This window comes from Lentzea chajnantorensis (genome assembly GCF_054300775.1).
Genome location: NZ_JBSDZT010000002.1, coordinates 566,953 through 679,482 on the forward strand (window position 1 = coordinate 566,953; position 112,530 = coordinate 679,482).

Here is a 112,530-nt window from a genome sequence, read left to right on the forward strand (position 1 = left end):
GTGCTCGCCGGGGAGGACGAGACCGGCGAGCGTGAGGTCGACCCGCACAGCCTGCCCCTCGGCGCTGATCTGGCCGAGGCACTGCACGAGTGGGCGAAGGTCGCCGATGCCGTCGTGCGGACCGAGACGCCCGCGGACGGGGTGGCCAGTGCGCTGGTCGCGCGGCGGGGCAAGCAGCTCGCGGGCAGACTCGCGGCGGTCATGAACACGCCGGTGCGGTACACGGACCCGGTGAGCGGCGAGCAGGTCAGCGTCGACGCGCCCGAGGAGGCGGTGGCGGAGCAGGCCGTGCAGACGGTGGTGGAGGACCGGGAGGAAGAGCCGGAGCCGACGCCGTGGGGGACGGGGCTGACGGTCAGCTTCATCACGGCCGCCATCGTCACGGTCACGGTCGTGTCGTTGTCGCTCGGGCTGGGTGAGACGAGCCGGTGGCTGGCGCTCATCGCCAACGTGCTGGTGGTGGGTGGCTTGGCGCCGAGTGTGTGGCTCGGGCGCAAGGTGCCGGTGTGGCGGTGGGTGTCCTACGGCGTGGTCACCGGGGTGCTGGTGGCCTGGGTCGTGCTGATCCTGACGCTGCTCTAGAGGAGCGCGTAGAAGGCGACGGCGCCGGCGGTGGCCACGTTCAGGGAGTCCACGCCGGACGACATCGGGATGCGGACGGCGAGGTCGGCCGCGGCGATGGCCTCGTCGGTGAGGCCCGGGCCCTCCGAGCCGAGGAGGACGGCGACGCGGCGGCCGCGCAAATTGGCGTCTGCAAGATGCAGGGCAGCGGGGCGTGGCGTGAGGGCGGCAACTGTATAACCCTTTTGCCTCAACATGTTCAGCGTCACGGGCCACTGATCCGTGGTAGCGAACGGGACGCGCAGGACGTGGCCCATCGAGACGCGCACGCTGCGGCGGTACAGGGGATCGCTGCAGCCGGGGCCGAGGACGACGCCGTCGATGCCGAGCGCGGCGGCGTTGCGGAAGATCGAGCCGAGGTTCTCGTGGTCGCCGACGCCCTCCAGGACGGCGAGGCGCTGGGCGCCGTCGGTCAGGGTGTCCAGGTCCACGGCGGGAGCGCGGTCGGCGGCGGCCAGCACACCGCGGTTCAAGTGGAAACCGACGACCGACGCCATAACCTCCGCTGACGTCACGTAAGCAGGAACGTCCAGCTCAGAGAGGTCGAGCGCCTCAACGCGGCGGCGCACGCCGAGCAGTCCGCGCACGGGGTACGGGGAGGCCAGCAGACGTTCCACCACGACCACGCCCTCGGCGATCACGAGACCGCGCCCACCCGGCCGGTCGGGCCTGCGGTCGGCCGTCGACAGGTCGCGGAAGTCGTCCAGCCGGGGGTCCGCGGGGTCGTTGATCTCGATCACTGTTGCCACGCGGGAAGTTTTGCACCCGGCTCGTCGTGGAACAGGCCGGGTAGTCCGGAGGGCGGAACGCCGCACGCCCGACCAGGGGATGATCGCTGGTTGTTACCCCGACGTGACAGAGAGCACCGATTTGGGCGATGTCAACGAGGTTACCGCTGTGTCAAGTTGGGCGTTCCGCCTGGCCCGCGCCCACCGGCGCCGAGCGAAGGGGTAGCGGCATGGGAAGTGAAGTGTCCAGCCGCACGTTCACCAGAGACGATCGTCAGCGTTACCGCTCGAAGATGCAGCGGAGTCTGGACGCCTTGGCGACGATGCTCGCAGAAGACACGTTCTCCTTTCCCCGTCAGCAGATGGGTCTCGAGATCGAGCTGAACCTCGTCGACGACGCGATGCGGCCGGCGATGACGAACTCCGAGGTGCTCGAGAAGATCGACGACCCTTCCTACACCTTGGAGCTGGGGCAGCAGAACCTGGAGATCAACGTCCCGCCGCGCGAGCTGGCCGGCGGTGAGATGCTCGGCCTGGAGGAGGAGCTGCGCACCTCGCTCGACAACGCCGACGCCAAGGCCAATGACGTCGGCGCCAACCTCGCCATGATCGGTGTGCTGCCCACGCTGAGGGAACGGCACTTCGACCGGAAGTGGCTCTCGGAGAGCCCGAGGTACGCGCTGCTCAACGACACCATCTTCGCCGCACGCGGCGAGGAGATGGTGCTGCACATGGAAGGCCCGGCGATGCCGGGCAAGGGCCCGGAGAAGCTCCTGACCTACGCGGAGTCGATCCTGCCCGAGGCGGCGTGCACGTCGGTGCAGCTGCACCTGCAGGTGGAACCGACCGACTTCGCCGCGCACTGGAACGCGGCGCAGTGCCTGGCCGGGGTGCAGGTCGCCATCGCGGCGAACTCCGCGTTCCTGCTGGGCAAGGCGCTCTGGCACGAGACGCGCATCCCGCTCTTCCAGCAGGCCACCGACACGCGCCCGGACGAGCTCAAGAACCAGGGCGTCCGCCCGCGCGTGTGGTTCGGTGAACGGTGGATCACGTCGATCTTCGACCTGTTCGAGGAGAACGTGCGCTACTTCCCCAGCCTGCTGCCGGAAACCGACGACGAGGACCCGATCGAGAGCCTCGAAGCCGGTGGTGCGCCACGACTTTCCGAGCTGCGCCTGCACAACGGCACGATCTGGCGCTGGAACCGGCCCGTCTACGACGTCGTCGACGGCGTGCCGCACCTGCGCGTGGAGAACCGGGTGCTGCCGGCGGGCCCGACGGTCCTCGACACGATGGCGAACGCCGCGTTCTTCTACGGGACCCAGCGCGCGCTCACCGCACAGGAACGTCCACTGTGGACGCAGATGTCGTTCCAGGCGGCCGAGGAGAACCTCTACACCGGCGCACGCCACGGCATGAACGCCCAGCTGTACTGGCCGGGCATCGGCTGGATCCCGCCGGACGAGCTGGTGCTGCGCCGGCTGCTGCCGATGGCGCACGAGGGGCTGCGCGACTGCGGTGTCTCCGACGAGGCCCGCGAACGCTACCTCGGCGTGATCGAGCAGCGTTGCCTCGCCCGCCGCACCGGGTCGTCGTGGCAGCGGGAAACCGTTGCGCTGCTGGAGGAACGCGGCATGTCGCGGGAGGCCGCGCTGTCCGGGATGCTCAAGCGGTACATGGAGCTGATGCACGCGGGCGAGCCCGTGCACTCGTGGCACGTCGGGTAGGTCCGCACCGGTCGTCCCCTGTGGCCGGCGTCAACGGCGCCGCCGGCCACGAGCACCGCATCGACTAGCGGCGGCGGCCCGCCTTCAGCGGCGCGACGTCGGCGCCGTCGTGCGAGATCCGGCACTCCTCCGGCGTCACGGCCTCGACGGCCAGGGTCAGCTCGCCCTTCACCCCCGTGTAGATCGACTCGCCGCGCGAGGCCAGCGAGGCGTGCACGCGGTTGGAGTCGGTGAAGTCGCGCTCGTCCTTCACCCGCTTCTTGCCGGTCTCCTCCGGGCGCGTCGCGCTGCGCAGGTTGACCTCGAGCCAGGCGGCCACCTCGGCGGGCGAGGTCAGCACCTCCTCCGGCGTGCGCTCCAGGCGGACCTGGCGAGGAGAGGCGTGGTCGAGCGAAGTGTGCTCCACATAGGCGTGCCAGTGGGTGTTGCGCATCGACCAGGTCTGTTCGACCGGCCAGTCCTCCTCGGTGGTCATGCTCCTATCTTCCACCCTTAGCGCGTGGAAACGTGAGGAGGTCACGCACGTTGATCTCGCGGTCCACCCGCACGGCCGAAGCGAGCCGCCGGTCGTGGGTCACCAGCAGCAACGTCCCCTCGTAGGTGTCCAGGGCCTGTTCGAGCTGCTGGATGGCCGGCAGGTCCAGGTGGTTGGTCGGCTCGTCGAGCACCAGGCAGTTCGTCCCGCGCGCCTGCAGCAGCGCCAGGCCCGCGCGGGTGCGTTCGCCCGGTGAGAGCTCACGGGCGGGGCGCAGCACGGCGTCCGCGCCCACCCGGAACTTCGCCAGCAGCGTGCGCACCTCGACGTCCTCCAGGCCCGTCGCGTCGGCGACGATCCGCAGCACGGGCGTGCCGGAGCTGAACTCGGCGCGCAGCTGGTCCACCTCGCCGACGACGACGCCCGGCCCGATCGAGCGTTCGCCGCTCACGAGCGGGATGCGGCCGAGCAGGGCGCCCAGCAACGTCGACTTGCCCGCACCGTTCGGGCCGGTGATCCGCCACCGCTCCCCCGCGCCCATCGTGAGGTCGACCGGTCCGAGCGTCACGTCGCCGCGGCTCACGACGGCCTGGCGCAGCGTGAACGCGACCGAGCTGCCCCGTCCCGCGCTCGGCAGGGTGAGGCGCAGCTCCCAGGCCTCGCGGGGTTCCTCGACCTCCTCCAGCCTCGCGAGCCGCCGGTCCACAACGGACGCCTTCGCGCCGAGCGACTCCGCGGCGCGCTTGCGGCCGGCCCGGACGTTGCGGTCCGGTTCGTCGTTCAGCGCCTTGGCGTTCGTGGCCCGGCGGGCGCCCTTGCGCGACCACTCCCTGGTCTGCCGCGACCGCTGCACGAGCGAGTCGCGCTGGGCCGTGTAGCTCTCGTACTCCTCGTGCGCACGCCGTTCCGCGTTCGCCCTCTCCTCGACGTAGGCGTCCCAGCCGCCGCCGAACACGGTGAGGCCGTGGGTGAACTCGTCGAGCTCGGCGATCTCGGTCGTGGTGCGCGCCAGGAACTCCCGGTCGTGGCTGACGAGCACGACCGCGCCCGGATGGCCGTTCACGTGCGCCTCCAGGAGGTCGAGCCCGTCGGCGTCCAGGTCGTTGGTCGGTTCGTCGAGCAGCAGCACGTCGGCGCGCGTGAGCAGCACCGCCGCCAGCCGCAGCCGCGCCTGCTGGCCACCGGACAGCTCGTCCGGCGCACGGCCGTCGAGCAGATCGGCGGGCAGGCCGAGGCGCTGGCACACGGCCTCCGCGCGGTCGTCGAAATCACCGGCACCGATGGCGGTCCAGTGGTCGAGCGCGTCCGGGTAGTCCGCGCCGCCGCCCGCGGCCAGCTGCTCGGCCGCGCGCTGCAGCCACGCCTCCGCGGGCGCGACGCCGGTGCGGCGGGCGAGGTGGTCGCGCAGGGACTCCCCGGCCACGGGGAGGGTCTCCTGCGTCAGGTGCGCGACCGTCCCGGTGGCCGAGACGGTTCCGGTCTCCGGCGGGAGCTCCCCCGCGAGCAGGCGGAGCAGCGTGGACTTGCCGACACCGTTGGGTGCGATCAGGCCGACGCGGTCACCAGGCGAAACATCGAGATCAACCTCCGAGATCACGGTCCTCGGACCGAACGACAGCGAAATCTTCCTGGCTGTCAGCACGGACACGCTCACGACGCTACTGGCCGCGGCAACTGGTTAACTGGACCTTGTTGCTAGTAGGTTGCAAGAACCAAGAGATTGCAATTGGAGAGATGACATGGCCCAGTACGTGCTGCCGGATCTCGACTACGACTACGGCGACCTGGAGCCGGCGATCATCGGCGAGATCAACGAGCTGCACCACGGCAAGCACCACGCGGCCTACGTGAAGGGCGCGAACGACACGCTGGAGCAGATCGAGGAGGCCCGCGACAAGGAGGCCTTCGGGTCGATCGTCGGACTGGAGACGACGCTCGCGTTCCACCTGGCCGGCCACGCGCTGCACCAGGTGTGGTGGAAGAACCTGAGCCCGAACGGCGGCGACAAGCCGGTCGGCGAGCTCGCCGCCGCCATCGACGAGCACTTCGGCTCGTTCGACAAGTTCCGCGCGCAGCTCAACGCCGCCGCGTCGTCCATCCAGGGTTCCGGCTGGGGCGTCCTCGCGTGGGAGCCGATCGCCCAGAAGCTGATCACGTTGCAGCTCAAGGACCACCACTCGAACCTGTCGATCGCGGTCACGCCGCTGCTCGCGTTCGACATCTGGGAGCACGCGTACTACCTGCAGTACCGCAACCTCAAGGCCGACTACATCAGCGCGCTGTGGAACGTCGTCAACTGGGAGGACGTCTCCGCGCGCTTCGAGGCGGCGCGCACCGGCCGCAACGGCCTGCTGCTGCCCTGACGCTTCGGCGGTGGATGCTCCGACAAGCCCCCGCTGCCGGACACGACGAGGCCCCCGCTCTGCCCAGAGCGGGGGCCTCGTCCGTTCCCGAACTGACTGCCGCTCCCACCACGAAGCGACGAGAGTTAGGTTAGCCTAACTTCTCCTTCTTGGGAAGTCCTCCGCACCAGACCCCGCGCGACCAGCTCGACCACGGTCGCGACGGCGGCCACCTCGACCGCGAGCAGGGCGAGCAGCACGAGCAGCTGCAACGCGCCCGCCTGCCACACCGGTGCCCCGCCCAGCAGCATGCCGACGAACGCGCCGGGGAGGGTGACCAGCCCGACCGTCCTGGTCTGGTCGAGCGGCGGCAGCAGCGCCTCGGCCGCGGGCTGGCGGACGAGGAACCGGACCGCCACCGGCTCGGCGAACCCGAGCGCCAGCGCCGCCTCGTACTCGCCGTGCCGGTCCCTGAGCGTGTCGAGCGCCCTCCTGACCGCCAGGATCGTGGTGGTCATGGCGCCGCCGATGAGGATGCCGCCGATCGGGATCAGCGCGATGCCCTTCACCGGCACGAGCCCCAGCCCGATCAGCAGGCCCAGCGCGGGAACCGTGCCGATCAGGACGGCGGCCCCGACCCACGCGCCCTGCCAGCCGGTCTTGGTGCGCGCGGCGGCCGTCGCGGTCGCCACCGTGGCCATCACGACGAGGAACGCGGCGGTGAGCCCCAGGTGGGTCAGGACGACCGTGATGACCGCGCTGACGGCGGCGAGCTGGAGCACGGCGCGGACGGCGGCCTTGACGAACGGTGCGGGCCTGGTGAGCCCCGTCGCCCACGCGACGCCGGCGGCCGCGGCCGTGAACACGAGGCAGACGACCAGCAGCCGGACCCAGTCAGTGGTGATGACCATGCACGGGATTTACCACCGGTCGCGGTGCGCGGCCACGAACGCCCCGAACGACCTGGGCGGATGCCCGGTGACGTCCTCGACCGCACTGGTCACCCGGTCCTCCGCGCCGCCCGCGATGGCCTCGTCCAGCGCGGCGAGCAACGCGGCGAACTCCGGTGGCAGGTGCTGCCCGAGCCGCTCGGCCAGCTCGGCCGCGGGGATCGAGCGGTGGCGAACCCGGACACCGGTCTGCTCGGTGATGATCGCGGCCGCCTCGGCGTACCCGAGCGCCTGCGGACCGGTCAGCACGTGCTCGGTGTTGTGCGCGTCCCCGGTGAGCGCCGCGACGGCCACGGCGGCGATGTCGCCGGCGTCGACGAAGGCGACCCGCCCGTCACCCGTGGCGGAGACGATCTCGCCCTGCCGCACGCCCTGCGCGACCGCGTGGTCGCCGAGGAAGTTCTGCATGAACCACGAGGGGCGCAGGACCGTCCACTCCGGGAGCTGCCGCACCAGCCGGGCGTTCGGGTCGTCCGGCAGCGCGGACGAGCTGAGGAGCACGACCCTGCGGTCACCAGATGCGGCGAGGAACCGCTCGACGTGCGGCGCGGGGTCGATCTCGCCGACGGGCGGGACGAGGTAGACGGCGTCGGTGCCCTCCAGCGCGGGCGCGAACGTCTCCGGCCGGTACCAGTCGAACCCGGTGCGGCGCGAGGCGATGCGCGGGTCTTCGAGCCGTTGTGCGACGCGGCTGCCGGTCGTGCCGGTGCCGCCGATGACGAGGACGGTCACGAGAGCTCCTCGACGGCCAGCGGGTTCCAGTAGTCGCTCCACTCGGCGATCTGCCCGTCCCGCTCGGTGATCACCACGACGTAGCGGTTGCGGAACGGCTTGCCGGAGGCCACGAGCTCTCCCCCGAGGTCGAACTCCGCCACGGTCACCGCCGGGTCGGCCGTCCGGTGCACCCGCTGCCAGAGCACCTCCCTGACGTCGATCATCTTCGGGTAGTCGCGCATGTAGTGGCGGACGCCCGCCCGGCCGGTGACCTCCCTCGGCCAGCCCTCCGGCGCGAACGGGAACTCCATCCGCCCGTCCTCGGCCCACAGCCCGGCGAACCCGGCCATGTCCTTCTTGATCAACAGGTCAAGCGCTCGGTCCAGCACGACGCTCCTCCGGATAGGACGATACGGTTTCGTCTCGTCCTACATTAGACGGGACGGGACCGCATCGTCCACACTGAGGGCGTGACCAAACGCGCCCCCACCGGAGCAGCCGTCCTGCAACCGCACGTCACCGCCGCGATCTCCGAGGCGGTGCTCGACGAGCTGGCCGCGTCCGGCTACGGCCGGCTGTCCATGGAGGCCGTCGCCAAACGCGCAGGCGTCGGCAAGAGCGCGCTGTACCGGCGCTGGCCGTCCAAGCAGGACATGGTGATCGCCGTTCTGGCGGAGCTGAGCGTGCCCGCGGCCGAGGTGCCGCAGACCGGCACGTTGCGAGCTGACCTGCGCGCGATGCTGCAGGCCGTGCACGACTGGCTGGCGCACCACCGGATCTCGGCGATCCTGCCGGACCTGATCGCCGAGGGCGGGCGCAACCCGGTGCTGGCGGACGCCATCGCCGTCGGCGTGGGACAGCCGCGGCGCGACATCGCGTCGGTGACGCTGACGCGGGCGGTGGACCGCGGGGAGCTGCCAGCCGACCTCGACGTCGACGTGGCGCTGGACGTGCTGGCGGGGCCGATCTACTGGCGGCTGGTGGTGCGGCACGCGCCGGTGGACGACGGGTACCTCGACGGGCTGACCGAGTTCCTGCTGCGGTCGCTGGGCGCGAGCTAGTCCCGGACTAGGCGTCGTCGAGGCCCTGCTGCGCCCCGCGTGATCCGCGCCTCGCCGCCCCGCGTTGCCAGTAGAAGACTCCGTACCCGATGATCCCGAGCAGACCGCCGCACAGGGTCGTCCAGAGCAGGGTGCTGTTCGAGCGGTCGACGACGAGCACCACGAGAAAACCGAGGAACCACAGCGCCGTCCCCCCGAGCACCACGGGCACGGGATCGGCCAGCCGGTGCGGCAGCGGCGGCGGGCTGGGGGCGGGATCGCGTTCGGACACGGGGTTAGGAGACCAGATGCTGGACGGGTTCTTCAAGATTTCCGAGCGCGGGTCCACCGTGGCGCGGGAGGTGCGCGGCGGTGTCGTGACGTTCTTCACGATGGCGTACATCGTGGTGCTGAACCCGCTGATCATCGGCAGCTTCGCCCCGACGGGACCCGGCGCGCACCCGGACGTGCTGGGCAACATCCTGCCGGTCGGGCAGGTCGCGGCGGTGACGGCGCTGGTCGCCGGTGTGATGACCATCCTCTTCGGACTGGTCGCGAACTACCCGTTCGCGTTGGCCACGGGGCTCGGCATCAACTCGTTCGTGGCGGTCAGCGTCGCGGCGAAGGTCAGCTGGCCGGAGGCGATGGGACTCGTCCTCGTCAACGGCCTGGTGGTGCTGCTGCTCGTGCTCACGGGCGTGCGGACGGCCGTGTTCAACGCCGTGCCGAACGAGCTCAAGGCCGCCATCGCGGTGGGCATCGGCCTGTTCATCACCTTCATCGGCCTGGTCGACGCCGGGTTCGTGCGCAGGCTGCCGGACGCGGCGAACACGACGGTGCCGGTCGGGCTGGGCATCAACGGGTCGATCGCGAGCTGGCCGACGCTGGTGTTCGTGGTCGGCCTGGTGGTCACGGGCGTGCTGTTCGCGCGCAAGGTGAAGGGCGCGATCCTCATCGGCATCGTCGGCACGGCGATCTTCGCGATCGCCCTGGAGGCGGTCGTCAAGGCGGGACCGTCGGCCGGCACCAACGCCAAGGGCTGGAACCTCGGCTACCCGGCGCTGCCCGAGCAGGTCTTCGGCGTCCCCGACCTGTCGCTGCTCGGTGACGTGTCGTTCGGCGCGTGGACGCGGCTGCCCGCGCTGGCCGCGGCGTTGATCGTGTTCACGCTGGTGCTGACCGACTTCTTCGACACCGTCGGCACGATGACCGGTCTCGGCAAGGAAGCCGACCTCATCGACGAGGACGGCCAGCTGCCGAACGTGAGCAAGGCGCTGTTCGTGGACGGTCTGGGCGCGGTCGCCGGTGGTGCGGCGTCGAGTTCGTCGAACACCGTCTACATCGAGTCGGCGTCGGGCATCGCGGAGGGCGCGCGGACGGGTCTCGCGAACGTCGTGACCGGCGTGCTGTTCCTGCTGGCGATGTTCTTCACGCCGCTCTACGAGGTCGTGCCGATCGAGGCGGCCGCACCGGCGCTGGTGGTCGTCGGCGCGCTGATGATGATGCAGATCCGCGAGATCGACTTCAGCGACTTCACCGTGGCGCTGCCCGCGTTCCTCACGATCGTGGTCATGCCGTTCACCTACTCGATCGCGAACGGCATCGGCGCGGGCTTCGTCAGCTACGTGCTGCTCAAGGCGCTGACCGGCCGTGTGCGCAGCGTCCACCCGCTGATGTGGGTCGTGTCGGCGGCGTTCGTCGTCTACTTCGCACTGGGCCCGATCCAGGCGCTGCTGTCCTGACGTTCGGCGAGAAACCATTTTCGTGAGGTATGCTAACTACGTGGCGAACGAAGAGCACGGTCTGGCGAGCAGGCTCCGGCTTGCCGTCGTCCGCCTCAACCGCCGGCTGCGCGCGCAGCGCACCAACTCGGCGGTGTCGCTGACCCAGGTGTCCGCGCTGTCCACACTGCACAAGTGCGGACCGCTGACGCCCGGTGAGCTCGCGGCCAAGGAAGGCGTGCAACCGCCGTCGATGACGCGGGTGATCGCGGCGCTGGAGGAGTTCGGCTTCGCCACGCGCAGCCCGCACCCCACCGACGGCCGTCAAGCGATCGTCGAGCTGACCGGCGAAGGCTTGTCCTACCTCCAGGACGAGATCACCGCGCGCGAGGCGTGGCTGGACAAGCGGCTGGCCGAGCTGCGGCCGGAGGAACGCGAGCTGCTCTCCAGGGCGGCCGAGATCATCGACAGGATGGCGGGGCAGTAAGGACGTGTCGGGTTACGCGGGTGGTGGAGCGGAGACCTCGTCACCTCGGCGTACCGGGATGTTCTCCTCACTTCGCATCCACAACTACCGCCTGTACGCCTCCGGGCAGATCATCTCGCTGGTCGGCGTGTGGATGCAGCGCGTCGCCCAGGACTGGCTGGTCCTGGAGCTGACCGACGGGTCGGCCGTCGCGCTCGGCATCGCCGCGTCCCTGCAGTTCCTGCCCGTCCTGCTGCTGTCCATGTGGGGCGGTGTGCTGGCCGACCGCATGGACAAGCGGAAGCTGCTGCTGTGGCTGGAGTCGGCGCTCGGCCTGTGCGCGCTGGCGCTGGGCCTGCTGGACGTGACCGGTGTCGTGGCGCTGTGGCACGTGTACGTGCTGTGCTTCCTGCTCGGCTGCTTCTCCGCGGTGGAGACGCCGGTGCGGCAGTCGTTCGTCGTGGAGATGGTCGGCCGCGAGTCGCTGACCAACGCCGTCGCGCTGAACTCGATGATGTTCAACCTGGCCCGGATCATCGGCCCGGCGGTCGCGGGCCTCGCGATCGTCGCGATCGGCACCGGCTGGGTGTTCGTCGCGAACGCCGTCAGCTTCGTCGGCGTGGTGCTCGGCGTGTGGCTGATGCGGACCTCCGAGCTGCTGCGCTCCGACCCGGTGCCGCGGGCCAAGGGCCAGCTGCTGTCCGGGCTGCGGTACGTGCGCAGCCGGCCGGACCTGATGACCGTGATGCTGCTGGTGTTCTTCATCTCGACGTTCGGCTTCAACTTCTACCTGACCCTGGCGATCATGGCCCGCAACGTCTTCGGCGGCGACGCCGACGCCTACGGCCTGCTGTCGACCCTGATCGCGGTGGGAACCCTGGCCGGCGCGACGGTCGCCGCCCGGCGCAAGACCCCGCGGATGTCGGTGTTCATCGGGTCCGGTGTGGTGTTCGGCGTGCTGGAGGTCGTGTCCGGCCTCATGCCGACGATGCTGCTGACCGGCCTGATGATGATCCCGGTCGGCGTGGCGATGATGACCTTCAACACCACCGCGAACGCCACCGTCCAGCTCGCCGTCGAACCGGAGATGCGCGGGCGGGTCATGGGCATCTACATGCTGGTGTTCCTGGGCGGCAACCCCGTGGGCGGGCCGTTGATGGGGTGGCTCGGGGAGGTCAACGGCCGAGCGCCGATCATCGTCGGCGGGGTCCTGTCGGTGCTGGTGACGGTGACCGCGTGGGTGATCCTGGTGCGCCGCGGGGACATCGGCCGACCGCGGCTGCGGCGGCGCGGACCGGCCCGGGAGGGAACTCCGGCGGCGGAAGCGGCCGACGTGGCGGCCTGAGGCGGCCGGGTCGAACCCGGCCGGTCAGCTCCAGCCGCGTCAGCTCCACCCAGCTCAGCTCAGCCCACCCAGCTGCTCAGCCCGGCCAGCTCAGCCCAGCAGGGTCGCCGCCGTCGGTTCGGTGATCAGCGCCGCGAACGTGTGCCGGTCCTCCCACCGCTGCGTCACCCACGCCAGCGCCCGTGCCAGGCCCTCCGGGGTGTCGGCCGCGTGCGGGACGTCCGCCATCCACCAGTCCACCCGCTGACCGTCGACCAGCAGCTGCTCGTGCACCACCACGACACCGTCGGGCAACGGCACTTCGAGCAGTTCGCAGGCCATCCGCACGGCCGCCAGGTCGTGCCACTGCACGATCTCGCCGACGTGGTCAGGTGAGCCGTCGAACTCCTCGGAGGCCAGTGCCAGGTCCAGCAGGTCGGCGAGCTCCTCCGAGCCCTCGGCGAGCAGGACGCGGGACGCGGGTACGACGCCCAGGAGCCACGGGTGGTCCAGGACCACCACGTCGTCGGCCGGGACGACCTCGCCGGACAGCACGCGGACGCGTGCGGGGGGTGCGAAGTCGCCGTCGGGCAGTGCCGCGTGGGCGCGGAGCACCACGGCGTCCGCGATGGTGCGGCCGGGGTCGGCGAGGCGGCTCAGGACCAGCTCGGCATCGTCGTCGTCGAGGATCTCCAGGCGGGAGCGGACGCCGGCGGCGCGCAGCACGTGGTCGGGGAAGCTCCAGGTCCGGCACGACGTCGAACAGGCCCTCCAGGGCCGTGGCGCCGGGCAGGCGGTACTCCTGCGGGGCGCGGCCCGCGAGCGTGGCGTGGCGGGCGATCCACCAGCCCGTGTAGCCGTCGGGTTCGGTGACGGCGCGCCAGGTCACCGGGTCGGCGGCGAGCAGGCGCAGTGCCGCGGGCCAGTCGGCGACCAGGTCGAGGTCGCGGACGGCGACGACGCGTGCCGGTTCGTCGGGGCCGGCGGTCCACCAGGCCTGTTCGTCGGCCAGGTCGTGGTCTGGGCCGGCCGGTTCGTCGTCGACCACCAGGGTGAAGCCGTCGACGACGCCGAGGGCCACCAGCGCGGTGCGCGGGTAGGTGTCGGCGACCTCCTTCGACAGCACCGGGAACGCGTCCGACTCCAGCACGCCGACCAGCGGGGAGTCGGGCAGCAGCAGCTCGTCGGCGCGGTGCCACTCGCCGGCGGCGTCGGGCAGGGCCAGTGCGCCGAGCCACGGTTCCTCACCGGCGCGCAGGGCGGCGCGGTCGACGAGGCGCAGCACGGTGTCGATCAGGTCGTCGGCGTCGAGGCCCGCTTCGGCGTCCTCCAGCGACCGCGCCACGTTCTCGCGCAGCGACGGGTCGGCCAGCAGCTCGGTGGCACCCGCCTCGACGGCGCCCAGGCGGACCAGCAGCGGGTGCACGGCGTCCGGGTGCACGACGCGCAGGCCGGGCAGCGGTTCGTCGGCGATCAGGGTGGTGCGCGGGCCGGTCACGGTGCGGCCGTCGGCCAGCGGCACCGGCAGCGACTGCAGGGCCTCGCGCACGTCCGGGTCGACCTCGGCCAGCGGTGCGAGGGCTGCGTAGACGTCGTGCCACCAGCCGGGGTCGCCGTCGATGCCCGCCAGCGCGGCGACCACCTCGGCGATCGAGACGCGCGGGACCTCCAGCGCGGCCAGCGCCTTCGCGTGCACGGGAGCGGACAGCTCGGCGTCCAGCAGGCCGGGCAGGGCGTCCTCGACCAGCTCGACGAGCTCCTCGGAGCCGACGTCCAGGACGCGGGCGCGGGCCGGGGCGATCCACTCGCCCGACGCCAGCGGCAGCCATTCGGCCGAGCGCAACGCCCCCAGCACCGCCGCGCGCAGCCGGTCGTCCACTTCGGACAGCGGGAAACCGGGCAGCGGCACCAGTGCCGTGCGCTCGACGGCGGGAACGCGGGCGACCAGCCGCGGGTACAGGGCCGCGGCCGACTCCAGCACCGCCCACGCGGCGGCACCGGGCAGCACCCGGCGGCGCGAGGGTTCGACCGGCACGGTCGCGATCAGGCGGGCGGGCAGCGACAGGCGCTCGTCGGTCGGGGTCGGCGCGTGCAGCACGTCCTCGCCCAGCGGCTCGTCCAGCGGGTACGCCCACGTGGCGGTCCACTGCGGACGGTGCTCCACGCCCTGCACGAGCTCGGCGGGCAGCTCACCGGAGACCTGCTCGACCAGCCAGCGCGCCGGCCCGACGGTCACCACGCCGTCGGCGGTGACGAAGCGCTCCCACGACTGGGAGCCGATCTCGACGCGGCGCAGCCCCGGCAGCGCCAGCAGCAGGTCCGGCACCTCGGCGGCGAGGTCGTCGAGCGACAGCTCGACGGTCAGCGGCAGCCGGACCTCGGTCGTGAACCCGTCCGGCACCGGCTCGTCGCACGGCCACACCAGCCGCAGCACCGGCACGTCACCGCCGCGTTCGGCGGCCAGCTCCGGGACCTCCGTGCGGGTGCGGGCGGCGGAGAACTCGACACCACCGGACACCGAGACCACGCGCGGCGCGTCCGTGACGGCCAGCACGGCCGCGAACCCGACGCCGAACTGCCCGACGCCCGACTCCTTGGCCGAGGCCCGCAGCGAGGCCAGTGCCGCCACGCCCGCGGCGGTCAGCGGCGCACCGGTGTTGGCCGCGCGCAGCTCCCCGTCGACGAGGGTGATCCTCAGCACACCCGGCGTCTCGCCCGCGGCGTCGGCGGCGTTCTGGGCCAGCTCGACCAGCAGGCGATCGCGGTAGCCGCCGATGCGGAGGTCCTCCTCCGCGTTCGCGTCCTCGCGGAACCGGGTGGGCGAGCCGCGCCAGGCCGCGAGGACCGAAGTGCGCAGGGCCTCGGTGCCGAACGGGTCGGTCACTCCGAGACGTCCAGCTGCGCGTCGTCGTAGACCAGGTCGGCGACCGGGACCATGGGGCTCATGTCGACCTCGACCTGCGAGTGCGCGCCGCAGCCGTACTCGACGTGCACGACGTGGCCGTCGGCCGGCGCGATCTCGTTCGCGCACACGCCGAACGCGGCGCCGAACGCACCGGCCACGCGGGTGTAGAAGCCGCAGGTGCCGCAGTGCGCGGGCGCCGAGCGGGCCATGTCAGAGCGGGGACCGAAGTCGGAGGCGAGCCAGCGGTCGGCGGCGTCGAGCCGGCCCTCGCGGGACAGCACGCGCTCACGGCCGAGGCCGATCTCCAGCGCGACCTCCTCGACGGCCGGGTCGTCGGACTGGACGTGGCCGGAGACCAGTCGCGGATCGTCCTCGCGGGCCGGGAACAGGTCGCCGACGCCGAGGTCACCGGCGCGAACCCGTTCACTCCAGGGCACCCACTCCGGGGCGACCAGCGCGTCCTGGCCGGGCAGCAGCACGACCTCGCTGACCGACACCGGGGAACCCTCGCCCGCGCAGGCGACGGTCACGGCCCAGTTCCAGCCGCGGTAGCCCGCGTGCTCGGCCTCGAAGAGGTGCGTCACCGAGAACTCGTCCTCGGCGGACACCCCCACATGAGCACCGACGCGGTCCAACCCGGCTTCCTCCTGCGCGGCGGCGCGGGCGAGGTCAACGGCGTCGGCGAGCAGTTGCGTGGCGTTCACGAGCTGAATTGTGCCGCAGGACTTCGCGGGGACGAAAACTCGTGCCACCCTCCGTGGGGTGCGCTCACCCGTCTGGCTGGTCCTCGTCGCGGTTCTCGCCGCCTGTTCGGCCCAGCAGGAAACAAAACCGCAGGTAGAAGTCCTGCAAAAGATTCCGCACGACACAACCGCGTTCACCCAGGGGTTGGAACTCGTCGACGGCGTCCTCTACGAGGGCACCGGTCTGGAGGGCGAGTCGTCGATGCGGGCGCTCGACCCGGCGACCGGCGAGGTGCGCAAGGAGGTCGACCTGCCGCAGGAGCTCTTCGGCGAGGGCATCACGGTCGTCGGCGACACCATCTGGCAGATCACCTGGCGCAACGGCGTGGCGATCGAACGCGACCGGAAGACGTTCGACGAGATCCGCCGCGTGTCCTACGACGGTGAGGGGTGGGGCATCTGCCACGACCAGTCCCGGCTGGTCATGAGCGACGGCAGCGCGCAGCTCACCTTCCGCGACCCGAAGACGTTCGCCGAGACCGGCAGCGTGCGGGTCACGCGGGACGGCAAACCGCTCGCGCAGCTCAACGAGCTGGAGTGCGTCGGCGGCGAGGTGTGGGCGAACGTGTGGAAGACCGACGAGATCGTGCGCGTCGACCCGGCCGACGGGAAGGTGACGAAGACCTACGACCTGTCCTCGTTGAAGCCGCAGGGTGACGTCGACGTCCTGAACGGCATCGCGCACGTCCCGGGCACCGACGAGTTCCTGGTCACAGGCAAGAACTGGCCCACCGTCTTCCGGGTGCGCTTCCACTGAATGGGGCAGGATTGACGGTGTGACGGGCGACCGCGGGTGGAGTGACGAGCCGGCTCCGAAGCGCTACCCGTGGCAGGACGACGAGTACCGGCCGCGGTCGCGCGGCGCAACGCCGTCCGGGCAGGGGTCCGGGCACGGGTTCGAGCCCCCGCCGCGCCCGCAGAGCACCCGGCCGTTGCCGAACTCCGACCAGCAGACCACCCCGACGCCCAAGCCGCCGAAGAAGCTCACGGTCACCCGCGTCGCGTGGTTCCGCTCCAAGCAGCTGTCGCAGCAGGCGGTCGCGGCGTTCCGGCGCGCGGCCCACGCCGACGGTGCCGGGAAGTCCGGCATGTCGTCGGTCACCTACGCGGTGATGATGAACTACGCGGCCGACGCGGCGATGGCCGTGGCGCTCGCGAACACGCTGTTCTTCTCCGCGGCGAGCGCGGAGTCCAAGACGAAGGTCGCGCTGTACCTGCTGATCACCGTCGCGCCGTTCGCGCTGGTCGCGCCGGTGATCGGTCCGTTGCTGGACAAGGTCCAGCGTGGTCGGCGGCTCGCGCTGGCGGCGTCCTGCGTGCTGCGGATCGGCCTGTCGGTCGTGATGGCGCTGAACTTCGACAACTGGCTGCTGTACCCGGCGGCGCTGGGCAGCATGGTGCTGTCCAAGTCGTTCACGGTGCTCAAGTCCGCGATCACGCCGCGAGTGCTGCCGCCGGACATCACGCTGTCGAAGACCAACGCGCGCATGACCGTCTTCGGGCTCGCGGCGGGCGCGGTGTTCGGTGCGTTCGCGGCGGGCTTCGCGAACATCTTCGGCTCGCCCGGGGCGCTGTGGTTCACGGCGGTGCTGTGCCTGGCGAACGCGGTGCTGTGCATGCGCATCCCGTCGTGGGTCGAGGTGACCGAGGGCGAGGTGCCCGCGGCGCTGCGCTCCCGCAACCCGGCACGGCGGCCGATGTCGCGGCACATCGTGGTGTCGTTGTGGGGCAACGGTTCCATCCGGGTGCTGACCGGGTTCCTGACGTTGTTCGCCGCGTTCGTGGTGCGCGAGCAGACCGAGGGTGACGCGGTCCGGCAGTTGCTGCTGCTGGGCGTGATCGCCGGTGCCGCCGGAATCGGCAGCTTCCTGGGCAACGCGATCGGCGCGCGCCAGCAGTTCGGCAAGCCCGACGAGGTGGTGCTGGGCTGCGTCGGCACGGCGCTGGCCGCCACGGTCGTCGCCGCCGCGCTGCCGGGCCTGGTGACCGCCGCGATCGTGGGCCTGCTGGGCGCCACGGCCTCGTCGCTGGCCAAGATCAGCCTGGACGCGGTGATCCAGGACGACCTGCCGGAGGAGTCGCGCGCGTCGGCGTTCGGCCGGTCGGAGACGATCCTGCAGCTGGCGTGGGTGTTCGGCGGCGCGCTGGGCGTGCTGCTGCCGCCGACGTTCTGGATCGGGTTCCTGGTGGTGGCGGTGCTGCTGGCGCTGGGGTTGGCGCAGACCTGGATGTACCGCAACGGGACCTCGTTGCACCGGCTCGTCCGCAGGCCGGCCGGAGCCACCCCGTAGGCTGCCTGACGTGCGTCGACTTGCTGCTGCCCTGGCCGTTGGACTGCTCGCGCTGACGGGGTGCTCGCTCCCCCGCCACTACCCCGAGGTGACGTTCCACGCGAACGGCAAGACCATCCAGGTCGAGCCGGCGGTGTACTGCGACCTCGGCGGCGACAACTGCGCGGAGCGCAGCCAGCCCGCGAAGCTGAAGGTCCCCGCGGGCAAGGTCGTGCAGATCTCGGTCGACGGCCAGCTCGCCGACGGGCTGTGGGAGGCCGTGTTCCTGTACCGCGACGCGGCGGGCAAGGAGCAGACCACCGGCACCGGCCTGCTGGGCAAGGGCGAGAACTTCACGTACACGCTGTCGTTGCCGGACAAGACCGACCAGCTGCTCGGCATCGAGATCCACGAGGCGGCCGCCGCGGTGCTGGAGACCGGTCAGCCGCTGCTGCGCGGCTACTGGGCAGTCGAGGTGACGTCCTGACCCCTGCTGTGCCCTAACGGCGGCCGAACGCCTCCCACCACTCGCTGGGAGCGATGCGGAGAGCGCTGTCCAGCAGCGCCTTGCCGGTGTCGGTGACCACCGACTCCTGCATGGTCTGGATGAAGCGCTCCATCTTGGCGATGCCGGCGGCCTGGTATTCGCGGGCCTGCAGCAGCAGTTCGAGCTTGTCGGCGTCACGGGAGCAGCGCGCCTCGGGCGTGTGGTCGATGTCCTTCGCGGCCTCGTGCTCGGCGACCAGCGCCTCGACGTGCGCGGCCAGCGGCGCGGGCAGGTGCTGGACCTGGTCGCGCGCAACGGCTTCCGGCGGCACCTTCACGTCCAGGTACAGCTTGCCGACGTACGGGATGTCGCCGGTGCGCGCCTCGGGCACGTCGTGGAACAGGCCCAGCGTCGCCGCCCGGTCGGCGTTCGCGCCCTCCTGCACGGCGAGCGCGTACGCCAGAACGCCCACCCGGAACGAGTGGGCGGCGACCGACTCGGGGTGCTGGACCCCGGCGAACAACCACCCCGCCCTGGGCAGGCGCTTCAGCTGGCCGACCTCGTAGAGGAACTCGACGATCCGATCCGCGTCAGACATGACGCCGATCCTTTTACGGATCGAGGTCCCGCGCCACCGCCCGCACGACCTCGGCGACGAGCTTCATGCTCTTCTTGTCCGACGGGTAGCGGCCGCGGCGCAGGTCGGGCTGGACCTTGTTCTCCAGCAGCTTGATCATGTCCTCGATCAGGCCGTGCAGCTCCTCGGCAGGGCGGCGACGGGCCTCGGCGACGGACGGCGCGGGGTCGACCAGGCGCACGGACAGCGCCTGGGGTCCTCTGCGGCCCTCGGCCATGCCGAACTCGATGCGCTGGCCGGCTTTCAGGCCTTCGACGCCGGGTGGCAGTGCGGACTTGCGGACGTAGACGTCCTCGCCACCGTCCTGGGTGACGAACCCGAAGCCCTTCTCCGTGTCGTACCACTTGACCTTGCCGGTCGGCACCGCGCTCACCATTCCCTTGCTCTTGCACAACGAACGCGCCCCAGGGGCGTACCCAGGACGCGTCCCACCAGAGTAGCCAGAAGACCTTGGGGAAGGCACCTCCGTTAGCGCGACTACGCTGGCGGTATGACCGCTCCGAAGTTGATGCCGCTGGCCATCGGCCTGTTCGCCGTGGGCGTACTGGCGATCGTGGTGGTCTTCGCGCTGTTCCTCACCGGCCACGGCGACCTGCCCGTGTGGCTGAACGTCGCCGCCACCTACCTGCCCGCGATCGGGCTCGGGCTGGGGATCGTCGCGGTGATCAGGAAGTCACGCCGGAGGTCCTGAGCCACTCCGGGAACTCGCGCAGGTCCGCCAGCACGACGGCGGCGCCCGCCTCGACGAGCTCCTGCCGGCTGCACGGCCCGGTCACCACGCCCACGCCCACCGCGCCCGCCGCGGCCGCACCGCGCATGTCGCCGACGTGGTCGCCCACGTAGACGGCGGCGCCGTGCAGCTTCAGCGACTCGGCCTTGCCGGTGGACCACAGCTCGCCGTAGAGGTGGTCGACCTCCCAGCCCAGCGCCTCCAGGTGCAGTGCGGCGTTCTTGCGGTACTTGCCGGTGACGACCATGGTCTCGCCGCCGAGCTCGCGCACGCACGCCAGCGCGGCGGAGGCCCCCGGCAGCGCGACGGTCGCGGGGATCACGACGTCCGGGTAGAGCGCGCGGAACAACGTGATCAGCTCCGGGATCTCCTCCTCCGGCACGCCCATGTCGCGGTAGATCATGTCGAGGGGCGGGCCGAGGTTCGCCGCGAAGTGCTCGCCGTCGAGGTCGTGGCCGGTGCGGGCGGCGACCTCGTTCAGCACCGCGGCCATGCCCGGTCTGGGGTCGATGAGCGTCATGTCCAGGTCGAAACCCACGGTGAGAGGCACAGAACTCGACTCTACGTCTTTACAAAATCCGTAACTGTGTAAAGCTGTCCGTGTGAGCGACATCACCGAGCTCCTGATCGAGTCGGCCGCCGACCTGTTGGCGGCACACGGATTCCACGGGTTGCGCATGATCGAGGTGGCCAGTCGCGCGGGGGTGAGCAGGCAGACCGTCTACAACGAGTTCGGCAACAAGGAGGGGCTCGTCCAGGCCGTTGCCGCGCACCGCACGGAGGAGTACCTGGCGGGCATCGCGCAGCGGCTGCGGCAGGACCCCGACCCGTGGCGGGCCATGCGGCTGGCGTTCCGGTTCACGTTCGAGCAGACCGAGAAGGACCGGCTGGCCTCGGCGGTGCTCACCGGGCAGGACGCCGAAGACCTGTTGCCGTTCCTCACGATCCGCGGCCACCCCGTGCTGTTCCAGGCCACCGAGGTGGTCGAGCGGCACCTCACCGAGCACTTCCCCGGCAAGCACGTGCGGTTCACGGCGGAGACGACCGTGCGGCTCGCGCTGAGCCACCTGCTGATGCCCAGCGGGGACCTCGACGGCGCGATGGACGCCGTGATCACGGTCGCGCGCCTGACCCTGGAGGCCTGACTCCCGTTGTTGCCATAATCTGGCAACAAGGGGAGGTGTCCGGTGGTCGCTGTCGGGGCGCGCCTGCGTGCGGGCGCGGCGTTGCTCGGTCCGGCGTTCGTCGCCGCGGTCGCGTACGTCGACCCCGGCAACGTGGCCACGAACACCGCGGCGGGCGCGACGTACGGGTACCTGCTGGTGTGGGTGCTCGTCGTCGCGAACGTCATGGCCGGGCTCGTGCAGTACCTGTCGGCGAAGCTCGGCCTGGTCACCGGGAAGTCGTTGCCGGAGGCCGTGCGGGACCACCTGCCGCGGCCGGCGCGGCTCGCCTACTGGGGGCAGGCCGAGGTGGTCGCGATGGCGACCGACCTGGCCGAGGTCCTGGGCGGTGCCATCGCGCTGCGCCTGCTGTTCGACCTGCCGCTGCTGCTCGGCGGCGTGATCACCGGCGTGGTGTCGACGGTGCTGCTGCTGGTGCGGGACCGGCGCGGGCAGAAGCCGTTCGAACGGGTCGTCACGACGATGCTGGTCGTGATCGCCGTCGGGTTCGTGGCGGGGCTGTTCGTGGCACCGCCGTCGGTGCCGGACGCGGTCACCGGCCTGGTGCCGCGGTTCGCCGGCGCGGACAGCGTGCTGCTGGCGGCGGGCATGCTCGGCGCGACCGTGATGCCGCACGCGGTGTACCTGCACTCGGCGCTGGCACGGGACCGGCACGGGCAGAACCCGGCGCTGCTCGGCACCACGAAGGTCGACGTGGTCGTCGCGATGGTGCTGGCCGGTGCGGTGAACATGGCGATGCTGCTGCTGGCGGCGTCCGCGTTGCAGGGCGGGGAGGACGTCGGCACGCTCGAAGGCGCGCACGCGGCGGTCGGTGCCGCGCTGGGCGGCGGGGTCGCGTTGCTGTTCGCGCTCGGGTTGCTGGCGTCCGGGTTCGCCTCCACCGCGGTCGGGTGCTACGCCGGTGCGGTGGTGATGGACGGGCTGCTGCGCGTGCGGGTCCCGTTGCTGACCAGGCGACTCGTCACGCTGGTGCCGGCGCTGGTGGTCCTGGCGTCCGGAGTGGACCCGACGTTCGCGTTGGTGCTGTCGCAGGTGGTGCTGTCGTTCGGCATCCCGTTCGCACTGGTGCCGCTGGTGTGGCTGACCGGGCGCCGGTCCGTGATGGGCGGGTTCACGAACCGGCGGGCGGTCACCGTCGCGGCGTGGGCGGTGGCCTTCGCCGTCGTCGTGCTGAACGCCGCGCTGATCTACCTGACGACGTCCGCATAGGACACACCGAGCTGACCGAGCGCGGTCTCCATGATGCGCATGATCTCCACCGAGTCGTTCCACGTCATGTCCGCGTGCTCGACGAACCCCATCGCGACCCAGTCGTCGACCGACCGGATCTGGTGCGTGTAGCCGCCGTCCTCGGCCGTGTGCTCGACGCCGTTGATGAGCACCCTGGTGGGGTTGTAGAAGGCCTCGGGGATGTCGATGCGCCCCTCGGTGCCGATGATGGCGGCGCCGGCGCCGGTGTCGGCGGTCAGCGAGCAGCCCAGCAACGCGTGCGCGCCGTTCTCGTAGCCCAGCAGGATGCCCGCGTCGGCGTCCACGCCGCTCGGTGCGAGGCCGCCGTGCGCGTGGACCGTGCCGGGAACGCCCAGGAGCAGGTGCGCGAGGGAGACCGGGTAGACGCCGAGGTCGAGGACGGAGCCGCCGCCCGCCTCCTTGGCCCACAGCCGGTCGTTCGCGTCGAAGGCGTGCCGGAACCCGAAGTCGGCGCGGACCAGCCGCACCTCACCGATCTCACCGGCGCCGACGGCCTCCACGACCTTGCGGATCAACGGGTTGAAGCGCGTCCACATCGCTTCCATGAGGAACAACTGCGTGGTCCTCGCCCGGTCGACCATCTCCTCGACCTGCGCGACCGTCAGCGCGAGGGCCTTCTCGCACAGCACGTTCTTGCCGGCGTCGAGGGCGGCGAGCACGACCTCGTGGTGCTGGCCGTGCGGCGTGGCCACGTAGACGACGGTGACGTCCGGGTCGGCGAGCAGCTCGTGGTAGTCGCCGTAGGCGCGCGGAATCCCGAACTTCTCCGCGAACTGCTCGGCCCTCGCGACGTCCCGAGAGGACACGGCACCCACCTGGACACCCGCCTTGAGCATGTCAGCGGTCACCGCATGCGCGATGCCGCCCGTTGCGATCACACCCCACGTCATGCCGATCAGCTTAGATTGGAGTCATGCGCCTCATCCTGAACGTGATCTGGCTGGTGCTCGCCGGTTTCTGGATGGCCGTCGGCTACGCGGTCGCCGGTCTGATCTGCTGCATCCTGATCATCACGATCCCGTGGGGCATCGCGTCGTTCCGCATCGCGAACTACGCCCTGTGGCCGTTCGGCCGCGAGGTCGTCGAGAAGCCGGGAGCGGGCACGGGCTCGCTGCTGGGCAACGTCATCTGGATCCTCGTCGCCGGGCTGTGGCTCGCCATCGGCCACGTCGTCACCGGCATCGCGCTGTGCATCACGGTCATCGGCATCCCGCTGGGCGTGGCCAACTTCAAGCTGGTCAAGGTCTCGCTGGTGCCGCTGGGCAAGGAGATCGTCGAGGTCCCGTGACCCGCGGACGGCCTCAGGCGTGCCGGGCGCCGTCGTCCAGCCCGAGCAGCTCCACCGACCTCGCGCGCATCTCCACCTTGCGCACCTTGCCGGTGACCGTCATCGGGAACTCGTCGACGACGTGCACGTAGCGCGGGATCTTGTAGTGGGCGAGCTTGCCGGCGCAGAACTCCCGCACCGCCTCGGCCGTCAGCGGCGCGGCGCCCTCGCGCAGGCGCACCCACGCCACGAGCTCCTCGCCGTACTTCGCGTCCGGCACGCCGACCACCTGGGCGTCGAGCACGTCCGGGTGCGCGTGGAGGAACTCCTCGACCTCGCGCGGGTAGACGTTCTCGCCGCCGCGGATGACCATGTCCTTGATGCGGCCGGTGATGGTGACGTACGAGTCGTCGTCCATCACGGCGAGGTCGCCGGTGTGCATCCAACCGGCGGCGTCGACGGCCTCCGCGGTCTTCTCCGGCTCGTTCCAGTAGCCGAGCATCACCGAGTAGCCGCGGGTGCAGAGCTCGCCCGGCGTGCCGCGCGGGACCGTGGCACCGGTGACCGGGTCGACGATCTTGACCTCCAGGTGCGGCCCGACGCGGCCGACGGTGCCGACGCGGCGGTCGAGCGAGTCGTCGGCGCGGGTCTGCGTCGACACCGGCGAGGTCTCGGTCATGCCGTAGCAGATGGACACCTCGCCCATGCCCATGCGCTCGACGACCTGCTTCATCACCTCGACCGGGCACGGTGAGCCGGCCATGATCCCGGTGCGCAACGACGAGAGGTCGTAGCCGTCGACCAGGTCGAGCATCGCGATGAACATCGTCGGCACGCCGTAGAGCGAGGTGCAGCGCTCCTCCTGCACCGCCGCGAGGGTCGCCGCCGGGTCGAACGCGGGTGCCGGGATCACGACGCACGCGCCGTGGCTGGTCGCCGCGAGGTTGCCCATGACCATGCCGAAGCAGTGGTAGAACGGCGGCACCACGCAGATGCGGTCCTGCTCGGTGTAGCCGAGCAGCTCGCCGACGAAGTAGCCGTTGTTGAGGATGTTGTGGTGCGACAGGGTCGCGCCCTTGGGGAACCCGGTCGTGCCGGACGTGTACTGGATGTTGATCGGGTCGTCGCGGTCCAGCTCGACCTCGGGCAGCTCCGCCGCTCTCCACCGCGGATCGTCGAGGAACACGACGTGCCGCAGCTGCGGGCAGCGCGGCCGCACCTCGTCGACCATCCCGGCGTAGTCGGAGGTCTTGAACGACCGCGCGGACACCAGCGTGTGGATGCCCGCCTGGTTCAGCACGTACTCCAGCTCGTGCACCCGGTAGGCCGGGTTGACGTTGACCAGGACCGCGCCGATCCGGGCGGTGGCGTACTGCACGAAGACCCACTCCGCGCAGTTCGGTGCCCAGATGCCGACCCGGTCGCCCTTGCGCACGCCCAGCGCCGTGAGACCGGCGGCGACCCGCTCGACCTCGGCCGCCAGCTCCGCGTAGGTCCACCGGCGGCGCGTCGCCCTGTCGACGAGTGCCTCGCGGTCGCCGAAGCGCTCGACGGTCGCGGCGAGGTTCGCGCCGATGGTGTCGCCCAGCAGCGGGGCGGTGGACGTGCCCGAGGAGTAGCTGGCGGTCATCCGCCCACCGTAGTCAGGCCCCGGTGTACGGCAAGGGGACGACGAGGCACGGCCCGCCGCTGTAGAGGCCGGCGTCGATCGCCAGCACCTTGTCGTCGGCGTAGACCAGCGGCCCGTCGATCTGCTCGGGCATGACCCCGAGCTGGTCGGCGATGACGCTGTGCCCGTGCACGATCCTGTTGCCGCCCAACGTGGCCAGCAGCTCGTCGGCGATCTCCGGGCCCTGCGGCCCGCGGAAGGCGTACCTGGTCGTCATCTTGCGCCAGCACTCCCACCACTCGACGAGGTCGTCGCCCTTGAGCACCTGGCGGACGGCCTCGTTGACCTCCTCGATCGAGGACCCCCATTCGAGGTAGGCGACCGTGTCGGAGTGCATCAGCAGGTGGTCGGCGCGCAGCTTGAGCACCGGCCGGGTCGTGAGCCACTCGAGGTGCGCCTCGGTCAGCCGGTCCTGGTCGCTGCGCAGCCCGCCGTTGAGCAGCCAGCTGCGCGCGAACGACCGCGGCCCGAGGCTGTCGGGCACCTGCTCGTCACCGAACCGGTGCATGCCCAGCAGCAGCACCTCGTGGTTGCCGATCAGCGAGTTGACCGAGCCACCCGCCTCGGCCGCCTCCTCGCCCAGGCGCATGACCAGGTCGATCACGCCCACGCCGTCGGGACCGCGGTCCACGAAGTCGCCGAGGAACCACAGCTCGGCCGCACCGCCGGTCCAGTGCCCCTCCTCGTCGCACAGCCCGGCGACGTGCAGTGCCCTGATCAGTTCGGCGAGGTGCCCGTGCACGTCACCCACGACGTGCATCGGACGGCGATCCGTGTCCACCTCCGCGACGATAGGTGATGAACCCTCGCGCGTCAGTGGTCAGTCCAGTCGCCGAACGGGTCCTGGGAGTGACCGACGAGCTCCGCGATCGACTTGAGCACCCGCGTCGGGCGGTACGGGTACATCTCGGCGTGCTCGGCGGTGAAGATCCCGGAGAGCACCAGGATCGTCGACAGGCCCGCCTCCAGGCCGGAGCGGACGTCGGTGTCCATCCGGTCGCCGATCATGAGGGCGTTCTCGCTGTGCGAGCCCAGCGCGCGCAGGGCGGACCGCATCATCAGCGGGTTCGGCTTGCCGACGTAGTACGGCTCACGCCCGGTGGCGCGCTCGATCAACGCCGCCACGGCACCGGTCGCGGGCAGCGAGCCCTCGCGTGACGGGCCGGTCGCGTCGGGGTTGGTCGCGATGAACTTCGCGCCCTCCTCGACCAGGCGGATGGCCTTGGTGATCGCGGTGAAGCTGTAGGTGCGGGTCTCGCCGAGCACGACGTAGTCCGGGTCGCGGTCGGTCAGCACGTACCCGATCTCGTGCAGCGCGGTCGTGAGACCGGCCTCGCCGATGACGAACGCCGAGCCGTTCGGGCGCTGCGAGTCGAGGAACCGCGCGGTGGCCAGCGCCGAGGTCCAGATGGACGACTCGGGGATGTCGAGGCCGGTCCGCTGCAGCCGGGCGCGCAGGTCGCGTGGCGTGTAGATGGAGTTGTTCGTGAGCACGAGGAACGGGGTGCCGGAGGCGCGCAGCTCTCCGACGAACTCGTCAGCGCCGGGGATCAGGTGCTCTTCGTGCACCAGAACGCCGTCCATGTCCATCAAGTAGTGCCACATGGTCTAAGTATCGATCACGCGCTTGCGGAACGTCTCGATCTGGAGCTTGAGATAACGCTCGATGACCGCGAGCTCGGCGTCGTCGAAGTGGCCGAGCACCTCGACGAGGCTGTGGTAGGCGTTGGCGAAGAGCTCGCCGAACTTCTCCACGTCGCCCACCGTGACCTCGACGAGGACCTTGCGCCGGTCGTGCGGGTCGCGGACCCGGCGGACGTACCCGGCGCGTTCGAGGCGGTCGATGACACCGGTGACGGCGCCGGTGGACAGGCCGGAGAGCTCGGCGAGCCGACCGGCGGTCAGCGGCCCCTCGGCCCGCATCGCCAGGTCGATGCACTTCTCGTCGGTCGCCGACAGGCCCATCTGCTCGGCGACCTTCGTGTGGAACATGACGGTGAGCGCGCTCTGCTCCCGCATGTACCAGGTGAACCTCTCCAGCACTTCAGGTTCCATGTGGAACATCTTAGCCGCTAAGACAATTGGTCGTGGATGTGCTCCAACTGGGCGGAACGTGAGAAACCTCCGTTGTGGAGGTACCTACAAGAGGTTGTTCATTAAGCTGAATGAGGTGACAGCAGTGGAGTTGGGACTACCCGTGGTGCGCGGCACCCCCGACGTGTCCGCACGTCCGGACACGCCGCTGCTCGTCGACCGGTTCGGGCGGGTGGCCAAGGACCTGCGGGTCTCGCTCACCGACCGCTGCAACCTGCGCTGCACCTACTGCATGCCGGCCGAGGGCCTCGACTGGCTGCAGAAGGACGAGCTGCTCACCGACGACGAGCTGGTCCGGCTCATCCGGATCGCCGTGGTCGACCTGGGCGTGACCGACATCCGGTTCACCGGCGGCGAGCCGCTGCTGCGCCGCGGGCTGGAGCACGTGATCGCGTCGACCGCCGCGCTGGAGCCCCGGCCGCGGATGTCGATGACCACGAACGGCATCGGGCTCTCCCGCCGCGCGAAGTCGCTGAAGGACGCGGGCCTGAACCGCATCAACGTCTCGCTCGACACCCTCGACCCCGACCGGTTCGCCACGCTGACCAGGCGCGACCGCATCACCGACGTGCTCGACGGCCTCGACGCCGCCCGCGAGGCAGGCCTGGAACCGGTGAAGGTCAACTCCGTGCTGCTGCGCGGCGTGAACGAGGACGAGGCCGTCCCGCTGCTGCGGTTCTGCGTCGAGAACGGTTACCAGCTGCGGTTCATCGAGCAGATGCCGCTCGACCCGCAGCACGGCTGGACCCGCACGAACATGGTCACGGCCGACGAGATCCTGGCGATGCTGTCGCAGGCCTTCACCCTGACCCCGTCCGAGGTCTCGCGCGGCGGCGCCCCCGCCGAGCGCTGGCTGGTCGACGGCGGCCCCGCGACCGTCGGCGTGATCGCGTCCGTGACCAGGCCGTTCTGCGCCGCCTGCGACCGCACCCGGCTCACCTCGGACGGCCAGGTCCGCAACTGCCTGTTCAGCCGGTCGGAAACGGACCTGCGCGCGTTGCTGCGCGACGGCTCCCCCGACTCCGCCGTCGCCGACGCCTGGCGCGCCACCATGTGGGGCAAGGCGGCCGGTCACGGCATCAACGACGCGGGCTTCAGCCAGCCCGACCGGCCCATGAGCGCCATCGGAGGATGACGGTGACCACCGCGGTGAAGGTCCGCTACTTCGCGGGTGCGCGCGCTGCGGCCGGTGTCTCGGACGAGGACCTCGTGCTCGAAGGCTCGCCGAGCGTGGCCGTGGTCGTCAGCGCGATCGGGGAACGCCACGGCGAACGGCTCGGCAAGGTGCTGGCGGCGTCGAGCTTCCTGCTGGACGGGGTGGCCGTGCGGGACACGTCGGTGCCGGTGCGGGCCGGGGCTCAGCTGGACGTGCTGCCGCCGTTCGCGGGCGGCTGACCCGCGTCGTCGCCCGAGCCGCGGGGGTCCACCGGCTGCGTCAGCCGCCGTTCCCACGACCTCCGCCCGGTCACCCGCGCCAGCTCCAGCCCGCGCAGCCGCTGGCGTTCGGCCTCCTCGAAGTCCCCGAGCGCCCGGTGGACCTCCACCAGCTCGGCCACGACCTGCACCTGCCGCACCCGCAGCTGGGCGCGTTCGGCGCGGTCGTCGGCCTCGGTGGCGCAGCGCAGTGCCGACGCCAGGTCGCCCGCGGCGCGGTGGTCGGCGGCCAGGCCCGCGAGCGCCTGCACCTCTCCCCTGGCGAAGCCGGCCCTGCGGGCGATGGCGAGGGCCTGCTCGTGCTCGGCGAGGGCTTCCTCGACGCGGCCCTGCCGTTGCAGCGCCATGCCGAGGGTGATGCGGCCGTCGGCCTCGTTCATGTCGTCGGCACCGGCCACGGCCAGGTCGACGGCGGCGCGCGCGTCGCGTTCCGCCTCGGCGTAGCGGCCCTGTTCGAGGCGCAGGAACGCGTGGGTCTCCCGGCTGCGGCTCGGGAAGTGCGGGCCCAGCTCCGGGGTCGTGAGGGTGGCGACCTCGGCGAGGTACCGCTCGGAGGTCTCCAGGTCGCCGGGGAAGAGGTAGACGGAGGCGAGGCCCTGCAGGCAGTAGGCGACACCCGCGGTGAGGCCGGAGGCGCGGGAGAAGCTCCAGCGCCTCCTCGCCGTAGGCGACGGCCAGGTCCAGCGGGCCGAGGTCCACGAGGATGCTGCTGAGGTTGTAGAGGGCGTTCGGGCTGCGGTCGAGGGTCAGCGACTCCTCCATCGCCGCCACCGCCTCCGCGAGGTGGCCGAGCTCCCAGTGGATGATGCCGAGGTTGGTCAGCAGCGAGCTCAGCGCCGCGTGGTCGCCGTGGGAACGGGCCAGCGCGACGGCGCGGGTGTACTCCGGCAGTGCCTCGGCGAACTCGCCGGACCGCCAGTGCGCGAGACCGAGCGAACCGTGCATGGTCGCCTCCGCGCGCTGGTCACCGAGGGTGCGGGCGGCGCGCAGGCCGGCGCGGGCGCTGGTGCGCCAGTCGACGACATCCGCGGAGTGGTGCAGGAAGTGGGCGCGCATCGCGTCCGTGAGCTGCCAGGCGACGGGCCGGTTGGCGGCGGCGAGGACGGCGGCGACGACGTTCTGGCGTTCGGTGTCGAGCCAGGCCAGCGCGCCGGCCATGGTGCCCAGGTCGTGGGCGGGCAGGTCGGCGGGCAGCTCGGGCAGCGGCAGGCGGTGCAGCTCCGGGTTCAGCGTGCGGCCCGCGCGGTCGGCGTTGAGCAGGTAGTACGCGAACAGCCGGGTCGGCGAGGCATCGCCCAGACGCAGTGCGTAGGCGCGCAGCAGGTCGTGGAGGCTGTGGCGGTCTTGCGCGCGTTGCACCAGGTTCGCCGCCACGAGCTGGTCCAGCGGTTCGGCGGCGGGCGAGCCGAGCAACGCGGTCGCGGCCTCGACGCCGAAGTCGGGGCCGGGGACCTGGCCGAGCAGCCGGAACAGCCGCTGGGCGCGGTCGGGCAGCGCCAGGTAGGACAGCTCGAACGTGGCGCGCACCGCGGCGTCGCCCTCGATCTCCAGCGCGTCCAGCCGTCCCTCGCCGCGCAGGTCGACCAGGTAGTCGGCGAGGTGGCGGTCGGTCAGGTGCGCGGCGGCGATGCGCAGCGCGAGCGGCAGGTGGGCGCACCAGCCGACGAGCTCGGCGCGGTCGGGTGAAGCGCCGTCGACGCGCATGTTGGTGAGCAACGCGTCGGCCTCGGCGTCGTCGAACACGTCGAGCCGGATCTGCTCGTGCTCCGGCAGGTCGGTGCGGCTCGTGACGATCACCCGGCTACCCGCGCCGGCGGGCAGCAGCGGGGTGACCAGGTCGGCGGTGGCGTTGTCGACCACCACCAGCAGCCGCAGCCCCGCGGTCAGCTCCCGGTAGAGCGCGAGCTGCGCGTCCGGCGCGAGGGGGACCTGTTCGGCGCCGAGCGCGCGCTGGAACCGGGCGAGCGCCTGCTCGACCGTCACCGGCTCGCTCGCGGAGAACGCGCGGAGGTTCACGTGCAGCTGCCCGTCGGGGAAGCCGGCCCGCAGCCGGTGCGCGACGTGGACGGCGAGCGAGGTCTTGCCGACACCGGGCGGGCCGGTGATCGCGAGGACGGGGGCCGTGGCGGCCAGCGCGGCGGCGATCTGCGGTGCGCGGCCGACGAAGTCGGGCAGGTCGGCGGGCAGCTGGCGCGGACCGGGCCTGCGCACGACCAAGCGGTAGCCGTGCGGTTCGGTGACCACGGCCTCGGTGGCGCGCAGGCGCCGGACGAGGTTGCGCAGCGCCGCCTTCGGGTTCGCCGGCCGGTCATCGGGCCAGACGGTGACGACCAGCTCGTCGAACGGGACGGGCTGGCCGGGACGGGCGGCGAGTGCGGAGCGGAGCAGGTCGAGCCTGGTCATGCGCGGTCGAGGTCCTCCTCCCGGGAACGGCACCCGGTCTCGGCCACGAGCGCGGGGCCCGCGCGCTCCGCCTCGTCCTCGGCGCTGTGCGCCTCCTGCGCGAGCTCGACGGACTTGATCTCGGTCACCAGTGCATCGTCGAGGCGTCGGCGCACGAGCGCGAGTCGGGCGTGCGAGTCGAGACCGGAACACGGCGGCCCGACCGGCGAGCGCCTCGGGCGGCGGACGAGCTGTAAGCCGAACGGGTGCATCGAGGAGTGCGCGCAGTCTGCTCGCCTCCGCCGCGCACTTGATCGCAGGGGCGTCCTCCCACCGTGAGGAGGACGTCTCCGATGGCCTAGTGGTCGTGAGCCACGACTCACTTTCCGTGAAAGATCTCGGTCGATCTCGGATTGGAAACAGACCGATAACGGCGCTCCTGAGCTGCGGTTTTGTAGATTTCCGACAATAAACCGAACCGTTACTGTGACGCGCATCACGGTCGGTTCCGTTTGGCGGTGCCGCCATGGGCTACGTACGGTCACATCTCGGCTGGCCCCGAACCGGCCGAGAGCACCACCGGAGAACCGAGCACCGAACCCAGTCCACACGGTTCCCCGGACATACCCCGAGCGAGAGACACCGCTGGACTGGGACGCAGGAGCACACCGGGCCCCGAACCCGAGCTGCTGACGCAGGTGTGGTGGACCGAGAGGCACATGGCTTTCAACCGTGGCACGCAGGGCAAGCAGGGTTCCGCAGCTCGCACCATCGCCAAGGTCGCGGTCGCCGGCATCATCGCCGGTGCCCCTCTGAGCCTGGCCGTTGGCACCGCCAACGCCGCCCCCTCGATGGACTGGGACGCCGTCGCCAAGTGCGAAAGCGGCAACAACTGGTCCATCAACACCGGAAACGGCTACTACGGTGGCCTCCAGTTCTCGATGCAGACGTGGCAAGGCCACGGAGGCCAGGGCAACCCCGCCCAGGCGTCGCGCGAGGAGCAGATCCGCATCGCGGAGCGCGTCCTGCAGACCCAGGGCTACAAGGCCTGGCCGACCTGCGGCGTGAAGGGCCTCGGCGGCCAGACCGCCCCGGCTCCGGCCCGTCAGGCCGCCCCCGCCCCGCAGCAGCAGCAGCAGCAGCGCCAGGTGCAGCCCCAGCAGCGCCAGGCCGCCACGCCGGTCGCCCCGGTCGTCGTCGCGGGTTCGAAGTCGAACCCGAACGGCACCTACGAGATCAAGGCGGGCGACACGCTGTCGAAGATCGCTGACGAGCAGAAGGTCAGCGGCGGGTGGCAGGCGATCGTGGAGAAGAACAAGGGGTTCCTGACGAACCCCGACCTGATCTTCCCCGGTCACAAGCTGGCGCTCTGAGCGTCGAACGTCGTTGGCCCGTGACGGGCTGATGCAAGAACAGGGACCTCATCGCGACCCCCCGGCGGTGAGGTCCCTGTTCGCGTCGGCGGGCACGGGCGTGAGATGGACGGGCACGGACCCACGCGTTGTCCGGCGAGAGACGCCTCGCTCGGCTCCGGCGGCCTCGCCCACCACACTCCGAGCGGCAGCCGCGCCCATCCCGCCGACCGCGCCCGAGCGGCAGCCTCGCTCGGCCCCGGCAGCCTCATTGCGAGCGCCGACCGCCCTCCGAGCGGCTCACGTGCGTTGCGGAAATCTGCACCCGATCAGGGGCAGTTGACCCACTCATCGGTGTTGTCCGAGAACACCTGCCGCTTCCACACCGGCAACCGCGCCTTGACCTCGTCCACGAGGTCCGCGCACAGCGAGAAGGCCTCCTTGCGGTGCTCCGCCGCCACAGCGCACGCGAGGGCCACGTCGCCGATCTTCAGCGGCCCGACCCGGTGGGAGACGGCGATGCCGTGGACGCCCTCGTAGCGATCCGCCAGTGACGCGACGACCTCGGCGACCACGTCCGCGGCGGACGGGTGGGAGTGGTACTCCAGCTCCAGGACGGAGCGGCCGCCGTCGTGGTCGCGGACCACGCCGGAGAAGGTGACGACCGCACCGGCGCGGTCGGAGGTCACCAGGGCGGCGTGTTCCTCCACCGACAGCGGTTCCTCGGTCACGGTGGCTCGCAGCACGACGCTCATCTGTGGTCTCCTCCGCGGAGTTGGTCCAGGGCGTGGTCGACGACCTCGGCGAGGACCTCCAGGCCGTCGCGGACGCCGCCGGTGGAGCCGGGCAGGTTGACGACCAGGGTGCGGCCGGCGACCCCGGCCACCCCGCGGGACAGGACCGAGCCGGGGACCTCCGGCCAGCCCGCCATGCGGATGGCGTCGGCCAGGCCCGGGATCTCGTGGTCGAGGACCGCGCGGGTGGCCTCCGGGGTGCGGTCGGTGGGGTTGATGCCGGTGCCGCCGGTCGTGATGACGAGGTCGGCGCCGTCGGCCACGGCCGCGGCCAGGGCGTCGCGGACCGGGTCGCCGTCCGGGACGACCACCGGGTCACCGGCGGTGAAACCGCGGTCGGTGAGCCAGGCGGTGATCAGGGGGCCGCTGCGGTCGGCGTAGACGCCGGCGGCCGCCCGGTTCGAGGCGGTGATGACCACTGCTTTCCTCACGGGCGCTCCCACAGGCCGGTCTTGCCGCCTTCCTTGCGTTCCACCCGGACCGCGTTCATGGTCGCGGCCGGGTCCACGGACTTCACCATGTCGTGCAGGGTCAGGCCGGCCACCGAGACCGCGGTCAGCGCTTCCATCTCCACGCCGGTGCGGTCGGTGGTGCGGACCGTGGCGGTGATGAGGACCGAGGTGTCGGCCAGCGCCAGGTCCACCGCCACGGACGACAGGGCGATCGGGTGGCACAGCGGAACGAGCTCCGAGGTGCGCTTCGCGGCCATGATGCCGGCGATGCGGGCGGTGGCCAGCGCGTCGCCCTTGGGGAGGCCGTCCGCGCCCAGCAGTGCCACCACCTCGGCGGTCGTCTGCAGCACGCCCGTGGCCACGGCCGTGCGGGTGGTCTGCTCCTTGCCGGAGACGTCGACCATGCGGGCCGCGCCGTGGGAGTCCAGGTGGGTGAACTGCTTGGTCATACCGCGATCGTAAGCCCGCACGAAGTGCGCGCCCCCTGCCCAAGGCCCCTCCGCCCGCCCCGCCCCGCCCGCCCCGCCCGCCCCGCCCGGTCCGCCGGGCACGCGGGGGCCCCGCGTGCCCCAGAGGGGAACGTAGGACTCCCGCGTGACCGGAAAGAGGGGCGGGATCAGGCGTTGGCGGCCTTGCGGACGGCTTCGGCCACCGCGGGGGCCACGGTGTTGTCGAAGACCGACGGGACGATGAACGACGCGTTCAGGCGGTCGCCGTCGACCACGTCGGCGATGGCCTGGGCGGCGGCCAGCAGCATCGCGTCGGTGATGGTCTTCGCGTGGGCGTCGAGCAGGCCGCGGAAGACGCCGGGGAACGCCAGGACGTTGTTGATCTGGTTCGGGAAGTCCGAGCGACCGGTCGCGACGACGGCGGCGTGCTGCTGGGCCTCCATCGGGTCGATCTCCGGGTCCGGGTTGGCCAGCGCGAACACGATGGCGTCCTTGGCCATCGTCGCGACCTGGTCGGCGCCGAAGAGGTTCGGGGCCGACACGCCGATGAACACGTCCGAGCCGACCAGCGCGTCGTGCAGGCGGCCGGACTGGTTGCCCTTGTTCGTCGAGGCGGCGATGGACTTCAGGTTCGCGTCCAGGCCGGGGCGGTCGCGGTGCACGATGCCGTCGACGTCCACGGCGATGATGTCGCCGGGCTCCTGCGCGAGCAGCAGGCGGATGATCGCCGACCCGGCCGCGCCGACGCCGCAGACGGTGATGCGGCAGTCCTTGATGTCCTTGTTCACCACGCGCAGGGCGTTGCGCAGCGCGGCGACGACCACGATCGCGGTGCCGTGCTGGTCGTCGTGGAAGACCGGGATGTCGAGCTTCTCGCGCAGCCGGGCCTCGATCTCGAAGCAGCGCGGCGCGGAGATGTCCTCGAGGTTGATGCCACCGTACACGGGGGCGATGAGCTCGACCGCGCGGATGATCTCCTCGGTGTCCTGGGTGTCCAGGCAGACCGGCCACGCGTCGACGCCGGCGAACTTCTTGAACAGCGCGGCCTTGCCCTCCATCACGGGCAGGGCGGCGGCGGGGCCGAGGTTGCCCAGGCCCAGCACGGCGGAGCCGTCGGTGACCACGGCGACGGTGTTGCGCTTGATGGTCAGGCGGCGCGCGTCGTCCGGGTTCTTCGCGATCGCCTCGCACACGCGGGCCACGCCGGGGGTGTACGCGCGGGACAGGTCGTCGCGGTTGCGCAGCGGGACCTTCGACGAGATCTCGATCTTGCCACCGAGGTGCACGAGGAACGTGCGGTCCGACACCTTGCGGACGACGATGCCGGGCAACGTCTCCAGCGTGTCGGTGATGTCCTTGGCGTGGTTGGCCGACAGGGCGTTGCAGGTGAGGTCGATGACGACGCGGTCGTTGTGCGACTCCACGACGTCGAACGCCGTGATGACGCCGCCCGCGCGGCCGACGGCCGAGGTGAGGTCACCCGCGGCGCTCGCTGACGGCGGCGCCTCCAGTCGAACGGTGATCGAGTAACCAGGGCCGGGGACCGGCATCGTCATTCCTCCCACGAAGTGCTGCTCAAGCGGGAAACGAGCCTATCCCCGGCCCCTTTGCGGTACTCACCCGACTCGGCGAGTTTTAAGACCGGTCTGACAATCCACTCAGGACTTGTTGATCTCGGTCACCGGGTGCGTGTACGGGAGGTCCTCGACCGGCAGCGGGAACGTGACCGTGCCGAACGGCGACAGCGCGCCCTGCAGGTCGCTGGTCAGCTCGGTGACGGGGTGACCGCCTTCCGGGCCCTCCGGCCAGTGCGGGTCGACCCGTTCAGGGCGTCCTTTCGCCACGTTCTCCTCCTCGGTGGTGCCAGATGACGCCACAAGTGTGACAGAGGACGAGGAGATCTCCAGCGGCCCATATACCGTGGTGAGAATGTCCGGCATCACTCTGGCCGACTGGCTGCGCGGCCAGGACGACAACGCGCTCGTCGCACTGCTGCGCGCCCGTCCCGACCTGGCAACGCCCCCACCAGCCGACATGTCCGTGCTCGCGACGAGGGTCGGCACCAGGGCGTCGATCGCGCGCGCCTGCGAGGACCTCGACACGTTCACGCTCGCGGTGCTGGAGGGCCTGGTCGTCGTGGGCGCGGACACGGCGCCCGTGGCGTTGCCCACACTCGCGGGGGTGCTCGGGCCGGACGTGAAGCCGAAGCCGCTCAAGCAGGCGCTCGCCCGGCTGCGGTCGCTGGCGCTGGTCTGGGGCGACGACGAGGCGCTGTCGCTGCCCCCGGTCACGCGGGAGGCGTTCGGCACGTACCCGGCGGGGCTCGGCCGGGCCACCGGGCAGACCTACGACCTGGACGGCATCACCGAGGGCGAGCAGCGGGTGCTGCAGAAGCTCGCCGCCGGTCCGCCCATCGGCGACACGAAGGACGCGTCACGGGTCGTGCCGCTGGAGAAGGCGGAGACACCGGTCCAGCGGCTGCTCGCCCGCGGCCTGCTGCTGCGCCGCGACCCCGGCACGGTGGAGCTGCCCCGCGAGATCGCGCTGCGGCTGCGCGGCGACCGTCCACTCGGGCCGGTCCAGGTGACCGAGCCGAAGCCGCGCACCGGCACCGTCGCCCCGGCGAACGTCGACGCCACCGGCGGCGGTGAGGCGCTGGAGCTCGTGCGGCACGTCGAGAACCTGCTCGCGAGCTGGTCGGTCGAACCGCCCGCGGTGCTGCGCACGGGTGGGCTGGGCGTGCGGGACCTGCGCAGGGCCGCCAAGGACCTGGGTGTCGACGAACAGCGCGCCGCCCTGCTGATCGAGCTGGTGGTCGGCGCCGACCTGGCCGCGAACACCGAGTCCACCGAACCGGAGTGGGTGCCGACGACCAAGGCCGACGTGTGGCTCGCGGCGACCACCGAGGTCCGCTGGGCCACGCTCGCGCACGCCTGGCTGGAGCTGCCGCGGCTGCCCGCGCTCGTCGGCCGCCGCGACGAGAAGGACAAGCTCTTCACCCCGCTCGCCGACGAGATCCGCCGCGCCCAGGCGCCCCGCGACCGCCGCTGGGTGCTCGACAGCCTCGCCGCGCTGCCGAAGGGCACCGCGATCGGCGGTGCCGCGGAGCTCGCCGCGCTGCTCGCCTGGCGGGCGCCGCGCCGGGGCGGACGGCAACGCGACGAGCTGGTGCGCTGGACCGTCGAGGAGGGCACCGCCGTGGGCGTGCTCGCGCTCGGTGCGGTCACCAGTGCGGGCCGCGTGCTGCTCGACGAGGGCGCCGGGCCCGCAGCGAAGGCGCTCGCCGAGGCGTTGCCGGACCCGCTCGACCACGTGCTGGTGCAGGCCGACCTCACCGTGGTCGCGCCCGGCCGGCTCGAACCGGAGCTGGCCGACGAGCTGGCCCTGGTCGCGGACGTCGAGTCGGCGGGCAGCGCCACTGTCTACCGGATCAGCGAGACCACGGTCCGCCGCGCGCTCGACGCGGGCCGCACCGCCGACGACCTGCACGAGCTGTTCAAGCTCCGCTCGCGCACCCCGGTGCCGCAGTCGCTGACCTACCTGGTCGACGACGCCGCGCGCCGGCACGGGCGGCTGCGCGGCGGTGCCGCGGGGTCGTTCCTGCGCTGCGACGACCCGGTGCTGGTCAGCGAGGTCCTGGCGCACCCGGAGGCGGGGAGGCTTGAGCTGCGCCGGATCGCACCGACCGTGCTCGTGAGCCCGCTGCCGCTGGCGGACGTGCTGGACGGGCTGCGCTCGGCCGGGTTCTCCCCGGCGGCGGAGGGCCCCGACGGGCAGGTGCTGGACCTGCGGCCGGGTGGACGGCGCACCACGCCGAGGCAGCGTTCGGCGCGCAAACCGGCGACACCGGCCGTCCCCGCCGACGAACGGCTGGGCGAGCTCGTGAAGCTGGTCCGCGCCGGTGACCGCGCGGCGGCGACGCCACGGGGTCAGCGCGTCGCCGTTCCCGGGAACCTGGGTGCCGGGCCGTCGGCGACGCTGTCGTTGCTGCAGGAGGCGGCACGGGCGCGGCGCAGCGTGCTGGTCGGGTTCGTCGACTCGCACGGCACGGCGGCGCAGCGCGTGATCGAACCGCACGTCGTCGGCGGCGGCGTGCTGGAGGGCTACGACCACAGCTACGGCGAGGTGCTCCGGTTCCCCCTGCACCGCGTCACGTCCGCCGCCCTGGTGGACGAGGACTGACTGACCCCGGACACGACGACGAGGCGAGCGCCGCACCCGGAGGTGGGGCCCGCCTCGTTCGAGTCGTTCAGGCTGCGGGGATCAGCCGGCGCGGACGGACATCCACTGGCGCATCGCGTGCTCCACCAGCGTGATGAGCGTCTGCTTGGTCGACTGCCGGTTCCGCGCGTCGCACGTCACGATCGGCACCGACTCGTCGATCGTCAACGCCTCGCGCACGTCCTCCAGCCTGTGGTGCAGGAGGCCGTCGAAGCAGTTGACGCCCACGACGTACGGCAGCTGCCGGTCGTCGAAGAAGTCGATCGAGGCGAACGCGTCCGCGAGCCTGCGGGTGTCGACCAGCACGATGGCGCCGATGGCACCCCGCACCAGGTCGTCCCACATGAACCAGAACCGGTGCTGACCCGGTGTACCGAAGAGGTACAGGATCAGGTCGCTGTCGAGCGACACGCGGCCGAAGTCCATCGCGACCGTCGTGGTGACCTTGTTCGGCGTGGCGGAGAGGTCGTCCACCCCCGCGCTGGCCTCGGTCATCACCGCCTCGGTGGTCAACGGGACGATCTCGGACACCGAGCCGACGAACGTCGTCTTGCCAACACCGAAGCCACCCGCCACGACGATCTTGGCGGACGTAGTCGGCTTCCGTGCGCCCTCGGCGCCCTGGGGACTAGAGCCTGCGAAGCCCACTGAGCACCCTCTCCAGGAATTCCATGGAAGGCCGGTCCCCCACGACCAGACCGCCCTGGTGAATCAAAACCAATCCCATGCTTGCCATGTCGCCGATCAACACCCGCACGACGCCAAGAGGCAAGCGTAGGAGTGCCGCGACCTCGGCCACCGACCGCGTGTCCACACACAGCCCGCAGATCGACCTGTGCTCGGGAAGTACTGCGGCATCCCGTTCGAGGCCACGCTCGCTGGTCGAGATCAGCGCCTCGATCGCGAGGTCGTAGTCGGGTCGTGTGCGTCCACCGGTGCGCGTGTAAGGCCGCACCAGTGAACCCGAGTCCGCAGACGCATTCTCCTCCGGCCGCACAGCGGGCTGTGCACCGGTGCTGTACGCCGGTTGTGCGCCGGTGCTGTACACCGGCTGCGGCCCGGTGGTGTACGGCAGCTGTTCGGGCACCGCTTCCGGCATCTCGTGCTGGCCGAACAGGTCCGCGCCGGGGCCACCGAACAACCCGGTGCCGTACCCGCCGTCTATGTCGAACCGGTTCGGCACGTCGTCGTACGGGTACGACGACGAGTCATCCACCTCACGCTGAGACATATCGCCTAGCCCTTGCCCTGTAACCCGCTCATCGTGGGGTGCGTCCTCGGCTTCCTCTGGGTCTGGGGGAGGCGCGTCGGGCTCCTCGAACTGAAAGCCACCAGCCGCCCACTCCTGGTAGTTGAAGTTCCTACCCAAGCGGCGACCACCGGCGCCAGGTCTCCGAGCCATCTCATCTCACCCCTGTACTACCAGTGAGGTCTAGCGGCGGACCACACCCTGGAGCTGCGCGCGCAGCTCCGGGGTGAGTTGTTGACCGACTCTCTCGACCAAAAGCGTCATCTCGTAGGCCACGAGGCCGATGTCGCAGTTGGGTGCCGCCAGGACGGCAAGGCATGAGCCGTCACTGATCGACATGAGGAACAGGTATCCCCGCTCCATCTCGACGACGGTCTGGTTGACCCCGCCTGCCTCGAAGCAGCGGGCAGCACCCTGTGTGAGGCTGACCAGCCCGGACGCGACGGCGGAGAGCTGCTCTGCACGGTCCCGGGGCAGCCCCTGGGACCCCGCGAGCAACAGCCCGTCCGCGGACACCACGACGGAATGTGCCACGCCGGGCACCCTCCGCACGAAGTCGGTGATAAGCCAACCAAAGCTGCCTGGCTGCGCTGCGGTCGTCACTCCTGCTCCTCGTTCTGCCGGCTCGACTGGTCACCAGCGTATGCCTCGATCAATGCGTGCCGGCCTCGCCGGACACCACTTTGCAGGCTCGACATGCGCCCGCGCACCGCATCGGCGGAACGGGGCGGCAGCGGCGGGCGCTGCGCTGTCTGTGACACGGCCTGCGGCGTGGGTGCCGCAGATCCTGGCACGAGCTGAGCCTTCGGTGTCCGTTTCGGCAATCCTGCCGCTGTCTTCGACTCCGGCGTCTTGTTCAACAACGCCTGAGCCGCCTGCCATCCCTCGTCGGCAGGCGACTGCCAAGCCGACTCGGAAGTGGGTACCGCCGCTGGAGTCTCCTCCACAACGGGCTCCGGTTCCACAACTCGCTCCTGCTCGGCGGGGGCGACTACTGCTTCCTCGACCGGCGGCTGCACCTTCGCGCGCGGTTTGCGCACGGGCAGACCGGCTGCCGACGTGGTGGTGGGTGCCACCGCCGGGACGGGCTTGCGGGTACGGGTCGGGAGGCTCCGGTTCCGGTCCGTCCGAGAGAGGCGGGGTCGTCGGCGGCTCGTCGATGTACTCGACGCCGCCGGCGCTGGAGCCGTTGAGCTTCGCCTCGACCTTGCCCGCGGGTGCCGCGGGCCCGCCGGCCGCCGCGGGCGGAACCGGCTGGGCGGTGGACGCCGACGTCTCGCTGCCGATGGCCTGGAACCACTGCGAGAGGACCGCCTCGTAGATCGGCAGCCGCTCGGTCGGGGCGTCCAGGTCGTGCTCGATCGCCCTGCGCGACGGCTCCGAGGTGCCGTTGCGGTGCGCGAGCTCGGGCTCGACGGGGGCGCGGGAGACGCCGTTGGTCGACGGCGGCTCGTCCACCGGCGGGATCGGGACGAACTGCGTCGTCTCGTAGCCCGGCTCGAAGGAGATCTCGCCGTCTTCCTCGTCGCGGTCCTCGTAGGCCGTGAAGAGCGTCGGCTCGCCGAACGAGCCCTCCGGCTCCACCGCGGCGAGCTGGTCGCGGCGCCAGCGCTCCGACGGCGTGACGTCCTCCGCGGGGGGCGGGTCCTGGTAGACCGGCACCGCCGTGGCGCCCGCACCGGTGTCGGTGAGCGAGCTGGGCACGAAGCTGACCGGGATGCTCGGGCTCGAGTCATCGATGCGCGGCACGGCCCCGGTGGCACCGCCGAACGCACCCGCGATGCCGCTGGCCCTGCTGGCCGTGGTCGTCGTGGCGGGGGCCGGGGTGTGGCCGAAGTCGGTCGGACCGGTGTGGGCCGTGCCGCCGAACTCGGTGGTGAGCTCCGCCTGCGGCTGCATGCCGAACGCGGAGGCGAGGCCACCGGAGCCCGACGGCGGGGCGGCGGGCATCGGCTGACCCGGCGTCGCGATGAGCGTCTCCGGCACGATCACGAGCGCGGTCGTGCCGCCCTCGATGTCCTCGTTGCCGCGCAGGCGGACCTTGATGTCGTGGCGCTTGGCGAGCCGCGCGACCACGTACAGGCCCATCCGGCGGGAGACGGCGACGTCGACGTCCGGAGGGTCCGCCAGGCGCTCGTTCGCGTCGATGATCTCCTGGTCGCCCATGCCGACGCCGCGGTCCTGGATCTCGATCGCCAGCTCGCCCTTGCGGGTCTTCGCCGTGCGGACGGTGACCTTGGTGACCGGGTCGGAGAACGCCGTGGCGTTGTCCAGCAGCTCGGCGATGAGGTGCACGAGGTCGTTGACCGCGCGGCCCTGGACCGTGAGGTCCGGGGTCTGGCCGACCTGCACGCGGGCGTACTGCTCGACCTCGGAGACCGCCGCACCGAGCACCTCGGCCGCGGGGACCGGGCGGGTGAGCCGCCGCGAGAGGTCGGTGCCCGAGAGGACCAGCAGGTTCTCCGAGTTGCGCCGCATGCGGGTGGCGAGGTGGTCGAGCTCGAACAGCGAGGCCAGCTGGTCGGGGTCCTGCTCGTCCTGCTCCAGCCGGTCGATCAGGTTCAGCTGGCGCTCGACCAGGGCCTGAGAGCGGCGGGAGAGGTTGACGAACATCGCGTTGACGTTGTCGCGCAGGAGGGCCTGCTGGGCGGCCAGCCGCACCGCTTCACCGTGCACCGCGTCGAACGCGCGCGCCACCTGGCCGACCTCTTCACGGGTGTGCACCGGCACCGGCTCGACGGCGGTCTTCGCCGCGTTCTCCGGGTTCGGGTCGGCGAGGATGCGCTCGACCGCGTCGGGGAGCCCGTGGTCGGCGACGTCGAGGGCGGTGCGGCGCAGCGTGCGCAGCGGGCTGAGGATCGAGCGGGCGACGAACAACGCCATCAGCAGTGCGAGCGCGAGGACCGCCAGCACGACGCCGGACTCGACGTAGGCACGGGTGCGTGCGGCGCCCGTGAGCTCGTCGGTCCGGTCCTGCAGCTGTTCGAGGAGCAGGTTCTCGACGTCGCGGGTCAGGTTGACCGTCAGCGTGGCGGCGATGTCCCACTTCTCCGACGTCAGCGTCGTGAAGTCCTTGGTGCCGGCCTGCTGGTTGATGGCCGATTCCTGCATGTCGTTCGCGGTGTCGACGATCAGGCCGGTGACGGTGTCGTCGTAGATCTTGGCCTGCTCCGGCGTCGCCGCCTTGCGGAAGTCGTTGCGGGCGGCTTCGAGCTCGGCGTCCGCGGCCTGCAGGGAGCGCAGCTGGGACGGCGTGAACGCCTTGCGCTGGAAGACGTCGAGGAGGATGGCCCGCTTGAGCGACTCCTGCTCCTTGATGCGCGCGATGGCGTTCGTCGTCAGGTGCAGGCGCACCAGCTCGGGGTCGTTGATCTCGGAGATCGTCTGCTCACCGAGGCTGATCAGCGTCTCGATGGACTCCGAGTACGTCCGCTGGACGGCTTCGGCGGGGTAGAGCGTCTCCCGCACCGAGTTGCGGAGGCTGTTGAGGCGGTCGAGCTGCTTGAAGGCGACCTGGAAGCGCTCGACGGCGGCCGGGTTCATGTCGGAGCCGAGCTCCGAGATCCGGTTGTTGAACGTCTGGCTGGTGTCGTTCACCCTGCGGAGCTGGCGGTCCAGGACGACCCGGTCGAGCTTCCTGTTCGAGGCGACGTAGCTGACCGAGAGGTCGCGCTCGCGCTGGAGCTGCTGCACCAGGTCGGCGACCGCCGTCTCGAGGCGGATCTGGTTCGCGAGGTTGTTGAACTCCGTCGCGTCCTGGAGGTCTGTGCGGACGCGCAAGCCACCCAGGGCGAGCGCACAGATCGTCGGGATGAGCAGGACGGCGAGCAGCTTCGTGCGCAGCCGCCAGTTGCGCAGGCGCCAGCCCGCGGATCGGGCAGGTCCGGGGCCGGTTCCGACGTCCCGCTTCACCACGGCGGGTGTCGCAGTCAGCAGGCCGTCACCCTGTGCAGCCAGTCCGTCACCCGATTCGGGCCTTTCGGAGCGTGTGGTGTCACCCACGCCAAACTGGCTGGGACCTCTCTCACGTCGGGCCACTCTGGGCTTCCTCTTCCAGCAGCAGTGTCCCGGTCTCTCCCCAGGACCGAGCATGGACTCGTCAAACGGGCGGAATTGCAGCACAGAGGTCGTTCGCCCGCTGAGGCGCCCTACCCCGTCCACAGACACCCCGGTCTACACGACCTGTGCCACCCGGCCGGGAGCGTAATGGTCAGCCCCCGCTCGGGGGAAGTCTCCAGAAGCACTCACCGTGTCGAGACGGGGTGTCGTTTCATACGTTCAGGTGGTTAACATCCCCGGTTGTCGGCATGCCTCATGACCGTCCGAACGCCCTGTTGGGACTGCGGACGGCCGGCCTGTGGCGACACTCACTGATCAACTTGATGCTACTCAAGGCCAACCGGCGAGAGGTGCCATGGCTACCCGAGCCAACGCTCTGCGGCTTGTCGCAGTGCTCATGACATGCGTTCTGACCGCGAGCTGCAGCCTCTTCGGAAGTTCGTCGAGCGGCAGTGGCGCGGACCTGGAACGCACCGCGCTGCGCATCGGCGTCGCGCAGGTGGTCGACGTGGCCCCGCTGCGGATCGCGCTGACCGACAAGCTGTTCGAGAAGTACGGCCTGCAGGTCACGCTGGTCCCGCAGACCAACGAGTCCGAGGCCATCGGCCAGCTCGACACGACGCTCGACCTCACGTGGGCGACGCACGTCAGCTTCTTCTCGGCCGTCGCCTCGACCACGGAGAAGAACCGCGAGCTGCAGCTGCAGGGCGAGGCCTACCAGGCGGGCCCGAACTCGATGGCGCTGGTCACGCCCGCCAACTCGGACTACGACGACCCCGGCAAGCGGCCGTCGCCGATCATCGCGGTGAACAGCGAGACCGACATCGGCTCGCTGACCACGAAGGCCGTGCTCGGCACCGCCGCGGTCGAGCGGGGCAAGATCCAGTTCCGCCCGATGCCCTTCGGCGCGATGGAGGAGGCGCTGAAGTCGGGCAAGGTCGACGCGGCGTTCATGATCGAGCCGTTCATCACGAAGGCGCAGCGCAACATCGGCGCGAAGATCCTCACCGACACCGCGCGCGGCCCGACACTGGACTTCCCGATGTCCGGGTACGCGTCCACCAAGAAGTTCGCCGAGGCGAACCCGAAGACGCTCAAGGCGTTCCGCGAGGTGCTCCGCGAGGCGCAGCAGCGCGCGCAGGCCAACAAGCTGGCCGTGCAGGACTCGCTGACCACCTACGCCGACGTGGACGCGCCGACCGCGGCGCTCGTGTCGGTGGGCACGTTCCCGCTGTCGCTGAACCCCGTCCGGCTCCAGCGGGTGGCGGACATGATGGACACCGAGGACGTGCTGTCCGGTCGTCTGGACGTGCAGCAGCTGCTGCCACCGGGCACGATCAACTAGCGCTTCTCCCAGCGGCGGAGGGCGGGTCACCCCCGGTGACCCGCCCTCCGCCGTTCGGTCACTTCTCCGCGAGCGCGCTCAGGCAGTAGGTCAGGCCCGGCGCCGGCTCGGCGTAGGACACGGGCGTGCTCTCGCCGCAGTCCGCGGAGGCCTGCCTGACCACCTTGTCGACCTTGTAGGACTTCTGGGTCGAGTACCTGTTCTGCCCCTTGGAGCAGTCGATCGCCTTCGGACCCGCGAGGCTGATGCCCGCCATCGGGTCCTCGTAGCACCGGCCCTCTTCGAGCTTCTCCACCAGGCACAGCTTCAGCGTCTCCTTGCGCCGGCCGGACTGGTGGTAGGACGCGTACTCCTTGCTCGGGCACGCGTCGGAGGTGTCCTTCGAGGCCTTGGCGATGATGTAGTTCGCCTCGGGCGACCCGCAGTCGACCTTCTTGTAGTTCGGGCTGATCGTCGTGCCGGTCATGTTCGCGCAGTCGCCCGGCTTGGCCGACGGCTCGCTGCTGCCGAACACGCCGCGCAGCACCATGAACCCGCCGACCAGCACGAGCACCACGAACACGGCGCCGATGACCTTGCCCGCGGCACCGCCGGACTTGGGCGGCGGGGCGTACGGCATCGGCTGGCCGGGCATGCCGGGCGGCATCTGACCGGGCGGCGGGCCGTACGGACCGGGCTGCGCGTAGGGGCCGGCTCCGTAGCCCGGCGGCGGCTGCTGACCGTGGACGGGCTGGCCGTAGGGCTGCTGACCGTAGGGCTGCTGCTGCCCGTACGGCTGCTGGCCGTAGGGCTGCGGGGGCTGGCCGCCGGGAGGCGGGCCGTACGGGCCCGGCTGCTGCGGGTGGTGGGGCGTCGTCACTGGGTTCCTCTCCGACGGGGGCGCGCAAAAGGGAAACCGGAGCCGCGCGGTCGCGACTCCGGTCTCCCCGTGGTCCGGCCTGCTGCTACGCGGGCGTGCCGATGCAGTAGTTCAGCTTGGCCTCGGGGAAGGCGTAGGCCTTCTCCCCCTCCGCGCACTCCGGTGCGGCGGCGTCCTTGACCGCCTTGGTGACCTTGAACGTGGCGGTCTCCGCGCACCCGACGACCTTGGGGTTCACGTTGTCGCCGTCGTCGGCGTAGCAGGTGCCCTCGACGAGCACCGGCGCCAGGCACAGCTTGGTCTTGGGGCCGCGGCGCTGCGAGTGGCTGTACTCGACGTAGTCGCCCTTGCAGACCCCGGACACCTGGCCGACGACGTAGTTGGACTCGGCGGACGCGCAGTCGACCGCCTTGTAGTCCGGGTTGTTCGTCGTGCCGGTGATGTGGGCGCAGTCCCCCACCTTCGCCTGCGCGTCGTCGTTCGTGAAGTAGTTGAACGCGTAGATCGCGACGGCCGCGACGACCAGACCGACGACGTAACCGAGGATCTTCTTCAGAACGCTCGGCTTCTTCGCCTCGGGCTGCGGCCCTGCGATGGGCGCAACCTGCTCCGTGCTCATGTGCTGTTCTCTCGCTTCCGCTCAACCTCGGGCGGCCCGTGCCCCCCGACAAGGCCGGAGCAGAGGCTGCCAGGCGGAAGCGGACACCGCTGGCGCTTTGCGAAAACGTTACGGCTGCTTGTCGCCGCGTTCGAGGCAGAACGTCGTGGCGGGCTCCGGGAACACCGCCGCGCGCGCATCCCCGCAGGCAGAGCGGTCGGTCCTGCCGGTGAGCACCTTGACGACCCGGACCGAGTCCCTGGTGGCGCAGTCGACCTGGGCGATGCCGGTCTCGCGGTCCTGCCCGTAGCAGGCGCCCTCGTGGAAGTTGGGCATCAGGCAGAAGGTCGACTCGCCCGTGAACGTCGAGTAGTCCATGCCGCCGGACGGGCAGCTGTCGTCGTCGCGCGGCAGGATCTTGGCGATCTTGACGGTCGCGCCGCCCTCGTCGCACGCCAGCGCCTGGTAGACCGGGTCGTCCTGACCGCCGGAGATCCGCGCGCAGTCGCCGACGTGCGCGCTCGGGCCGGACTGGAGCTGGTCGACGACCAGCAGGCCGCCGAACGCGAGCAGGACGACGGCAGCGACACCCAGGCCGACCTTCTTCATGGCCTGGGTATCGGCAGCCGTCCGAGCCGGCTGATCACCGGATCAGGCGTTCTCGTGCACACCCATGCAGTAGACCGACGCGGGCTCGCTGAACCGCAGCTCGCTGGAGCCCTCCGGGCACACCGTGCCCTCCTCGGGCAGCCCGTCGACCTTCTTCACGATCTTCACCGGCGACTCGACGGTGCACGCCTCCTTCTTGAAGGCGCCGTCGTCGCTGGAGGTGTAGCAGTTGCCCTCGGCCAGGTTCGGCATGAGGCACAGCGAGTCCCCGCCCGACTTGACCGGCTCGTAGATGCCCTCGTCCGGGCACGGGTCGTCCGCGTTGCCCAGCACCTTCGCCACCTTGTGCGTGGCCTCCTGGTCGCCGCAGCCCTGCGAGCTGACGTTCCACTCGCCGTCCGGCTTGTCCACGTCCTGCGGCGACGCGCTCACGCAGTCGCCTGCGTTCAGGCCGCCCATCTGCGTGAACACGAACACGCCACCGCCGACCAGCACCACCGCCAGCACACCGACGATGACGAACTTCAGCCAGCTGTTCTTGCCCTTGGGCGACTCGTCGGACTCCGCCTCGGCCGCGGGTGGCTGCGCGGTGGGCTCGACGGGATCAGTCGACTCGGTGCTCATGCGCGAGAACGTACGACACGGGGTGTTGGCTCGGTGTGTCGGCTCACAGTTGCCCGCCCCCGCGTCCGCCGTGATGGCGACAGCAGCGCATTTGGCACCGTCAGGGAGACTGGGCAGGTGACCGATGGCCCCCTGATCGTGCAGTCGGACAAGACGCTGCTGCTTGAGGTAGACCACCCGCTGGCCGATGAGGCGCGAACGGCCATCGCGCCGTTCGCCGAGCTGGAGCGGGCGCCGGAGCACGTGCACACGTACCGCGTGACGCCGCTGGCGTTGTGGAACGCCCGCGCGGCCGGGCACGACGCGGAGCAGGTGGTGGACGCGCTCGTGCGGTTCAGCCGGTACCCGGTGCCGCAGCCGCTGCTGGTGGACGTGGTGGACACGATGGGGCGCTTCGGGCGGCTCGTGCTGAGCAACAGCCCGGCGCACGGGCTGGTGCTCGCCACCACCGACCGCGCGGTGCTCGAAGAGGTGCTGCGGAACAAGAAGGTCGCGCCGATGTTCGGGGCGCGCATCGACGACGACACCGTGATCGTGCACCCCAGCGAGCGCGGCCGGCTCAAGCAGCTGCTGCTCAAGGTCGGCTGGCCGGCCGAGGACCAGGCGGGCTACGTCGACGGGGAGGCGCACCCGATCGAGCTCGCCGAGGACGGGTGGAAGCTGCGCGACTACCAGCGGCTCGCGGCGCAGGCGTTCTGGGCCGGTGGCTCCGGGGTCGTGGTGCTGCCGTGCGGCGCGGGCAAGACGCTGGTCGGCGCGGCGGCGATGGCCGAGGCGCAGGCCACCACGCTGATCCTGGTCACGAACACCGTGGCTGGGCGGCAGTGGAAGCGGGAGCTGATCGCGCGCACGAGCCTCACCGAGGAGGAGATCGGCGAGTACTCCGGTGAGCGCAAGGAGATCCGGCCGGTCACCATCGCGACCTACCAGGTGATCACGCGCAGGTCGAAGGGCGAGTACAAGCACCTGGAGCTGTTCGACTCGCGCGACTGGGGCCTGATCGTCTACGACGAGGTGCACCTGCTGCCGGCGCCGGTGTTCCGGATGACCGCGGACCTGCAGTCGCGGCGCAGGCTCGGGCTCACCGCCACCCTCGTCCGGGAGGACGGGCAGGAGGGCGACGTCTTCTCGCTGATCGGGCCGAAGCGGTACGACGTGCCGTGGCGCGACATCGAGGCGCAGGGCTGGATCGCCCCCGCGGAGTGCACCGAGGTGCGGGTGACGCTCACGGACAACGAGCGGCTGCTGTACGCGACGGCCGAGCCGGAGGAGCGGTACAAGCTCTGCTCGACGGCGCGGACGAAGATCCCGGTGGTCCGGCGGGTGCTGGAGCGGCACCCCGGCGAGCCCGCCCTGGTGATCGGCGCCTACCTGGACCAGCTCGACGAGCTGGGCGAGGAGCTCGACGCGCCGGTGATCAAGGGGTCGACGAAGAACAAGGAGCGCGAGGAGCTGTTCGACCGGTTCCGCAGGGGCGAGCTGCGCACGCTGGTCGTGTCCAAGGTCGCCAACTTCTCCATCGACCTGCCGGAGGCATCGGTGGCGGTGCAGGTCAGCGGCACCTTCGGGTCGCGCCAGGAGGAGGCCCAGCGCCTCGGCCGGCTGCTGCGGCCCAAGGGCGACGGACGGCAGGCGCACTTCTACTCGGTGGTCGCGCGGGACACCCTCGACACCGAGTACGCGGCGCACCGGCAGCGGTTCCTGGCCGAGCAGGGGTACGCGTACAAGATCGTCGACGCGGACGACCTGGTCGGATGACGACCTGGTGGATGTGGAACCCGGCCGCACCCCCGCCCCGCGGCCGGTTCCGGTCGGAGCGGTCGCTCGCCGCCGCCGCACCCGAGGCCCAGGTCGTCCGGTCCACCGACTTCACGTGCCCCGAACAGCTCCGCCGCGCCACCGCCGCCCGCACCGACTTCCTCGCCGTGACCGGTGACCCGGTGCGGGTGGCGCTGGTCGAGCGGCGGCTGTGGACGCTGCTGGTGGCACTGCGCCGGTCGGTGCCGGTCCGCGCCGCGCTCGCACTGGCACCCGCGAAGCCGGGCCGGGCCGCACTGGTCGCGGAACCGACCCGCGAGCTCGCCGACCTGGACCGGCGCTTCGACCGGTTCGCGGCGGCGCTCGCCGTGCTGCGGGCCGACCCGACCCCCGAACAGCTGCGCCACACCGCCGCACTGGACTGATCGGCGCCCACTGCGCCCGCTGCGCCCGTGCGGTCGTTGCGCAACGATGACGTCGCACGGACGTCCTCATGAGACCCGTCCGGAAGGCTGGAGGACATGCCGCGCGTACTGCTGATCGAGGACGACGAGGCGGTCCGGGAAGGACTGTCGCTGGCCCTGACCTACCAGGGCCACGCGGTGACGGCGGTGCGCACCGGCGAGGAGGGCCTCGACCTCCTGGCCAGGGGCGACAACCCGGACGTGGTCGTGCTCGACCTGATGCTGCCGGGCGTGGACGGGTTCGAGGTGTGCCGCCGCATCCGGGCCGCGGGCGACCTGCCGATCATCATGCTGACCGCCCGCAACGACGACATCGACGTGGTCGCGGGCCTGGAGGCGGGCGCGGACGACTACGTGGCCAAGCCGGCGCAGGCCCGCGTGCTGGAGGCGCGGATCAGGGCGGTGCTGCGGCGGTTCGCGGTCAGCCAGCCCAGCGTGCAGACCGAGCGGTACGGCGACCTGACGATCGACCGCGACGGCCTCGTGGTCACCCGGCTCGGCCGGCCCGTGGCGCTGGCGCCGACGGAGCTGCGGCTGCTGCTGGAGCTGTCGGCGGCGCCGGGCCGGGTGATGTCGCGGCAGCAGCTGCTGGAGAGCGTGTGGGACCAGGGCTACCTCGGTGACTCGCGGCTGGTCGACGCGTGCGTGCAGCGGTTGCGCTCGAAGGTCGAGGACGACCCGGCGGCACCGGTGTACGTGCAGACCGTGCGCGGCTTCGGGTACCGGTTCGGACCGCTGTGACGCTGCGCCTGCGGTTGTTGCTCTCGTTCGCGTTCATCAGCGTCTTCACCGCAGTGGCGGTCGCGGGCGCCGGGTACGTGCGGGCCCGCGACGCGATCGTGCAACGCGCGCAGGACCGGGCCGTCACCGAGACCACGAACCGGGTCGAGCAGCTCTACCCGCTGCCCGCCCGCCCGGTGGACGCGCTGGTCCTGGAGCGCATCGCGGCCCGCGTGTCCGGCCGGGAGGGCGACGCGCTGGCCACGGCGCACGGCGTCACGGCGGGCTCGATGAACCCCTCGGTGATCACGCCGGAGCTGCGCAGGCACGTGTCGTTCGGCTACGTCGGCTGGCAGCGCGTGTCGCACGCGGGCCGGGTGTGGCTGGTCATCGGGATGCAGCTGCGGGTGTCCGGCGGTGGCGAGTCCGGCATCGAGGTCTACGCGCTGCGCCCGTTCACCAGCGAGGCCGAGGTGATCGACGAGCTGGCCCGCAACGCGTGGCTGATCGGCGGCGCGGGCCTCGTGCTGGCGCTGGCACTGGGCCTGCTGGCCGCGCAGGGCGTGCTGCGGCCGGTGCGGGCGCTGCGGATGGCGGCGTTCCGGCTCGGCCAGGGCGACCTGTCGGCACGGGTGCCGGTCCGCGGCAGGGACGAGCTGACGGACGTGGCCTCGACGTTCAACAGCACCGCCGCCTCCCTGGAGCACCACGTCGGCGAGCTGCGGCGGATGGAGGCCGACGCCCGCCGGTTCGTGGCCGACGTGTCGCACGAGCTGCGGACGCCGCTGGCCGCGATGACGGCGGTGACGGACGTGCTGGACGCGGAGACCGCGGCACTGCCGGGCGTGGCCGGGCAGGCGGCGCGCCTGGTGAACCGGGAGACGCAGAACCTGACGCGGCTGGTGAACGACCTGATCGAGGTCACCCGCTTCGACTCGGGCACCGCCGCGCTGGCCCTCGACGACGTGGACGTGGCCGAGGTCGTGCGGGCGACGCTGCGGCTGCGCGGCTTCGAGGTGACCGCCACCCTGCCCGACCGGGTGCGCGCCCGGCTCGACCCGCGGCGGCTGGACGTGGTCGTGGCGAACCTGGTGGGCAACGCGGTGCGGCACGGCGCCCCGCCCGTCACCGTGCGGCTGGCGGTCGACGGGTCGTGGCTGGTGATCGAGGTGGCGGACTCCGGGCCCGGACTGGCGGAGGAGGTGCTGCCGCACGTGTTCGCGCGGTTCTACAAAGCCGACTCGGCTCGGGGGCGGTCGGAGGGCAGCGGACTGGGGCTCGCGATTGCATGGGAGAACGCGCGGTTGCACGGTGGCACGCTGACGGCGGCGAACCGGCCCGGCGGTGGTGCGGTGTTCACGCTGCGGCTGCCGGTCGGGGAGCCGTTGCGGGCCGGGGATGCGGCGTGAGCCGGGGAGCCGCCGACTGGGAGTCCGGTGTGAGCCCGAAAACTGTCGGTGCCGGCTGGAAGAATGGAAAACGGGGGTCCCCTGCGAGGGGACGCCTGCGCAAGCTCGCGCCGACGATCCTGGCCGTGCTCGCGGTCGCGGTCCTCGCCTCCTGCGGCATCCGCCCCACCGGCGTCATCCCGGGCCTGCAGGCCCCGAGCGGTCCCGTCGAGAACCCCTCCCCGTCCGTCTACTGGGTCGCGGCCGGCCAGGTCGTGCCCGTCGCCCGCGACCAGGGCAGCCTCACCGGCCGCGACGTCGTGGCGTTGCTCGCGCAGGGGCCCAGCGGCGACGAGCAGCAGCGCGGGCTGAGCACGGAGGTGCCGTTCGACGCGGCGCCCGCGACGGTCGACCGGGTGGAGAGCGGGCTGGACGTCACGGTGTCGACGGACGTGTCGTTGCTGAGCCGGAACGCGGTCAGGCAGATCGTGTGCACGTTGCTCGCCGTGCAGGCGGTGGGGACGGTGCACCTGCGCGGCGGCGGGCATTCGCTGGAGGGGCGCCGGTGCGGTTGAATCGGGCGGTGCACGTCTATTCGATCCCGATGAACGTCCGGTTCCGCGGCATCACCACCCGCACCGGCGTGCTGGTCGAGGGGCCGGCGGGGTGGGGTGAGTTCTGCCCGTTCGAGGAGTACGACGACGAGGAGGCGGCGCCGTGGCTGCGGTGCGCGCTGGAGGCGGCGTACGAGGGGTGGCCGCGGCCGCTCAGGGACAGGGTGCCGGTCAACTGCACCGTGCCCGTCGTCGGTCCGGAGCGGGCGCACGAGATCGTGACGAGGTCGGGGTGCGCGACGGCCAAGGTGAAGGTCGCCGAGAGCACGCTCGAAGAGGACTGCGCGCGGCTTGAGGCGGTCCGGGACGCGCTGGGGCCGCAGGGCCACGTCCGGGTCGACGCGAACATGCTCTGGGACGTCGACACGGCGGTCAGGGCGATCAAGGCGATGGACCGCGCGGCCGGTGGCCTGCAGTACGTGGAGCAGCCGTGCCGCACGCTCGACGAGCTGGCCGAGGTGCGCAGGAGGACGACCGTCCCGATCGCCGCCGACGAGTCGATCCGCAAAGCCGAAGACCCGCTCAAGGTGGCCGTCGCGGGCGCCGCGGACATCGCGGTGATCAAGGTGGCGCCGCTCGGCGGCGTCCGCAGGGCGCTGGAGATCGCCGAGGCGTGCGGGCTGCCGTGCGTGGTGTCGTCGGCGCTGGAGACGTCGGTCGGCATGGCCGCGGGGATCGCGCTGGCCGCGGCACTGCCCGAGCTCGACCACGCGTGCGGGCTCGCCACGGTGGAGCTGTTCCAGGGCGACGTGACGAGCGAGTCGCTGAAGCCGGAGAACGGCTACCTGCGCGTGCCGGCGAAGGCGCCGGTGCCGGACCGGATCGGCGAGTTCGAGGTCGTGGACCGGCGTTGGACGGAGCGGTTCGACCGGGTCAGGGCTTCCCTCTGACTCCACGGGCTGCGCACCTCACGGCCAGGTGCGCCTGATGCCGTCCTCCTTCACCGCGTAGATCGCCGGGCCGCCCCGCGTCACGGCGCGGTGGATCGCGGCCTGCGCGTTGTGGAACCTGCTGATCATCTCGTCTCGGCGGAGCTGCTGGTTGTCGAGGTAGAAGAGCACCGCCAGCCTGTCCTCGACAGGCCGCCGCTCAGGTGGCCGCCCCTTGATCCGCCCGTCTTTGCACAACGGGACCCAGCCCCGGTCCAGTCCGTACTCCAACCACTCGTCGTCCGCGGTGAACTGCGCGTCATCGGGGAAGTGATCGGTGATGCGGTGCACGGTCCACCCGAGACGAGCAAGACCTTCGGCGACCCCTCGGCCAAGGCTTCTGTCCAGGAAGAATTCAGGCGACGACACGTTGGGCGGCTCGGCAGATCGATTCGACTTGTTCCGGAGTGAGGTCGTATTCGTATCCGACTTCCTTCAGGGAGTCGCCGGCGAGCCACATGTCGACAATCGCGTTGACCGGCACGTGGTTGGCCTCGATCACCGGGGCTCCCCAGCCGAAGCGGGGATCGATGATCACAGGAGCGACATCGGGATATTGCCTCAACCTGAGCGACGCCGCCAACCCGTCGCCGGTGTCCCACCCGATGTATTTCATGTGTGCTTTCAACAAATCGCGAATCGGTCTCTGCTGATCACCGACGCGTGCGATGTCTCCGTCGGCGTACTCCAAGAAGATGTCGACACCATCGGTCGCGATCTTGCGAGTTGCCAGCGCGTACGGGGTGTCGAACTCCCGGCGCACGGCCTCGGCCGCGTCTCGGATCTTGTTCATTCGAAGCCCGAGATCACGCAGCGACCGGAGGACGTATGCCTCCACCACGGCCACGAAAGGCACTGACGGCCAGCCACGCCGGTCAGGATCGACTCGGTGGACCAGTGGAGCGCCATCTGCTTCTTCACGCAACCACCGGTCAAGCGTCGATCGAGGAATCTGCAGGTGCCTCGCGGTCTCCTTCGGCGTCAACAACGGATCGTGGAGCTTGTCGACCACAACCGCACCTCCTCCCGAACCGACATTCGGATCTTAGCGCTGGACCGAGCGGTTCGAACGGGTCAGGGCTTCCCTCTGACCAGCCCGTGCTGGTTGGCGCCGAGGCTGAACACGATCTCCTCGGTGCGGCTGACCGCCTGCGTCCGCCGTTCCGTCGCAGGCACCCGCGTCAGGTCCACCAGCCGGATCGGCGGGCCGAGCTCCACCAGGGTCGGGGTGTAGGAGGCCTCGGTGACGGACCAGCCGGCCGGGCCCTGTTCGAAGCGGAAGCGGGCGACCACGCCCTCCTCGGTGACGCCGCGGGGTTCCGCGTGCCGGGCGACCTCGTTGCCCAGGCCGTAGGCGACCCACTTGGTGCCGATCTTCTCGAACGGCTGCACGACGTGCACGTGCGTGCCGATGATCAGGTCGAGTGCCGGGTCGGCCAGCAGCCGGCGGGCCAGTGCCTTCTGCTCGGCGGTGACGGCGTGCTGGTACTCGTTGCCCCACTGCACGGACAGCACGACGACCTCGGCTCCGGCGGCGCGGGCGGCGCGCGCGTCGGCGAGGATCTTGTCGGCGTCGATCTGGTTCGCGCGCCACGGCTGGGGCAGCGGGATGCCGTTGAAGCCGTAGGTGAACGACAGCTGGGCGACCTTCACGCCGTTCGCGTCGAGGATCAGGGGTGTGGCCGACTCCTGCTGCGTGCGGTACGAGCCGGTGTGCTTGAGCCCCACCGCGTCCATCGCGTCCAGCGTCGTCGTGATCGCGGAGACGCCGCGGTCGAGGGTGTGGTTCGAGGCGGTCGAGCACGCGTCGTAACCGACGTCGACCAGGCCCTTCGCGACCTCCGGCGGGGCGAGGAAGGACGGGTAGCCGAAGAACGGGCCCTCCTTCTTGCCCAGCGGCACCTCCAGGTGGCACAGCGACAGGTCGGCCTTGAGCGTGTCGCGGATGCCGGAGAACAACGGGAGGAAGTCGCGGCCCGCGGCACCGCCGTCGGCGACCGCCTGGTCGGTCAGCGCCGGGTGGACCAGCACGTCGCCGCCGGCGGTGAGGGTGAACGAGCGGGCCGGCGGTGGGACCGGTGAGGGGGACGACGGCGGCACCGGGGCCGAGGTGAGCACGACCGGTGAGCCGGTGCACCCGGACAGCGCGACACCGGCGGCCAGCACGAGGGCCGGCCACCGGTGAGCACGCTTCAGCGCTGCCGCCTGCGTCGCAGGGCCAGTAACAGCACGACGGCCAGTACACCGGCCGCGACGGGGAGCACGCGCTTCAACGCCGGAACGCCTGCCGTGTCGATCAGGTCGATCGGCTCGTCGGGAACCACTCGGAGATGCTGCTGTTGCGCCACCTCGTCAGCATCCCCGGAAGCCGCCGTGCTCGCCAGGTGTTCCGCGAACTGGCCGGCGAGTTCGCCGCTGACCTCGGCGATCACCGGGCCGTTCAGTGGTGGATCGGTGCACCGAGGTCCACGAGCCGGCGGCCGGTTCCCCTCCACCGCAGGGCGATGACCTCGGCGGCGATCGACACCGCGGTCTCCTCCGGTGTCCTGGCGCCCAGGTCCAGGCCGATCGGCGAGGCCAGCGCGCCGAGCTCGCCCTCGGTCAGCCCCGCCTCCCGCAACCGCCGCAGGCGGTCTTCGTGCGTGCGGCGGGAACCCATCGCGCCGACGTAGCCGACCTTGAGCCGCAACGCGACCTCCAGCAGCGGCACGTCGAACTTCGGGTCGTGCGTGAGGACGGCGATCACCGTCCGCTCGTCGAGCTTGGGCGCCTCGGCCCGCAGGTACCTGTGCGGCCACGCGACGACGACCTCGTCGGCCTCGGGGAAACGGGTGCGGGTCGCGAACACGGGCCGTGCGTCGCACACGGTCACCCGGTAGCCGAGGAACGCGCCGAGCCTCGCCATGGCGGCGGCGAAGTCGATGGCACCGAACACCAGCATCCGCGGCGGCGGCTCGAACGAGTTCACGAACACGCTCATGCCCTCGCCGCGGCGCTGGCCGTCCGGGCCGTACCGGAGCACGCCGGACCGCCCGCTCGCGAGCATGCCGCGCGCGTCGTCCGTGACGGCGTCGTCGGCGCGGGACGACCCGAGCGTGCCCGAGCGGCGATCGGGCCAGATGACCATCCGCTGCCCGATGCGGTCCGGGTGCTCGACGACGGTCGCGACGGCCACGGGTTCCCCAGCGCGAACGGTGTCCACGACCTCGCCGAGCTGCGGGAACGTCTCCGCGTCGATCTTCTCGACGTAGACGTCGATGATCCCGCCGCACGTCAGGCCGACGGCGAACGCGTCGTCGTCGCTGACGCCGTAACGCTGCAGCACCGGCTCGCCGGTCGTCTGCGCGAGGTCGTAGACGGCCCCTTCGACGCACCCGCCGGACACGCTGCCGATCGCCTGGCCGTCCCCGGTCACGAGCATCGCCGCACCGGCCGGCCGGGGTGCCGAGCTGAACGTCGCGACCACCGTCCCGACGCCGACGGTCTCGCCGCTCGCGACCCGGTCGGCCAGTTCGAACAGGACATCACGCACGGCGTACCGCCTCCGGGGAGTCCATGACCCCCAGAGTACGACTCAGGGTCGGGTTCCGGGTGGTCACCGATGTGCGACCGCCCGGAACCGACGATTCTTGAGCCATGAACAACAACGTGCTCGACGAAGCGACGACGAAGGTCAAGAAGCTCCGGCGCAGCCGGAGCGACAAGATGGTCGCCGGTGTCTGCGGCGGCGTGGCCAAGATGATCGGCGTGGACGCCGCGCTGCTGCGGATCGTCCTGGTCGCCGCCACGCTGCTCGGCTTCGGCACCGGCGCCGTCCTCTACGTCGCCGCGTGGATCCTCATGCCCGAGGAAGACGCCGCGATGTGATCACCGTGGAAAACCGGGAACGCCGGGTAGCCGTTGCCAGGGGTGGGGACCGTTGAGGGGCCGGTACTCCACCCCCAGTGCGTCGAGCCGCGGCAGGTGGTGCTCGCGCAGCCGCCGCACGAACTCCGGGTCCTTCTCCGCCGGTGACCACACGACCTCGGCGAACGCCGCCAGGCGCGGGAACGCCGCGTAGTCCACGCGCCGGGCCGAGTCGAGGTGCTCGGTCCAGATGTTCGCCTGCGCCCCCAGCACGCGCCCCGGTTCGTCACCGGTGAGCTCGGCCGGGACCGGCTCCCACGCGTAGACGTCCTCCAGCGTCGTCACCGTGCCCACCGGGATGGGCTCGTCGTCCGAGCCGGACTGCCGGTAGTCGAGGTAGACGAACTCCTCGGGGCACATCACCACGTCGTGGCCCTCGCGGGCCGCCGTGACACCGCCTTCCACGCCGCGCCAGGACGCCACGACCGTGCCCGCCGGCAGCGGGGCGGAGTCGAGGACCTCGTCCCAGCCGTAGGGCCGCCGCCCGCTGCGCACCAGGTGCCGCGCGATCTCGCGGACCAGCTCGCCGTCGTGGCCGGGTGCCTCGTCGCCGCCGAGCCCGATGACCTCCGCGGGGAACACGTCCATCAGCTCGTCGAAGACCACCCGGTAGAAGTCCGCTGTGGACTCCTCGGTGTTGAGCACGCGTTCGTTGATGCCCCAGTCGGTCCACACGCCACCGCCGTGCACGCCGAGCTTCCGGGTAGGCCGCGATCGCCGCCTGCGAGTGGCCGGGGATGTCGATCTCCGGGACCACCGTGACGTGCCGGGCCGCCGCGTACGCGACGATCTCGCGCAGGTCGTCCTGGGTGTAGAAACCGCCGTGCGGACGGCCTGTCAGCCCGCCCGAGCGCCGGTCGCCGAACCGCGAGTCCTCCCGCCACGAGCCGACCTCGGTGAGCTTCGGGAAGGCCTTCACCTCGAAGCGCCAGCCCTGGTCGTCGGTGAGGTGCAGGTGCAGGACGTTGAGCTTGTGCACGGACAGCAGCTCGACCCACCGCAGCACCTCCCGCTTGGGCAGGAAGTGCCGGGCGACGTCGAGCATGACGCCCCGCCACGCGAACCGCGGGAAGTCGACGACCTCGCAGGCCGGGATGACCCGCGGCTTGTCGCCCGCCGCGCGGAACGCGCCGGGGCCGAGCAGCTGCCGCAGGGTCTGCAGCGCGTTCATCTCGCCCGCCGCGTCGTGCGCCTCGATCAGCACGCCGTCGTCGGAGGAGAGCAACCGGTAGCCGCCGGGCGGACCGTCGACGAGCACGGTCTCCCAGCCCTTGTAGTCGACGAGTCTTCCGCCATCCACATAGGACACCGGACGTGGCAGCAGGTTCATCCCTTCACCGCCCCGGCGAGACCGGACACGAGCCGGCGCTGGACGAAGATGAAGAAGACGAGCACAGGGATGGTCATCAGGGTGGAGCCCGCCATGATCGCGCCCCAATCGTTCTGGTCGGGTTTGACGAAGACCTGGAGAGCCAGTGGCAGGGTCTGGTTCTCCACAGCGGAGATGATGAACGTCTTGGCGAACAGGAAGTCGTTCCAGGCGTGGATGAACGACAGCACGGACGTCGCCACCAGTCCGGGTGCGACGAGCGGGAACAGCACCTGCCAGAGGAACCGGAACCGCGAGGCGCCGTCCAGGGTGGCGGCCTCCTCCAGCTCCACCGGCACCGCGGCGACGAAGCCGCGCAGCATCCAGATCGCGAACGGCAGGCTGAACGCCAGGTGCACCAGCACGAGCGAGCCCAGGTGGTTCAGGCCGAACACCGGCACGGTGTCGCCGACCGACCGCATCAGGAAGAACAGCGGCACGGTCAGCGCCTCGACCGGCACCATCTGCACGACCAGCAGCATGATCAGCAGCGTGGTGCGGCTGCGGAACCGGAAGCGGGTCAGCGCGGTCGCCGCGAGGAACGAGATCAGGATGCTCAGCGCCACCACGATCAGCGCCACGACGATGCTGTTCACGAAGTAGCGCCCGAAGTTCGCGACCGTGAGCGCCCGCGTGAAGCTGTCGAGCGTCGGCCGCGTCGTCCACGGCACCGGGTCGGCCGAGATGATCTCGTCCTCCGGCTTGAACGCGCTCAGCACCATCCAGAACAGCGGGAACGCCACGACTGCGGCGATGACGAGGACGAAGCCCTCGGTCAGCCAGCGCTTCACAGGGCCTCCCCGGAACGGCGCAGTGCGCGCAGGTAGAACAGCGTGACCACCAGCAGCAGCACGGTCGTCACGACGCCGATGGCGGCGCCCAGCCCGTACTCCGACGCCGCGAACGCCTGCTGGTAGGCGTAGACGTTGAGCACGAGGTTGCGCCCGGCGATGCCGCCGCCGTTGGTCATCACGTAGATCTGCGTGAAGATCTTGAAGTCCCAGATGATCGACTGGATCGTCACCACGAGGATGATCGGCCGCAGCAGCGGCAGGATGACGCTCCACGCCGTGCGGAACGCCGAGGCGCCGTCGAGCGCCGCGGCCTCCAGCACCTCACCGGGGATCGCCTTGATGCCCGCGTAGAGCGTGACCATGACGAACGGGAACGAGCACCAGATCACCTGGGCGGCGACGAGCCCGAACGCGGTCCACCTGTCGAACGTCCAGGAGAAGCCCTGGATGCCGAGGACCTCGTTGACGAACCCGAAGTTCGCGTCGAACAGGAACAGCCAGATCGTCGAGCCGGCGACGGCGGGCGTGGACCACGCGCCGAGCGCCGCCAGGAACAACGTCATGCGGACCCACGTCCTGACCCGCGTGGCCATGATCGCGAGGAAGGCGCCCACGAGCAGGGTGCCGACCACGCAGACCGCCGCGAAGGCGACGGTCTGCCCGAGCACGGTCCAGAACTGCTGGTCGCCCAGCAGCCTCTGGTAGTTCCCGAGGCCCAGGAACTCCAGCGGCGCACCGCCGCTCACCTGCTCCTGGCCGTAGTCGAAGAGCGAGATGAGCACGAGCTGGTAGATCGGGTAGGCCAGCAGGCCGCCCAGCACCAGCAGCGCTGGTGCCAGGTAGGCGAACGCGGTCCGCCCCTGGCCCTTGGCGGTCATGCTCACGACGTGAAGGCCGCGTTCATCGTCTTGGCGGCGTCGGCGGTGGCCGTGTCGACGTTCTTCGCGCCGGTGACGACCTCCTGGATCATCGTCGGCAGCACGGTCTGCGCCTCGATCTTCGCCCACGCCGGGGTGACGGGGACGAACTTCGTGCCGGCCTGCAGGGTCTTGGTGAACGGCTCCAGGAACTTGTCCGAGTCCGCGACCTGCTTCTGCACGTCGGTGAACGTCGGCAGGTTGCCCATCGCCGCGTACATCTTCTGCTGGTACTCCTTCGACGCGAGCAGCTGCGTGAACTCGGTCGCGAGCGTCTTGCGCTGGGTGCCCTTCATGACGCCGAGCAGGTTGCCGCCGGCGAACGCGGGCGCGATCGAGCCCGCGGTCTTGCCGGGCAGCGGCACGACGGCGTACTTGCCGGCCGCGCTGGAGGCGTCGACCGACTTGCGGTTGAAGTCGCCGCCGATGGTCATGGCCGCCTTGCCCGCGCGGAACGCCTCGACGCTCGCGTCACCGCCGTTGCCCGCGCAGGTGGCCGGCGGGCAGATGTCGTCCTTGATCAGCTCGGTGTACTTCGCGACACCGGCCCTGGCCTCCGCGCTGTCGACGGCGGCGGTGAACTTGCCGCCGTCGGACTTGGCGATCTCGCCGCCGCTGGCCCAGATGAACGGCAGGGCGGCGAACAGGTACTTGCCGCCGGCGGAGATGCCGATCAGCTCGGGCTTGCGCTGCCGGATCTCACGGGCCGTGGTCGCGATCTCGTCGAGCGTCGCCGGCGGCTTGAGGCCGAGCTCGGAGAAGACGTCCGTGCGGTAGTAGAGCGCGCGGACGCCGACGAACCACGGCACGCCGTAGGTCTTGCCGTCGACCTTGGCGGTGTCGAGGATCGTCGGCACCAGGTCCTTGGACTCGCTCCACGCGCTGAGGTCCAGCTCGGAGAAGCCGCCCGCGGAGACGTAGCCGGCGAGGTCGGTGTTGCCGAACTCCGCCACGTCCGGCGCGCTCTTGGGGTCGCTGAAGGCGGCCTTGAACCGTTCCGCCCGGCTGGACACCTGGATGTACTGCACGTCGACGGTCACGCCGCTGTGCTTGCCCTGGAACTCGGTGACGGCCTCCTTGACCACCGCCTCCTTGGGCCCGCGGTTGACCTCGTCGAACAGCCACACCCGCAGCTGCCCGGTCTTCTCGTCCCCCGCCGTGTTCGCCGGTCCGGACTGCACCGGAGCGCAGGCGACCACCGCGCCCACGCCCAGCACGGCCACGAGTGCCTTCAGCCTCATCGCGCCCTCCGCATTGCATATAGTGCAACAGCCATTTCACAGGAAGCAACGTGAGACTAGAACGGTCCGCGCTAAGGGTCTAGACCAGACGGTTGATCCATTGCCGAACTGATGCCGGGTCGACCGGTTCGTCCCACCCGCCCGGCCGCACGGCGCTGCCGACGTGGAACGCGGTGATGCCCGCTTCGAGTAGCTCCGCGACGTGGTGGGGCTGGAGGCCGCCGCCGACCAGCAGCGTGGGCGGCTGGGCGTTGACCAGCTCTTTCAGGACCTCCCTGCCCGCTTCGACACCCTTGCGGTGACCGGCGGCGAGCACGGTGTCGCAGCCGAGGCCGGCGACGGTCTGCCAGCCCTTGCGCACGTCGTTCGAGTTGTCGAGCGCGCGGTGGAACGTCCACGCGCAGCCCTCCAGCTCGGCGGCGAGGTTGAGCGTGACGCCCTCGTCGATCTCGCCCTCCGCGTCGAGGAACCCGAGGACGAACTCGGTCGCACCCGCCTCCCGCAGCTCGGCGGCGGTCCGGCGCAGCTGCCTCAGGTCGCCTGGCGCGAACCCGTTCCGGTCGCGCAGCATCACCCTGATGGGCAGGTCGCACGCCTTCCGCACCTCCGTGAAGGTGGCGACCGACGGCGTGAGCCCGTCCGCGGCCATGTCGGCGACCAGCTCCAGGCGGTGCGCGCCGCCCTCCTGAGCAGCAACGGCGTCCCTTGCGTCGAGTGCGATGACTTCGAGAATCGGCATGGTCTAGACCATAGTGCGCAAGTCGATGTGCTTTCGGAAATCCGGGAGCGATTTCTCGCATCCCCGCGTCGGAGTGCGTATCTGGGTCCTGGTTCGCCGCTCTTGTTCAGTGAGCGACAGGACGTGGAGCGAGCGTCAGCCGGTTCGAGGGGTGCCGGCCGGCGCAGCTCCCACCAGGGCGGCCCGTGATGCGGAGGGGGAATCACGGGCCGCTGGTGCACCCAGGGGAAGATGAGGGCGGACGATGGGCGAGACTGCTCCAATTGAGTGAATTTTGTATCTACCGCCCAGTCGACGCCTCCTGACCTGGCGAACGGCGCTGACGTGGCGGCCGATCGGAGGTGCTGCGTGGACGAGCTGCACACGGCGGATGACCGAACGCCGTGGGACGGGCTGGAAGGCACCGAACGGCATGCGGTCTGCGTCGCCGCCGCACGCGAAGGCAACCGCAACGCACTCGACGTCCTCGTGGCCGAGCTGACCCCGCTGGTGTGGCACGTCGCCCGCGGCCAAGGCCTCGACCGCACCGCGGCGGAGGACGTCGTGCAAACGGTGTGGCTCGCCTTCCTCCGCAAGATCGACACCATCAAGGAACCGCGCGCCCTGGTCGGCTACCTGGTCGTGACGACCAGGCGTGAAGCACGCCGCACCTGGACGCCGAACAAGCGCGAGACCCACCTGTCCGACGAGTACGCCGAACAGCTGGAGTCCGACACCGGCCTGCCAGAGGACGTGACGTTGATGGACGACCGCGACCGCAGGCTGTGGCTCGCGTTCGGCCGGCTCACCACCAAGTGCCAGGAACTGCTCCGGCTCACCGTGCTCGCGGGTCGCGCCGAGTACCGAGCAGTCGCCGAAGCACTCGCCATGCCCCACGGCAGCATCGGTCCGACCAGGGGACGGTGCCTGAACCTGCTGCGCAACTACCTGGAAACGGAAGGAGGATCGCGGTGAACGAGATCGACCCGCGCGACGACCGCAGGGGCCTTGAGGACACCGCAGTCCTCTCCGAGCTGAACAGGCTGGTCGACGAACTCGATCCACCTCCCGCAGACCTCGTCGACCGCGTGAAGTTCGCGATCGCTTTGGAGGACCTCGACGTGGAGGTGGCCCGCTGGGAACGCGCAGGCTCCTTCGCGGGCGTGCGCGGCGGCCAGACCGGCACCATCACGTTCACCGTCGACAACCTCACGCTGATGGTGAACTTCACGTCGACCGGCTCCCGCCACCGCATCGACGGCTGGCTCGTCCCCGCCGGCGAACACACGGTCGAGGTGCGCGTCGCCGACCACAAGTCGTCGTGCACCCGTGCCGACGACGGCGGGCGGTTCGTGCTGCCGGACGTTCCGGCCGGGACCACGCAGATCCTCGTGCACCTGGTGAACTCGCACGGGGAACCGGGGCGGACCGTGGTGACGCCGACGATCATGCTTTGAGCCGTTTTCGGTGTGGGGAACGGTTTTGCAGGGATTGGCGCGGTAGGGGGTTTCGGGGGCGTGCCGCGCCCGCACCGGGGTGCTGGCTTGGGGGCTTGAGTGGTCCGCGTGCGCGGCGGACCGCACCTAATCCGTCCAGACCTGCCAGGCGACATCGCTGGGGCGGCCGCCGCCGGTGCTCATGTACTCGTGGGCGGCACGGCGAACGTCAGCCAGCGGAATCTCAGCGGTAGCGGGGAACTCGGTGTCGGATCCCATGTAGTAGTAGACGGGAACCTGCTCCGCGATGTCGCTCCCCCGGCTCGCGTAGGCATCGGGGAAGTCGGGACCGGAGTAGAAGAGAACACCTCGTTGGTTCGTTCCGTCGATACCGACGTCCAGGACGACCTGACCGGGGTCGTCCGCGATGAGGAGTTGCAGCTGTCCCGGGAACGGCCAGGCGGCGACCGCGTCGAGAACGGCGTCCAGCTCCTCCGGAGTCCGGATCAGCGTCGGGTCGTCGGCGTCGACGTCGTACCAAATCTCTAGCGCCACCACGGCCGGGCACCTCCTGTGTACTGCTTGACGAACAACGTGCCGTCCCTGTTCACGCCGTGCACCGTCAGGGTCGCACCCGCCGGGAGCATGATCGGCACAAGGGTGTCGCAGCTCAACCGTCCCCGGCAGGGGACGTTGTTGATGAAGACCACCGAGTGCCGAATGCCGTCGCGGACCATGCGCGCGGCCAGCTTCATCTCGACGTCCGACGCTCTGGTGATGCTCCTGACCGGCATTCCGAGACTGCGGAGCAGTTCGCCGGCAGCCTGGGAGTCCTCGTCCTTCCCGCTGACGATCGCCCGCGCCTGACCGTCCGGCCCGATCCACTGACCGTGCGTCTTGCGTCCAGGTTCGGCGATCGGGTCAACCGGCGACGGCAGCGCGCGACGCAACTGGTCCGCGAGTGCCGGCGCGACCGCGGGCGGCCCCGAAGCCTGGTCGACCGGCGTGGGTGATCGCTCGGTCTCTGATCGCCCGGTCTCCGCGGTCGGCCGGTGCGTCCCCACCTCCGTCCGCACCGAGTCCTTCGCCACCGCGTTCAGACGGGCACGAGTCGTGTGGAGAACATCGCTCAGCAACCCGTCGAGTACCCGCATCTCCCCCTGGCAGCGGTGCCACTCCGCGTGGACCGCCTCGACGTCGGGATCGACAGAGCCGTCCATGACGGCGACGAACTGCGTGAGTGCCGCACAGACGTGCTCCTCCGCGTGAACGACACAACCGCGAGCCTGGTCCAGGAGGGCGCACACGCGCTCAAGCAGCGTTGAGATCTCGCTGAGCGCAGGCACTCGAACCTCCGCGGTCAGGTCACTCAGGGACCGAACCGGAAGGTAGTGCGAGACGCCGCTGCCCGCCTCCTGAGCACCGGAACGCCGGAAGGCCCGGCCCCGCCGAAGCGGGACCGGGCCTTCCGAGGTGGAACAGCAGCGGCTGGACTCAGAAGTCCATGCCACCGGCGTCCGGCGCGGCCGGAGCGGCGTTCTTCTCCGGCTTGTCCGCGACGACGGCCTCGGTCGTCAGGAACAGCGCGGCGATGGACGCGGCGTTCTGCAGCGCGGAGCGCGTGACCTTGGCCGGGTCGATGATGCCGGCGGCGACCAGGTCCTTGTACTCGCCGGTCGCGGCGTCGAGGCCCTCGCCCGCGGGCAGGGACTTGACGCGCTCGACCACGACGCCGCCTTCGAGGCCGGCGTTGACGGCGATCTGCTTCAGGGGCGCCTCGACGGCGACCTTGACGATGTTCGCACCGGTGGCCTCGTCGCCCGTGAGCTTCAGGCCCTCGAACGCGGCCTCGGCGGCCTGCAGGAGCGCGACGCCACCACCGGCGACGATGCCCTCCTCGACGGCGGCCTTCGCGTTGCGGACGGCGTCCTCGATGCGGTGCTTGCGCTCCTTGAGCTCGACCTCGGTGGCCGCGCCCGCCTTGATGACGGCGACGCCGCCGGCGAGCTTGGCGAGGCGCTCCTGGAGCTTCTCGCGGTCGTAGTCGGAGTCCGACTTCTCGATCTCGGCGCGGATCTGGTTGACGCGACCCTGGATCTGGTCGGCGTCGCCCGAGCCCTCGACGATGGTGGTCTCGTCCTTGGTGACGACGACCTTGCGGGCCTTGCCCAGCAGCGAGATGTCGGCGTTCTCCAGCTTCAGGCCGACGTCCTCGGTGATGACCTGGCCACCGGTGAGGGTGGCGATGTCCTGGAGGATGGCCTTGCGGCGGTCACCGAAGCCCGGGGCCTTGACGGCGACGGACTTGAAGGTGCCGCGGATCTTGTTGACGACCAGCGTGGCCAGGGCCTCGCCCTCGACGTCCTCGGAGATGATCAGCAGCGGCTTGCCGCCCTGCATGACCTTCTCCAGCAGCGGGAGCAGGTCCTTGACCGTGGAGATCTTGGAGCCGAACAGCAGGATGTACGGGTCCTCGAGGACCGCTTCCTGGCGCTCGGGGTCGGTCACGAAGTAACCGGAGATGTAGCCCTTGTCGAAGCGCATGCCCTCGGTGAGCTCGAGCTCGAGACCGAGGGTGTTGCTCTCCTCGACGGTGATGACGCCTTCCTTGCCGACCTTGTCCATCGCCTCGGCGATGAGCTCGCCGATCGTGGGGTCAGCGGCGGAGATGGACGCGGTAGCAGCGATCTGCTCCTTCGTCTCGATCTCCTTGGCGTTCTTCAGGAGCTGCTCGGCGATGGCCTCGACGGCCTGCTCGATGCCGCGCTTGAGGCCGAGCGGGTTGGCGCCGGCGGCCACGTTGCGCAGACCCTCGCGAACCAGGGCCTGGGCGAGAACGGTCGCGGTCGTGGTGCCGTCACCAGCGACGTCGTCCGTCTTCTTCGCAACTTCCTTGACGAGCTCGGCCCCGATCTTCTCCCACGGGTCCTCGAGCTCGATCTCCTTCGCGATGGAGACGCCGTCGTTCGTGATCGTCGGCGCACCCCACTTCTTCTCGAGCACGACGTTGCGGCCCTTCGGGCCGAGCGTCACCTTGACGGCGTCAGCGAGGGTGTTCATACCCCGCTCGAGACCGCGGCGGGCGTCCTCGTCGAACGCAATCATCTTGGCCATTGCGGTGTGTTCCTCCGCCTTTGTGGATTCTGGGCCACTGCGGGCCGGCAAAGCCCACAGCGGAACACGGTTCGCTTGGCCAGGTTCGGTGCCCGCGACGGACGACCCCGCGAAGGGGGCCTCACCTTCCCAGCCTCACTTCTTTGGCACTCGACTGAGCCGAGTGCTAAGACGTGTTTAGCACTCGGGCACGGCGAGTGCAAGCAGCCGGGGTGGAGCGTCAGCCCGTCGTGCGCACCGGCACGGAGGTCGGCAGCGGCTTGCGCGAGGTCGGGTCGTCGCCGACGTTGAGCGTGGGCGAGGAGTTGGTCTTGGGCTGACGTGCCGGTTCGTCACCGGGCGACAGGATGATCACCACGATGACGATCGCCACGATCGCGACCGCGGCCGCGATGACCGGCGCCAGCCAGGCGGGACGTTCCTTGGACGTGGCGTTGAACGCACTCACGCCCACCTGGTTCGGCGGCCGCAGGCGGACCGGGTCGGACAGCTGCTGCTGCTGCTGCGGGTACCCGCCCTGGTAGCCGCCCTGCTGCTGCACCGGCGTCGGACCGGACAGCGGCGACTGCACGGGGATCGAGCCGGAGTGCGGCCCGAGTTGAGCGGGGCTCGATCCCTGCGCGACCCCGGCGAGCGCGACGCGTGCGGCCGCGATCAGCTCGGCGCAGCTGGAGTAGCGCTGGGCCGGCTCCTTCGCGGTGCCGCGGCGGATGACGTCGTCGATGGCGGGCGGCAGCGCGACGAGCTGCGAGAGCGGGGGCACGGTCTGGGCGAGGTGGCCCTGGATGACCTCCTGCACACCGCCCTGGAACGGCGGGCGCCCGGACAGGCAGGCGAAGAGCATGCACGCGAGCGCGTACTGGTCGGTGCGGCCGTCGACGGGCTCGCCGCGCAGGTGCTCCGGCGCCGCGTAGGTCGGCGAGCCGAGGAAATCACCTGTTCGGGTGCGGTGGCCGGTGGCGCCGCGGCGGGTGAGGCCGAAGTCGGCGACGTAGACGTGCTCGCGGACGCCTTCCTTGGTGGTCACGAGGACGTTCGCCGGCTTCACGTCGAGGTGCACGAGGCCCTTGCCGTGCAGCATGTCGAGCGCCTCGGCGACCTGGGCCAGCAGCGTCAGGGTGCGGGCGGGGGTGAGCGGCCCCTCCTTGACGTGGCCCGCGAGGTCCTGGCCGTCGACCAGCCGCATCGCGATGTAGAGCAGGCCGTCGACCTCGTCGAAGTCGTACAGCGGCACGATGTTCGCGTGGTCGATGGCGGAGGTGTTGCGCGCCTCGTCGACGAACCGCTCGCGGAACTCCGCGTCGGGTGCGAGGTGCTCACCGATGACCTTGAGCGCGACTTTCCGGCCCAGTCTCACGTCCGTGGCCTTGTAGGTCACGCTCATGCCACCGCGACCGAGCACACCGTCGATCCGGTAGTGCGCGATCCGCCGCCCGCTCAGGTCCTCAGACACGCGAGGCAGCCTAACGCCCGCCGGGATCGCGCTGCTCGGGGTTGCTCAAACAGTGACTTCTACGCCTTGCGCACGTCCGAGGCCTGGCTGCGCCCGTCCCGGCCGGCCTGCACCTCGAACTCCACCCGGTCGCCCTCGGAGAGCGTCCGGAAGCCGTCCATCTGGATCGCCGAGTAGTGCACGAACACGTCGGGCCCGTCGTCGGTTGCGATGAAGCCGTATCCCTTTTCGGAGTTGAACCACTTGACGGTACCGAGAGCCAAGGCGTCCTCCTTCAGATCACGCAAAGCGCAGAACGCAACGCTAGGAGAAGAAAACTCACTCGGATACCTCCTTACGGAGTCATGAACGCGAGCTGACTCCGTTGGCGCGCAACCAGGTGGCGAGCCGGCGGGGTCCGCGCGTCTGGGTGAGGACGGCACCGGGACCGGCGAAGTCGAACACCAGGCCCTCACCGGAACGGACGTTCTGCGTGCCCTCGGGTGGCAACGCGCGGAGCCGGCATTGCACGGTGTCGGAGAAGGCGAGCACGTGATCGGTGTCCACGGTGACCGCCTCACCCTCGCCGAGGGTCACGAGGTCGAGTGCGCCAGAACAGCCGAGCAGCACCGTCCCCTGTCCACGTGCGTAGTTCAGGAATCCTTCGACGCCGCCGAAGAGCGCCTGCAACGGGGGCGCCTGCGGGTTCATCACCACGGCGCTGCCGGACGCGATCCAGCCGAGCCGGGAGATGCACCAGCCGCTGCTGCCGTCGAGGTCGACGGTGTGCAGCTCGCCGGGCAGCGCCGGTGCGACGTCGACCCAGCCGCCCTCGGCGCCGGCGGTGCACAGCGTGACGGCGCCGCCCTTCGGCTCGACCGCGAGCCCGTAGCTCGTGGCGAGCACCGACTGCGGCTCGACCAGCACCATCTCCGCGGGTGCGAGCACGAGTCTCGCCACGCCGAAGCTCGGTGTGTGCCGGGTCCGGACCTGCACGCTGTGCACCCCCAGGGGTTGAACCGGTCCACGAGTGGGCCGGGAGATCGTCACGGCCTCCGCGACCTTGGCAGTATGCAGTCGTGTCCCCCACCTCTGTCGCCGCACACCGCCAGCGCGTCGCCTCGCTCGTCGGGCAGATGCCGGTCCTGCAGCTACCGCTCGAGGAGTGCCTCGGGCTGGTCCTCGCCGCGGACGTGATCGCGCCGGTGTCCCTGCCGCCGTTCGACAACTCCGCGATGGACGGGTACGCCGTCCGCTCCGGTGACCTGGCTCAGGTCCCGGTCCGCCTGCCGGTCGCCGACGACATCCCGGCGGGCAAGGTGGACGTGCGGCCGGTGGAGCCCGGCACCGTCCACCGGATCATGACGGGCGCGCCGGTGCCGCCGGGAGCGGACGCGGTGGTCCAGGTGGAGTGGACCGACGCGGGCACCGAGCAGGTGCAGGTGAACGCGACCGTCGCACCCGGCACGAACATCCGGGTGGCGGGCGACGACGTGCGCGAGGGCGATCCGGTCCTGGTCGCAGGAACGGTGCTGGGCCCTGCCCAGCTGGGGCTGGCCTCCGCGCTGGGCCTGCCCGAGCTGCCGGTGCGGCGCCGGCCGCGGGTGCTGGTGCTGTCCACGGGCACGGAGCTGGTGGAGCCGGGCACCCCGTTGCGACCGGGGCAGATCTACGAGTCGAACGGCATGATGCTGGCCGCGTCGGTGCGCGACGCGGGCGGCGTGGCGGTGCGGCTGCGGTTCGTGCCCGACGACGTGGAGGCGTTCCACCGGGCGCTCGCGCCCCACCTCGGGTCGGTGGACGTGATCATGACGTCCGGCGGGGTCAGCGCGGGCGCGTACGAGGTGGTCAAGGACGCCTTCGCGAGCCACGACGTCGAGTTCACGAGGGTCGCGATGCAGCCGGGCGGCCCGCAGGGCTCCGGCCGGTACGAGGGCGTGCCGGTGCTGACGCTGCCGGGCAACCCGGTGAGCGCGCAGGTGTCGTTCGAGGTGTTCGTGCGGCCCGCGCTGCTGGCGTCCATGGGCCACACCCGCACCGACCGGCTGACCGCACGCGCGCGGATCTCGTCGCCGCTCACGTCACCGGCCGGGAAGACGCAGTTCCGGCGGGGCGCGTACGACCCGGCGTCGGGCGAGGTGGTCACGCCGGTCGGGGGGCCGGGTTCGCACCTGCTGTCGGCGCTGGCGTTGTCGAACTGCCTGATCGAGGTGCCGGAGGACGTCACGGAGCTGGCGGCCGGCGACGAGGTCACCGTCCGGCACCTGCGGTAGCGGGCGATCCGGTGGCGGTTGTGCGGTCTGTGCTGGCGTTGGTGCTGCTCGCCGGGTTCTTCGTGCTCGGCGCGGCGGTCACGGCGGGGCTGGTCGCGCTGTCGGTGTGGCGGTTCCGGATCGGGGACTTCCAGGGCGGCGGCTGGGTCGGGTTCATCGCGGCCGCGGTGGGGTTCCCGTTGCTGTGGGCGGTGGTGCGGGCCGTGTACGCGCGGCCGGAGCCGACCGGTGTGCCGCTGGGCTGGGCCGCGCACCCGGAGCTGTGGCGGCACGTGGACGAGCTGGCTGCGCTCGCCGGGACGCGCTCGCCCGACGACGTCCGGTTGGTGCCGGAGCCGAACGCGGGCGTGTGGGAACGGCGTGGCACGCGGTACCTGCAGCTCGGGGTGCCGCTGGTGGCCGGGCTGTCGGTCGGTGAGCTGCGGTCGGTGCTGGCGCACGAGCTGGGCCACTACGGCGGCGGGCACACGCGGGTGTCAGCGGTGCGGTTCCGGGCGAAGCTCGCGCTGGAGCTGGCCGTCGAGCAGGGCGACTTCATGCGGCTGCTGTACGGGTGGGCGCGGCTGTACTCGCTGGTGGTGGCCTCGGAGAGCCGGCGGCACGAGCGGTTCGCCGACGAGGTGTCGGTGGCCGCGGCCGGGGTGGCGGCGGCGCGGCGGGCGTTGCTGCGGATCGGGCCGGTCGGCGCGGGCTGGGGCGACTACCTGCGCTGGTACGTGGTGCTCGCGGTGCTCGCGGGGCGGACGCCGCCGTTGCTGGAGGGCTTCCGCGCCTACCTGGGGCATCCGCGGCGGGTGCACCAGCTGCGGGCGCTGGAGGCGGTGCTGGCCGAGCAGGAGCCGACGTCGGTGTTCGACAGCCACCCGCCGGTGCGCGAGCGGGTCGCGGCGATGACGGCCGCCGACTCGGTGCCGGTCGACGAACGGCCCGCCTGGGAGCTGCTCGACGGGACGCCTCCGGAGGCGTTCGCGGCGCTGCTCGACGTGCAGGGGCCGCCGATCTCGTGGGAGGAGCTGGCGCCGCTGACCGGTCCGGCGCTGGTCAGGCGGTACGCGGACGCGCTGCGGCACGCGGGGCGGGTCAGCGGGGTCGGCGAGACGCTGCGGGACGTGCTGGCGTGCCTGGAACGCGCCGAGCTGCACCGGCTGACCGGGCGGCCGGTGGACGGCTCGCTCAGCGAGGAGCAGGTGCACGAGGCGGCCGTGGAGAGCGTGACGGAACTGCTCGCCTGCGCGGTCGCGGACCAGCTCGTGACGACCGGGCGGGGCGTGCTGGAACTCAACTGGGGCGGCATCCCCGTCGTGCGGATGGCGGACGGAGCTGCGGTGCACTCCGAAGACCTGGTCGCACCGGCGGTGCGGGACCCGGCGCGGGTGGGCGAGGTGCGGGCGCGGCTGCGGGCGCTCGGCGTCGACGGACTGTGACGGAACGCTCACCGCACGGCGTTGTTGACGCCCTGTGACCGGGATTACACTGGCTTGAGGCGCCGGTGGGCCCGTGCATTCGTCGGGGGATGCACGGGGCTACCGGCCACTTGTTTTCTCGGCAGTCCATGTGGGCGGTTTGGCGTGTTGGCGTAGCGTGTTGCCGCCCGACATCCACGGAAGCTACGGAATCCCACACCACGATGAGCAGCGAAAAGCCCGTCTCCCACTTCCTCGAACTCGCGCGCGGGATCGTTCCGCCGATGAACCCGGCCGGACGTCCGTTCGTGGCCGGCGCGGCGGTCCTCACGTTCGTCCTGCGTCGCTTCAACAAGCGCCTCGGCGTCGTCGGCGCCGTGCTCACGGCGTGGGTGGCCTGGTTCTTCCGCGAGCCGAAGCGCGTCACGCCGGCCCGGTCGAACATCGCGATCGCGCCCGCGGACGGCACCGTCTCGCACGTCGTCGACACCGTGCCGCCCAAGGAGCTCGGGCTCGGCGACCAGCCGATGACCCGCGTCAGCGTGTTCCTGTCGGTGTTCGACGTGCACGTGCAGCGCATCCCCGCCGACGGTGAGGTCGTCCAGGTCTCCTACCACCCCGGCAAGTTCCTCTCGGCCGACCTCGACAAGGCCTCCGAGGAGAACGAGCGCAACACGGTGTGGATGCGCACGACCGAGGGCCACGACCTGATCTTCGTGCAGATCGCCGGCCTGGTCGCCCGCCGCATCGTCTGCCACGTCGCCGACGGCGAGAAGGTCGAGCGCGGCCAGACCTACGGCCTCATCCGCTTCGGCTCGCGCGTCGACACCTACGTGCCGCGCGGCTCCCGCGTCCTGGTCGAGGCCGGTCAGCGCACCATCGGCGGGGAGACCGTCCTCGCCGAGCTTCCCGGAGGCCTGATGGCTCCCAGCGGGCCCGGCGTTCGCCTCCTGCCGAACGCGATCACGGTCCTCGCCATGTGCGCCGGCCTGTCCTCGGTGCACTTCGCGAACGTCGGCATGTGGGGCGCGGCCATCGCCTCCATCGCGGCCGCCGCGGTCTTCGACGGGCTCGACGGCCGCATCGCGCGCATGCTCGACGCCACGTCGAAGATGGGCGCGGAGCTGGACTCGTTGGCCGACGCCATCTCCTTCGGGGTGGCGCCGGCGCTGGCCATCTACCTGTGGAAGTTCGAGGGCAACCGGGCCGGCTGGGTCATCGCGCTGATCTTCGCGGTGTGCATGGTGGTCCGCCTGGCCCGCTTCAACACGTTGCTGGAGAAGGAACAGCCGCCGTTCGCGAAGGAGTTCTTCGTGGGCGTGCCGGCGCCTGCCGGTGGCCTGTTGCTGCTGCTCCCGCTGATCATCGAGGAGCAGGTCCGCACCAACGGCTGGTGGAACTCGCCGGTCGCGGTCGGGGTGTGGACCGTGGTGGTGGCCTTGCTGCTGGTGTCGCGGATTCCCACCCTGTCCGTGAAGACCGTGAAGGTGCCGCCGCGGTTCGTGGCGCCGTCGTTGGTGCTGATCGCGTTGCTGGCGGCCGCGGTGATCACGTTCCCGCTGGTGGCGCTGATCATCGCGATGGTCGTGTACCTGGCGCACCTGCCGTACTCGGTGCGGCGGTACCTGTGGCTGTCGAAGCACCCCGAGGCGTGGACCGTGACCGGTGTGGAGCGCCGGGCGATCCGGCGGGCGCACGGGGTGGCGGCGCGGCGGCTCGGGTTGCGGCAGCCGTTGCGCGGCCGGGTGGCCGGGGCCGCGATGCGGGCTGTGCGGCGGCCTCGGCGTGACTCCGGTGTGGCCGACGGGGCGTCGCCGGCGGGACGGCGGCGGTCGTGGCGGCGGCTGGGGTTGCGGCGGCAGCAGAAGCCGTGATCGCCGGGTGAGGAGTTCGGGGAAGCCCCGCGGGAGTTCGCGCCCGCGGGGCTTTCCGCTGTTCTGACCGCGAGGTCGAGGCGCTTCGCCCCGTGGGCGGTCGGCGGGCGCATTAGAGTCGGGGCGTGATCACGCTGACGGCTCGTCTGTCCCCGTCCGCACTGGACACCCGTCGCGGTGTCGTGAGGCTGCACCCGGAGGTGCTCGACGCGCTCGGGTTGCGGGCCTGGGACGCGGTCAGGCTGACCGGCGCGCGGGTCAGCGCGGCGCTGGCGGCGGCCGGGGAGCAGCCGCCGGGTGTGGTGCTGGTCGACGACGTCACGCTCACCAACCTCGGCGTGGTCGAGGGCGCGGAGATCGTGGTCGCGCCGGTGAAGGTCGAGGCGGCGCGCAGCATCACGGTGGCGGGGTCGCGGCTGGCGACGACGGCGCTGACGCCCGAGCACGTGCGGATGGCGTTGACGGGCAAGGTGTTGACGGTCGGGGACAACGTGTCGCTGCTCCCCCAGGACCTCGCGCCGCCGCCCGAGGCGAACGTGTCCGAGACGCGCCGCAAGCTCAGCAACGCCATCGGCATGACGTGGACCAACGAGCTGATCACCATCACGTCCACCGACCCGGCGGGGCCCGTGGCGGTGCGGCCGTCGAGCGTCGTCGGGTGGCGGTCCGCGCAGGCGCCGGCGCAGGAGGTGACGCCGGTGGTGGTGCAGGAGAAGCACGAGGCGTTGCCCGTCGCGAACCTCGTCGGGCAGAAGGAGCAGGCCAGGACGCTGACCGAGTGGCTGGAGCTGATGTTCCGGCAGCCGGAGCTGCTCACCAGGCTCGGGGCGCAGGCGCGGCTCGCGGCCATGGTCAGCGGGCCGGAGGGCGTCGGCAAGGCGACGCTCGTGCGGGCGGTCGCGGCCGGTGTCGAGGCGGAGCTGGTGGAGCTGGCCGCGCCCAGCATCGCGGTGCTGGAGCCCGGGGCGATGGCCAAGCAGCTCGGTGACGCCATCTCGGCGGTGCCGGAGCACCCGACGGTGCTGCTGATCACGGACATCGACGCGCTGCTGCCCGCGGTGGCACCGCCGGTGGCGACGGTCGTGCTGGAGATGTTGAGGACGGCGGTGTCGCGGCCGAACCTGGCGCTGGTCGTCACGTCGGCGCGCGCCGAGTCGGTGGACGCGCGGCTGCGGGTGCCCGACCTGGTGGACCGCGAGCTGAGCCTGCCGCTGCCCGACGGGGCCACCCGCGCGGAACTGTTGCGGGTGCTCATGAAGGACGTGCCGGTGGAGTCCGATGTGGACTTCCGCGCGGTGGCGGAGAAGACGCCGGGGTTCGTCGCGGCCGACCTGTGCGCGTTGCGCAGGGAGGCGGCGGTGCGGGCGGCGCTGCGGCAGCGCAACGTCGACGAGCCGCGGGTCGGGCAGGAGGACCTGCTCGGCGCGCTCGGGACGGTGCGGCCGATCTCCATGTCCGCCTCCGACACCATCCAGACCGGCGGCCTGACCCTCGACGACGTCGGCGACATGGTCGAGACCAAGCAGGCGCTGACGGAAGCGGCGCTGTGGCCGTTGCGCTACCCGGACTCCTTCGCGCGCCTCGGCGTGTCGCCGCCGCGCGGCATCCTGCTGTACGGGCCGCCCGGTTGCGGCAAGACGTTCCTGGTGCGCGCGCTGGCGGGCTCCGGCCAGCTGAACGTGCTGACCGTCAAGGGCGCCGAGCTGATGGACAAGTTCGTCGGCGAGTCGGAACGCGCCGTGCGCGAGCTGTTCCGCCGCGCCGCGGACGCCGCACCGGCACTGATCTTCCTCGACGAGGTCGACGCACTGGCACCGCGCCGCGGCCAGTCCTCGGACGCGGGCGTGGCCGACCGGGTGGTGGCGGCCCTGCTCACCGAGCTGGACGGGGTGGAACCCCTGCGCGACGTCGTGGTCATCGGCGCGACGAACCGGCCTGAGCTGATCGACCCGGCCCTGCTGCGCCCCGGCCGGCTGGAGCGGCTGGTGTACGTGTCGCCTCCCGACGCGGACGCGCGCACGGAGATCCTCAAGGCGGCTTCCAAGAACACGCCCTTCGCCGCCGACGTCGACCTCGCCGAGCTGGCGAAGGAGCTGGAGATGTACTCCGCGGCCGACTGCGCGGGCTTGGTGCGCGAGGCGGCGCTGACCGCCATGCGCGAGTCCCTGGAGGCCGCGGAGGTCACGCAGGCACACCTGGCCAAGGCCCGCCAGGTCGTGCGGCCGTCGCTCGACCCGGTACAGCTCGCCGGGCTGGCGGCGTACGCGGCGGCACGCTGACGTTTTCACCCGAACGAGCCAGTGGCATGGACTAATTGCACGTCATAGCGTCCAGAAGCATGTCTGCGACCACTTCCACCGCGCTCAGCCGAGACCTGGGCGACGAGCTGCGGCTGTTGCGTGAGACCACGACCAAGATGAACGGCCGCCAGTTCGCCGTTCATCTCGGGTGGGACCCGAGCAAGGTGTCCAACATCGAGCACGGGAAGGCGCGGGCGACCGACGTCGACCTCGCACAGATCATGACGGCGTGCGGTAAGGACCTGGAGTACCTGCAGAAGTTCAGGAGTCGCTACCACAACGCGTTTGACCCGTTCTTCGCGCAGTTTCCCGGCAACCTCCGCACCATCGCAATGACCGAGGCGATGGCAACGAAGATCACCGCCTACGACATCCTCACGCCGAACGGGCTCATCCAGACGGAAGGTTATGCGCACGCCCTGATCTCAGAGGGACCGTACGGCCAAGAAGCCGTCAAGGAGTACGTCCGGTTGCGGATAGAACGGCAAGCGATCACGCGGCGTTCGCACCGTACTGAGTTCATGTTCTACCTGCACGAACTCGCGCTTCAGATGCTGCTGGGCGATGTGGGGATCAGGGAAGACCAGTACCTGCGACTGCTCTTCAGCACGCACATGCTGCGAATCGTGCCTGCGGAGGCCAAGGACCTCGCGGTCCAGTCAAAATGCACCCTGTACGAGTTCGAGAAGGCAACGCCGGTGGTCTACACCGAGAGCGACGTGGCAGGCGTCTTCGTGCAGGACGGCTGCGCCATCGAGCGCAGCAGGAAGCTGTTCAAGCGGCTGGATGCCGCAGCCTTGGATGCGGAACAATCGAAGCGCCGACTGGCGGAGTACGTCAGCGGACTTCGAAAGGACGCTCATGACCCCGGACCGGACCTGGCGGAAGAGCAGCGCTAGCAACAGCAACGGCGAGGGCGAGTGCGTCGAGGTGTCTCTCGCCCACGACGCGTTGGTGCGTGACTCGAAGAACGCGAGCGGTGATGTGCTCGCGTTCTCCGCCGAAGCCTGGCGCCGGCTGCTCTACTTGCTGCCGGACGGCCCCCGGTAGTCGTTCGTCACGATCAGGATGATGCCGGGCGCCGCGTGGTCGATGCCGGTGAACCGGGGTTCGACGCGGGCCTTGAGCACGGCGGCGAGCTCCTTGGCCGAGGCCTCCTCGTCGGTGCCCGGCCGGAAGTACACGGTCGTGGTGGGGATGGTGCCGCCCGAGTAGTTGCCGGTCTCGGCGACCTGCCAGCCGTTCGCGCGCACCTCGTCGGAGGCGCGGGCGGCGAGGCCGGCGACGGTGCTGTTGTTGTAGACGCGCACCGGGGACTTGGCGACGCCGGGCGGGGTGACCGGGGGTGGCGGCGCCGCGGCGGACGTGGTGATCGGGGGCGCTGTCGGTGCCGCGGTCGTCGTGACCGCGGGTGCGGACGACGACGGGGGTGTCGCCGACGACGACTGGGCCGGGGCGCTCGACTGGGGCTCCGACGGGGCGGAGGAGGGCGGGGGTGTCGGCGTGCCGGAGGCGGCGGCCGGTGGTGTGTCGTCGGAGCCGCCGAAGAGGCTCACGACTCCGATCACGGCGGCCACGGCGGCGACGCCGAGGAGGGCGAACCCGGCGGCCTTGGCCGGGCGCGACGGGCTTGCGGACTCGGGGGAGGTCATCAGTCCTCGGTGCTCCTGGCGCGGGCGCGAACCCTTTGGCGGCCTGTCCGGACGCCCCGCAGCCGCTTGACCAGCATCGGGTCGGCAGCCAACGCGGCTTCGGACTCGATCAGGCCGTTCAGCAGCTGGTAGTAGCGGGTGGCGGACATGTCGAACAGTTCCCTGATGGCCTGTTCCTTGGACCCCGAGTACTTCCACCACTGGCTTTCGAACGCGAGCATGGTGCGCTCGCGGCTGGTCAGCCCGTCAGCGGAGGAAAGCGTCTCGGCGTGATCCATCTGGCTCCCCACGGTCGCCACACCAATCAGGTGCGGGCAATCTAATCACGTGATCGTTCCAACCTACCGCGCGACACCGACAGTTTTGGACGGCTTAAAGTCTGACCATGGCCGTGCACCGCATCGTGATCGCTGGTGACCCCGTACTTCACAACCCCACGCGTGAGGTCACCGAGTTCGACACCGAGCTGAAGACGCTCGTCGACGACATGTTCGAGACGATGGCAGCAGCTCGCGGAGTCGGGCTCGCCGCCAACCAGATCGGTGTCGACCTGCGGGTCTTCGTGTACGACTGCCCGGACGACGAGGGCGTGCAGCACCGCGGGGTGATCGTGAACCCGCGGATCGAGACCTCCGAGGTCCCCGAGACCATGCCGGACCCGGACGACGACTTCGAGGGCTGCCTGTCGGTGCCCGGCGAGGCGTACCCGACCGGACGCGCCCGGTGGGCGAAGTGCACGGGCCAGGACCTCGACGGGCAGCCGTTCGAGGTCGAGGGCACCGGGTTCTTCGCGCGCTGCCTCCAGCACGAGACCGACCACCTCGACGGCTTCCTCTACATCGACCGCCTCGTCGGCCGGTACAAGAGGGAGTCGAAGCGGATGCTGCGCGAAAACGAGTGGGGCCGGCCGGGCCTGTCCTGGGACCCCGCCGACCCCGACTACTTCGACGACGAAGAAACCGACTGACGCAGCACCGACCAGCGCAGGACGGACTAGCGCAGGACGGACCAGCGCAGGACGGACTCGACCTGGGCGAGCTCGTCCGGTGTCAGCGGGCCGAACCGCAGTGCGGCCGCGTTCTCCTCGACCTGCGCCACCGTGCGCACCCCCGGGATGGGGACGAGCCGGGGAGAACGCGCCCAGAACCACGCCAGCGCGCCCTGGACCAGCGTCCGGCCGCCGGAGGTCAGCACGTCCCTGACCGCCTCGCGGGCCCGGAAGTACTCCGGTGACGGGCGGCCGTCGACGAAGAACCGCAGCCACGCCGGGTTGGTGACGCGCACGTCGTCCGCCGGCAGCACGTCGAACGTCTCGCGTGCCAGCAGACCCATCGCGAGCGGACGGCGGCACAGGACCGCGTACTCCCCCGCGTACATCTCCGGGTTGTCGAACAGCACGTTGACGTCGGCCTGCGCGGCGATGCCGTGCGGCTTCTCGGTGAAGAACCTGGCCCGTTCCGGGTCGTCGGTGCTCCAGCCGTAGGACCGGATCTTGCCCTGCGCGACCAGCGCCTCGCACTCGTCGCGCAGCAGCGCCGCCCGGTCGAGCGGCAGGTCGCCGATGTGCAGCTGGTACAGGTCGATCCGGTCGGTGCCCAGGCGCCGCAGCGACCCCTCGACGGCACGGCGCAGGTGCCCGACCGATCCGTCCGTCCCCGTCATCCGGCGGGTCTCCGCGTCGAACGTGAACCCCCACTTGGTGGCGATCACGACCTGGTCGCGGACGCCCGCAAACGCTTGCCCCACCAGTGTCTCCGAGTGGCCGCAGCCGTAGGTGTCGGCGGTGTCGAAGAGCGTCACGCCCAGGTCCAGCGCCCGCCGCAGCGCCCTGACCGACTCCGCGTCGTCGGACGGTCCCCAGCCGACCGGCTCGCCGTCGAAGGAGTACGGGCCACCCATGGCCCACGTCCCGAAACCCAGCTTCCCCAGATCCGTCATGCCGGTCAGCGAACAACCTGGAGCGCGCTCCAGGTCAAGAAACCGGCTTGCGGCCGTCGGCGACCATCAGGGGCATGCCACTGGAAAGCATCGTCGCCTTCGTCGCGGCCTCGTTCCTCATCGCACTGTCGCCAGGACCCGGTACGGCCGTGGTCCTGCGACAGTCGGTGCACGGGCGGCGGGCCGCACTGGCGACGGTGTTCGGCATGGAGGTCGGCGTGGCGTGCTGGGCCGTCGCCGCGGCGCTCGGCCTGTCGGTGCTGCTCACGGCGTCGGAGATCGCCTACCACGCGCTGCGGATCGGCGGCGCGGTCTTCCTGGTCTACCTGGGCGTGAAAGCGCTGGTCAGCAGGAGCCTGCCGACCGAGGCGCCACCGCCCGGCCGCGCGTTCCGCAGCGGGCTGGTCGTCAACCTGGCGAACCCGAAGCTGGGCGTGTTCGCGATCTCGTTCCTACCGCAGTTCGCGCCGGCCGGGGAGTCCGGCCAGGGGGTTCTGCTCCTCCTGGCCGCCGGCTGGGTCGTGGTCGACACCGTCTGGTACCTGGTCGTCGTCGCGGTCCTGCACGCCGTCCGCGGCTGGCTCGCCCGGCCGCGGGTGCGCACGGCTCTGGAGAAGCTGTCGGGCGGCGTGCTGCTGGCGCTCGGAGTCCGGCTGGTACTCGACCCGCGTTGACGTCGGGCCGCCGCGGCGCCAGAACAGCTCGGGGAGTCCGGCCAGCTCAGCGAGGGTGTGGCAGCGGGCCAGCGGCTCGTAGCCACCCGCCAGGACGTGGGCGCGGACGCGGTCGAGCCGGCCGAAGTCGATCACCTCGCCCACGATGAGGAACGGCAGGACGAGCTTCCACGCCTGCACGACGGCCGAGCGCTTGCGGTGCGGGGCGCGCAGGACCGACCGCGCGACGCGCAGCAGGTGCTCGTTCGCGCTCATGGTCGCCGGGTGCGCCGTGTGGTCCCAGTTCCACCGGCGCTCCTCGGTGACCGCGCAGCGCACGCACTCGACCGGCCCGGTGCCGAGCTCGGCACCGCAGCGGGAGCACGCGAGCAGGGTCATCGCCCAGTCGACGCAGGTCCAGGGGTACACGCCGACGTCGGCGGAGGTGACCAGCTCGGCCAGCTCCCGGTCGGCGAGCTGCGAGGACGTCCGCAGCTCCTCCCAGTCCGCGAGCCAGAACTGGTCGAGCAGCTCGGCGCAGAACCCGCAGTCGGGGTAGCCGCGACCCGCGAGCTCACCGCACGAAGGGCATGCGGAGACGACAGCGGGACGTTGACCGCGCCGCGCGCCGGGCGGGAACGGCTGGTGATCAGCCACGGGGAGAAGATTAGGGGCAAAAGGCGGCCTTGGCAGCCGCGGCGCACCGTGACTATGGTCGGGTCTCGACAACTGAACACAACGCGGGAGCTCGCGCCTGAGCGGGCTGAGAGGGTGACTGGCCGTCGTGCCGGTGTCACCGACCGCCTGAACCTGACCGGGTAATGCCGGCGTAGGGAGGAATGTCGTGACGGCACTTGACGACCGTTCGGTCAAGCCCAGTGTGACCACCGGCCCGATCTCGGGCTCGCGCAAGGTGTACCGCGAGGTGTCCCCGGACATCCGCGTGCCCCACCGCAGGGTCGAGCTGACCAACGGCGAGCATGTCGATCTCTACGACACTTCCGGTCCGTATACCGACGACAACGCGACCATCGACGTCCACAGTGGACTACCCGACCTGAGGTCGGGGTGGGTCGCCGCACGGGAACCGATCAACGGAGCCGTCAGCCAGCTCGCGTACGCGAAGGCCGGGATCATCACCCCGGAGATGCGCTACGTGGCGGCGCGGGAGAACCTCGACGCGGAGTTCGTGCGCGCCGAGGTGGCCATCGGGCGCGCGGTCATCCCGTTGAACCGCAAGCACCCCGAGGCCGAGCCGATGATCATCGGCAAGAAGTTCCTCGTCAAGATCAACGCGAACATCGGCAACTCCGCGGTGTCGTCGTCGATCGAGGACGAGGTGGAGAAGATGGTGTGGGCGACCCGCTGGGGCGCCGACACGATCATGGACCTCTCCACCGGCAAGCGCATCCACGAGACCCGCGAGTGGATCCTGCGCAACTCCCCCGTCCCGGTCGGCACGGTGCCGATCTACCAGGCGCTGGAGAAGGTCAACGGCGACCCAGCGGCGCTGACCTGGGAGATCTACCGCGACACCGTGATCGAGCAGTGCGAGCAGGGCGTCGACTACATGACCGTGCACGCGGGCGTGCTGCTGCGGTACGTGCCGCTCACGGCCAAGCGCGTCACCGGCATCGTGTCGCGCGGCGGGTCGATCATGGCCGCGTGGTGCCTCGCGCACCACCGGGAGTCGTTCCTCTACACGCACTTCGAGGAGCTGTGCGACATCCTGCGGGCCTACGACGTGACGTTCTCGCTGGGTGACGGCCTGCGGCCGGGCTCGATCGCGGACGCCAACGACGAGGCGCAGTTCGCGGAGCTGCGCACCCTGGGCGAGCTGACGCACATCGCCCGCGCCAAGGACGTCCAGGTGATGATCGAGGGCCCCGGCCACGTGCCGATGCACAAGATCGCCGAGAACGTCCGGCTGGAGGAGGAGTGGTGCGGTGAGGCGCCGTTCTACACCCTCGGGCCGCTGGCCACGGACATCGCACCGGCCTACGACCACATCACGTCGGCGATCGGTGCGGCGCAGATCGGCTGGCTGGGCACCGCGATGCTCTGCTACGTCACGCCCAAGGAGCACCTGGGCCTGCCCAACCGGGACGACGTGAAGACCGGCGTGATCACGTACAAGATCGCGGCGCACTCCGCGGACCTGGCCAAGGGCCACCCCGGCGCGCAGGACTGGGACGACGCGCTGTCGAAGGCGCGGTTCGAGTTCCGGTGGGAGGACCAGTTCAACCTCTCGCTGGACCCGGACACGGCCCGCTCGTTCCACGACGAGACGCTGCCCGCCGAACCGGCGAAGACGGCGCACTTCTGCTCGATGTGCGGGCCGAAGTTCTGCTCGATGAAGATCACGCAGGACGTGCGGCGCTACGCCGAGGAACGCGGCCTGTCCACTGTGGAGGCCATCGAGGCCGGCATGGCGGAGAAGTCCGGTGAGTTCGCCGGCACCGGCAACAAGGTCTACCTGCCCGTGGTGGAGACTTCGTGACACCTCCGAGGGCCCTCACCATCGCCGGGAGCGACTCCGGCGGTGGTGCGGGCATCCAGGCGGACCTGCGCACGATGTTCGCGTGCGGGGTGCACGGGTGCGTGGCGCTGACGGCCGCGACCGTGCAGAACTCCCTCGGCGTCACGGGGGTGCACGAGATCCCGCCCGACGTCGTGGCTGCGCAGATCGCGTCGGTGGCCTCCGACATCGGGGTGCAGGCGGCGAAGACCGGGATGCTGGCGTCGGCGGCGATCATCGAGGCGATCACGCCGGCGCTGGACGCGGCCGGGATCGGCCGCGGTGGTGTGCCGTTCGTCGTCGACCCGGTGTCGGCGTCGATGCACGGCGACCAGCTGCTGGCGGACTCGGCGCTGGAGGCGTTGAAGGGCCTGCTGTTCCCGCGGGCGACGCTGGTGACGCCGAACCTCGACGAGGTGCGGCTGATCACCGGCATCGCGGTGAAGGACCGCGCGGACCAGCGCCTTGCGGCGCAGGCGCTGCACGAGCTGGGACCGGAGTGGGTGCTGGTCAAGGGCGGCCACATGTGGGACGACCCGGAGTGCCTGGACCTGCTGTACGACGGCCGCGAGTTCGTGGAGCTGCCCGGCCCGCGCTACGACACCGAGAACACGCACGGCAGCGGTGACACGCTGGCGTCGTCGATCAGCTCGGCGCTGGCGCACGGGGCCTCGGTGCCGGACGCGGTGCGGTTCGGCAAGGACTTCATCGTGAGGTCCGTGGCGGCGGCCTACCCCCTGGGTTCGGGGGTCGGGCCGGTGTCGCCGCTGTGGAGGTTGGACAGGTAGCGGGCGCACATCGCCCGCAGGTCGGTCTGCTCGGGGTCGAGCAACCAGACCGTGAGCGCTCCTTCGAGGAACGCGATGAGCCTCCGTCGCGGCCGCTTCGCCCAGCGTCTTGGCGAAGTGGCCGCGCAGGAGCCGGTTGCGGCGGCGGAACCGTTCGGTGATCTCGTCGTCGCGGGCCAGGTGCTCCGCCTGCAGCACGGTGTGCAGGGTGGCCAACCCCCGCCTTGGTGGCGATGGCCGCGGACGTGCCGGCGCAGACGCGCGAGGTGCTGGTCGCGGAGTTCGACGCCTTCAACCGGGTGTTGCACGACCTGTTCGCCGCCTCGGCCGACCCGTCCCGGTGACCGGGTGGGGACTCAGCCCTCGTTGGCCTGCGTCGGAGTCCAGTGCGACCACGACGCGTGGTGGACGGGCAGGCCGGCCTCGCGGAGGTGGCTCACCACGCGCGGGTCGTCGTCCACGACCATGACGACCGTGCGGCGGTGCCGGATCTCCTGGAGCCGTTCGAGCTTGACCACCTGGGCGGGTCGCCGGTCCCCCTCCCGCTGCATCAGCAGCGTGCCGGCCGGCAGCCCGTACTCGGCGAGCCAGCGCCGGGTGAGCTCCGCGATCCGGACGGGTCTGCCGGTGAGCCACACGATGTCGTGGTCCACCGCCAGCCTGTGGGCCAGCGCCGCGCCCTGCCGCAGCAGCCCGTCGCCTCCCGCCGCGTCGAAGAAGTTCGCCCACCTGACGGGCGAGTCCGAACTGAGCAGGTGAAGGCGGTGCTGGACGTCAGCGACGGTTCCGTCGATGTCCAGCACCGCGACCGGGCGACTCATGCGGTGGCCCCAATGTTCGCCGGAAGGATCTCCGCGAGGTTATCCCGGCGAGGGCACCGAAAACGGGCTCGGTGACGATCGATTTCGTCGAGTTGCGGACCGACGGCGCTACTTCGGCTCTTCGCCGACCAGTGTCTCCAGCGCGTCCAGCGCGTTGACCAGGGCCGAGACGTGTTCGGGCGTGAGCTGCTCGATGCGGCGTTGCAGCTCGCGCACGCGTGCGGAGCGCACACCGGACACCATCGTCTCGCCCTCGGGCGTGGGGGTGGCGAGCCAGGCGCGGCCGTCCTGCGGGTCGGGTTCGCGCTTCACGTACCCGGCCTCGACCAGCGCGGCGACGATGCGGGACAGCGTGGGCGGGGCCACGCCCTCCTTCGTCGCCAGGTCACCGAGGCGCATGGGGCCGCAGCGGGCGAGAGTCGCCAGCGCGGAGACCGCGCCGGGGCCGAGTCCGGGCGATCCGGTGCGGCGCAGCAACCGGGCCAGCCGGCCGATCGCCAGGTACAGGCGCGCGGTCGCGTCCTCGACCTCGGCGTCAATGGGGGCCGTCACGGCTAGTCGTCCTCCTCGACGGAAATCAGCAATGGTCAATCATCCCCCAACACGTGTGCACCCACGGTAGCGGCTGCGCGTTCACCACCGCGGCTTTATCGCGTGCGAAGGGAGACGACCTCGGGAACGGCCCCGTTCCCGAACGCCGAGGAGGAGAGGTACCGACTGCCTGGGGCCGTTCAGATTCCCGGTGACGAGGCCTGCGCCCAGAAGCGCTGCGGGATGCGACCGGCCAGCCGGGCGAGCCGGCCGCCCTCGACGGCACAGCGCATCGCGGCGCCCATCAGCTCCGGGTCACCGGCACGGGTGACGGCGGTGGCGAGGAGCACCGCCGAGCAGCCGAGCTCCATGGCCAGCGCGGCGTCGGAGGCGGTGCCGATGCCCGCGTCCAGCACGACCGGAACGGTGGCGCGGGCGGTGATCAGCTCGATGTTGTGCGGGTTGCGGATGCCGAGGCCGGTGCCGATCGGCGAGCCCAGCGGCATCACGGTCGCGCAGCCGATGTCCTGGAGCTTCAGCGCCAGCACCGGGTCGTCGTTGGTGTAGGGCAGCACGACGAAACCGTCGTTCACCAACCGTTCGGCGGCGTCGAGGAGCTCGACCGGGTCGGGCAGCAGGGTCTCCTCGTCGTGCACGACCTCCAGCTTGACCCAGTTCGTCTCCAGTGCCTCGCGGGCGAGCTGCGCGGTCAGCACGGCCTCGGCGGCGGTGCGGCAGCCGGCGGTGTTCGGCAGCACCTCGATGCCCAGGCGCCGCAACAGCTCCAGCACACCGGTCTGGCCGGCGGCGTCGACCCGGCGCATCGCCACGGTGGTCAGCTCGGTGCCGGACGCCACCAGGGCGCGTTCGAGCACGGACAGGTTCGCGGCACCGCCGGTGCCGGTGATGAGGCGGGAGCGGAACTCCTTGCCCGCGATGACGAGCGGGTCGTCCACGTCAGCCTCCCTGGACCGCGGTCAGCACCTCGACCACGCCGCCGTCCGGCACGATCGTCCTGTCCCACAACGCCTTGGGCACCACGGCACCGTCGAGCGCCACGGCCACGCCCGCGGCCGGCGCTCCCACCAGCGACACCACCGCGGCCACCGACGTGCCGTCGGACAGCTCGCGGAAGGTGCCGTTCACCTTCGCCTTCACGACGTTCCTCCTTCGAGCAACCGCAGCACTTCGCGTGCGGTGTGGGGGGCGAGCAGCAGGCCGTTGCGGTGGTGGCCGGTCGCGGCGATCACGCCGGGTTCGAGCCACCGCACGACCGGCACGTTGTCGGGGCTGCCCGCGCGGAACCCGACGGCGGTCTCGGTCAGCGCGTACTCGGCGAGGCCGGGCAGCACGACCTCCGCGTCGCGCAACAGGTCCCGCACGCCCGCCACGGTCACGTCGGTGTCGAAACCGGCCTCGTACTGGGTGGCGCCGACGACCACACCGTCGGTGCGCGGCACCAGGTACACGGCTCGGCCCTGCACGAGCGCGCGGATCGTGTGCCGGGGCGGTGGCAGCGCGCCGGGGCGGTGGGTGAGCCGCAGGATCTCGCCCTTGACCGGCCGGACCACGTCCCGCAGCGCCGGGTGCAGCCCCGCGCTCCACGCACCGGCCGCGATCACGCGGACCCGGCCGTCCACATCGGACCGCACCCCGGCCTCGGCGCACGCCTTCTCCAGCGCGGAGAGCAGCGCCCGGTTGTCGACGGCGAGGTCGCTCGTGTGCACCCCACCGCGCACGGCGGGGCCCAGCGACGGTTCGAACGCGCGGATCTCGCGCGAGGTCAGCAGCTCCCCCGCGTGCCGCAGGTCGGTGAGGTCGCCGGGGGACGTGCCGACCGCCAGCGTGCCCGCGGTGAACAGCTCCACGCCGATCGACGCGGCGAACTCCGGCCACAGCGCGAGCGCCTCGACCCCCTGCGCCACCACGGCTTCCTCGCCCGGCCACGCCTCGGTGAGCGGTGCGAGCATGCCGCCCGCGACCCGCGAACCCGCGTGCGGGGAACCGCGGTCGGACACGGAGACCGAGTAGCCGGCCCGTGCCGCGAACAGCGCGGCGGACAGGCCGATGACACCGCCGCCCACGACGGTCACTTCCACAGTGCTCAAGGCATTCACGCTCCCTGCGCCGGCATGACCCGGATCAGGTTCGACGGTCGGAGCGAACCACGCTCCCTCTCAGCCCGGTCTTCTCCAGGCTCCCGTGCGGACCGCCTTCAACATAACGGTTAACGTGCGTGCGTGCCAGGACTCGACGGAAACCTGATCAGGCAACGACTCGCCGACGCGACGCTCTACCTCTGCACCCCGGACCGGCCCGACCTGGCCGAGTTCGCGGACGCCGCCCTCTCCGGCGGTGTCGACGTCATCCAGCTGCGGGACAAGTCGCTGGAGGCCAGGCAGGAACTCGCGGCGATCGAGGTGCTCGCCGAAGCAGCTGAACGCCACGGGAAGCTGCTGGCCGTCAACGACCGCGCGGACATCGCGCACGCCGTGGACGCCGACGTGCTGCACCTCGGCCAGGACGACCTGCCGGTGCCGCTGGCCCGCCGGATCATCGGCGACGGCCCGGTGATCGGCCGCTCGACGCACGACGTGGACCAGATGCGGGCGGCGGCCGGCGAGCCGGGCGTCGACTACTTCTGCACCGGTCCGTGCTGGCCGACGCCGACGAAGCCCGGTCGCCCGGCTCCGGGGCTGGACCTCGTCCGCGCCACCCGCTCGCAGCGGCCGTGGTTCGCGATCGGCGGCATCGACCTGGGGAACCTGCACGAGGTCATGGCCGCGGGTGCCACGCGGGTGGTCGTGGTCAGGGCCATCACCGACGCCGAGGACCCGCGCGCCGCCGCCAGGTCGTTCAAAATTGAACTTGATCGTTGAAATTTGAACAAAACGGCGTACGCTCGACGGCGTGAGCGCACCTGTGCTGTACCTGAGCCACGGGGCTCCCCCGCTGGCCGACGACGCCACGTGGACCAGAGAGCTGAGGGACTGGTCCGCCACGCTCCCGCGCCCGGAGGCCGTGCTCGTGGTCTCCGCGCACTGGGAGGAGGCACCGACGACGATCGGCGCCACCACGACCGTCCCGCTGGTCTACGACTTCTGGGGCTTCCCGCAGCGCTACTACGAGGTCACCTACGCGGCACCGGGCGCGCCGGAGCTGGCCGAGGACGTGCGCAAGCTGCTCGGCGGCCACGTCGAGCAGGACGAGCGGCGCGGGCTGGACCACGGCGCCTACGTGCCGCTCAAGGAGATGTTCCCGGACGCGGACGTGCCCGTGCTGCAGCTGTCGATGCCGACGCTGGACCCGCGCGAGCTGCACGCGATCGGCCGGAAGCTGGCGCCGTTGCGCGAGCAGAACGTGCTGATCGTCGGAAGCGGGTTCATGACGCACAACCTGAGCTGCGTGAACTTCCCGGCCGGACCGGACTACGCGCCGCCGTCGTGGTCGCGGGAGTTCGACGACTGGGCGCACCGGCAGCTCGCGAGCGGTGACGTGGACGCATTGCTCGACTTCCAGGTGAAGGCACCCGCGGCCGGCATCGCGCACCCGCGGACCGAGCACTTCGCGCCGCTCTTCGTCGCGCTGGGCGCCGCGAGCGACGAGAAAGCCCGTACCAGCGTTGAAGGCTTCTGGTACGGGCTCTCGAAACGGTCTGTCCAGTTCAGCTAGCGAGCAGCTCCTAGCCGCGGGTCAGGGTCAGGCCCCAGCGCGACAGGATCGGGTTGACCGGCTGGAAGTAGGTCGTGCCGCCGGAGGTGCAGTTGCCGGAACCGCCGGAGGTCACGCCCTGGGCCTGGCCGAAGCCGGAACCCGCCACCCACGAGCCACCGGAGTCACCGGGCTCCGCGCACGCGTTGGTGCGGGTGAGGCCGCGGACGGTGCCCTGCGGGTAGTTCACGGTCGAGTTGTAGGCCTGGACCGTGCCGCAGCGCCAGCCGGTCGTGGAGCCCGAACGGCAGATCTGCGCGCCGATGGCCGCCACCGTCGAGCCCTGCACCGTCACGTTGGTGCCGTTGTAGCGGTTCACCCACGGACGCGGGGTCCAGTTGGAGTTGGTGCGGACCCACGCCATGTCGTTGCCGGGGAAGACCGAGCCGGCGAACGAACCGGCCGCGACGCGGTTGTAGCCGGACACCGAGGTGCCGGTGGTGCCGCAGTGGCCGGCCGTCACGAAGCCGCCGGTCACCGAGAAGCCCAGGGAGCAGCGGCCGCCGCTGCCCATGTAGATGGCGTCGCCACCGCGCAGGTCGTACAGCGGGGTCGCGTTCTCGGTCACCTCCTCGACCGTGACGGTCGAGCCGACGGACTTCGCGGTGGCGATGAACTGCTCCGCCGCGGCGTCGCGCTTGGTCTTGTTGACCTCGACCACGACGCTGTTGGACTTCTCGTCGACGCGCCAGCTGGCGATCGACTGGGGAGCGCTCATCAGGTCGAGGACCGACTTGGTCCCGTTGAGCTGCGTGAGCGAGTTCTTCACGACCTTGGTGTCCGCGCCGGTCACGGAGAGTCCGGACTTGGTCACGGCAACGGTCAGCCTGCCGGTCGCCTGGTCGATCCACGCTCCGCCGAACGCGTCGCCCAGCGAGCTCTTCGCCTGCTCGGCGATCTCGCTCGACTTGAGGTCAGAGGCCAACCGGACGCGTGCCTGGTCAGCGTTCAGGCCCAAATCACGCTCGACCGCTTGGAGCAACTCGGCCGGGTAGCTCTCCGTATCGGAACCAGTTCCGCCAACCGGCGCGGCAGGCGCACCAAACGCCGGTACGCTGAGAGCAGTCACGACTCCGGTGGCGAGCAGAACGGCACCGGTTACACGGGCCGCACTCGTGCGGTTCATCAAGACGTCTCCCTCACTTTCGGGTGCAGGGGAACCCGAGAGATCGGTTGCAGGGACCTTCTCTCGGGGGCTCTAGGGGGACGGGTGGTGGGGCGGCGGCAGGGGTCGCCCCACCCCTCCCACTTCCTTCCGCGTGGCCTCTCGGCCGAGGGCACTGCGCTCCAGTGGTCCTTCCACGAGCCTCATCGCGCCCTCCTTCGGTCTCTTTCGGAGCTAAACTTTCGCCCGTTCGAGTGACGTTACGGGCCTGTTATCTATGACGCCCGAACCCGACTGTGGACGAAGTGTGTCACAGCTCACGACAGATCAACTGCGGTGCGTAGCAATTGACAGTTAACTATCGCTCAACGTAGTGACGTGATCACCGAATGGGGTCGCCCGTTGGAACAGGCGTCGAGCCGTCGGCGGGCGGTGGCGAGCCTGTCGTCGTGGTGGTCGGCGCAGTGGTCGTGGTGCTTTCGGCGGACGACCGTCCGGACGTGCCCGGAGGCGGCGAGACGGTGACCGTCTCGGTGGCCGGCGGCGGGTTGTTTTCGGTGCGGTTGACCGATTTCTGCGGTTCCGCGGACGTCGACGGCTCGACCTTCTGCTCCGCCGGACCGGTGCCGCCGGGTGTGCCGGAGACGAGCTGGACGCTCGTGACGGCGAGGACCGCGACGACGAACGCGAGCAGACCGCCGACGGCGACGACCTGCCAGCGCTTCTCGCGCTCCATGGACCGTTGGTAGAGCACCGCTCCCACGGTGGTGACGACACTCGCGAGGACCGCGCCGATGATCGTGCCGACCACGTTGAGGCGCAGGCTCAGCACGGCCGCGGTGACGGCGGCGAGCACGCTCGCGACGAGCTTGACGGGGGTGATCTTCTCCTTATCAGCCATGACACACGTGGGACGTTGGGCACAGTTCACCGGTTGTGCGCCGGTGACGTGCATCATCGACACATGCGCCTGGTGACCATCGAGGACATCCGCGCGGCCGCCGCCGCGATCGCCCCCCACGTCGTCCGCACCCCGTTGCTGGCCTTCGACTCCTCGCTGTGGATCAAGCCGGAGAACCTCCAGCCGATCGGCGCGTTCAAGCAGCGCGGCGCGGTGAACGCGTTGTCCCGCATACCTTCTGAGGAACGTGCGCGCGGTGTCGTGGCGTACTCCAGCGGTAACCACGCGCAAGCGGTCGCCTACGCGGCGAAGACGCTCGGCATGACGGCGGCGATCGTGGTGCCGGAGAACACGCCACAGCTCAAGATCGACGCGACGCGCGCGCACGGCGCCGAGGTGTTCGTCGTCGGCATCACCGAACGGGAGTCGCGCGCGGCGGAGCTGGTCGAGGAGCGCGGGGCCACGCTGATCCCGCCGTTCGACCACTTCGACGTGATCGCCGGGCAGGGCACGGTCGGCCTGGAGATCTGCGAGGACCTGCCGGACGTGGCGACGGTGCTGGTGCCGGTGAGCGGCGGCGGGCTGGTCTCCGGTGTCGCGGTGGCCGTGAAAGCGTTGTGCCCCAACGCCCGCGTGATCGGTGTCGAGCCGGAGCTGGCCGGTGACTCGGCCGCGTCGCTCAAGGCGGGCGAGCTGGTGCGGTGGGACGCGCACGACCGCGCCCGCACGTCGGCGGACGGCCTGCGCGCGGAGCCGTCGGAGCTGACGTGGGCGCACATCAAGGAGTACGTGGACGACATCGTCACGGTGTCCGAGGACGAGATCCGCGACGCCGTGCGGCAGATCGCGCGCCGCACCCGGACCGTGGCGGAGCCGTCCGGTGCCACCGTCGTCGCGGCCCACCTGAACCGGTCGCTGCCGGAGGGCAAGACCGTCGCGGTGGTGTCGGGCGGCAACGTCGAACCGGCCCTGCTCGCGTCGATCCTCGGATGATCGCGCTCCCAGACGTCCTGGCGGCGGCGGAGCGGATCGCACCGCACGTGGTGCGCACGCCCCTGCTGCCGTTCGGCCGGGGGTGGCTGAAACCGGAGTCGTTGCAGCCGATCGGCGCCTTCAAGCTGCGCGGTGCGCTCAACGCGCTGGCGCTGCTGGAGGACCGCTCGCGCGGCGTGGTGGCCTACTCCAGCGGCAACCACGCGCAGGCCGTCGCCTACGCCGCCCGGCTGCACGGGGTGCCCGCGGCGATCGTGATGCCGTCGAACACGCCCGAGGTGAAGGTCGCGGCGACGCGGGCGCTGGGCGCGGAGGTGTTCATCGTCGGGATCACCGAGCGGGTGCGGCGGGCGCGGGAGCTCGTCGCCGAACGCGGTGCGGTGCTGATCCCGCCGTTCGACCACCCCGACGTGATCGCCGGTCAGGGCACGATCGGGCTGGAGGTCCTCGCCGACCTGCCGTCGGTGGACACCGTGGTGGTGCCGATGTCCGGTGGCGGGCTGATCTCCGGTGTGGCGACGGCCGTGAAGGCGATCAAGCCGGACGTCCGGGTGGTCGGCGCTGAGCCGGCGCTCGCGGCGGACGTCGCGGACTCGTTCAGGGCCGGTGAGCTGGTGCGCTGGGACCCCGTGGCCCGTGCGGAGACGATCGCCGACGCGTTGCGCGACGAGCCGTCCGAGCTCACCTGGGCGCACATCAGCCGGTACGTCGACGACGTGGTGACGGTGACCGAGGACGAGATCCTCGCGGCGGTGGCGGACCTGGCCAGGCGGGCCAGGCTGGTCGCGGAGCCGAGCGGTGCGGTCGCCGTGGCCGCCCAGGCCAGGCTGGGCGGGGGCGGGGTCGCCGTCGTGTCCGGCGGCAACGTCGACCCCGCGCTACTGGCTCGCCTTCTCGCCACCTGAGCGGATGTGCGTCGGCGGTCCCTCGACGCCGCAGTGCAGGCAGTCGCCGGGGTGCGGGTTGTCCGGCTGCTCGTGGTCGGTGGCCAGCACCCGGTTGTCCACGCCGAGCGCGAGCAGGCCGCCGACGATGGCCGCCACCGCGCACAGCACGAGCGCCATCCGCCAGCCCGAGGTCATGACCGCGGGGTCCGCGTAGCCCTCGCCCGTGATGCCCACGGCGGCCGGCAGCACGGCCATCGCGAGCAGGCTGCCGGTGCGCGCCACGGCGTTGTTCACGCCCGACGCGACGCCCGCGTGGTGGTCGGGTGCCGAGGCCAGCACGGTCGCGGTGACCGGCGCGACCACGGCGGCCAGGCCGAGGCCGAACACCAGCACGCCGGGCAGCACGCCGGTGAGGTAGCCCGCACCGGGCTGGGCGCCCCGCAGCAGCAGCATGCCGAGGCCCACGACGATCGGGCCTGCGACGAGCTGCACGCGCGGGCCGTACCGCTGGGCGATCTTGCCCGAGGTCGACGACGCCAGCAGCATGATGATCGTGATCGGCACGCTGGCCAGGCCCGACGCCGTCGGCGAGTAGCCCAGCGACACCTGCAGCTGGAGGACGAGCAGCACCATCACGCCACCCAGTGCCGCGTAGACCAGGAACGTCAGCAGGTTCGCGACCAGGAACGTGCGGTCGCGGAACAGCTCCGGCGGCACCAGCGGGTCGTGCGAGCGCGCCTGGACCACGCCGAACGCGATCATGGCCACCAGCCCGAGGGCCGCGACCGGGTAGGACTGCTCGACCAGGCCGCCGGTCAGCAGCGCGAGCCCCGCGGCTCCGACGACCGCGCTGAGGTAGTGGGGGTGCCCCGCCGTCTCGTCGCGCGACTCCGGCACCGACCGCAGCGCGAGGTACACGCACAGGGCCGCCACCGGCAGGTTGACCAGGAACGCGAGCCGCCACGACCAGGCCTGCACCAGCAGCCCGCCGACGAACGGGCCGATCGCCGTGGCCACGCCGGACAGGCCCGACCAGGCGCCGATCGCACGCGAGCGGTCCTCCCGGTTGAACGACGACTGCAGGATCGCGAGCGCGCCGGGCGTGAGCAGCGCTGCGCCCACGCCCTGCAGCACACGGGCCGCGACCAGCACCGGGACGTTCCAGGCGACGCCGCACAGCAGTGACGCCACGCCGAACCAGACGACGCCGGTCACGTAGACGCGGCGGCGGCCGAAGCGGTCGCCGAGCGAGCCGGCGACGAGGATCAGCGAGGCCAGCGCCAGCAGGTACCCGTTGAGGATCCACTGCAGGTCGGTCACGGACGCGCCGAGCTCGGCGCCGATGCGGGGCAGGGCGACGTTGACGATCGTGCCGTCGAGCATCGCCATGCCGGAGCCGAGGATCGTCGTGGCCAGCACCGCGCGGGCGCGCGGCGTGCCCCAGGCGATCATGCCCCGCCGATCAAGACGGCCTGTTCAGCGTGGCCACGAACTTGTAGCGGTCGCCCCGGTAGACCGAGCGCACCCATTCGATCGGGTTGCCCTCGGTGTCGAACGAGTGCCGCGACAGCAGCAGCATCGGCAGGCCGATGTCCGCCCCGAGCAACTCTGCCTCTTCGGGCGAGGCGAGCGCCGTCTCGATCGTCTCCTCCGCGTGGCCCATCTCGACGCCGAACCGGTCGGACAGCACCTGGTACAGCGAGGCACCGGGCGCCAGGTAGCGGCGCAGGCCGCGGAACCGGCCCAGCGCGAGGTGGGTCGTCTCGATGGCCATCGGCTCGTTGTCGGCCAGGCGCAGCCGGTGCAGGCGCAGCACCTTGGCACCGGGGCGCACGCCCAGGTACCGGGCGAGCTCCGCCTCCGCCGGCATCTCCGAGGCCTCGATGAGCTTGGACGACGGCACGCGGCCCTGGGCGCGCATGTCCTCTGTGTACGAAGACAGCTGCAACCTCTGGGCGACCTTCGGTTCGGCCGCGAAGGTGCCCTTGCCCTGCACCCGGAGCAGCCGCCCCTCGACCGTCAGCTCGGCGAGCGCCTGGCGGACCGTGGTCCTGGAGACGTCGAACTCCGCGGCCAGCGACCGTTCCGTGGGGATGGGTGAACCGGGCGGCAGCGCCCTCAGCAGGTCGAGCAGGTGCCGCTTGAGACCCCAGTACTTGGGTTCGCGTTGCGCACGCGTCCTGGCGTCCACGCCTGATGCAGGCGTCGTCTCCAGCATGGCCTCCTCCTCGCACTCCATGTCACGCCCCACAAGGATGCCCTGTCCGGGTCCTCCCGCGCGTCCGAACCCCCGCCATTCGACTCAAAAAAGGTCCGAGGACTCCGCAACGCTTTGGCAACGCGCTTGACAGGAGGGGTGACGCGGCACACGCTGTTCCGCATTGGTCTACACCACTTGGGCGTTCCGGCCGAGGGGCCGGGCTTGCTGAAAGGGCGCGACTGTGAAGGGCTGGAGAGGACTCGCTGCTGGTGCCGCCGCACTGGCAGTGGCCGTGTCCGGATGTGGCACGAGCACGAACAGCGGTAGCGGCACGGAGTCCAAAGAGATCACCGTGTGGCTCATGGACGGCTCCGCGCCGGCAACTCTGACCGACGCCTTGAACAAGGAGTTCGAGAGCGCGAACGGCGTCAAGGTCAAGTACGAGGTCCAGAAGTGGACCGGCATCCAGGAGAGGCTGACCACGGCACTGGCCAGCAGCACGCCCCCGGACGTCATCGAGCTCGGCAACACCCAGACGGCGAGCTTCGCCGACCAGGGCACGCTGGCCGACCTCACCGCGGACGCGAAGCAGTTCAACGACGCCGAGTGGCTCGGCGGTCTCAAGGACTCGCTCACGATGAACGGCAAGCAGTACGGTGTGCCGTTCTACGCCGCGAACCGCACCGTCATCTACCGCACGGACCTGTTCCAGGCGGCCGGCATCGCGCAGCCGCCGACCTCGCGGGCCGAGTGGATCGACGCGATCACCAAGCTGAAGGCCGCGAACGCGGCCAACCCGGACTTCCAGGCCCTGTACCTGCCGGGTCAGTCCTGGTACTTCCTGCTCTCGCTCATCTGGGACGAGGGCGGCGACGTCGCCAAGCAGGACGGCGGCAAGTGGACGAGCACGCTCGACTCCGCGCAGGCCAAGGCGGGCTTCGAGGCCTACAAGGCGCTGTACGACGCCTCGGCCGTCAAGAAGGTCCCGGCTGACATCGACGAGGCGAAGCCCCAGCAGATGGAGGTCTTCGGCACGGGCAACGTCGGCATGATGGTCGGTCTCCCGTGGGAGCTCGCCGGTGCCGTCAAGGCCAAGCCGGAGCTGAAGGACAAGACCTCGGCGTTCCCGATCCCGTCGAAGAAGGCCGGCTCCGCCGCGCCCGTGTTCCTCGGCGGCTCGAACCTCGCGATCCCGGCGTCCAGCAAGAACGCGGACGCGGCGAAGAAGTACCTGGCGCTGCTGTCGTCCAAGAAGTACCAGGACATGCTCGCCGAGGGCGGTGCGGTCCCCGGTACCTCGAAGGACACCGCGAAGCTCGAGACCAACGCGATCGGCAAGGCCATGGCGGCCTCCTCCCCCAACGGCAAGGTCACCCCGGTGACGCCGAAGTGGGCGGCCGTCGAGGCGGGCCAGAACCCGCTGAAGGACGCGCTCACCGCGTACCTGACGGGTGCGAAGTCGCTCGACCAGGCGACGAAGGACGCGAGCGACGCCGTCACCAAGGCCATGGGATAGCCCAGCCGAGATGACGGCCGTCAAGACGACCGAAACGGCAGCGCCGGCCGGGAGCATCCCGCCGGCGCTGCCGCCTGCCGTGACGGGTGGGGCGCGCGAGCGCCGCCACCGGGGCGGCGCCTTCGACCGGGCGCTGCCCTACCTGCTGCTGGCCCCCGCACTCCTCGCGATCCTCTGGCTGATCGGCTGGCCGGTCGTCTCGGTGTTCGTGACGAGCTTCCGCCAGCTCAACCTCGGTGAGCTGGTCCGCGGCGAGATCGTGTGGACCGGCCTCGACAACTACGCGACCGTGCTGCAGGACGAGCGCTTCTGGGAAGTCTCGCTGCGCACCGTCGTGTTCACCGTGTCCGTCGTCGTGACGTCGGTGGGCGCGGCCCTGGGCATCGCCCTGCTGATGCGCGTGCTGACGCCGTGGGTGCGGATCGCGCTGCAGATCGCGATGCTCTGCGCGTGGGCGATGCCGATCCTGGCGTCCACCACGGTCTACCAGTGGATGTTCGACCAGAACTACGGCATCCTGAACAAGACGCTGGTGCAGCTCGGGTTCGACTCGTTCGCCGGCTACTCGTGGTTCTCCTCCGGCTCGTCGACGCTGTCCGTCGTCGGCTTGCTGATCGTCTGGCAGGCGATCCCCTTCCTCGCCTTCTCCCTGTACGCCGGGCTCATCGGCATCCCGCGCGACCTCTACGAGGCGGCGGGCATCGACGGCGCCTCTCCGTGGCAGACGTTCCGCGCGGTGACGTGGCCGGAGATCAAGTCGCTGCTGATGATGGTGACGTTCCTGTCGACGCTGTGGGACTTCAAGGTCTTTGCCCAGATCTGGGTGTTCCGCGAGGGCGGTCCCAGCGGGCAGAGCACGACGCTGCCGGTGCTGCAGTACCTGGAGGGCATCGCGAAGAGCCACTTCGGCGTCGCGGCCGCGATCTCCGTGCTGATGATGGTCATCCTGGGCCTGATCACGTTCCAGTACCTGCGCAAGCTGCTGCAGACCGAGGAGGGGGAAGATCTGATGCTCAAGAAGTCCGCGGCCAACGTCGTCGGCCTCGTGCTGGCCCTGTTCTTCCTCTTCCCGACGTACTGGATGATCACGACGGCGTTGAAGCCCAAGGGCTCGACGATCACGTCGGACTACGACCTCGTCCCGCTCGCGGTGACGTTCACGAACTTCGTCACCGCGTGGACGAAGCCGGGGTTCCTGTCGTCGCTGGGCAACAGCCTCCTGGTGACGCTGACCGCAGTGCTCGCCGCGATCGTCGTCGGCATCACCGCGGCGGTCGCCATGTCGCGGTTCGCGTTCCGCGGCCGCAAGGGCTTCGTGCTGCTGATGCTGGTCGCGCAGATGGCGCCGTTCGAGGCGTTGCTGATCCCGATGTTCCTGATGATGCGGGACCTGCAGCTCTACGAACACCTGTCGTCGCTGGTCCTGGTGTACTTCGCGGTGACGCTGCCGTTCTGCGCGTGGACGTTGCGCGGGTTCGTCAACGGCATCCCGATCGAGCTCGAAGAAGCCGCCATGGTCGACGGCTGCGGTCGGTGGAAGGCGTTCCAGAAGGTGACGCTGCCGCTGCTCGGCCCCGGTCTCGTGGCGACCTCGGTGTTCGCGTTCATCACGGCGTGGAACGAGTTCCTGTTCGCCAAGGTGCTGATCCGCAGCCAGGACAGCGAGACGCTGCCCGTGTGGCTGTCCGGTTTCCAGACGGCGTTCGGCACCGACTGGGGTGGCGCGATGGCCGCCTCCGTGCTGTTCACGGTGCCCGCACTGGTGTTCTTCCTCATCGTCCAGCGCAAGATGGTCGCCGGCGTCACCGCCGGTGCAGTGAAGGGATGACGCGTGGATCAGTTGGCCGCTGCCGTTCTGCTGCCCGGTTTTCACGGGACGACCGCCCCCGACTGGTTGGTGCGGCGGGTCGCTGACGGTCTCGGCGGGGTGGTCCTGTTCGGCCGCAACGTCGTCTCCGACGACCAGGTGACCTCGCTGTGCGCGCAGCTGCGCTCGGCGCGGCCGGACGTGGTGATCGGCATCGACGAGGAGGGCGGCGACGTCACCCGCCTCGACGCGGGCCACGGGTCCGAGGTGCCCGGCAACTACGCCCTGGGCGTGGCGGACGACCTCGACCTGACCCGGTCCGTGGCCGCCTCGATCGGCGCGCGGCTGGCCCGGTGCGGCATCTCGCTGAACCTGGCGCCGTCGGCGGACCTGGTGCTGACGCTCGACGACCCGATCATCGGCGTGCGGGCGTTCGGCTCGGACCCGGTGCTCGCCGCGCGGCACGTCGCCGCGTGGGTGGAGGGCCTGCAGGCCGTCGGCGTCGCGGCGTGCGCCAAGCACTTCCCCGGTCACGGTGCGTCCACTGAGGACTCGCACGAGCAGCTGCCGGTGCTGCCGCGCACCGAGCAGCAGCTGCGCGAGGTCGAGCTGGTGCCGTTCCGCGCGGCGGTGAACGCGGGGGTGCGGTCGATCATGACCGGCCACCTCGTGATCCCCGAGTGGGGCAGCGCGCCGGTGACGTTGAACAAGCACGCGATCGACCTGCTGCGCCGCGAGCTCGGCTTCACCGGCGCGGTGATCACCGACGGCCTGGACATGAAGGCCGTCGGCGGCGACCTGGCGGTGGGTGCGGTGAAGGCACTGGCCGCGGGCGTCGACGCGCTGTGCCTGGGCGGCATCCCGCTCGACGACGCGGAGATCCAGTGGCTGATCGACTCGATCGTCGCCGCGGTGCGGTCCGGTGAGCTGTCGGAGGAGCGCCTGGCCCAGGCCGCGGCCCGGTCGCTGGCACTCGGCCTGCCGCCGTCGACCGTGGACGCGCACGACGCCGAGATCGGCCTCACGGCCGCTCGACGCGCTGTCTCGGTCCGCGGTCGCGTTGGTGTCGGTGCGGACCCGGTCGTCGTCGACCTGGTGGTGGACCCGTCGATCGCGGTCGGCGACGTCCCGTGGGGCCTCGGTCCGTACCTGAGCGAGGTCCTGCCGGGCACCGAGGTGATCGCGGCCCGCGACATCTCGGCCGAAGAAGTTGCGAGCGCCGCCGGCAAGCGCACGATCGTGGTGGTGACGCGCGACGCCCACCGCCACACCAGCGCTCGACAACTGGTAACTAACTTAACTAATCTGGGCCTGGACGTGGTGCACGTCGAAACCGGCGTGCCGGGTCCCGACCTGGGCAGCGTCGCCCGCATCGACACCCACGGCGGTTCTCGGGTGAGCCTCCGGGCCGCGGCCGAGCTGATCCTGAAAGGCACGACATGACCACGCCCCAGCCCGGCCAGCACATGGCCGCGGAGATCGCGGCCCAGCCGTCGATCTTCTCGTCCCTCTACGCGTCCCGGTCGTCAGTGGCTGAGGTGGCCGCCGTCATCCGGGAGCGCGCACCTCGTTTCGTGCTGTTCGCGGCGCGCGGTTCGAGCGACCACGCGGCCATCTACGCGAAGTACCTGACCGAGATCCTGCTGCAGCTGCCAGCGGGCCTGGTCTCCGCGTCCACCACGACCCTGTACGGCGCGGAGCCCGACCTGCGCGACGTGCTGCTGGTGACGGTGTCGCAGTCGGGCGGCTCCCCCGACCTGCTGGAGGTCACCGCCTCCGCACGCCGCCGCGGCGCCCTCACCGTGGCGGTGACGAACACCGCCACCTCCCCGCTGAACGCGGCCGCCGAGCTCTCGGTGGACGTCTCGGCCGGCGTCGAACACGCGGTGGCCGCCACCAAGACCTACTCGGCCACCCTGCTGGCCCTGTACCTGCTGATCGACGCCGTCCGCGGCGGCAACGGCGCGGCAGCGGCCCCCCTGGGCGACCTGGCCCAGGTGACGCTGGACGCCTCCACCCCGACCGTGGAGGAGGCGGTCCGCCGCTACCGCTTCGTCGACCGCGTGCTCACCACGGGCCGCGGCTACTCCTACGCCACGGCCCTGGAAGCCTCCCTGAAGCTGGCGGAGACCTCCTACCTGGCCGCCCGCGCCTACTCCGGCGCCGACCTCCTGCACGGCCCGGTGGCCGCCGTCGACGGCGAGACCGCCGTCCTCGCGATCACCTCGCTGGGCAAGGGCGGCGACTCACTGCGCGACGCCCTGGACGTGGTCCACCAGCGCGGCGCCGACGTGGTCGCCGTGGGCTCCGCCTCCGAGAAGGTCGGCGCGACCCTGTCGATCGCCATCCCGGAGACGGCCGAGGAGGTCGCACCGGTCCTGGAGATCCTGCCGGTGCAGCGCCTCGCCCACGGCCTGGCCCTGGCGCGCGGTGGTGACCCGGACAGCCCGCGGGGGCTGAACAAGGTGACGCGCACCCTCTAGGGGTTCTTCGTTCTGCTGGCTCGATCGGCCGTCCGGGGCTTTCGCTCCGGACGGCCTTTTCGTGCTTGGGACCTGGTCGGCGCCACTCGAACGGGTGAAGCTTGTCCTGATCCACGCCTGGGCTCGTCTTGTAGGTGTCCGAAACACACCCGTTCCTGCGCCCGCAGGTATGGAAGCGCGCGGAGGGGGCGTTGCCCGTGGGTCGAGCCGGAGGTGAGGAGCGCCGGAGGTGAGAAGCGCCGGAGCTCCACGCCTCGAAACCGGCCCGGAAAACGGCCAGGGGAACCGCCGCCTCAGCAGACGATCCCCCTCAGCCCACGAACCCAGCCGCTACGAACCGGGCCTACTGTCCAGCGGTCGCGTACCCCACCGCCCCGACGGGAGCAACGGGCGCAACCGGCACCGCGGCGTCGAACACGACCTCCCCGTCGACCCACACCTTCCTGGGCCGCAGCTCGTCGTCCCACCACACGAGGTCGGCCACGGCCCCCGGCGCCAGCCGCCCGAGCCCGGACTCGCCGATCGCCTCGGCCGGCACGATCGTCGCCGAGGCCAGCGCGTCCGCCGCGGGTACGCCGACGGACACGATGTTGCGCACGGCGCGGTCCAGCGTCAGCGCCGAGCCCGCGATCGTGCCCTCGGGGGAGCGGGGCACGCCGTCCTCGGTGAGGAGGACGTCCGCGCCGCCGAGGTGGTAGCGGCCAGGGGGCATGCCCGCCGCGGCCACGGCGTCGGTCACCAGGGCCACCCGTGCGCCGGCCGCGTTGAACACGAGGCGGCACACGTCCGGGCCCACGTGGGCCAGGTCGGCGATCAGGCCCAGCGTGAAGCGGTCGTCGACCAGGGCGACGCCGGGTACGCCGGGTTCGCGGTGGCCGAGGGGGCGCTGGGCGTTGAACAGGTGCGTCACCATGCGGGCACCCGCGTCGGCGGCGGCGCGGGTCTGTTCGCCGGTGGCGTCGGAGTGGCCGACGGCCACGAGCACCCCGGCGTCGACCAGGCGGCGGATCGCCTCGAAGCCGCCGGGCTGTTCGGGTGCCAGGGTCACCATGCGCAGCGCCCTGCGCAGGGCGTCGTCGTTCAGGAGCGCGTCGATCTGGTCGGGACCAGGCTCGACCATGAACGACGGGTCGTGCACGCCCGCCCGTTTCGGTGACAGGAACGGCCCCTCGAGGTGCACGCCGAGGGGACGTGCGCCCACCCCGTCGGGCAGTGCGGCCGAGGCGGCCAGCACGGCGCGGGCCTGGCGGATGACCACGTCGACCGGTGCGGTGATCAACGTGGGCAGGAAGCGGGTCACACCCGTGGCTGGCAGTGCTGCTGCGACCGAGCGCATGCCGGCGGCGTCCACCTCGGCGAAGTCGACGCCGACGGCGCCGTTCACCTGGACGTCGACCAGACCCGGTGTGAGCAGGCCGTCGGATAGGACCTCCGCGCCAGGTGGAGCTTCACCGGTGGTCACCTCGACGATGCGGCCGTCCCTGATCCGCACCGAGGCAGGACCGACGATCGTGCGACCGAGCAAAGCGCGCGGTGCTGCGACAACGGCGTCCAAGATCCCTCCTTGAATGGTCCAGACCATTATGGCGACAACGGGGGTCCGCGTCACGTGTCGTTAGTAGATAACCATCCCACAAAACAGTGAGTGAATGAGCGTCATGTTTACCGGGACCCGTGTGGGTGATCGGAGGTGACGCATACTGGTGTCAGACATCCGAGGTCTACGACGAGTTGAGGGTGCTGTGGCAGTCACTGACGATGCGATCCTGCGCGTCAAGGAGATGATCGTGTCCGGCGAGCTGAAGCCGGGCGACCGTCTCCCGCGGGAGGCTGAACTGGCCGAACGCCTCGGTCTCTCGCGCAACTCGCTGCGCGAGGCCGTCAAGGCGCTGTCGCTCGTCCGGGTGCTCGACGTCCGCCAGGGCGACGGCACCTACGTCTCGTCGCTGCGCGCGGACGACCTGCTGGGCGCGCTCTCGTTCGTCCTCGACCTGCACCGCGGCGAAGATTCGGTGCTGGAGGTCCTCCAGGTCCGCCGCATCCTCGAACCCGCCGCGGCCGCGATGGCCGCCCAGCGCATCGACCCGGACGAGGTCGTGAAGCTGCGGACCCTGTGCGACGCCGCCGAGCAGGCGAAGTCCGTCGAGGAGCTGGTCGAGCACGACCTGGAGTTCCACCGCGCCATCGCCCAGTGCTCCGGCAACGCCTACCTCGCGCAGCTCCTCGACACCCTCGCCGGTCCCACGGTCCGGGTGCGGATCTGGCGCGGCATCACCCAGTCGAACGCCGTGGACCGCACGGTCGCCGAGCACCGCGCGATCGTGGACGCGCTCGCTGCGCACCAGCCGGAGCTGGCGCGCAGCTGGTCGACGGTGCACGTGGCCGGCGTGGAGCAGTGGCTGTCAGACCTGGCGTAGCTGCTCCAGCACCACCCGCACCGCCGGTTGCCCGTCCGCCCGCTTGCGCACCACCGCCGACACCGTGCGGAACACCTGCTGCTTCAACGGCCGCAACGCCACCCCGGGCCGCCGCGCCACCGAGGGCACCAACGCCACCCCGAGACCGGCTTCGACCAACCCGCACATGACCCCGAAGTCGTCGCAGTAGGCCTGTGCCCGCGGCACGAACCCGGCCGCACCGCAGGCCCGCTGGGTCAGCTCGTGGCACGACGCGTCGGTGCGCGGCATGATCCACGGGCGGTCCGCCAGCAGTGCGAGGTCCACAGAATCCTGCTGCACCAACGGGTCTGACAGCGGCAGGGCCACGTTCACCGGTTCCACGAACATCTCGTGCGACTCGCAGGACTCGGGCAGCGTGCGCGGCATGATGTTGTACGAGTGGATGACGGCGATGTCGACGTCGCCGCGCCGCAACGCGGGCAGTGACGACTCGGGTTCCATCTCGTGCACGAACAGGTCCACATCGGACCCGTGTGCCGAGCGCAGCAGCTGGATCACGCGCGGGAGCAACGCGGCCACCGACACGAACGCGCCGATGCGGACCACGCCGGAGACCGAGGTGCGCAGGGAGGCGAGGTCGGCTTCGGCCGCTGCCAGCTGGTCGAGGACGAGCTGGGTGTGCGCGGCGAGCACGTGGCCGGCGCGGGTCAGCGTCAGCCGGCGGCCCGCCCGTTCGACCAGGGCCACGCCGGCCTCGCGTTCCAGTGCGGCGAGCTGCTGGGAGACCGCGGGCGAGGTCACGTGCAGGGCCTCGGCGGCCGCGGTGACCGTGCCGTGGACCGACAGGGCGTGGAGCAATCTCAAGCGCCGTACGTCCAACACAAAGCTCAGCTTAACGTTCCGGGCAGAACTTCTAACTGGAACTTCGCGAAAACTAGAGCCACGCTGGAGGCATGTTCGGACGAGTGCTGGTAGCGATGGTCACCCCGTTCACCCCGGACGGTGACCTGGACCTCGGGGGTGCGCAGGAGCTGGCGGCGCACCTCGTCGACAGGGGTGGTGCGGACGGGCTGGTCGTCAACGGGACGACCGGTGAGGCGCCGACCACCACCGACAGCGAGAAGGCGCGGGTCATCAGGGCCGTCAGCGAGGCGGTCGGTGACCGGACGCACGTCATCGCGGGTGTGGGGACCAACTCCACCCGCCACACCATTGAGCTCGCGCGGCAGGCTGAGGAGAACGGCGCGCACGGGCTGCTGGTCGTGACGCCCTACTACAGCAAGCCCACGCAGGAGGGCGTCGAGAACCACTTCCGGCGGGTGGCGGACGCGTCCGGGCTGCCGGCGCTGCTCTACGACATCCCCGGTCGCACGGCCACCGCGATCGACACCGAGACGCTGCTGCGGCTGGCCGAGCACCCGCGGATCGTGGGTGTGAAGGACTGCAAGGTCGACCTGCTGGCGACCGCGAGGGTCATCGCCGAGACCGGGCTCGACTACTACTCGGGCAACGACGAGCTGATCCTGCCGCTGTACTCGATCGGTGGCGTCGGCACGGTCAGCACCGTCGGGCACGTCGTCGGCAACGAGATCAAGGCGATGCTCGACGCCTACGACGAGGGTGACAACAAGGAGGCGCTGCGCCGGCACCAGGCGCTGCTGCCGGTGATCACGGCGATCATGACGCGCGAGCCGGGTGCCGTGGCGGTCAAGGCGGCGCTCACCCTGCTCGGGTTGCCCGCGGGTCCGGTGCGGGAGCCGCTCGCCGAGGCCACGCCGCGGCTGGTCGACGAGCTGAAGGCGTTGTTCGCCTAGGGGGCGCGGACCCGGTCACGGCGTGGGCACCTCGGCACCGAGCAGGCCCGCGGACTTCAGCTCCTCCCACACCCCGGCCGGGATCGACGCCGAGAAGTACGCGCTGTTCGCGGTCATCTGCTCGGCCGTGCGCGCGCCGATCACGACCGACACGACGGCGGGGTGGCCGAGGGCGAACTGGATCGCCGCCTCGGGCAGCGTCACGCCGTGCCGCCCGCACACCTCGGCGATGGCGCGGGCGCGGGCCACGAGCTCCGGCGGCGCCTCCTCGTAGTTGTACCTGGCGTCCGCCGGCACGACCGGCTTCGACAGCAGCCCGGAGTTGAAGACACCGCACGCCACCACGGACACGCCGCGTTCGAGGCACAGCGGCAGGAACGTGGGCAGCGAGGGCTGTTCCAGCAGCGTGTACCGGCCGGCCAGCATCACCACGTCGATGTCGGTCTCGCGGACGAACCGCTCCGGCATCTCCCACTGGTTCATGCCGACGCCGATGGCACCCACGACCCCCTGCGACCGCAACGACTCCAGCGCCGGGTACGCCTCGCCGAACGCCGCGTCCCAGTGCTCGTCCGGGTCGTGGATGTAGACGATCTCCACCCGGTCGGTCCCCAGACGCTCCAAAGAGGACTCAAGAGACCGCAGGACACCGTCGGCCGAGTAGTCGCGAATCCGCCGGAAGTGGCGCGGCACCGCGAAACCCTCGTCGTCCATCCCAGTGCCGTCGAACGGTTCCAGCACCCGCCCGACCTTCGTGGAGAGCACGTACCCGTCACGCGGGCGGCCGGACAGCGCCACGCCGAGGCGGCGTTCGGACAGGCCGAGGCCGTAGTGCGGCGCTGTGTCGAAGTAGCGGACACCGGTCTGCCAGGCGGCTTCGACCGCGCCGAAGGCCTCGGCGTCGGACACCTCCCGGTAGAGGTTGCCGATCGGCGCGGCACCGAAGCCGAGACGGGAAACGGGCACCTTCACGGGCGTCACTCCTGCTTCTGGCCGGTGGCGAACCTGGTCACGATCAGCGCGAGGATGATCACCGCGCCGTACGACGCCTTGATGTAGAACCCGGACACGCCCTGCAGCCGCAGGATCTGCTCCACGAGCCCCAGCATCAGCACGCCCGACAGCGCGCCGAACAGCGTGCCCTTGCCGCCCTGCAACGAGATCCCGCCGATCACCGCGGCCGCGAAGACCTGGAAGATCATGCCCTCGCCCTGCGTCGCGGCGACGGAACCGAGGCGCCCGGTCATCAGGATGCCCGCGACCACCGCGAGCACCGAGCCGATGACCAGCACCAGCCACACCACCCGGTCGACCCGGATGCCAGCCGCGCGTGCCGCCTCGGAGTTGCCGCCGATGGCGTACAGCGACCGCCCGGCGCGCAGGTACTTCAGCACGAAGATGCCCGCGGCGTAGCAGACGATGCAGATCCACACCGCCGCCGGCAGCCCGAGCCACGTCGTGGAACCCAGGTACAGGAACGACTCCGGCACGTCGATCAGCGACTTGCCCTCGGTGATCGCGAGCTGCAGGCCGCGCAGCATGGTCAGCATGCCCAGGGTCACCATGAACCCGGACAGGCCCACCTTGAGGATGAGGAACCCGTTCAGCCCGCCGACCACGACCCCGATGAGCAGGCACAGCGGCAGCGCCAGCCAGGCCGCCAGGCCGACGCCGAGGCCGCCGGACGACGCCGGGATGATCAACGCGACGGCCAGCGCGGGCGCGAGGCCGACGGTCGACTCGAGCGACAGGTCCATCTTGCCGACGACCAGGATCATCGCCTGGCCCAGCACCAGCAGCGAGAGCTCGCTCTGCTGGGTCAGCACGGCGATCAGGTTGCCGGAGGTGAGGAAGATCGGCGACAGGATCGAGCCGACGACCAGCAGCAGTACGATCACCGGGACCAGCGCCAGGTCCTGGTACCGCGCGAACTGGAACTTCTGCTTCCCCGGCGGTGTGGGCGCCGGGACGGGCGGAGTCATGGCCTTGGTCATTCCGCACTCATTCCTTCAATGGCAGAGATGAGCTCCTGGTCGCGCCAGCCGCGGGCGAACTCCCGCACCACCCGGCCGTGGAACATCACCAGAACACGGTCGCAGACCCGCAGGTCGTCGAGCTCGTCGGACACGACGACCGCCGCCTTGCCCCGGCGTGCCTGCGCGTCGACGACGCCGAGGAGCGACTCCTTGGACTTCACGTCGACCCCCGCGGTGGGGTTGATCAGCACCAGCACGGCCGGGTCGCCCGCGAGGGCCCGCGCCATCACGACCTTCTGCTGGTTGCCGCCGGACAGGTCCGACACCGGCTGGTCCGGTCCCGCGGCCTTCACGTCGTAGGAGGCGATCGCCGTCGCCCCCGCCGCGCGCTGGGCCCGCGGCCACACGAACGCGCCGGCGGTGCTCAGCGTCGCGTTCTCCGCGATCGACAGGTCGAGCACGAGCCCCTGGTGGTGCCGATCCCTTGGTACACAACCGATCCCGGCTTTCAGGGCCGACGGCACGTCACCGCCGCGCACAGCGGTTCCGTCCACCGAGATCGTTCCCCCGGAGGGTTTGCGCAGCCCGTACACGGTCTCGGCGAACTCGTGCTTGCCCGACGACGCGCTGCCGGCCAGGCCGATCACCTCGCCGCGCGCCGCCGACAGCGTGACGTCCGAGAACGCGTCACCGCTCAGCGTCGACACGGTCAACACGGCCTCGTCCGACGACGGCCGGTCGGCACCGCTGGGCACGTTCAGCCCGCCCGCCTCGCCGGTCATCGCCTCGATGAGGGCGGGTTTCGACATCTCCGCGACCGGTGCGGTGACGACGTGCCGCGCGTCGCGGTAGACCGTCACCGTCTGGCAGACCTCGTAGACCTCCTGCAGGTGGTGGGAGATGAACAGGAACGTCACCCCCTTGTCCTGCAACGACCGCATCCGCGCGAACAGCCGCTCGATCGCCGGGCCGTCGAGCTGCGCGGTCGGTTCGTCGAGGATCACGAACCGCGAGCCGATCGACAGCGCCCGTGCGATCTCGACGAGCTGCCGCTGCTCGACGGTCAGCGCCGAGACCAGCGCGTCCGGGTGGACCGCCACGTCGTAGGTCTCCAGCAGCTCGGCCGCCTCGCGGCGCAGCCTCTTCCAGCTGATCAGCCCGCCGCCGAGGTCCTGCCGGTTGATGAACAGGTTCTCGGCGACCGACAGCTCCGGCACGACCGTCGACCTCTGGTACACGCACGCGACGTGCCGCCGCCAGGCCGCCCGGTCGGCGACCGGGGGCGCTGCTTCGCCGAAGAACGCGATCTCGCCCGCGTCCGGTACCTGCATGCCGGTCAGGACGGAGACCAGCGTCGACTTGCCGGCGCCGTTGCGGCCGACGAGCGCGTGCGACTCACCGGCGCGGACCTCGATGCCCACGTCGTCCAGGGCGAGGGTGCGGCCGAACCGCTTGGTGACGCCACGCGCGGTGGCTGCGAGCTCGCTCATCCGCCGATCTGGTTGCCCCAGAAGGCCTTGTCGTCGACGTTGTCCTTGGTGATCAGCGGTGCCGCGAGCTGGTCCTCCATGCGGCCGCCGCCGGTGTCGACGATCGTCGAGTCGTGGTCGGTCTTGCCCGGCTGGAACGTCTTGCCCTCGACCGCGGCCTTGGCGTAGAAGAGCGCCCACTGCGCGTAGAGGTCGGCCGGCTGGGAGACGGTCGCGTCGATCTCGCCCTTGCGGATCGCCTCCAGCTCCTGCGGGATGCCGTCGTTGGAGACGATGAAGATGTGCTTGGGATCTGCCGGCGGGACGATGAGGTTCTTCTGCCGCAACACCTGCAGCGTCGGGGTGAGGAACGCGCCGCCGGCCTGCAGGTAGATGCCGTTGATGTCCGGGTGCTGGTTCAGCCGGGTCTGCAGGGCCGCGGACGCCTTGGCGCCCTCCCAGTCGGTCGGCTCCTCGAACACGGTGATGCCGGGGAAGCCCTCCTTCATGCAGGCGGCGAACGCCTCGGAGCGGTCGCGGCCGTTGACCGACGACAGCGCGCCCTGGAACTCGACGACCTTGCCCTTGCCGCCCAGCTTCTCGCCGAGGAACTTGCAGGCCTTCTCGCCGTAGGCCTTGTTGTCCGCGCGCACGACCATGTAGGTCTTGCCCTTGTCCGGGCGGGTGTCGACGGTGACGACGGGGATGTTCGCCTTCTCCAGCCGGTCCAGGGTGGACGCGATGGCACCGGTGTCCTGCGGGGCCATGATGATCGCCTTGGCGCCCTGCGACTGCAGCGACTGGGCGTTGGCGACCAGGTTCTCGACCTTGTTCTGCGAGTTGGTGGGGTTGAGCAGGTTGACGCCGAGGTCCTTGGCCTTCTCCGGGAAGTACTTGATGTAGGAGTTCCAGAAGTCGGTGTCGGCGCGCGGGTGGTCGGCGCCGATCGGGCCGACGCCACCGGCTCCCGCACCGCCGGCGCCGCCACCGCCGCAGGCGGACAGTGTCAGGGCACCGGCGAGGGCGAGGCACACCGCGGCGGTGAGGTTGCGACGCTTCATCGTTGAGCTGCCTTTCATTGCTGCTGGGGACGCAGGCGCAAGCCGTACATGCCGCCGTCGACGGCGAGGACCGTGCCGGCGGTGGAACCCGACAGCGGGCTCGCCAGGTAGGCGATCGCACCCGCGACCTCGTCGGCGGAGACGAGCCGGCCGTGCGGCTGGCGGGCCTCCAGCGCGGCCCGTTCGGCGGCCGGGTCCGGTGCCGAGTCGAGCAGGCGGCCCACCCACGGGGTGTCCGCGGTGCCGGGGGCGACCGCGTTGACGCGGATGCCCTCGCGGAGGTGGTCGGCGGCCATCGCGAGGGTCACCGCGTGCACCGCCCCCTTGCTGGCCGAGTAGAGGGCGCGCTGCGGCAGCCCTGACCACCCGGCGATCGAGCCGGTGTTCACGACCGCCGCTGCCGGCGAGCTTCCGCAGGTGCGGCAGCGCGGCCCTGGTGACGCGGACGATGCCGAGGACGTTGACGTTGAGGACCTTCAGCCACTCCTCGTCGGAGTTGCCCGCCACGTCGCCCTGGGCGCCGATGCCCGCGTTGTTCACGACCACGTCGAGGCGCCCGAACCGCCGCACGACCTCGTCGACGGCGGCCCGCACGCTCTCGTCGTCGGAGACGTCCGCGCGGATGCCGGTGAGCGGCTCCGGCACGTCCGGGTTGAGGTCCAGCGCCGCGACGGTCGCTCCCCTGCTGCTCAGCAGGGTCGCCGTGGCGAGGCCGATGCCGGACGCACCGCCCGTGACGACGGCGACGAGCCCTTCGAAGTCAGTCATCCGCGTGCTCCAGTTCCGTCCACACGGGACCTCCGGGGTACGCGTAGTCGACGAGCGTCTCGTCCTTGAGCTGCGCGGAGAACCCCGGCGCCGTGGGTGCCAGGTAGCGGCCGTTCTCGACGACGGCGGGGTCGAGGAAGTGCTCGTGCAGGTGGTCGACCCACTCGATCACCCGCTCGCCGACCTCACCGGAGACGGCGACGTAGTCGAAGAACGACAGGTGCCTGACCAGCTCGCACAGGCCGACACCGCCGGCGTGCGGGCACACCGGCACACCGAACTTCTTGGCCAGCAGCAGGATCGCGATGTTCTCGTTCACACCGGCGACCCGGCAGGCGTCGAGCTGCAGCACGTCGATCGCACCGGCCTGGAGCAACTGCTTGAACACCACGCGGTTCTGCACGTGCTCGCCGGTGGCGATCCTCATCGGGGCGAGCGCCTCGCCGATGGCGCGGTGGGCCAGCACGTCGTCCGGTGAGGTGGGCTCCTCGATCCAGTACGGGTCGTACGGTGCCAGCTCGCGCATCCACCTGACCGCGGTGCCGACGTCCCAGCGCTGGTTCGCGTCGACCGCGACCCGCACCTCGTCGCCGACGACCTCGCGGGCGAGCTTCATCCGCCGCACGTCGTCGTCGAGGCTGCCGCCGACCTTGAGCTTGATCATGTCGAAGCCGTCGGCGAGGGCTTGGCGGGCGAGCGTCGCGAGCTTCTCGTCGGAGTAGCCGAGCCAGCCCGGTGACGTCGTGTAGGCCGGGTATCCGTCGCGGGCAACGGACTCCGCGCGTTCGGCCTTGCCGGGCTCGACCGCGCGCAGCAGCCGCAGCGCCTCGTCCGGTGTCAGCGCGTCGGAGAGGTAGCGGAAGTCGACGAGGCCGACGACCTCCTCGGGTGTCATGCGGGCGAGGAACCGCCAGACCGGCAGCCCGGCGCGGCGGGCGGCGAGGTCCCACGCGGCGTTGACGACCGCGCCGATCGCCATGTGCGCCACGCCCTTCTCCGGGCCGAGCCAGCGCAGCTGCGAGTCGCCGATCAGCTCGAAGTACAGCTCGCCCAGCGCCTGCGCGGTCTCCGGCACGGCCTTGCCGACGACGTGCGGGGCCAGCGCCTTGATCGCGGCGGCCTGCACGTCGTTGCCGCGGCCGATGGTGAACGCGAGCCCGTGGCCCTCCGGTCCGTCGTCGGTGCGCAGCACGACGTAGGCGGCGGAGTAGTCGGGGTCGGGGTTCATCGCGTCGGAGCCGTCGAGCTCGCGCGAGGTCGGGAAGCGGATGTCGAGCACGTCCAGTGCGGTGATCGTGGGCATGGGCTCAGGCCTGCCCGAGGGTCTGCCGCTGCTTGCCGAGGCCCTCGATCTCCAGCTCGACCACGTCGCCGGCGCGCAGGTACGGCTTGGGCTCGGGCTGGCCGAGCGCCACCCCAGCGGGTGTACCTGTGTTGATGACGTCACCCGGACGAAGGACGAGGAACTGGCTGAGGTAGCGCACGACCTCCGCGATCGGGAAGATCATGTTCTTGGTGGTGGAGTTCTGCTTCAGCTCGCCGTTCACCCAGAGCCGCATCGCGAGGTCCTGCGGGTCGGCGATCTCGTCTGCGGGCACGAGGAAGGGACCGAGCGGGTTGAACGTCTCGCAGTTCTTGCCCTTGTCCCAGGTGCCGCCGCGCTCGATCTGGAACTCGCGTTCCGAGACGTCGTGCGAGAGCACGTACGCGCCGACGCACGCCAGGCCGTCCTCTTCGGACTCCAGGTAGCGGGCGGTGCGCCCGATGACGACGCCGAGCTCGACCTCCCAGTCGGTCTTCACCGACCGGCGGGGCACGAGCACCTCGTCGTACGGTCCGACGACCGTGTCCGGCGTCTTGAGGAACACCACGGGTTCGCCGGGGATGTCGGCGCCGGTCTCCTCCGCGTGGTCGCGGTAGTTGAGGCCGATGCAGATGATCTTGCCGGGGTGCGCGAGCGGCGCTCCGACCCGCACCCCCTCGGTGTCGAGCGCCTGGAAGCTCGCCCGCGTCGAGGGCGGCGCGGACGCGGGCGACACCGCCGTCGGCGAGGAAGCCGCCGTCGATGTCGGGGGTGATCGGCAGGAGGTCGTACGTCGTCCCGTCGCCGGTCCTCA

At 70.9% G+C, this 112,530-nt stretch carries 113 protein-coding genes, 7 pseudogenes and 2 riboswitches (2 of these 122 cut by a window edge); of the genes and pseudogenes, 50 read left to right on the plus strand and 70 right to left on the minus strand.

All coding sequences use genetic code 11. The features are described 5' to 3' along the window. Positions 1–582, plus strand: partial view of a DUF2537 domain-containing protein gene (locus ACVDFE_RS03300; protein WP_458429539.1) — the 3' portion only. 30 nt of this gene lie to the left of the window's left edge; 582 of the gene's 612 nt are visible here — the last part of the coding sequence; its start codon lies off the left edge, out of view; the stop codon is at positions 580–582. Here ACVDFE_RS03300 and ACVDFE_RS03305 read toward each other — a convergent pair. Then, the gene (locus ACVDFE_RS03305) at positions 579–1,370 is read right to left on the minus strand and encodes a TrmH family RNA methyltransferase (protein ID WP_360385583.1); all 792 of its coding nucleotides are present in this window, start codon (positions 1,368–1,370) and stop codon (positions 579–581) included. The genes ACVDFE_RS03300 and ACVDFE_RS03305 overlap by 4 nt on opposite strands. Before the next feature lie 209 nt (positions 1,371–1,579). Between ACVDFE_RS03305 and ACVDFE_RS03310 the strand changes: the two genes are divergently transcribed. Then, complete coding sequence (locus ACVDFE_RS03310; RefSeq protein WP_360385581.1) at positions 1,580–3,076, plus strand: glutamate--cysteine ligase; 1,497 nt, start codon at positions 1,580–1,582, stop codon at positions 3,074–3,076. Positions 3,077–3,140: 64 nt separating this feature from the next. On the opposite strand, the gene ACVDFE_RS03315 is transcribed toward ACVDFE_RS03310, so the two are convergent. Both ACVDFE_RS03315 and ACVDFE_RS03320 read right to left on the minus strand, forming a co-directional pair. After that, positions 3,141–3,551, minus strand: a complete 411-nt coding sequence (locus ACVDFE_RS03315; protein WP_360385579.1) for a hypothetical protein — start codon at positions 3,549–3,551, stop codon at positions 3,141–3,143. A 4-nt stretch (positions 3,552–3,555) separates the two neighbouring features. Continuing rightward, positions 3,556–5,199, minus strand: coding sequence for an ABC-F family ATP-binding cassette domain-containing protein (locus ACVDFE_RS03320; RefSeq protein WP_458429540.1), 1,644 nt, complete (start codon positions 5,197–5,199; stop codon positions 3,556–3,558). A 91-nt stretch (positions 5,200–5,290) separates the two neighbouring features. Here ACVDFE_RS03320 and ACVDFE_RS03325 point away from each other — a divergent pair, with 91 nt between their 5' ends. Beyond that, on the plus strand, positions 5,291–5,914 hold the full coding sequence (locus ACVDFE_RS03325; RefSeq protein WP_360385575.1) for a superoxide dismutase: 624 nt from the start codon (positions 5,291–5,293) through the stop codon (positions 5,912–5,914). A 125-nt stretch (positions 5,915–6,039) separates the two neighbouring features. Here the strand turns inward: ACVDFE_RS03325 and ACVDFE_RS03330 are convergent, their stop codons facing one another. From ACVDFE_RS03330 to ACVDFE_RS03340, 3 genes are read right to left on the minus strand one after another with little or no spacing between them, the layout of a single operon-like run. Continuing rightward, positions 6,040–6,804, minus strand: coding sequence for an ABC transporter permease (locus ACVDFE_RS03330; protein ID WP_458429541.1), 765 nt, complete (start codon positions 6,802–6,804; stop codon positions 6,040–6,042). 9 nt (positions 6,805–6,813) lie between these two features. Further along, complete coding sequence (locus ACVDFE_RS03335; protein ID WP_458429542.1) at positions 6,814–7,575, minus strand: ergot alkaloid biosynthesis protein; 762 nt, start codon at positions 7,573–7,575, stop codon at positions 6,814–6,816. Then, positions 7,572–7,946: a nuclear transport factor 2 family protein gene (locus tag ACVDFE_RS03340; RefSeq protein ID WP_458429543.1), complete on the minus strand. Its 375-nt coding sequence runs from the start codon at positions 7,944–7,946 to the stop codon at positions 7,572–7,574. The genes ACVDFE_RS03335 and ACVDFE_RS03340 overlap by 4 nt, the downstream gene beginning before the upstream one ends. 81 nt (positions 7,947–8,027) lie before the next feature. On the opposite strand from ACVDFE_RS03340, the gene ACVDFE_RS03345 reads away from it, so the two are divergent. Next, entirely contained in the window at positions 8,028–8,618 is a 591-nt protein-coding gene (locus tag ACVDFE_RS03345; RefSeq protein ID WP_360385567.1) for a TetR/AcrR family transcriptional regulator, read from the plus strand. A gap of 7 nt (positions 8,619–8,625) precedes the next feature. On the opposite strand, the gene ACVDFE_RS03350 is transcribed toward ACVDFE_RS03345, so the two are convergent. Further along, positions 8,626–8,889: a DUF2530 domain-containing protein gene (locus ACVDFE_RS03350; protein WP_360385565.1), complete on the minus strand. Its 264-nt coding sequence runs from the start codon at positions 8,887–8,889 to the stop codon at positions 8,626–8,628. Between the two features lie 16 nt (positions 8,890–8,905). Between ACVDFE_RS03350 and ACVDFE_RS03355 the strand changes: the two genes are divergently transcribed. Genes ACVDFE_RS03355 through ACVDFE_RS03365 form a run of 3 tightly spaced genes read left to right on the plus strand, consistent with a single transcriptional unit; the run spans position 8,906 to position 12,129 of the window. Then, a complete protein-coding gene (locus tag ACVDFE_RS03355; protein ID WP_458429544.1) occupies positions 8,906–10,339 on the plus strand; it encodes an NCS2 family permease in 1,434 nt (477 codons plus the stop codon). Between the two features lie 40 nt (positions 10,340–10,379). After that, entirely contained in the window at positions 10,380–10,805 is a 426-nt protein-coding gene (locus tag ACVDFE_RS03360; protein WP_360385561.1) for a MarR family winged helix-turn-helix transcriptional regulator, read from the plus strand. A 58-nt stretch (positions 10,806–10,863) separates the two neighbouring features. Beyond that, the gene (locus ACVDFE_RS03365) at positions 10,864–12,129 is read left to right on the plus strand and encodes an MFS transporter (protein WP_458429545.1); all 1,266 of its coding nucleotides are present in this window, start codon (positions 10,864–10,866) and stop codon (positions 12,127–12,129) included. 367 nt (positions 12,130–12,496) lie between these two features. Here the strand turns inward: ACVDFE_RS03365 and ACVDFE_RS03370 are convergent, their stop codons facing one another. After that, complete coding sequence (locus ACVDFE_RS03370; RefSeq protein WP_458429546.1) at positions 12,497–14,992, minus strand: sacsin N-terminal ATP-binding-like domain-containing protein; 2,496 nt, start codon at positions 14,990–14,992, stop codon at positions 12,497–12,499. Beyond that, entirely contained in the window at positions 14,989–15,717 is a 729-nt protein-coding gene (locus ACVDFE_RS03375) for a DUF3027 domain-containing protein (RefSeq protein ID WP_360385555.1), read from the minus strand. The genes ACVDFE_RS03370 and ACVDFE_RS03375 overlap by 4 nt, the downstream gene beginning before the upstream one ends. A 58-nt stretch (positions 15,718–15,775) precedes the next feature. Here ACVDFE_RS03375 and ACVDFE_RS03380 point away from each other — a divergent pair, with 58 nt between their 5' ends. The 3 genes from ACVDFE_RS03380 to ACVDFE_RS03390 are packed head-to-tail and all read left to right on the plus strand — an operon-like array spanning position 15,776 to position 18,513. Continuing rightward, positions 15,776–16,513: a glutaminyl-peptide cyclotransferase gene (locus ACVDFE_RS03380; RefSeq protein ID WP_458429547.1), complete on the plus strand. Its 738-nt coding sequence runs from the start codon at positions 15,776–15,778 to the stop codon at positions 16,511–16,513. A gap of 10 nt (positions 16,514–16,523) precedes the next feature. Further along, on the plus strand, positions 16,524–18,047 hold the full coding sequence (locus ACVDFE_RS03385; RefSeq protein ID WP_458434259.1) for an MFS transporter: 1,524 nt from the start codon (positions 16,524–16,526) through the stop codon (positions 18,045–18,047). Between the two features lie 10 nt (positions 18,048–18,057). After that, positions 18,058–18,513 (plus strand): DUF2771 family protein, encoded by a 456-nt coding sequence (locus ACVDFE_RS03390; protein WP_458429548.1) that lies wholly within the window; start codon positions 18,058–18,060, stop codon positions 18,511–18,513. Between the two features lie 13 nt (positions 18,514–18,526). Here ACVDFE_RS03390 and ACVDFE_RS03395 read toward each other — a convergent pair whose 3' ends face one another. Both ACVDFE_RS03395 and ACVDFE_RS03400 read right to left on the minus strand, forming a co-directional pair. Beyond that, positions 18,527–19,111, minus strand: a complete 585-nt coding sequence (locus ACVDFE_RS03395; protein WP_458429549.1) for an HD domain-containing protein — start codon at positions 19,109–19,111, stop codon at positions 18,527–18,529. Positions 19,112–19,124: 13 nt separating this feature from the next. After that, positions 19,125–19,514, minus strand: coding sequence for a cold-shock protein (locus ACVDFE_RS03400; RefSeq protein WP_360385545.1), 390 nt, complete (start codon positions 19,512–19,514; stop codon positions 19,125–19,127). A gap of 126 nt (positions 19,515–19,640) precedes the next feature. On the opposite strand from ACVDFE_RS03400, the gene ACVDFE_RS03405 reads away from it, so the two are divergent. Further along, the gene (locus ACVDFE_RS03405) at positions 19,641–19,841 is read left to right on the plus strand and encodes a hypothetical protein (RefSeq protein ID WP_360385543.1); all 201 of its coding nucleotides are present in this window, start codon (positions 19,641–19,643) and stop codon (positions 19,839–19,841) included. On the opposite strand, the gene ACVDFE_RS03410 is transcribed toward ACVDFE_RS03405, so the two are convergent. Further along, entirely contained in the window at positions 19,816–20,430 is a 615-nt protein-coding gene (locus ACVDFE_RS03410) for an HAD family hydrolase (RefSeq protein WP_458429550.1), read from the minus strand. The genes ACVDFE_RS03405 and ACVDFE_RS03410 overlap by 26 nt on opposite strands. Positions 20,431–20,482: 52 nt before the next feature. On the opposite strand from ACVDFE_RS03410, the gene ACVDFE_RS03415 reads away from it, so the two are divergent. Together ACVDFE_RS03415 and ACVDFE_RS03420 are read left to right on the plus strand one after the other, a co-directional pair. Continuing rightward, on the plus strand, positions 20,483–21,025 hold the full coding sequence (locus tag ACVDFE_RS03415; protein WP_360385539.1) for a TetR/AcrR family transcriptional regulator: 543 nt from the start codon (positions 20,483–20,485) through the stop codon (positions 21,023–21,025). Positions 21,026–21,067: 42 nt separating this feature from the next. Then, positions 21,068–22,273 carry an Nramp family divalent metal transporter gene (locus ACVDFE_RS03420; protein ID WP_458429551.1) on the plus strand — a complete coding sequence of 402 codons (1,206 nt, stop codon included), beginning with the start codon at positions 21,068–21,070 and terminating at the stop codon, positions 22,271–22,273. Here ACVDFE_RS03420 and ACVDFE_RS03425 read toward each other — a convergent pair. After that, a complete protein-coding gene (locus ACVDFE_RS03425) occupies positions 22,252–23,205 on the minus strand; it encodes a Gfo/Idh/MocA family protein (RefSeq protein WP_458429552.1) in 954 nt (317 codons plus the stop codon). The two genes, ACVDFE_RS03420 and ACVDFE_RS03425, sit on opposite strands and share 22 nt — an antisense overlap. A 23-nt stretch (positions 23,206–23,228) precedes the next feature. Between ACVDFE_RS03425 and ACVDFE_RS03430 the strand changes: the two genes are divergently transcribed. Further along, positions 23,229–23,603, plus strand: coding sequence for a YccF domain-containing protein (locus ACVDFE_RS03430; RefSeq protein WP_360385533.1), 375 nt, complete (start codon positions 23,229–23,231; stop codon positions 23,601–23,603). A gap of 13 nt (positions 23,604–23,616) precedes the next feature. Here the strand turns inward: ACVDFE_RS03430 and ACVDFE_RS03435 are convergent, their stop codons facing one another. Genes ACVDFE_RS03435 through ACVDFE_RS03450 form a run of 4 tightly spaced genes read right to left on the minus strand, consistent with a single transcriptional unit; the run spans position 23,617 to position 27,306 of the window. Beyond that, positions 23,617–25,212 (minus strand): AMP-binding protein, encoded by a 1,596-nt coding sequence (locus ACVDFE_RS03435; RefSeq protein WP_458429553.1) that lies wholly within the window; start codon positions 25,210–25,212, stop codon positions 23,617–23,619. A 13-nt stretch (positions 25,213–25,225) separates the two neighbouring features. Further along, positions 25,226–26,011, minus strand: a complete 786-nt coding sequence (locus ACVDFE_RS03440; protein WP_360386629.1) for a metallophosphoesterase — start codon at positions 26,009–26,011, stop codon at positions 25,226–25,228. A gap of 53 nt (positions 26,012–26,064) precedes the next feature. Beyond that, the gene (locus tag ACVDFE_RS03445; RefSeq protein ID WP_360385529.1) at positions 26,065–26,856 is read right to left on the minus strand and encodes an HAD-IIA family hydrolase; all 792 of its coding nucleotides are present in this window, start codon (positions 26,854–26,856) and stop codon (positions 26,065–26,067) included. Positions 26,857–26,859: 3 nt separating this feature from the next. Beyond that, the gene (locus tag ACVDFE_RS03450) at positions 26,860–27,306 is read right to left on the minus strand and encodes a MarR family winged helix-turn-helix transcriptional regulator (RefSeq protein ID WP_458429554.1); all 447 of its coding nucleotides are present in this window, start codon (positions 27,304–27,306) and stop codon (positions 26,860–26,862) included. Positions 27,307–27,421: 115 nt separating this feature from the next. Here ACVDFE_RS03450 and moaA point away from each other — a divergent pair, with 115 nt between their 5' ends. Both moaA and ACVDFE_RS03460 read left to right on the plus strand, forming a co-directional pair. Further along, a complete protein-coding gene (gene moaA, locus ACVDFE_RS03455) occupies positions 27,422–28,480 on the plus strand; it encodes a GTP 3',8-cyclase MoaA (RefSeq protein WP_458429555.1) in 1,059 nt (352 codons plus the stop codon). After that, positions 28,477–28,740, plus strand: a complete 264-nt coding sequence (locus tag ACVDFE_RS03460) for a MoaD/ThiS family protein (protein WP_360385525.1) — start codon at positions 28,477–28,479, stop codon at positions 28,738–28,740. Before moaA ends, ACVDFE_RS03460 begins: the two co-directional genes overlap by 4 nt. On the opposite strand, the gene ACVDFE_RS03465 is transcribed toward ACVDFE_RS03460, so the two are convergent. The 3 genes and pseudogenes from ACVDFE_RS03465 to ACVDFE_RS03475 form a co-directional block, all read right to left on the minus strand. Beyond that, positions 28,704–29,381: a tetratricopeptide repeat protein gene (locus tag ACVDFE_RS03465; protein WP_458434260.1), complete on the minus strand. Its 678-nt coding sequence runs from the start codon at positions 29,379–29,381 to the stop codon at positions 28,704–28,706. The two genes, ACVDFE_RS03460 and ACVDFE_RS03465, sit on opposite strands and share 37 nt — an antisense overlap. Before the next feature lie 142 nt (positions 29,382–29,523). Further along, positions 29,524–31,182 (minus strand): annotated as a pseudogene (locus ACVDFE_RS03470) (tetratricopeptide repeat protein); the annotation flags it as partial. Beyond that, the gene (locus tag ACVDFE_RS03475) at positions 31,179–31,310 is read right to left on the minus strand and encodes a hypothetical protein (protein ID WP_360385521.1); all 132 of its coding nucleotides are present in this window, start codon (positions 31,308–31,310) and stop codon (positions 31,179–31,181) included. The pseudogene ACVDFE_RS03470 and the gene ACVDFE_RS03475, both read right to left, overlap by 4 nt. Before the next feature lie 570 nt (positions 31,311–31,880). On the opposite strand from ACVDFE_RS03475, the gene ACVDFE_RS03480 reads away from it, so the two are divergent. Then, on the plus strand, positions 31,881–32,534 hold the full coding sequence (locus ACVDFE_RS03480; protein ID WP_458429556.1) for a transglycosylase family protein: 654 nt from the start codon (positions 31,881–31,883) through the stop codon (positions 32,532–32,534). A gap of 308 nt (positions 32,535–32,842) precedes the next feature. Here the strand turns inward: ACVDFE_RS03480 and ACVDFE_RS03485 are convergent. The 4 genes and pseudogenes from ACVDFE_RS03485 to ACVDFE_RS03500 all read right to left on the minus strand — a co-directional run bounded on the left by ACVDFE_RS03485 (position 32,843) and on the right by ACVDFE_RS03500 (position 36,052). After that, positions 32,843–33,738 (minus strand): annotated as a pseudogene (locus ACVDFE_RS03485) (molybdenum cofactor biosynthesis protein MoaE). Further along, positions 33,735–34,208, minus strand: a complete 474-nt coding sequence (moaC, locus tag ACVDFE_RS03490; RefSeq protein WP_458429557.1) for a cyclic pyranopterin monophosphate synthase MoaC — start codon at positions 34,206–34,208, stop codon at positions 33,735–33,737. The pseudogene ACVDFE_RS03485 and the gene moaC overlap by 4 nt, the downstream one beginning before the upstream one ends. Positions 34,209–34,375: 167 nt before the next feature. Continuing rightward, positions 34,376–35,758 carry an NAD-dependent malic enzyme gene (locus ACVDFE_RS03495; RefSeq protein ID WP_360386624.1) on the minus strand — a complete coding sequence of 461 codons (1,383 nt, stop codon included), beginning with the start codon at positions 35,756–35,758 and terminating at the stop codon, positions 34,376–34,378. A 108-nt stretch (positions 35,759–35,866) separates the two neighbouring features. Further along, positions 35,867–36,052, minus strand: coding sequence for a hypothetical protein (locus tag ACVDFE_RS03500; RefSeq protein WP_360385510.1), 186 nt, complete (start codon positions 36,050–36,052; stop codon positions 35,867–35,869). Positions 36,053–36,137: 85 nt separating this feature from the next. Here ACVDFE_RS03500 and ACVDFE_RS03505 point away from each other — a divergent pair, with 85 nt between their 5' ends. Continuing rightward, entirely contained in the window at positions 36,138–38,390 is a 2,253-nt protein-coding gene (locus tag ACVDFE_RS03505; protein WP_458429558.1) for a helicase-associated domain-containing protein, read from the plus strand. An 81-nt stretch (positions 38,391–38,471) separates the two neighbouring features. On the opposite strand, the gene ACVDFE_RS03510 is transcribed toward ACVDFE_RS03505, so the two are convergent. From ACVDFE_RS03510 to ACVDFE_RS03525, 4 genes are read right to left on the minus strand one after another with little or no spacing between them, the layout of a single operon-like run. Beyond that, positions 38,472–39,077, minus strand: a complete 606-nt coding sequence (locus tag ACVDFE_RS03510; protein ID WP_030470877.1) for a GTP-binding protein — start codon at positions 39,075–39,077, stop codon at positions 38,472–38,474. After that, the gene (locus ACVDFE_RS03515) at positions 39,058–39,831 is read right to left on the minus strand and encodes a DUF742 domain-containing protein (RefSeq protein WP_360385506.1); all 774 of its coding nucleotides are present in this window, start codon (positions 39,829–39,831) and stop codon (positions 39,058–39,060) included. The genes ACVDFE_RS03510 and ACVDFE_RS03515 overlap by 20 nt, the downstream gene beginning before the upstream one ends. Before the next feature lie 30 nt (positions 39,832–39,861). After that, a complete protein-coding gene (locus ACVDFE_RS03520; protein ID WP_030470879.1) occupies positions 39,862–40,281 on the minus strand; it encodes a roadblock/LC7 domain-containing protein in 420 nt (139 codons plus the stop codon). Between the two features lie 30 nt (positions 40,282–40,311). Next, positions 40,312–43,590 (minus strand): sensor histidine kinase, encoded by a 3,279-nt coding sequence (locus ACVDFE_RS03525; protein WP_458429559.1) that lies wholly within the window; start codon positions 43,588–43,590, stop codon positions 40,312–40,314. A gap of 544 nt (positions 43,591–44,134) precedes the next feature. On the opposite strand from ACVDFE_RS03525, the gene ACVDFE_RS03530 reads away from it, so the two are divergent. Next, positions 44,135–45,082 (plus strand): ABC transporter substrate-binding protein, encoded by a 948-nt coding sequence (locus ACVDFE_RS03530; RefSeq protein ID WP_360385502.1) that lies wholly within the window; start codon positions 44,135–44,137, stop codon positions 45,080–45,082. A gap of 58 nt (positions 45,083–45,140) precedes the next feature. Here ACVDFE_RS03530 and ACVDFE_RS03535 read toward each other — a convergent pair whose 3' ends face one another. From ACVDFE_RS03535 to ACVDFE_RS03550, 4 genes are all read right to left on the minus strand, one after another. Continuing rightward, positions 45,141–45,941, minus strand: a complete 801-nt coding sequence (locus ACVDFE_RS03535) for an LppU/SCO3897 family protein (protein ID WP_458429560.1) — start codon at positions 45,939–45,941, stop codon at positions 45,141–45,143. Positions 45,942–46,026: 85 nt separating this feature from the next. Then, the gene (locus ACVDFE_RS03540; RefSeq protein WP_360385498.1) at positions 46,027–46,560 is read right to left on the minus strand and encodes an LppU/SCO3897 family protein; all 534 of its coding nucleotides are present in this window, start codon (positions 46,558–46,560) and stop codon (positions 46,027–46,029) included. 108 nt (positions 46,561–46,668) lie between these two features. After that, the gene (locus tag ACVDFE_RS03545) at positions 46,669–47,148 is read right to left on the minus strand and encodes an LppU/SCO3897 family protein (RefSeq protein ID WP_360385496.1); all 480 of its coding nucleotides are present in this window, start codon (positions 47,146–47,148) and stop codon (positions 46,669–46,671) included. A 42-nt stretch (positions 47,149–47,190) separates the two neighbouring features. Then, positions 47,191–47,772: an LppU/SCO3897 family protein gene (locus tag ACVDFE_RS03550; protein WP_458429561.1), complete on the minus strand. Its 582-nt coding sequence runs from the start codon at positions 47,770–47,772 to the stop codon at positions 47,191–47,193. A gap of 117 nt (positions 47,773–47,889) precedes the next feature. On the opposite strand from ACVDFE_RS03550, the gene ACVDFE_RS03555 reads away from it, so the two are divergent. The 6 genes from ACVDFE_RS03555 (at position 47,890) to ACVDFE_RS03580 (ending at position 53,606) form a co-directional block, all read left to right on the plus strand. Continuing rightward, positions 47,890–49,530, plus strand: coding sequence for a DNA repair helicase XPB (locus tag ACVDFE_RS03555; RefSeq protein ID WP_360385492.1), 1,641 nt, complete (start codon positions 47,890–47,892; stop codon positions 49,528–49,530). After that, on the plus strand, positions 49,527–49,955 hold the full coding sequence (locus ACVDFE_RS03560; protein ID WP_360385490.1) for a hypothetical protein: 429 nt from the start codon (positions 49,527–49,529) through the stop codon (positions 49,953–49,955). Before ACVDFE_RS03555 ends, ACVDFE_RS03560 begins: the two co-directional genes overlap by 4 nt. 96 nt (positions 49,956–50,051) lie before the next feature. Continuing rightward, positions 50,052–50,735, plus strand: coding sequence for a response regulator transcription factor (locus ACVDFE_RS03565; RefSeq protein WP_360385488.1), 684 nt, complete (start codon positions 50,052–50,054; stop codon positions 50,733–50,735). Next, entirely contained in the window at positions 50,732–52,123 is a 1,392-nt protein-coding gene (locus ACVDFE_RS03570; protein ID WP_458429562.1) for an ATP-binding protein, read from the plus strand. The genes ACVDFE_RS03565 and ACVDFE_RS03570 overlap by 4 nt, the downstream gene beginning before the upstream one ends. Positions 52,124–52,152: 29 nt before the next feature. Then, positions 52,153–52,677 carry a GerMN domain-containing protein gene (locus ACVDFE_RS03575; protein ID WP_360385484.1) on the plus strand — a complete coding sequence of 175 codons (525 nt, stop codon included), beginning with the start codon at positions 52,153–52,155 and terminating at the stop codon, positions 52,675–52,677. 8 nt (positions 52,678–52,685) lie between these two features. Next, entirely contained in the window at positions 52,686–53,606 is a 921-nt protein-coding gene (locus tag ACVDFE_RS03580) for an o-succinylbenzoate synthase (RefSeq protein ID WP_360385482.1), read from the plus strand. Between the two features lie 18 nt (positions 53,607–53,624). On the opposite strand, the gene ACVDFE_RS03585 is transcribed toward ACVDFE_RS03580, so the two are convergent. From ACVDFE_RS03585 to ACVDFE_RS03605, 5 genes are all read right to left on the minus strand, one after another. Beyond that, positions 53,625–54,014, minus strand: a complete 390-nt coding sequence (locus ACVDFE_RS03585) for a PIN-like domain-containing protein (RefSeq protein WP_360385480.1) — start codon at positions 54,012–54,014, stop codon at positions 53,625–53,627. Further along, positions 54,001–54,657, minus strand: a complete 657-nt coding sequence (locus ACVDFE_RS03590) for a DUF433 domain-containing protein (RefSeq protein ID WP_458429563.1) — start codon at positions 54,655–54,657, stop codon at positions 54,001–54,003. Before ACVDFE_RS03590 ends, ACVDFE_RS03585 begins: the two co-directional genes overlap by 14 nt. 62 nt (positions 54,658–54,719) lie before the next feature. After that, positions 54,720–55,811, minus strand: a complete 1,092-nt coding sequence (locus tag ACVDFE_RS03595) for a CapA family protein (protein WP_360385476.1) — start codon at positions 55,809–55,811, stop codon at positions 54,720–54,722. A gap of 26 nt (positions 55,812–55,837) precedes the next feature. Continuing rightward, the gene (locus ACVDFE_RS03600) at positions 55,838–56,077 is read right to left on the minus strand and encodes a hypothetical protein (protein ID WP_458429564.1); all 240 of its coding nucleotides are present in this window, start codon (positions 56,075–56,077) and stop codon (positions 55,838–55,840) included. A gap of 8 nt (positions 56,078–56,085) precedes the next feature. Further along, complete coding sequence (locus ACVDFE_RS03605) at positions 56,086–57,177, minus strand: XdhC family protein (RefSeq protein WP_458429565.1); 1,092 nt, start codon at positions 57,175–57,177, stop codon at positions 56,086–56,088. 104 nt (positions 57,178–57,281) lie between these two features. Between ACVDFE_RS03605 and ACVDFE_RS03610 the strand changes: the two genes are divergently transcribed. Further along, entirely contained in the window at positions 57,282–57,512 is a 231-nt protein-coding gene (locus ACVDFE_RS03610; protein ID WP_360385470.1) for a PspC domain-containing protein, read from the plus strand. On the opposite strand, the gene ACVDFE_RS03615 is transcribed toward ACVDFE_RS03610, so the two are convergent. From ACVDFE_RS03615 to ACVDFE_RS03640, 6 genes and pseudogenes are all read right to left on the minus strand, one after another. Next, positions 57,513–58,226 (minus strand): family 20 glycosylhydrolase, encoded by a 714-nt coding sequence (locus tag ACVDFE_RS03615; protein WP_458429566.1) that lies wholly within the window; start codon positions 58,224–58,226, stop codon positions 57,513–57,515. A gap of 61 nt (positions 58,227–58,287) precedes the next feature. Next, positions 58,288–58,881 (minus strand): annotated as a pseudogene (locus tag ACVDFE_RS03620) (family 20 glycosylhydrolase); the annotation flags it as partial. Next, positions 58,878–59,711, minus strand: a complete 834-nt coding sequence (locus tag ACVDFE_RS03625; RefSeq protein ID WP_360385466.1) for a carbohydrate ABC transporter permease — start codon at positions 59,709–59,711, stop codon at positions 58,878–58,880. The gene ACVDFE_RS03625 and the pseudogene ACVDFE_RS03620, both read right to left, overlap by 4 nt. Next, positions 59,708–60,592, minus strand: a complete 885-nt coding sequence (locus ACVDFE_RS03630; protein ID WP_458429567.1) for a carbohydrate ABC transporter permease — start codon at positions 60,590–60,592, stop codon at positions 59,708–59,710. The genes ACVDFE_RS03625 and ACVDFE_RS03630 overlap by 4 nt, the downstream gene beginning before the upstream one ends. Positions 60,593–60,594: 2 nt before the next feature. Then, a complete protein-coding gene (locus ACVDFE_RS03635; protein WP_458429568.1) occupies positions 60,595–61,872 on the minus strand; it encodes an extracellular solute-binding protein in 1,278 nt (425 codons plus the stop codon). 79 nt (positions 61,873–61,951) lie between these two features. Beyond that, positions 61,952–62,611, minus strand: coding sequence for a copper homeostasis protein CutC (locus ACVDFE_RS03640; RefSeq protein WP_360385460.1), 660 nt, complete (start codon positions 62,609–62,611; stop codon positions 61,952–61,954). Positions 62,612–62,959: 348 nt separating this feature from the next. On the opposite strand from ACVDFE_RS03640, the gene ACVDFE_RS03645 reads away from it, so the two are divergent. Both ACVDFE_RS03645 and ACVDFE_RS03650 read left to right on the plus strand, forming a co-directional pair. Further along, a complete protein-coding gene (locus ACVDFE_RS03645; RefSeq protein ID WP_360385458.1) occupies positions 62,960–63,565 on the plus strand; it encodes an RNA polymerase sigma factor in 606 nt (201 codons plus the stop codon). Between the two features lie 5 nt (positions 63,566–63,570). Continuing rightward, a complete protein-coding gene (locus tag ACVDFE_RS03650) occupies positions 63,571–64,047 on the plus strand; it encodes a carboxypeptidase regulatory-like domain-containing protein (RefSeq protein ID WP_458434261.1) in 477 nt (158 codons plus the stop codon). Between the two features lie 126 nt (positions 64,048–64,173). Here the strand turns inward: ACVDFE_RS03650 and ACVDFE_RS03655 are convergent, their stop codons facing one another. From ACVDFE_RS03655 to ACVDFE_RS03680, 6 genes are all read right to left on the minus strand, one after another. Further along, positions 64,174–64,584, minus strand: a complete 411-nt coding sequence (locus ACVDFE_RS03655; RefSeq protein WP_458429569.1) for an Imm1 family immunity protein — start codon at positions 64,582–64,584, stop codon at positions 64,174–64,176. Further along, positions 64,572–65,246, minus strand: coding sequence for a DddA-like double-stranded DNA deaminase toxin (locus tag ACVDFE_RS03660; protein WP_458429570.1), 675 nt, complete (start codon positions 65,244–65,246; stop codon positions 64,572–64,574). Before ACVDFE_RS03660 ends, ACVDFE_RS03655 begins: the two co-directional genes overlap by 13 nt. A gap of 274 nt (positions 65,247–65,520) precedes the next feature. Further along, positions 65,521–67,140, minus strand: a complete 1,620-nt coding sequence (gene groL / locus ACVDFE_RS03665; RefSeq protein WP_360385450.1) for a chaperonin GroEL — start codon at positions 67,138–67,140, stop codon at positions 65,521–65,523. Between the two features lie 220 nt (positions 67,141–67,360). Next, positions 67,361–68,593, minus strand: coding sequence for a serine/threonine-protein kinase (locus ACVDFE_RS03670; protein WP_458429571.1), 1,233 nt, complete (start codon positions 68,591–68,593; stop codon positions 67,361–67,363). A 59-nt stretch (positions 68,594–68,652) separates the two neighbouring features. Next, positions 68,653–68,856, minus strand: coding sequence for a cold-shock protein (locus ACVDFE_RS03675; protein WP_360385446.1), 204 nt, complete (start codon positions 68,854–68,856; stop codon positions 68,653–68,655). Between the two features lie 79 nt (positions 68,857–68,935). After that, positions 68,936–69,568, minus strand: coding sequence for an AIM24 family protein (locus ACVDFE_RS03680; protein ID WP_360385444.1), 633 nt, complete (start codon positions 69,566–69,568; stop codon positions 68,936–68,938). 83 nt (positions 69,569–69,651) lie between these two features. Here ACVDFE_RS03680 and moeA point away from each other — a divergent pair, with 83 nt between their 5' ends. From moeA to ACVDFE_RS03715, 7 genes and pseudogenes are all read left to right on the plus strand, one after another. Further along, on the plus strand, positions 69,652–70,845 hold the full coding sequence (gene moeA / locus ACVDFE_RS03685; protein WP_458429572.1) for a molybdopterin molybdotransferase MoeA: 1,194 nt from the start codon (positions 69,652–69,654) through the stop codon (positions 70,843–70,845). A gap of 20 nt (positions 70,846–70,865) precedes the next feature. Next, positions 70,866–72,269: a M48 family metalloprotease gene (locus ACVDFE_RS03690; protein WP_458429573.1), complete on the plus strand. Its 1,404-nt coding sequence runs from the start codon at positions 70,866–70,868 to the stop codon at positions 72,267–72,269. A gap of 203 nt (positions 72,270–72,472) precedes the next feature. Continuing rightward, positions 72,473–73,159, plus strand: a pseudogene (locus ACVDFE_RS03695) (phosphatidylserine decarboxylase); the annotation flags it as partial. Between the two features lie 9 nt (positions 73,160–73,168). Further along, positions 73,169–74,122, plus strand: coding sequence for a CDP-diacylglycerol--serine O-phosphatidyltransferase (pssA, locus tag ACVDFE_RS03700; RefSeq protein WP_458434262.1), 954 nt, complete (start codon positions 73,169–73,171; stop codon positions 74,120–74,122). Between the two features lie 125 nt (positions 74,123–74,247). After that, on the plus strand, positions 74,248–76,401 hold the full coding sequence (locus tag ACVDFE_RS03705) for an AAA family ATPase (protein WP_360385434.1): 2,154 nt from the start codon (positions 74,248–74,250) through the stop codon (positions 76,399–76,401). 59 nt (positions 76,402–76,460) lie between these two features. Beyond that, entirely contained in the window at positions 76,461–77,321 is an 861-nt protein-coding gene (locus ACVDFE_RS03710; protein WP_458429574.1) for a helix-turn-helix domain-containing protein, read from the plus strand. Further along, on the plus strand, positions 77,284–77,472 hold the full coding sequence (locus tag ACVDFE_RS03715) for a DUF397 domain-containing protein (RefSeq protein WP_458429575.1): 189 nt from the start codon (positions 77,284–77,286) through the stop codon (positions 77,470–77,472). The genes ACVDFE_RS03710 and ACVDFE_RS03715 overlap by 38 nt, the downstream gene beginning before the upstream one ends. On the opposite strand, the gene ACVDFE_RS03720 is transcribed toward ACVDFE_RS03715, so the two are convergent. Continuing rightward, a complete protein-coding gene (locus tag ACVDFE_RS03720) occupies positions 77,445–78,074 on the minus strand; it encodes a LytR C-terminal domain-containing protein (RefSeq protein WP_360385428.1) in 630 nt (209 codons plus the stop codon). The genes ACVDFE_RS03715 and ACVDFE_RS03720 overlap by 28 nt on opposite strands. Then, positions 78,074–78,352: a DUF3263 domain-containing protein gene (locus ACVDFE_RS03725; protein ID WP_360385426.1), complete on the minus strand. Its 279-nt coding sequence runs from the start codon at positions 78,350–78,352 to the stop codon at positions 78,074–78,076. Before ACVDFE_RS03725 ends, ACVDFE_RS03720 begins: the two co-directional genes overlap by 1 nt. 107 nt (positions 78,353–78,459) lie before the next feature. On the opposite strand from ACVDFE_RS03725, the gene ACVDFE_RS03730 reads away from it, so the two are divergent. Further along, on the plus strand, positions 78,460–79,041 hold the full coding sequence (locus ACVDFE_RS03730; protein ID WP_458429576.1) for a peptide deformylase: 582 nt from the start codon (positions 78,460–78,462) through the stop codon (positions 79,039–79,041). 26 nt (positions 79,042–79,067) lie between these two features. Here the strand turns inward: ACVDFE_RS03730 and ACVDFE_RS03735 are convergent, their stop codons facing one another. Next, positions 79,068–80,012 (minus strand): aldo/keto reductase, encoded by a 945-nt coding sequence (locus tag ACVDFE_RS03735; RefSeq protein ID WP_458429577.1) that lies wholly within the window; start codon positions 80,010–80,012, stop codon positions 79,068–79,070. A gap of 74 nt (positions 80,013–80,086) precedes the next feature. Here ACVDFE_RS03735 and ACVDFE_RS03740 point away from each other — a divergent pair, with 74 nt between their 5' ends. The 3 genes from ACVDFE_RS03740 (at position 80,087) to thiD (ending at position 83,971) form a co-directional block, all read left to right on the plus strand. After that, positions 80,087–80,686, plus strand: coding sequence for a LysE family translocator (locus ACVDFE_RS03740; protein WP_458429578.1), 600 nt, complete (start codon positions 80,087–80,089; stop codon positions 80,684–80,686). A 709-nt stretch (positions 80,687–81,395) separates the two neighbouring features. Then, a riboswitch (TPP riboswitch) is annotated at positions 81,396–81,520 on the plus strand. Beyond that, positions 81,510–83,165: a phosphomethylpyrimidine synthase ThiC gene (gene thiC / locus ACVDFE_RS03745; protein WP_458429579.1), complete on the plus strand. Its 1,656-nt coding sequence runs from the start codon at positions 81,510–81,512 to the stop codon at positions 83,163–83,165. It overlaps the preceding riboswitch by 11 nt. After that, complete coding sequence (thiD, locus tag ACVDFE_RS03750) at positions 83,162–83,971, plus strand: bifunctional hydroxymethylpyrimidine kinase/phosphomethylpyrimidine kinase (protein WP_458429580.1); 810 nt, start codon at positions 83,162–83,164, stop codon at positions 83,969–83,971. The genes thiC and thiD overlap by 4 nt, the downstream gene beginning before the upstream one ends. 356 nt (positions 83,972–84,327) lie before the next feature. On the opposite strand, the gene ACVDFE_RS03755 is transcribed toward thiD, so the two are convergent. The 5 genes from ACVDFE_RS03755 to ACVDFE_RS03775 form a co-directional block, all read right to left on the minus strand. Then, positions 84,328–84,792, minus strand: coding sequence for a phosphatase domain-containing protein (locus ACVDFE_RS03755; RefSeq protein ID WP_360385412.1), 465 nt, complete (start codon positions 84,790–84,792; stop codon positions 84,328–84,330). 108 nt (positions 84,793–84,900) lie between these two features. Further along, positions 84,901–85,344, minus strand: coding sequence for a MarR family winged helix-turn-helix transcriptional regulator (locus ACVDFE_RS03760; RefSeq protein ID WP_231114466.1), 444 nt, complete (start codon positions 85,342–85,344; stop codon positions 84,901–84,903). A gap of 179 nt (positions 85,345–85,523) precedes the next feature. Continuing rightward, positions 85,524–86,279 carry a thiazole synthase gene (gene thiG / locus ACVDFE_RS03765; protein WP_360385409.1) on the minus strand — a complete coding sequence of 252 codons (756 nt, stop codon included), beginning with the start codon at positions 86,277–86,279 and terminating at the stop codon, positions 85,524–85,526. A 1-nt stretch (position 86,280) separates the two neighbouring features. Then, positions 86,281–86,481, minus strand: a complete 201-nt coding sequence (gene thiS / locus ACVDFE_RS03770; RefSeq protein WP_458429581.1) for a sulfur carrier protein ThiS — start codon at positions 86,479–86,481, stop codon at positions 86,281–86,283. Next, entirely contained in the window at positions 86,478–87,440 is a 963-nt protein-coding gene (locus ACVDFE_RS03775; RefSeq protein ID WP_458429582.1) for an FAD-dependent oxidoreductase, read from the minus strand. Before ACVDFE_RS03775 ends, thiS begins: the two co-directional genes overlap by 4 nt. Then, positions 87,426–87,537, minus strand: a riboswitch (TPP riboswitch). Its footprint overlaps the gene before it by 15 nt. Positions 87,538–87,563: 26 nt before the next feature. On the opposite strand from ACVDFE_RS03775, the gene thiE reads away from it, so the two are divergent. Beyond that, a complete protein-coding gene (gene thiE / locus ACVDFE_RS03780; protein ID WP_458429583.1) occupies positions 87,564–88,202 on the plus strand; it encodes a thiamine phosphate synthase in 639 nt (212 codons plus the stop codon). 31 nt (positions 88,203–88,233) lie between these two features. After that, positions 88,234–88,995, plus strand: coding sequence for a dioxygenase family protein (locus ACVDFE_RS03785; protein WP_458429584.1), 762 nt, complete (start codon positions 88,234–88,236; stop codon positions 88,993–88,995). Positions 88,996–89,005: 10 nt separating this feature from the next. On the opposite strand, the gene ACVDFE_RS03790 is transcribed toward ACVDFE_RS03785, so the two are convergent. Next, complete coding sequence (locus ACVDFE_RS03790; RefSeq protein ID WP_360385401.1) at positions 89,006–89,959, minus strand: S1 family peptidase; 954 nt, start codon at positions 89,957–89,959, stop codon at positions 89,006–89,008. 562 nt (positions 89,960–90,521) lie between these two features. Further along, positions 90,522–91,040 carry a hypothetical protein gene (locus ACVDFE_RS03795; RefSeq protein ID WP_458429585.1) on the minus strand — a complete coding sequence of 173 codons (519 nt, stop codon included), beginning with the start codon at positions 91,038–91,040 and terminating at the stop codon, positions 90,522–90,524. 63 nt (positions 91,041–91,103) lie between these two features. Here ACVDFE_RS03795 and ACVDFE_RS03800 point away from each other — a divergent pair, with 63 nt between their 5' ends. Together ACVDFE_RS03800 and ACVDFE_RS03805 are read left to right on the plus strand one after the other, a co-directional pair. Further along, positions 91,104–92,033: a threonine ammonia-lyase gene (locus ACVDFE_RS03800; RefSeq protein ID WP_360385397.1), complete on the plus strand. Its 930-nt coding sequence runs from the start codon at positions 91,104–91,106 to the stop codon at positions 92,031–92,033. Beyond that, positions 92,030–92,938 carry a threonine ammonia-lyase gene (locus ACVDFE_RS03805; protein ID WP_458429586.1) on the plus strand — a complete coding sequence of 303 codons (909 nt, stop codon included), beginning with the start codon at positions 92,030–92,032 and terminating at the stop codon, positions 92,936–92,938. The genes ACVDFE_RS03800 and ACVDFE_RS03805 overlap by 4 nt, the downstream gene beginning before the upstream one ends. On the opposite strand, the gene ACVDFE_RS03810 is transcribed toward ACVDFE_RS03805, so the two are convergent. Both ACVDFE_RS03810 and ACVDFE_RS03815 read right to left on the minus strand, forming a co-directional pair. After that, positions 92,912–94,372 (minus strand): MFS transporter, encoded by a 1,461-nt coding sequence (locus ACVDFE_RS03810; protein WP_458429587.1) that lies wholly within the window; start codon positions 94,370–94,372, stop codon positions 92,912–92,914. The genes ACVDFE_RS03805 and ACVDFE_RS03810 overlap by 27 nt on opposite strands. 10 nt (positions 94,373–94,382) lie before the next feature. After that, entirely contained in the window at positions 94,383–95,138 is a 756-nt protein-coding gene (locus ACVDFE_RS03815) for a GntR family transcriptional regulator (RefSeq protein ID WP_360385391.1), read from the minus strand. A 223-nt stretch (positions 95,139–95,361) separates the two neighbouring features. Between ACVDFE_RS03815 and ACVDFE_RS03820 the strand changes: the two genes are divergently transcribed. The 5 genes and pseudogenes from ACVDFE_RS03820 (at position 95,362) to ACVDFE_RS03840 (ending at position 100,926) form a co-directional block, all read left to right on the plus strand. Beyond that, positions 95,362–96,636, plus strand: a complete 1,275-nt coding sequence (locus ACVDFE_RS03820; RefSeq protein WP_458429588.1) for a sugar ABC transporter substrate-binding protein — start codon at positions 95,362–95,364, stop codon at positions 96,634–96,636. 10 nt (positions 96,637–96,646) lie between these two features. Continuing rightward, a pseudogene (locus ACVDFE_RS03825) lies at positions 96,647–97,639 on the plus strand (carbohydrate ABC transporter permease); the annotation flags it as partial. Between the two features lie 6 nt (positions 97,640–97,645). Continuing rightward, a complete protein-coding gene (locus tag ACVDFE_RS03830; protein WP_458434263.1) occupies positions 97,646–98,464 on the plus strand; it encodes a carbohydrate ABC transporter permease in 819 nt (272 codons plus the stop codon). A gap of 3 nt (positions 98,465–98,467) precedes the next feature. Further along, on the plus strand, positions 98,468–99,886 hold the full coding sequence (locus ACVDFE_RS03835; protein WP_458429589.1) for a glycoside hydrolase family 3 protein: 1,419 nt from the start codon (positions 98,468–98,470) through the stop codon (positions 99,884–99,886). After that, positions 99,883–100,926, plus strand: coding sequence for an SIS domain-containing protein (locus ACVDFE_RS03840; RefSeq protein WP_458429590.1), 1,044 nt, complete (start codon positions 99,883–99,885; stop codon positions 100,924–100,926). Before ACVDFE_RS03835 ends, ACVDFE_RS03840 begins: the two co-directional genes overlap by 4 nt. 343 nt (positions 100,927–101,269) lie before the next feature. Here the strand turns inward: ACVDFE_RS03840 and nagA are convergent, their stop codons facing one another. Then, entirely contained in the window at positions 101,270–102,481 is a 1,212-nt protein-coding gene (gene nagA, locus ACVDFE_RS03845) for an N-acetylglucosamine-6-phosphate deacetylase (RefSeq protein WP_360385379.1), read from the minus strand. A 187-nt stretch (positions 102,482–102,668) separates the two neighbouring features. On the opposite strand from nagA, the gene ACVDFE_RS03850 reads away from it, so the two are divergent. Next, positions 102,669–103,343: a FadR/GntR family transcriptional regulator gene (locus ACVDFE_RS03850; RefSeq protein WP_458429591.1), complete on the plus strand. Its 675-nt coding sequence runs from the start codon at positions 102,669–102,671 to the stop codon at positions 103,341–103,343. On the opposite strand, the gene ACVDFE_RS03855 is transcribed toward ACVDFE_RS03850, so the two are convergent. After that, positions 103,329–104,189 (minus strand): LysR family transcriptional regulator, encoded by an 861-nt coding sequence (locus ACVDFE_RS03855; protein WP_360385374.1) that lies wholly within the window; start codon positions 104,187–104,189, stop codon positions 103,329–103,331. The two genes, ACVDFE_RS03850 and ACVDFE_RS03855, sit on opposite strands and share 15 nt — an antisense overlap. 89 nt (positions 104,190–104,278) lie before the next feature. Here ACVDFE_RS03855 and dapA point away from each other — a divergent pair, with 89 nt between their 5' ends. Further along, positions 104,279–105,139, plus strand: a complete 861-nt coding sequence (gene dapA / locus ACVDFE_RS03860; RefSeq protein WP_360385372.1) for a 4-hydroxy-tetrahydrodipicolinate synthase — start codon at positions 104,279–104,281, stop codon at positions 105,137–105,139. 15 nt (positions 105,140–105,154) lie between these two features. Here the strand turns inward: dapA and ACVDFE_RS03865 are convergent, their stop codons facing one another. The 7 genes and pseudogenes from ACVDFE_RS03865 to ACVDFE_RS03895 all read right to left on the minus strand — a co-directional run. Beyond that, complete coding sequence (locus tag ACVDFE_RS03865; RefSeq protein WP_458429592.1) at positions 105,155–106,111, minus strand: aldo/keto reductase; 957 nt, start codon at positions 106,109–106,111, stop codon at positions 105,155–105,157. Positions 106,112–106,116: 5 nt separating this feature from the next. Then, positions 106,117–107,133 (minus strand): ABC transporter permease, encoded by a 1,017-nt coding sequence (locus ACVDFE_RS03870; RefSeq protein ID WP_458429593.1) that lies wholly within the window; start codon positions 107,131–107,133, stop codon positions 106,117–106,119. Further along, positions 107,130–108,605: a sugar ABC transporter ATP-binding protein gene (locus ACVDFE_RS03875; RefSeq protein ID WP_458429594.1), complete on the minus strand. Its 1,476-nt coding sequence runs from the start codon at positions 108,603–108,605 to the stop codon at positions 107,130–107,132. Before ACVDFE_RS03875 ends, ACVDFE_RS03870 begins: the two co-directional genes overlap by 4 nt. Then, a complete protein-coding gene (locus ACVDFE_RS03880; protein WP_458429595.1) occupies positions 108,602–109,645 on the minus strand; it encodes a sugar ABC transporter substrate-binding protein in 1,044 nt (347 codons plus the stop codon). Before ACVDFE_RS03880 ends, ACVDFE_RS03875 begins: the two co-directional genes overlap by 4 nt. 14 nt (positions 109,646–109,659) lie before the next feature. Beyond that, positions 109,660–110,413, minus strand: a pseudogene (locus tag ACVDFE_RS03885) (SDR family NAD(P)-dependent oxidoreductase). Next, positions 110,406–111,716: an enolase C-terminal domain-like protein gene (locus tag ACVDFE_RS03890; protein ID WP_360385360.1), complete on the minus strand. Its 1,311-nt coding sequence runs from the start codon at positions 111,714–111,716 to the stop codon at positions 110,406–110,408. Before ACVDFE_RS03890 ends, ACVDFE_RS03885 begins: the two are co-directional and overlap by 8 nt. A 4-nt stretch (positions 111,717–111,720) precedes the next feature. Further along, positions 111,721–112,530, minus strand: a pseudogene (locus tag ACVDFE_RS03895) (fumarylacetoacetate hydrolase family protein); it runs 46 nt beyond the window's last position.

Bases quoted from the DNA above. Each gene is read 5' to 3' on its own strand.
- ACVDFE_RS03725 (WP_360385426.1), bottom strand. From the start codon at position 78,352: ATGGATCACGCCGAGACGCTTTCCTCCGCTGACGGGCTGACCAGCCGC.
- dapA (WP_360385372.1), top strand. From the start codon at position 104,279: ATGTTCGGACGAGTGCTGGTAGCGATGGTCACCCCGTTCACCCCGGAC.
- ACVDFE_RS03325 (WP_360385575.1), top strand. From the start codon at position 5,291: ATGGCCCAGTACGTGCTGCCGGATCTCGACTACGACTACGGCGACCTG.
- ACVDFE_RS03730 (WP_458429576.1), top strand. From the start codon at position 78,460: ATGGCCGTGCACCGCATCGTGATCGCTGGTGACCCCGTACTTCACAAC.
- ACVDFE_RS03440 (WP_360386629.1), bottom strand. From the start codon at position 26,011: ATGCACGTCGTGGGTGACGTGCACGGGCACCTCGCCGAACTGATCAGG.
- ACVDFE_RS03430 (WP_360385533.1), top strand. From the start codon at position 23,229: ATGCGCCTCATCCTGAACGTGATCTGGCTGGTGCTCGCCGGTTTCTGG.
- ACVDFE_RS03720 (WP_360385428.1), bottom strand. From the start codon at position 78,074: ATGACCTCCCCCGAGTCCGCAAGCCCGTCGCGCCCGGCCAAGGCCGCC.
- ACVDFE_RS03405 (WP_360385543.1), top strand. From the start codon at position 19,641: ATGACCGCTCCGAAGTTGATGCCGCTGGCCATCGGCCTGTTCGCCGTG.
- ACVDFE_RS03460 (WP_360385525.1), top strand. From the start codon at position 28,477: ATGACGGTGACCACCGCGGTGAAGGTCCGCTACTTCGCGGGTGCGCGC.
- ACVDFE_RS03515 (WP_360385506.1), bottom strand. From the start codon at position 39,831: ATGGCTCGGAGACCTGGCGCCGGTGGTCGCCGCTTGGGTAGGAACTTC.
- ACVDFE_RS03660 (WP_458429570.1), bottom strand. From the start codon at position 65,246: ATGGACGGCTCTGTCGATCCCGACGTCGAGGCGGTCCACGCGGAGTGG.
- ACVDFE_RS03795 (WP_458429585.1), bottom strand. From the start codon at position 91,040: ATGGCTGATAAGGAGAAGATCACCCCCGTCAAGCTCGTCGCGAGCGTG.
- ACVDFE_RS03540 (WP_360385498.1), bottom strand. From the start codon at position 46,560: ATGAGCACGGAGCAGGTTGCGCCCATCGCAGGGCCGCAGCCCGAGGCG.
- ACVDFE_RS03840 (WP_458429590.1), top strand. From the start codon at position 99,883: ATGACCACGCCCCAGCCCGGCCAGCACATGGCCGCGGAGATCGCGGCC.
- ACVDFE_RS03315 (WP_360385579.1), bottom strand. From the start codon at position 3,551: ATGACCACCGAGGAGGACTGGCCGGTCGAACAGACCTGGTCGATGCGC.
- ACVDFE_RS03495 (WP_360386624.1), bottom strand. From the start codon at position 35,758: ATGCCGGTCCCCGGCCCTGGTTACTCGATCACCGTTCGACTGGAGGCG.
- ACVDFE_RS03630 (WP_458429567.1), bottom strand. From the start codon at position 60,592: ATGACCGCCAAGGGCCAGGGGCGGACCGCGTTCGCCTACCTGGCACCA.
- ACVDFE_RS03435 (WP_458429553.1), bottom strand. From the start codon at position 25,212: ATGACCGCCAGCTACTCCTCGGGCACGTCCACCGCCCCGCTGCTGGGC.
- ACVDFE_RS03755 (WP_360385412.1), bottom strand. From the start codon at position 84,792: ATGAGTCGCCCGGTCGCGGTGCTGGACATCGACGGAACCGTCGCTGAC.
- ACVDFE_RS03640 (WP_360385460.1), bottom strand. From the start codon at position 62,611: ATGCCGATTCTCGAAGTCATCGCACTCGACGCAAGGGACGCCGTTGCT.
- ACVDFE_RS03480 (WP_458429556.1), top strand. From the start codon at position 31,881: ATGGCTTTCAACCGTGGCACGCAGGGCAAGCAGGGTTCCGCAGCTCGC.
- pssA (WP_458434262.1), top strand. From the start codon at position 73,169: ATGGCTCCCAGCGGGCCCGGCGTTCGCCTCCTGCCGAACGCGATCACG.
- ACVDFE_RS03610 (WP_360385470.1), top strand. From the start codon at position 57,282: ATGAACAACAACGTGCTCGACGAAGCGACGACGAAGGTCAAGAAGCTC.
- groL (WP_360385450.1), bottom strand. From the start codon at position 67,140: ATGGCCAAGATGATTGCGTTCGACGAGGACGCCCGCCGCGGTCTCGAG.
- ACVDFE_RS03550 (WP_458429561.1), bottom strand. From the start codon at position 47,772: ATGAGCACCGAGTCGACTGATCCCGTCGAGCCCACCGCGCAGCCACCC.
- ACVDFE_RS03805 (WP_458429586.1), top strand. From the start codon at position 92,030: ATGATCGCGCTCCCAGACGTCCTGGCGGCGGCGGAGCGGATCGCACCG.
- ACVDFE_RS03830 (WP_458434263.1), top strand. From the start codon at position 97,646: ATGCTCAAGAAGTCCGCGGCCAACGTCGTCGGCCTCGTGCTGGCCCTG.
- ACVDFE_RS03365 (WP_458429545.1), top strand. From the start codon at position 10,864: ATGTTCTCCTCACTTCGCATCCACAACTACCGCCTGTACGCCTCCGGG.
- ACVDFE_RS03425 (WP_458429552.1), bottom strand. From the start codon at position 23,205: ATGACGTGGGGTGTGATCGCAACGGGCGGCATCGCGCATGCGGTGACC.
- ACVDFE_RS03890 (WP_360385360.1), bottom strand. From the start codon at position 111,716: ATGCCCACGATCACCGCACTGGACGTGCTCGACATCCGCTTCCCGACC.
- ACVDFE_RS03395 (WP_458429549.1), bottom strand. From the start codon at position 19,111: ATGTCTGACGCGGATCGGATCGTCGAGTTCCTCTACGAGGTCGGCCAG.
- ACVDFE_RS03310 (WP_360385581.1), top strand. From the start codon at position 1,580: ATGGGAAGTGAAGTGTCCAGCCGCACGTTCACCAGAGACGATCGTCAG.
- ACVDFE_RS03565 (WP_360385488.1), top strand. From the start codon at position 50,052: ATGCCGCGCGTACTGCTGATCGAGGACGACGAGGCGGTCCGGGAAGGA.
- ACVDFE_RS03715 (WP_458429575.1), top strand. From the start codon at position 77,284: ATGACCCCGGACCGGACCTGGCGGAAGAGCAGCGCTAGCAACAGCAAC.
- ACVDFE_RS03875 (WP_458429594.1), bottom strand. From the start codon at position 108,605: ATGAGCGAGCTCGCAGCCACCGCGCGTGGCGTCACCAAGCGGTTCGGC.
- ACVDFE_RS03445 (WP_360385529.1), bottom strand. From the start codon at position 26,856: ATGTGGCACTACTTGATGGACATGGACGGCGTTCTGGTGCACGAAGAG.
- ACVDFE_RS03870 (WP_458429593.1), bottom strand. From the start codon at position 107,133: ATGACCAAGGCCATGACTCCGCCCGTCCCGGCGCCCACACCGCCGGGG.
- ACVDFE_RS03450 (WP_458429554.1), bottom strand. From the start codon at position 27,306: ATGGAACCTGAAGTGCTGGAGAGGTTCACCTGGTACATGCGGGAGCAG.
- moaC (WP_458429557.1), bottom strand. From the start codon at position 34,208: ATGACCAAGCAGTTCACCCACCTGGACTCCCACGGCGCGGCCCGCATG.
- ACVDFE_RS03740 (WP_458429578.1), top strand. From the start codon at position 80,087: ATGCCACTGGAAAGCATCGTCGCCTTCGTCGCGGCCTCGTTCCTCATC.
- ACVDFE_RS03710 (WP_458429574.1), top strand. From the start codon at position 76,461: ATGTCTGCGACCACTTCCACCGCGCTCAGCCGAGACCTGGGCGACGAG.
- ACVDFE_RS03560 (WP_360385490.1), top strand. From the start codon at position 49,527: ATGACGACCTGGTGGATGTGGAACCCGGCCGCACCCCCGCCCCGCGGC.
- ACVDFE_RS03880 (WP_458429595.1), bottom strand. From the start codon at position 109,645: ATGAAGCGTCGCAACCTCACCGCCGCGGTGTGCCTCGCCCTCGCCGGT.
- ACVDFE_RS03545 (WP_360385496.1), bottom strand. From the start codon at position 47,148: ATGAAGAAGGTCGGCCTGGGTGTCGCTGCCGTCGTCCTGCTCGCGTTC.
- ACVDFE_RS03530 (WP_360385502.1), top strand. From the start codon at position 44,135: ATGACATGCGTTCTGACCGCGAGCTGCAGCCTCTTCGGAAGTTCGTCG.
- ACVDFE_RS03735 (WP_458429577.1), bottom strand. From the start codon at position 80,012: ATGACGGATCTGGGGAAGCTGGGTTTCGGGACGTGGGCCATGGGTGGC.
- ACVDFE_RS03800 (WP_360385397.1), top strand. From the start codon at position 91,104: ATGCGCCTGGTGACCATCGAGGACATCCGCGCGGCCGCCGCCGCGATC.
- ACVDFE_RS03635 (WP_458429568.1), bottom strand. From the start codon at position 61,872: ATGAGGCTGAAGGCACTCGTGGCCGTGCTGGGCGTGGGCGCGGTGGTC.
- ACVDFE_RS03815 (WP_360385391.1), bottom strand. From the start codon at position 95,138: ATGCTGGAGACGACGCCTGCATCAGGCGTGGACGCCAGGACGCGTGCG.
- ACVDFE_RS03330 (WP_458429541.1), bottom strand. From the start codon at position 6,804: ATGGTCATCACCACTGACTGGGTCCGGCTGCTGGTCGTCTGCCTCGTG.
- ACVDFE_RS03355 (WP_458429544.1), top strand. From the start codon at position 8,906: ATGCTGGACGGGTTCTTCAAGATTTCCGAGCGCGGGTCCACCGTGGCG.
- ACVDFE_RS03505 (WP_458429558.1), top strand. From the start codon at position 36,138: ATGTCCGGCATCACTCTGGCCGACTGGCTGCGCGGCCAGGACGACAAC.
- ACVDFE_RS03810 (WP_458429587.1), bottom strand. From the start codon at position 94,372: ATGATCGCCTGGGGCACGCCGCGCGCCCGCGCGGTGCTGGCCACGACG.